98 protein-coding genes, 3 tRNA genes and 1 other RNA gene (1 of these 102 cut by a window edge) are annotated in these 112,027 nt (G+C 69.6%); 49 read left to right on the top strand and 53 right to left on the bottom strand.

The features are described 5' to 3' along the window. The 5 genes from accD to BLQ43_RS10975 form a co-directional block, all read left to right on the top strand. On the top strand, positions 1-74 hold the 3' portion of the coding sequence (gene accD / locus BLQ43_RS10995; protein ID WP_090020767.1) for an acetyl-CoA carboxylase, carboxyltransferase subunit beta. 883 nt of this gene lie to the left of the window's left edge; 74 of the gene's 957 nt are visible here — the last part of the coding sequence; its start codon lies off the left edge, out of view; the stop codon is at positions 72-74. Between the two features lie 44 nt (positions 75-118). Further along, positions 119-1,453, top strand: a complete 1,335-nt coding sequence (locus tag BLQ43_RS10990; protein WP_090020765.1) for a bifunctional folylpolyglutamate synthase/dihydrofolate synthase — start codon at positions 119-121, stop codon at positions 1,451-1,453. 110 nt (positions 1,454-1,563) lie between these two features. Further along, entirely contained in the window at positions 1,564-2,733 is a 1,170-nt protein-coding gene (locus tag BLQ43_RS10985) for a cation:proton antiporter (protein WP_143006263.1), read from the top strand. Between the two features lie 119 nt (positions 2,734-2,852). Next, on the top strand, positions 2,853-3,779 hold the full coding sequence (locus BLQ43_RS10980) for a bestrophin family protein (protein WP_090020761.1): 927 nt from the start codon (positions 2,853-2,855) through the stop codon (positions 3,777-3,779). A 163-nt stretch (positions 3,780-3,942) separates the two neighbouring features. Further along, a complete protein-coding gene (locus tag BLQ43_RS10975) occupies positions 3,943-5,439 on the top strand; it encodes an AlbA family DNA-binding domain-containing protein (protein WP_090020837.1) in 1,497 nt (498 codons plus the stop codon). A gap of 59 nt (positions 5,440-5,498) precedes the next feature. Here the strand turns inward: BLQ43_RS10975 and BLQ43_RS10970 are convergent, their stop codons facing one another. From BLQ43_RS10970 to tsaD, 3 genes are read right to left on the bottom strand one after another with little or no spacing between them, the layout of a single operon-like run. Beyond that, positions 5,499-5,690 (bottom strand): twin transmembrane helix small protein, encoded by a 192-nt coding sequence (locus BLQ43_RS10970; RefSeq protein ID WP_090020760.1) that lies wholly within the window; start codon positions 5,688-5,690, stop codon positions 5,499-5,501. Between the two features lie 51 nt (positions 5,691-5,741). Then, positions 5,742-6,737, bottom strand: coding sequence for an NAD(P)H-dependent glycerol-3-phosphate dehydrogenase (locus BLQ43_RS10965; RefSeq protein ID WP_090020758.1), 996 nt, complete (start codon positions 6,735-6,737; stop codon positions 5,742-5,744). Next, on the bottom strand, positions 6,725-7,786 hold the full coding sequence (gene tsaD / locus BLQ43_RS10960; RefSeq protein WP_090020756.1) for a tRNA (adenosine(37)-N6)-threonylcarbamoyltransferase complex transferase subunit TsaD: 1,062 nt from the start codon (positions 7,784-7,786) through the stop codon (positions 6,725-6,727). Before tsaD ends, BLQ43_RS10965 begins: the two co-directional genes overlap by 13 nt. Before the next feature lie 56 nt (positions 7,787-7,842). Between tsaD and hemC the strand changes: the two genes are divergently transcribed. The 5 genes from hemC (at position 7,843) to BLQ43_RS10935 (ending at position 12,831) form a co-directional block, all read left to right on the top strand. Next, positions 7,843-8,796: a hydroxymethylbilane synthase gene (gene hemC, locus BLQ43_RS10955; protein WP_090020753.1), complete on the top strand. Its 954-nt coding sequence runs from the start codon at positions 7,843-7,845 to the stop codon at positions 8,794-8,796. 3 nt (positions 8,797-8,799) lie between these two features. Then, a complete protein-coding gene (locus tag BLQ43_RS10950) occupies positions 8,800-9,555 on the top strand; it encodes a uroporphyrinogen-III synthase (protein ID WP_090020751.1) in 756 nt (251 codons plus the stop codon). Continuing rightward, a complete protein-coding gene (locus BLQ43_RS10945; RefSeq protein WP_090020749.1) occupies positions 9,552-11,282 on the top strand; it encodes a COG4223 family protein in 1,731 nt (576 codons plus the stop codon). Before BLQ43_RS10950 ends, BLQ43_RS10945 begins: the two co-directional genes overlap by 4 nt. 3 nt (positions 11,283-11,285) lie before the next feature. After that, the gene (locus tag BLQ43_RS10940) at positions 11,286-12,704 is read left to right on the top strand and encodes a heme biosynthesis protein HemY (RefSeq protein WP_090020747.1); all 1,419 of its coding nucleotides are present in this window, start codon (positions 11,286-11,288) and stop codon (positions 12,702-12,704) included. Between the two features lie 51 nt (positions 12,705-12,755). Next, a tRNA-Thr gene (locus BLQ43_RS10935) sits at positions 12,756-12,831 on the top strand. Positions 12,832-13,023: 192 nt separating this feature from the next. Here the strand turns inward: BLQ43_RS10935 and BLQ43_RS10930 are convergent. The 3 genes from BLQ43_RS10930 to BLQ43_RS10920 all read right to left on the bottom strand — a co-directional run bounded on the left by BLQ43_RS10930 (position 13,024) and on the right by BLQ43_RS10920 (position 18,016). Further along, positions 13,024-15,027, bottom strand: coding sequence for a transglycosylase domain-containing protein (locus BLQ43_RS10930; protein ID WP_090020745.1), 2,004 nt, complete (start codon positions 15,025-15,027; stop codon positions 13,024-13,026). Between the two features lie 225 nt (positions 15,028-15,252). Continuing rightward, a complete protein-coding gene (locus tag BLQ43_RS10925; protein ID WP_281217571.1) occupies positions 15,253-15,792 on the bottom strand; it encodes a PAS domain-containing protein in 540 nt (179 codons plus the stop codon). Between the two features lie 157 nt (positions 15,793-15,949). Next, entirely contained in the window at positions 15,950-18,016 is a 2,067-nt protein-coding gene (locus BLQ43_RS10920; protein WP_090020740.1) for an AsmA family protein, read from the bottom strand. A 208-nt stretch (positions 18,017-18,224) separates the two neighbouring features. On the opposite strand from BLQ43_RS10920, the gene BLQ43_RS10915 reads away from it, so the two are divergent. Continuing rightward, complete coding sequence (locus tag BLQ43_RS10915; protein WP_090020738.1) at positions 18,225-18,944, top strand: response regulator transcription factor; 720 nt, start codon at positions 18,225-18,227, stop codon at positions 18,942-18,944. 344 nt (positions 18,945-19,288) lie between these two features. Next, entirely contained in the window at positions 19,289-19,498 is a 210-nt protein-coding gene (locus BLQ43_RS10910) for a hypothetical protein (RefSeq protein WP_143006262.1), read from the top strand. Positions 19,499-19,532: 34 nt separating this feature from the next. On the opposite strand, the gene dapB is transcribed toward BLQ43_RS10910, so the two are convergent. The 4 genes from dapB to hrcA all read right to left on the bottom strand — a co-directional run bounded on the left by dapB (position 19,533) and on the right by hrcA (position 22,876). Then, the gene (gene dapB, locus BLQ43_RS10905) at positions 19,533-20,342 is read right to left on the bottom strand and encodes a 4-hydroxy-tetrahydrodipicolinate reductase (RefSeq protein ID WP_090020733.1); all 810 of its coding nucleotides are present in this window, start codon (positions 20,340-20,342) and stop codon (positions 19,533-19,535) included. A 174-nt stretch (positions 20,343-20,516) separates the two neighbouring features. Further along, positions 20,517-20,819 carry a hypothetical protein gene (locus BLQ43_RS14655; protein ID WP_090020730.1) on the bottom strand — a complete coding sequence of 101 codons (303 nt, stop codon included), beginning with the start codon at positions 20,817-20,819 and terminating at the stop codon, positions 20,517-20,519. Positions 20,820-21,006: 187 nt separating this feature from the next. After that, positions 21,007-21,717 carry a nucleotide exchange factor GrpE gene (gene grpE / locus BLQ43_RS10895; RefSeq protein ID WP_090020728.1) on the bottom strand — a complete coding sequence of 237 codons (711 nt, stop codon included), beginning with the start codon at positions 21,715-21,717 and terminating at the stop codon, positions 21,007-21,009. 85 nt (positions 21,718-21,802) lie between these two features. After that, the gene (gene hrcA / locus BLQ43_RS10890; RefSeq protein WP_090020726.1) at positions 21,803-22,876 is read right to left on the bottom strand and encodes a heat-inducible transcriptional repressor HrcA; all 1,074 of its coding nucleotides are present in this window, start codon (positions 22,874-22,876) and stop codon (positions 21,803-21,805) included. Positions 22,877-23,005: 129 nt separating this feature from the next. Here hrcA and rph point away from each other — a divergent pair, with 129 nt between their 5' ends. From rph to hemW, 3 genes are read left to right on the top strand one after another with little or no spacing between them, the layout of a single operon-like run. Beyond that, positions 23,006-23,725 (top strand): ribonuclease PH, encoded by a 720-nt coding sequence (rph, locus tag BLQ43_RS10885; RefSeq protein WP_090020723.1) that lies wholly within the window; start codon positions 23,006-23,008, stop codon positions 23,723-23,725. A 1-nt stretch (position 23,726) separates the two neighbouring features. Beyond that, the gene (gene rdgB / locus BLQ43_RS10880; RefSeq protein WP_090020721.1) at positions 23,727-24,338 is read left to right on the top strand and encodes an RdgB/HAM1 family non-canonical purine NTP pyrophosphatase; all 612 of its coding nucleotides are present in this window, start codon (positions 23,727-23,729) and stop codon (positions 24,336-24,338) included. Next, positions 24,325-25,503 (top strand): radical SAM family heme chaperone HemW, encoded by a 1,179-nt coding sequence (gene hemW / locus BLQ43_RS10875; protein WP_090020719.1) that lies wholly within the window; start codon positions 24,325-24,327, stop codon positions 25,501-25,503. Before rdgB ends, hemW begins: the two co-directional genes overlap by 14 nt. Positions 25,504-25,568: 65 nt before the next feature. Here hemW and BLQ43_RS10870 read toward each other — a convergent pair whose 3' ends face one another. The 3 genes from BLQ43_RS10870 to BLQ43_RS10860 form a co-directional block, all read right to left on the bottom strand. Continuing rightward, positions 25,569-26,033 (bottom strand): hypothetical protein, encoded by a 465-nt coding sequence (locus BLQ43_RS10870; RefSeq protein ID WP_090020717.1) that lies wholly within the window; start codon positions 26,031-26,033, stop codon positions 25,569-25,571. A 224-nt stretch (positions 26,034-26,257) separates the two neighbouring features. Beyond that, on the bottom strand, positions 26,258-26,848 hold the full coding sequence (locus BLQ43_RS10865) for a GIY-YIG nuclease family protein (protein ID WP_090020715.1): 591 nt from the start codon (positions 26,846-26,848) through the stop codon (positions 26,258-26,260). Positions 26,849-26,881: 33 nt separating this feature from the next. Further along, on the bottom strand, positions 26,882-28,321 hold the full coding sequence (locus BLQ43_RS10860) for a penicillin-binding protein activator (protein ID WP_090020713.1): 1,440 nt from the start codon (positions 28,319-28,321) through the stop codon (positions 26,882-26,884). Here BLQ43_RS10860 and rsmI point away from each other — a divergent pair. Together rsmI and BLQ43_RS14860 are read left to right on the top strand one after the other, a co-directional pair. Then, complete coding sequence (gene rsmI, locus BLQ43_RS14865) at positions 28,303-29,226, top strand: 16S rRNA (cytidine(1402)-2'-O)-methyltransferase (RefSeq protein ID WP_090020711.1); 924 nt, start codon at positions 28,303-28,305, stop codon at positions 29,224-29,226. The two genes, BLQ43_RS10860 and rsmI, sit on opposite strands and share 19 nt — an antisense overlap. Then, positions 29,223-29,549, top strand: a complete 327-nt coding sequence (locus BLQ43_RS14860) for a YraN family protein (protein ID WP_090020709.1) — start codon at positions 29,223-29,225, stop codon at positions 29,547-29,549. The genes rsmI and BLQ43_RS14860 overlap by 4 nt, the downstream gene beginning before the upstream one ends. Before the next feature lie 34 nt (positions 29,550-29,583). Here BLQ43_RS14860 and BLQ43_RS10845 read toward each other — a convergent pair whose 3' ends face one another. Continuing rightward, positions 29,584-30,006, bottom strand: coding sequence for a metallopeptidase family protein (locus tag BLQ43_RS10845; protein ID WP_090020834.1), 423 nt, complete (start codon positions 30,004-30,006; stop codon positions 29,584-29,586). Positions 30,007-30,102: 96 nt separating this feature from the next. On the opposite strand from BLQ43_RS10845, the gene BLQ43_RS10840 reads away from it, so the two are divergent. The 4 genes from BLQ43_RS10840 to BLQ43_RS10825 all read left to right on the top strand — a co-directional run bounded on the left by BLQ43_RS10840 (position 30,103) and on the right by BLQ43_RS10825 (position 33,451). Beyond that, positions 30,103-30,402 carry a 4a-hydroxytetrahydrobiopterin dehydratase gene (locus BLQ43_RS10840; RefSeq protein ID WP_090020707.1) on the top strand — a complete coding sequence of 100 codons (300 nt, stop codon included), beginning with the start codon at positions 30,103-30,105 and terminating at the stop codon, positions 30,400-30,402. 71 nt (positions 30,403-30,473) lie between these two features. Further along, positions 30,474-30,872 carry a hypothetical protein gene (locus BLQ43_RS10835; RefSeq protein WP_090020705.1) on the top strand — a complete coding sequence of 133 codons (399 nt, stop codon included), beginning with the start codon at positions 30,474-30,476 and terminating at the stop codon, positions 30,870-30,872. Beyond that, positions 30,869-31,360 carry a DUF3429 domain-containing protein gene (locus BLQ43_RS10830; protein ID WP_245659554.1) on the top strand — a complete coding sequence of 164 codons (492 nt, stop codon included), beginning with the start codon at positions 30,869-30,871 and terminating at the stop codon, positions 31,358-31,360. The genes BLQ43_RS10835 and BLQ43_RS10830 overlap by 4 nt, the downstream gene beginning before the upstream one ends. 138 nt (positions 31,361-31,498) lie before the next feature. After that, positions 31,499-33,451, top strand: coding sequence for an acetoacetate--CoA ligase (locus tag BLQ43_RS10825; RefSeq protein ID WP_090020703.1), 1,953 nt, complete (start codon positions 31,499-31,501; stop codon positions 33,449-33,451). Between the two features lie 47 nt (positions 33,452-33,498). On the opposite strand, the gene BLQ43_RS10820 is transcribed toward BLQ43_RS10825, so the two are convergent. After that, complete coding sequence (locus tag BLQ43_RS10820) at positions 33,499-34,497, bottom strand: asparaginase (protein WP_090020829.1); 999 nt, start codon at positions 34,495-34,497, stop codon at positions 33,499-33,501. Between the two features lie 99 nt (positions 34,498-34,596). Here BLQ43_RS10820 and BLQ43_RS10815 point away from each other — a divergent pair, with 99 nt between their 5' ends. The 4 genes from BLQ43_RS10815 to BLQ43_RS10800 all read left to right on the top strand — a co-directional run bounded on the left by BLQ43_RS10815 (position 34,597) and on the right by BLQ43_RS10800 (position 38,631). Beyond that, entirely contained in the window at positions 34,597-35,133 is a 537-nt protein-coding gene (locus tag BLQ43_RS10815) for an RNA methyltransferase (RefSeq protein ID WP_090020701.1), read from the top strand. Positions 35,134-35,162: 29 nt separating this feature from the next. Then, positions 35,163-35,687: an invasion associated locus B family protein gene (locus BLQ43_RS10810; protein WP_090020699.1), complete on the top strand. Its 525-nt coding sequence runs from the start codon at positions 35,163-35,165 to the stop codon at positions 35,685-35,687. Positions 35,688-35,711: 24 nt separating this feature from the next. Further along, positions 35,712-36,854 carry a dual-specificity RNA methyltransferase RlmN gene (rlmN, locus tag BLQ43_RS10805; protein WP_090020697.1) on the top strand — a complete coding sequence of 381 codons (1,143 nt, stop codon included), beginning with the start codon at positions 35,712-35,714 and terminating at the stop codon, positions 36,852-36,854. Between the two features lie 151 nt (positions 36,855-37,005). Further along, positions 37,006-38,631, top strand: a complete 1,626-nt coding sequence (locus tag BLQ43_RS10800; protein WP_090020695.1) for an aspartate:alanine exchanger family transporter — start codon at positions 37,006-37,008, stop codon at positions 38,629-38,631. Positions 38,632-38,646: 15 nt separating this feature from the next. Here the strand turns inward: BLQ43_RS10800 and BLQ43_RS10795 are convergent, their stop codons facing one another. After that, entirely contained in the window at positions 38,647-39,081 is a 435-nt protein-coding gene (locus tag BLQ43_RS10795; protein ID WP_090020693.1) for a DUF4149 domain-containing protein, read from the bottom strand. Positions 39,082-39,206: 125 nt separating this feature from the next. Between BLQ43_RS10795 and BLQ43_RS10790 the strand changes: the two genes are divergently transcribed. Next, a complete protein-coding gene (locus BLQ43_RS10790) occupies positions 39,207-39,431 on the top strand; it encodes a hypothetical protein (RefSeq protein WP_090020691.1) in 225 nt (74 codons plus the stop codon). Between the two features lie 7 nt (positions 39,432-39,438). On the opposite strand, the gene odhB is transcribed toward BLQ43_RS10790, so the two are convergent. The 5 genes from odhB to mdh form a co-directional block, all read right to left on the bottom strand. Next, on the bottom strand, positions 39,439-41,196 hold the full coding sequence (gene odhB / locus BLQ43_RS10785) for a 2-oxoglutarate dehydrogenase complex dihydrolipoyllysine-residue succinyltransferase (protein WP_090020689.1): 1,758 nt from the start codon (positions 41,194-41,196) through the stop codon (positions 39,439-39,441). Between the two features lie 97 nt (positions 41,197-41,293). Next, positions 41,294-44,248 (bottom strand): 2-oxoglutarate dehydrogenase E1 component, encoded by a 2,955-nt coding sequence (locus BLQ43_RS10780; RefSeq protein WP_090020687.1) that lies wholly within the window; start codon positions 44,246-44,248, stop codon positions 41,294-41,296. 75 nt (positions 44,249-44,323) lie between these two features. After that, positions 44,324-45,199 (bottom strand): succinate--CoA ligase subunit alpha, encoded by an 876-nt coding sequence (gene sucD / locus BLQ43_RS10775; RefSeq protein WP_090020685.1) that lies wholly within the window; start codon positions 45,197-45,199, stop codon positions 44,324-44,326. Beyond that, complete coding sequence (sucC, locus tag BLQ43_RS10770) at positions 45,199-46,395, bottom strand: ADP-forming succinate--CoA ligase subunit beta (protein ID WP_090020683.1); 1,197 nt, start codon at positions 46,393-46,395, stop codon at positions 45,199-45,201. The genes sucD and sucC overlap by 1 nt, the downstream gene beginning before the upstream one ends. 133 nt (positions 46,396-46,528) lie before the next feature. Further along, positions 46,529-47,485 (bottom strand): malate dehydrogenase, encoded by a 957-nt coding sequence (mdh, locus tag BLQ43_RS10765; RefSeq protein ID WP_090020681.1) that lies wholly within the window; start codon positions 47,483-47,485, stop codon positions 46,529-46,531. A gap of 689 nt (positions 47,486-48,174) precedes the next feature. Here mdh and BLQ43_RS10760 point away from each other — a divergent pair. After that, entirely contained in the window at positions 48,175-49,698 is a 1,524-nt protein-coding gene (locus tag BLQ43_RS10760; RefSeq protein ID WP_143006261.1) for a hypothetical protein, read from the top strand. Between the two features lie 171 nt (positions 49,699-49,869). Further along, positions 49,870-51,363 carry a hypothetical protein gene (locus BLQ43_RS10755; RefSeq protein WP_090020677.1) on the top strand — a complete coding sequence of 498 codons (1,494 nt, stop codon included), beginning with the start codon at positions 49,870-49,872 and terminating at the stop codon, positions 51,361-51,363. A 230-nt stretch (positions 51,364-51,593) separates the two neighbouring features. On the opposite strand, the gene zapE is transcribed toward BLQ43_RS10755, so the two are convergent. The 3 genes from zapE to katG all read right to left on the bottom strand — a co-directional run bounded on the left by zapE (position 51,594) and on the right by katG (position 56,420). Next, entirely contained in the window at positions 51,594-52,754 is a 1,161-nt protein-coding gene (gene zapE / locus BLQ43_RS10750) for a cell division protein ZapE (RefSeq protein WP_090020674.1), read from the bottom strand. A gap of 6 nt (positions 52,755-52,760) precedes the next feature. Further along, positions 52,761-54,101 carry an NAD(P)H-dependent oxidoreductase gene (locus tag BLQ43_RS10745; RefSeq protein WP_090020672.1) on the bottom strand — a complete coding sequence of 447 codons (1,341 nt, stop codon included), beginning with the start codon at positions 54,099-54,101 and terminating at the stop codon, positions 52,761-52,763. Positions 54,102-54,227: 126 nt separating this feature from the next. Then, positions 54,228-56,420 carry a catalase/peroxidase HPI gene (gene katG, locus BLQ43_RS10740; protein ID WP_090020670.1) on the bottom strand — a complete coding sequence of 731 codons (2,193 nt, stop codon included), beginning with the start codon at positions 56,418-56,420 and terminating at the stop codon, positions 54,228-54,230. Between the two features lie 293 nt (positions 56,421-56,713). Here katG and BLQ43_RS10735 point away from each other — a divergent pair, with 293 nt between their 5' ends. After that, on the top strand, positions 56,714-57,631 hold the full coding sequence (locus tag BLQ43_RS10735; protein WP_090020669.1) for a LysR substrate-binding domain-containing protein: 918 nt from the start codon (positions 56,714-56,716) through the stop codon (positions 57,629-57,631). A gap of 6 nt (positions 57,632-57,637) precedes the next feature. Here BLQ43_RS10735 and BLQ43_RS10730 read toward each other — a convergent pair whose 3' ends face one another. The 3 genes from BLQ43_RS10730 to BLQ43_RS10720 all read right to left on the bottom strand — a co-directional run bounded on the left by BLQ43_RS10730 (position 57,638) and on the right by BLQ43_RS10720 (position 59,878). Further along, the gene (locus BLQ43_RS10730; RefSeq protein WP_218119186.1) at positions 57,638-58,123 is read right to left on the bottom strand and encodes a DUF302 domain-containing protein; all 486 of its coding nucleotides are present in this window, start codon (positions 58,121-58,123) and stop codon (positions 57,638-57,640) included. A gap of 97 nt (positions 58,124-58,220) precedes the next feature. After that, positions 58,221-58,829 carry a gamma-glutamyl-gamma-aminobutyrate hydrolase family protein gene (locus BLQ43_RS10725; RefSeq protein ID WP_090020666.1) on the bottom strand — a complete coding sequence of 203 codons (609 nt, stop codon included), beginning with the start codon at positions 58,827-58,829 and terminating at the stop codon, positions 58,221-58,223. Between the two features lie 53 nt (positions 58,830-58,882). Then, positions 58,883-59,878 carry an amidoligase family protein gene (locus BLQ43_RS10720; protein WP_090020665.1) on the bottom strand — a complete coding sequence of 332 codons (996 nt, stop codon included), beginning with the start codon at positions 59,876-59,878 and terminating at the stop codon, positions 58,883-58,885. 170 nt (positions 59,879-60,048) lie between these two features. On the opposite strand from BLQ43_RS10720, the gene BLQ43_RS10715 reads away from it, so the two are divergent. Next, the gene (locus BLQ43_RS10715) at positions 60,049-64,347 is read left to right on the top strand and encodes an Ig-like domain-containing protein (RefSeq protein WP_176758641.1); all 4,299 of its coding nucleotides are present in this window, start codon (positions 60,049-60,051) and stop codon (positions 64,345-64,347) included. Positions 64,348-64,351: 4 nt separating this feature from the next. Here BLQ43_RS10715 and BLQ43_RS10710 read toward each other — a convergent pair whose 3' ends face one another. Together BLQ43_RS10710 and BLQ43_RS10705 are read right to left on the bottom strand one after the other, a co-directional pair. Beyond that, positions 64,352-64,777, bottom strand: a complete 426-nt coding sequence (locus BLQ43_RS10710; RefSeq protein ID WP_143006260.1) for a DUF6647 family protein — start codon at positions 64,775-64,777, stop codon at positions 64,352-64,354. A gap of 413 nt (positions 64,778-65,190) precedes the next feature. Beyond that, positions 65,191-65,265, bottom strand: a tRNA-Val gene (locus BLQ43_RS10705). 313 nt (positions 65,266-65,578) lie between these two features. Here BLQ43_RS10705 and BLQ43_RS10700 point away from each other — a divergent pair. Both BLQ43_RS10700 and BLQ43_RS10695 read left to right on the top strand, forming a co-directional pair. Then, positions 65,579-66,457: an N-formylglutamate amidohydrolase gene (locus BLQ43_RS10700; RefSeq protein WP_218119185.1), complete on the top strand. Its 879-nt coding sequence runs from the start codon at positions 65,579-65,581 to the stop codon at positions 66,455-66,457. Positions 66,458-66,808: 351 nt separating this feature from the next. Further along, positions 66,809-67,408, top strand: coding sequence for a lysozyme family protein (locus tag BLQ43_RS10695; protein WP_143006259.1), 600 nt, complete (start codon positions 66,809-66,811; stop codon positions 67,406-67,408). A 63-nt stretch (positions 67,409-67,471) separates the two neighbouring features. Here the strand turns inward: BLQ43_RS10695 and BLQ43_RS10690 are convergent, their stop codons facing one another. Then, a complete protein-coding gene (locus tag BLQ43_RS10690) occupies positions 67,472-68,323 on the bottom strand; it encodes a universal stress protein (protein ID WP_143006258.1) in 852 nt (283 codons plus the stop codon). A 284-nt stretch (positions 68,324-68,607) separates the two neighbouring features. Here BLQ43_RS10690 and BLQ43_RS10685 point away from each other — a divergent pair, with 284 nt between their 5' ends. The 5 genes from BLQ43_RS10685 to BLQ43_RS10665 all read left to right on the top strand — a co-directional run bounded on the left by BLQ43_RS10685 (position 68,608) and on the right by BLQ43_RS10665 (position 75,131). Then, entirely contained in the window at positions 68,608-70,104 is a 1,497-nt protein-coding gene (locus tag BLQ43_RS10685) for a thioredoxin-like domain-containing protein (protein WP_090020651.1), read from the top strand. 140 nt (positions 70,105-70,244) lie between these two features. Beyond that, positions 70,245-71,456: a 5-aminolevulinate synthase gene (hemA, locus tag BLQ43_RS10680; RefSeq protein ID WP_090020649.1), complete on the top strand. Its 1,212-nt coding sequence runs from the start codon at positions 70,245-70,247 to the stop codon at positions 71,454-71,456. 46 nt (positions 71,457-71,502) lie between these two features. Next, positions 71,503-72,057 (top strand): hypothetical protein, encoded by a 555-nt coding sequence (locus tag BLQ43_RS10675; protein WP_090020648.1) that lies wholly within the window; start codon positions 71,503-71,505, stop codon positions 72,055-72,057. Positions 72,058-72,626: 569 nt separating this feature from the next. Beyond that, a complete protein-coding gene (locus tag BLQ43_RS10670; RefSeq protein ID WP_176758640.1) occupies positions 72,627-74,276 on the top strand; it encodes a methyl-accepting chemotaxis protein in 1,650 nt (549 codons plus the stop codon). Positions 74,277-74,357: 81 nt separating this feature from the next. Next, the gene (locus BLQ43_RS10665; protein ID WP_090020644.1) at positions 74,358-75,131 is read left to right on the top strand and encodes a substrate-binding periplasmic protein; all 774 of its coding nucleotides are present in this window, start codon (positions 74,358-74,360) and stop codon (positions 75,129-75,131) included. A 458-nt stretch (positions 75,132-75,589) separates the two neighbouring features. Here BLQ43_RS10665 and BLQ43_RS10660 read toward each other — a convergent pair whose 3' ends face one another. Then, complete coding sequence (locus BLQ43_RS10660) at positions 75,590-76,615, bottom strand: L-histidine N(alpha)-methyltransferase (RefSeq protein ID WP_090020643.1); 1,026 nt, start codon at positions 76,613-76,615, stop codon at positions 75,590-75,592. A 309-nt stretch (positions 76,616-76,924) separates the two neighbouring features. Here BLQ43_RS10660 and BLQ43_RS10655 point away from each other — a divergent pair, with 309 nt between their 5' ends. After that, positions 76,925-77,839, top strand: a complete 915-nt coding sequence (locus tag BLQ43_RS10655) for a DMT family transporter (protein WP_090020641.1) — start codon at positions 76,925-76,927, stop codon at positions 77,837-77,839. Positions 77,840-77,893: 54 nt separating this feature from the next. Here the strand turns inward: BLQ43_RS10655 and BLQ43_RS10650 are convergent, their stop codons facing one another. From BLQ43_RS10650 to BLQ43_RS10610, 9 genes are all read right to left on the bottom strand, one after another. Next, complete coding sequence (locus BLQ43_RS10650) at positions 77,894-78,652, bottom strand: SDR family NAD(P)-dependent oxidoreductase (RefSeq protein ID WP_090020640.1); 759 nt, start codon at positions 78,650-78,652, stop codon at positions 77,894-77,896. A 7-nt stretch (positions 78,653-78,659) separates the two neighbouring features. Continuing rightward, positions 78,660-79,526 carry a universal stress protein gene (locus BLQ43_RS10645; RefSeq protein ID WP_090020638.1) on the bottom strand — a complete coding sequence of 289 codons (867 nt, stop codon included), beginning with the start codon at positions 79,524-79,526 and terminating at the stop codon, positions 78,660-78,662. A gap of 82 nt (positions 79,527-79,608) precedes the next feature. Beyond that, complete coding sequence (locus BLQ43_RS10640) at positions 79,609-80,550, bottom strand: ABC transporter permease (RefSeq protein ID WP_090020824.1); 942 nt, start codon at positions 80,548-80,550, stop codon at positions 79,609-79,611. Positions 80,551-80,554: 4 nt separating this feature from the next. Next, positions 80,555-81,502 carry an ABC transporter permease gene (locus BLQ43_RS10635; RefSeq protein ID WP_090020636.1) on the bottom strand — a complete coding sequence of 316 codons (948 nt, stop codon included), beginning with the start codon at positions 81,500-81,502 and terminating at the stop codon, positions 80,555-80,557. Next, positions 81,499-83,178, bottom strand: coding sequence for a peptide ABC transporter substrate-binding protein (locus BLQ43_RS10630; RefSeq protein ID WP_090020634.1), 1,680 nt, complete (start codon positions 83,176-83,178; stop codon positions 81,499-81,501). The genes BLQ43_RS10635 and BLQ43_RS10630 overlap by 4 nt, the downstream gene beginning before the upstream one ends. A gap of 86 nt (positions 83,179-83,264) precedes the next feature. Then, positions 83,265-84,830 carry an ATP-binding protein gene (locus BLQ43_RS10625; protein WP_090020632.1) on the bottom strand — a complete coding sequence of 522 codons (1,566 nt, stop codon included), beginning with the start codon at positions 84,828-84,830 and terminating at the stop codon, positions 83,265-83,267. Further along, on the bottom strand, positions 84,823-85,413 hold the full coding sequence (locus tag BLQ43_RS10620) for a YfiR family protein (RefSeq protein WP_090020630.1): 591 nt from the start codon (positions 85,411-85,413) through the stop codon (positions 84,823-84,825). The genes BLQ43_RS10625 and BLQ43_RS10620 overlap by 8 nt, the downstream gene beginning before the upstream one ends. Further along, complete coding sequence (locus BLQ43_RS10615; protein ID WP_176758639.1) at positions 85,414-87,315, bottom strand: TonB-dependent receptor plug domain-containing protein; 1,902 nt, start codon at positions 87,313-87,315, stop codon at positions 85,414-85,416. A gap of 280 nt (positions 87,316-87,595) precedes the next feature. Further along, on the bottom strand, positions 87,596-88,276 hold the full coding sequence (locus BLQ43_RS10610; RefSeq protein ID WP_090020626.1) for an orotate phosphoribosyltransferase: 681 nt from the start codon (positions 88,274-88,276) through the stop codon (positions 87,596-87,598). A gap of 156 nt (positions 88,277-88,432) precedes the next feature. On the opposite strand from BLQ43_RS10610, the gene thiE reads away from it, so the two are divergent. Next, positions 88,433-89,080: a thiamine phosphate synthase gene (thiE, locus tag BLQ43_RS10605; protein WP_090020624.1), complete on the top strand. Its 648-nt coding sequence runs from the start codon at positions 88,433-88,435 to the stop codon at positions 89,078-89,080. 15 nt (positions 89,081-89,095) lie between these two features. Here thiE and thyA read toward each other — a convergent pair whose 3' ends face one another. Then, positions 89,096-89,995 (bottom strand): thymidylate synthase, encoded by a 900-nt coding sequence (gene thyA, locus BLQ43_RS10600; protein ID WP_090020622.1) that lies wholly within the window; start codon positions 89,993-89,995, stop codon positions 89,096-89,098. A gap of 66 nt (positions 89,996-90,061) precedes the next feature. On the opposite strand from thyA, the gene ssrA reads away from it, so the two are divergent. From ssrA to BLQ43_RS10585, 3 genes are all read left to right on the top strand, one after another. Continuing rightward, positions 90,062-90,449: a transfer-messenger RNA gene (ssrA, locus tag BLQ43_RS10595) on the top strand. Between the two features lie 95 nt (positions 90,450-90,544). After that, entirely contained in the window at positions 90,545-91,060 is a 516-nt protein-coding gene (locus BLQ43_RS10590) for an SspB family protein (protein WP_090020620.1), read from the top strand. Positions 91,061-91,092: 32 nt separating this feature from the next. Beyond that, a complete protein-coding gene (locus BLQ43_RS10585) occupies positions 91,093-91,584 on the top strand; it encodes a mismatch-specific DNA-glycosylase (RefSeq protein WP_090020822.1) in 492 nt (163 codons plus the stop codon). Here the strand turns inward: BLQ43_RS10585 and BLQ43_RS10580 are convergent. Further along, a complete protein-coding gene (locus tag BLQ43_RS10580) occupies positions 91,563-92,810 on the bottom strand; it encodes an alpha/beta fold hydrolase (RefSeq protein WP_176758638.1) in 1,248 nt (415 codons plus the stop codon). The two genes, BLQ43_RS10585 and BLQ43_RS10580, sit on opposite strands and share 22 nt — an antisense overlap. Positions 92,811-92,983: 173 nt before the next feature. Between BLQ43_RS10580 and BLQ43_RS10575 the strand changes: the two genes are divergently transcribed. Beyond that, positions 92,984-93,760 carry a substrate-binding periplasmic protein gene (locus BLQ43_RS10575; RefSeq protein WP_090020616.1) on the top strand — a complete coding sequence of 259 codons (777 nt, stop codon included), beginning with the start codon at positions 92,984-92,986 and terminating at the stop codon, positions 93,758-93,760. Between the two features lie 38 nt (positions 93,761-93,798). Here the strand turns inward: BLQ43_RS10575 and hspQ are convergent, their stop codons facing one another. Beyond that, positions 93,799-94,116, bottom strand: coding sequence for a heat shock protein HspQ (gene hspQ / locus BLQ43_RS10570; protein WP_090020614.1), 318 nt, complete (start codon positions 94,114-94,116; stop codon positions 93,799-93,801). 105 nt (positions 94,117-94,221) lie between these two features. Between hspQ and BLQ43_RS10565 the strand changes: the two genes are divergently transcribed. The 3 genes from BLQ43_RS10565 to BLQ43_RS10555 all read left to right on the top strand — a co-directional run bounded on the left by BLQ43_RS10565 (position 94,222) and on the right by BLQ43_RS10555 (position 97,855). After that, positions 94,222-95,124 carry a DMT family transporter gene (locus BLQ43_RS10565; protein ID WP_090020613.1) on the top strand — a complete coding sequence of 301 codons (903 nt, stop codon included), beginning with the start codon at positions 94,222-94,224 and terminating at the stop codon, positions 95,122-95,124. A 526-nt stretch (positions 95,125-95,650) separates the two neighbouring features. Beyond that, a complete protein-coding gene (locus BLQ43_RS10560; RefSeq protein WP_090020611.1) occupies positions 95,651-97,045 on the top strand; it encodes a methyl-accepting chemotaxis protein in 1,395 nt (464 codons plus the stop codon). 252 nt (positions 97,046-97,297) lie between these two features. Next, a complete protein-coding gene (locus tag BLQ43_RS10555; RefSeq protein WP_090020609.1) occupies positions 97,298-97,855 on the top strand; it encodes a gamma-glutamylcyclotransferase family protein in 558 nt (185 codons plus the stop codon). 8 nt (positions 97,856-97,863) lie between these two features. Here BLQ43_RS10555 and BLQ43_RS10550 read toward each other — a convergent pair whose 3' ends face one another. The 3 genes from BLQ43_RS10550 to BLQ43_RS10540 form a co-directional block, all read right to left on the bottom strand. Continuing rightward, positions 97,864-99,120, bottom strand: coding sequence for a D-alanyl-D-alanine carboxypeptidase family protein (locus tag BLQ43_RS10550; RefSeq protein ID WP_218119183.1), 1,257 nt, complete (start codon positions 99,118-99,120; stop codon positions 97,864-97,866). 214 nt (positions 99,121-99,334) lie between these two features. Further along, on the bottom strand, positions 99,335-100,129 hold the full coding sequence (locus tag BLQ43_RS10545) for a proteasome-type protease (protein WP_090020605.1): 795 nt from the start codon (positions 100,127-100,129) through the stop codon (positions 99,335-99,337). 125 nt (positions 100,130-100,254) lie between these two features. Beyond that, the gene (locus BLQ43_RS10540) at positions 100,255-100,455 is read right to left on the bottom strand and encodes a hypothetical protein (protein WP_090020602.1); all 201 of its coding nucleotides are present in this window, start codon (positions 100,453-100,455) and stop codon (positions 100,255-100,257) included. Positions 100,456-100,776: 321 nt separating this feature from the next. On the opposite strand from BLQ43_RS10540, the gene BLQ43_RS10535 reads away from it, so the two are divergent. Both BLQ43_RS10535 and BLQ43_RS10530 read left to right on the top strand, forming a co-directional pair. Further along, a complete protein-coding gene (locus BLQ43_RS10535) occupies positions 100,777-101,196 on the top strand; it encodes a secondary thiamine-phosphate synthase enzyme YjbQ (RefSeq protein ID WP_090020601.1) in 420 nt (139 codons plus the stop codon). A 166-nt stretch (positions 101,197-101,362) separates the two neighbouring features. Then, positions 101,363-102,805, top strand: a complete 1,443-nt coding sequence (locus BLQ43_RS10530; RefSeq protein WP_218119182.1) for a DegQ family serine endoprotease — start codon at positions 101,363-101,365, stop codon at positions 102,803-102,805. Between the two features lie 270 nt (positions 102,806-103,075). On the opposite strand, the gene BLQ43_RS10525 is transcribed toward BLQ43_RS10530, so the two are convergent. The 6 genes from BLQ43_RS10525 to BLQ43_RS10500 all read right to left on the bottom strand — a co-directional run bounded on the left by BLQ43_RS10525 (position 103,076) and on the right by BLQ43_RS10500 (position 110,718). Beyond that, complete coding sequence (locus BLQ43_RS10525; RefSeq protein ID WP_090020597.1) at positions 103,076-104,077, bottom strand: ABC transporter ATP-binding protein; 1,002 nt, start codon at positions 104,075-104,077, stop codon at positions 103,076-103,078. Beyond that, positions 104,074-105,069 carry an ABC transporter ATP-binding protein gene (locus tag BLQ43_RS10520; RefSeq protein WP_090020595.1) on the bottom strand — a complete coding sequence of 332 codons (996 nt, stop codon included), beginning with the start codon at positions 105,067-105,069 and terminating at the stop codon, positions 104,074-104,076. Before BLQ43_RS10520 ends, BLQ43_RS10525 begins: the two co-directional genes overlap by 4 nt. Further along, positions 105,069-105,962, bottom strand: coding sequence for an ABC transporter permease (locus BLQ43_RS10515; protein ID WP_090020594.1), 894 nt, complete (start codon positions 105,960-105,962; stop codon positions 105,069-105,071). Before BLQ43_RS10515 ends, BLQ43_RS10520 begins: the two co-directional genes overlap by 1 nt. 1 nt (position 105,963) lies before the next feature. After that, entirely contained in the window at positions 105,964-106,905 is a 942-nt protein-coding gene (locus tag BLQ43_RS10510; protein ID WP_245659552.1) for an ABC transporter permease, read from the bottom strand. A gap of 85 nt (positions 106,906-106,990) precedes the next feature. Continuing rightward, on the bottom strand, positions 106,991-108,586 hold the full coding sequence (locus tag BLQ43_RS10505; protein ID WP_090020592.1) for an ABC transporter substrate-binding protein: 1,596 nt from the start codon (positions 108,584-108,586) through the stop codon (positions 106,991-106,993). Positions 108,587-108,687: 101 nt separating this feature from the next. Then, entirely contained in the window at positions 108,688-110,718 is a 2,031-nt protein-coding gene (locus tag BLQ43_RS10500) for a CocE/NonD family hydrolase (RefSeq protein ID WP_090020590.1), read from the bottom strand. Positions 110,719-110,872: 154 nt separating this feature from the next. Here BLQ43_RS10500 and BLQ43_RS10495 point away from each other — a divergent pair, with 154 nt between their 5' ends. Then, on the top strand, positions 110,873-111,709 hold the full coding sequence (locus BLQ43_RS10495; RefSeq protein WP_090020588.1) for a helix-turn-helix domain-containing protein: 837 nt from the start codon (positions 110,873-110,875) through the stop codon (positions 111,707-111,709). A gap of 33 nt (positions 111,710-111,742) precedes the next feature. Here the strand turns inward: BLQ43_RS10495 and BLQ43_RS10490 are convergent. After that, positions 111,743-111,817, bottom strand: a tRNA-Gly gene (locus tag BLQ43_RS10490). Positions 111,818-112,027 lie beyond the last annotated feature (210 nt).

Below are 112,027 nucleotides of genomic sequence, written 5' to 3'. Positions count from 1 at the left end.
CGGATGCCCTTCCCGAGAACCCGAGCCTGGACGAGACGGCGGCCGCCGGCGAGGAACGCCAGGCCGCGGAATAATCGGCCCCCGCGTTCCGCACCCCCGACAACCCGGAGACGCCGCGATGGCGCCCCAGGACACCCCGGCGGCCGGCACCGGCAGCGACCGCGTGCTACAGCGCCTGATGGCGCTGCACCCCAAGCTGATCGACCTCTCGCTGAAGCGCGTGCACACCCTGCTGGCGCGCCTGGGCCATCCCGAGCGCGCGCTGCCGCCGGTGATCCACGTCGCCGGCACGAACGGCAAGGGCTCGCTGATCGCCTTCCTGCGGGCGATGCTCTCGGCGGCGGGCTACCGCGTCCACGTCGCCACCTCGCCGCACCTCGTGTGGTTCCACGAGCGCATCCAGCTCGCCGGCCAGCCCATCGGCGAGCCGGACCTGCTGGCGCTGCTGGAGGAGGCCGAGCGCGCCAACGGCGGCGAGCCCATCACCTTCTTCGAGATCACGACCTGCGCCGCCTTCCTGGCCTTCGCGCGCACGCCGGCCGACGTGCTGCTGCTGGAAACCGGCCTGGGCGGGCGGCTGGACGCCACGAACGTGATCGAGCGGCCCGAGCTCACCGCGATCACGCCCATCGGCCTGGACCACATGGACTTCCTGGGCGGCGATCTGGCCACGATCGCGGGCGAGAAGGCCGGGATCATGAAGCCGGGCGTGCCCTGTGTCGCCGCGCCCCAGCCGGACGAGGCCGCGGCTGTCCTGCGCGCACGCGCCGAGGCCGTGGGCGCGCCGCTCGACCTCGGCGGCCGGGACTGGCACGCCGAGCCGGCTTCCGACGGCACGGCGTTCACCCATACCGGCCGCGACGGCAGCGCGCGCCGCTATCCCGCCCCGCGCCTCCTCGGCCCCTATCAGCTCGACAACGCGGCCCACGCCGTTGCCTGCACCGACCGGCTGGACCGCTACACGCTCCCCGACGCCGCCATCCGCGAGGGGCTGGCGAGCGCCACCTGGCCGGGCCGCATGCAGCGCCTGACCGAGGGCGCGCTCGCCGAACGCCTCCCGGAAAACTGGGAGCTGTGGCTGGACGGCGGGCACAACCCCGCCGCCGGGCGCGCGCTCGCCGCCGCGCTGGACCGCTGGCGCACGGGCGAGCCCGAGACGCCCATCCACGTCGTCGTGGGCATGATCACCTCCAAGGACCCGGCGGCCTTCATGGCGCCCTTCGCCGACCGCGCGGCCAGCGTCACGGCCGTTCCCGTGCCGGACGAGCCCAACAGCTTCGACGCCGCCACCCTGGCCGAGCGGGCGCGCGAGGCGGGGGCGGGGACCGTGACCGCCGCCGATTCGGTGCGCGCGGCGCTGGACCGTCTGGCCGCCAGCGGGGGCGAGCGGGCGCGCGTGCTGGTCTGCGGCTCGCTCTATCTGGCCGGGTCCGTGCTGCGCGAGAACGGCTGATCGCCCTCCCGCGTCTCTGACACATACCTTTTCATTGTGTGCGCCGCGCGCCCGGTTTAGGGGTGCGAACCGTCTTTTCCGAAAACCCGGGCGACAGGGAGGGCGCGGCCGTGGACGCATCCCTACTGATGGCCGTGGCGCTGGTGGTGGCCGCCGCGGTGGCGCTGGAGCTGCGTGTGTCCAGCGCCTTCCTGGAGATCATCGCGGGCATCGTCCTGGGTGCGCTGGTCGTCGACCTGCACGAGGTCACCTGGCTGGAGCTGCTGGCCGACCTGGGCATGATCGCGCTGATGTTCACCGCCGGGTTCGAGGTGGACATGCGCCGCCTGCGCTGGATGTGGCGCGGCTGCGTCGGCGTGGGCGTCTCGTCCTTCGTCGCGCCCTTCGTGGGTGTGTTCGCGCTGGCCTACTGGGTCGCGGGGCTGGCCCCGCTGCCCGCGGCGCTGGTGGGCGTGGCCATGTCCACGACCTCGCTGGCGCTCGTCTACCCGGCGCTGAAGGAGCGCGGGATGCTGCCCACGGCGCAGGGGCAGGGCATCCTCGCCTCGGCCACGGTGGTCGACGTCATCAGCATGGTCACGCTGGCCGCGCTGCTCGGCGACGCCGGGTGGGGCACCGCCATCATCGTGCTGGTGCTCGTGGGCACCTTCTTCGGCCTGCCGCGCGCCGGGGAGTGGGTGTTCAAGCGCTACAAGGGGTCGGTCGCCGAGCCGGAGCTGCGCTTCCTGCTGGTCGTGCTGATCGGGCTGGGTTTCACCGTGGAGAACGTCGGCGGCATCCACCCCGCGACCGTGGCCTTCGCGGTGGGCGTGGCGATGTCGCGCGTGGTGGTCGAGCACGAGGCCGTGGAGCAGAAGCTCAAGGGGCTGGTGTTCGGGCTGTTCGCGCCCGTGTTCTTCCTGCACGCGGGCACGCAGCTCGACGTGCGCGCCATCACGCCGGAGGTCCTGGTCGCGGCGGCGGCGCTGCTGGCGGTGGCGACGGCGCTGAAGTTCGTGGGCACGGCCTACCCGGCACGCAAGCTCATGGGCATCAACGCCCGCATGGCCGGGCTGATCTTCAACTACCGCCTGAGCTTCGGGATCGTCGCCGCCGGCACGGGGCTGGAAGCGGGCGTGCTCACCCAGGGCGACTACGCCGCCATCGTGCTGGCCGTGCTGACCAGCGCCATCCTGCCCGCGGTGCTGTTGCGCCATCGCCCGAGCGAGGTCCCGGCGGGGAGCGAGGGCGATCAGCGCGCCGTCACCTGGGCCGACCGGAGCGGCGAGCACACGCGCTAGACGGCCGGGTGGGCGGCGGAAATCGCCGCGTGTCCGTCGCCCACGCGCACGCGGGAGGTTTAACCGGCGTTTAGATCACGCCGCCGCCCGCCAAGACCGCACACGCCGAGCGCCCGCCCATGATCGTGCGCGACCGCCCGAGCATTCTCAGCCTCTTCTTCGTCATGCGCGGCTCGATCGTGCCCCAGATCGCGCCGCAGATCGTGGCGATCTTCGCGCTCGGCGCGGTCGTGACGGCGCTGCACGCGCGGTATCCCGAACACTTCCTGACGTTCAGCGCCGCGCCCTTCGGCCTGATCGGGCTGGCGCTGTCCATCTTCCTCGGCTTCCGCAACAACGCCTGCTACGACCGTTGGTGGGAGGCCCGCAAGCAGTGGGGCCAGCTCGTCATCGACACGCGCTCGCTCGCGCGCGAGGCGGGCACGCTGCTCGACACCAGCGGCGACGCCGGCCGCGCGGCCCAGGAACGCATGACGCGGCTGACCATCGCCTTCACCCACGCCCTGCGCCACCACCTGCGCGGCAGCGACCCGTGGGCCGAGATCGCGCCCTTTCTGGACCGCGACGACGTGCCCGCCCTGCGCGCCAGCCGCAACCTCCCCGACGCCATCCTGCGCCATCTTGGCGGGGAACTCAGCAACAGCCTGCGCCGCGGCCTGACCACGGACATCCTGGGGCGCGTGCTGGAGGAGCGGATTACGGCCTTGGCGGGCGTGCAGGGCGCGTGCGAGCGCATCCTGAACACGCCGCTGCCCTTCGCCTACACCCTGCTGCTCCACCGCACGGCCTATATGTACTGCCTGCTGCTGCCGTTCGGGCTGGTGGACACGCTTGGGCTGCTCACGCCCCTCGTGGCGGCGATCGTCGCCTACACCTTCTTCGGGCTGGACGCGCTCAGCGAGGAGCTGGAAAACCCCTTCGGCACCTCGCAGCACGACCTGGCGCTCAAGACGATGAGCCGCACGATCGAAATCAACCTGCGCGAGGCACTGGGGGAGGAAGACCTGCCCGACCCCGTCCGGCCGGCGGGCTACTACCTGCCCTGACTTTCACATTTAACCTTTTGCTTCAGATAAATGTTCGAATACAGAGATATTGCAATCGCGCATCTAGTGCAATCCATCGAGATCAACCTTGACGAGCTTCATCCATTTGTTGTTAATGTATATGCCTACAACCTTGTTATAAATTCTAAAGTAGGTGTAAGCGATGGCGAAGAAAAATAAGTTGACCAGACAGGAAGTATCTTTAATTAAGGCGATGATAAATACCGGATATTTTAACAATCAAGAGATATTGTCATTCTTCAGCTACCCCGAAAGAACCGTAAATCAAGGAAGAATAAGTCAAATTCAAGATGGAAAAATATATCACGATGTTTCTCCGGCGACGTACCAAGATTTAAAAAATTTTCTTGATAATTACAATAACTCTGGTAGATATAAGTTTCATCCAGAATCGAAAGAAGAGCTATTCCGAATTCTTCCGGAGGACGAGAATGACAATCACTATTTAAATATTGATGAAAGCGATATAATTGAATGTAAGAAGAGTTTTCAGTTGAACGCGTTTGACGAATACTCTAGAACGATTTGCGGAATGGCAAATAATAAAGGTGGGTATATCGTTTTCGGAGTGCAGGACAATGATTGGAAAATTGTAGGTCTAAAGGACAAAAAATTTTGGAAAGAAGACACAAAGAAGATAAATAATGCAATAAATAGTAGGGTTTCGCCATCTGTGTATTGGAAGCGTCTAAAGATTAATAGGGGTGGGGAGGATTTGGCAGTTCTGTATGTACAGGAAGCACCTATAAAACCAGTTATGATAAAAAAAGACGGACAAAAAATTTCCGAAGGTCAGATATATTATAGATATAGTGGTGAGAATAATCTTATACGTATTGCAGATCTGCAAAATATATTGCAAGAACGCGATAGACAAATCGAACAACGCTGGCATGACCTAATTCAGCGTGTAGGTAAGATTGGTGCAGAAAATGTCGGTATACTAAATACAGTTGATGGGATGGTCGAGGGTCCAGGCGGCTCTTTATATATTGATGAATCTTTGCTTGGAGAAATAAATTTCATTAGGCACGGTAGATTATCAGAAACAGAGGGAGCGCCGACACTTCGGATAGTAGGTGAAGTAGAGCCAGTAACAACGGTTTTGTCAGACACTGGTAAGGTAGAAATACAAAAGGATGTCATTCTTGAGACAGATATTTTAGAAGCGTTCATGAAGCAGTCAAATATCAAAACCCCAAAAGCTTATTTAAAGGCACTATCTCAAGTGCCCTCCTGGTGGGGACCTCTGTATTACTACGTATATTTATCTGGAATGACGCGGAAGCAAGCCGTTTCATTTTTAGAGAGCACAGACACAAGTTTCTCGTCTGCTCGAAACAAGAAAGTTCAAATATTAAAAAACACGGAGATGCCAAAGACGTACAAAATATCCGAGAAAATTAAGCCGATCCGCGACAAAATTATAAATAAAGATGAAATAGATTTAGGAAGTTTAGCCAAGGCGCGACAGCTTTTACATGCCCTGCAAAGCCTGAACCCAGATGAAGTAGATTTTCCTTACTGCCTTTCGCTGGTTCATAATGTGTACGAGAGTTATTATAGCGATGCGAAGTCAGAAATTCGCAAGACATTGGCCTTATTGGACTATTACGAATTTTCGCATGGTTTGTCTTAGATTGCTTGAATAGTAAGCCGGTTCCTTGTATGCGCTGCGCAATTGTTTGATTGCAACTGTTAGCCGATCATGAAGGCGATCGCCAGCAGCCCCAGCGCGACGCCCTGGCAGACGACGCGGTAGCGCATGAGCTTGTTGCCGTACTTGCGGTTCACCTCACCGCCGCGCGCCATGACGATGAGGCCCGAGAAGAGCACGCCCACCGTGATCAGGAGGGCGAGCACGAGCAGGATGGTGACCAGCGTGTTCATGGCCCTCTACCTAGCGTCGGCGGGTTCCCATGACCAGGGGCGGTGACGCCCTTATCGGCTCTCCGACCGGAAGGGCCGCGCCAGCAGGGCGTCGATCGTGTCGTCGAGCGCCGCGTCGTGGTTGACCACCGCGTCCACGCCCGCGGCGATGGGCATGTCCACGCCCGCGCGCTCGGCCAGCGCCGTAACGGCCTTGGCGGTGTGGATGCCCTCGGTGACGCTGCGCCGCGCCGCCAGCACGTCCGCCAGCGCGTGCCCTTCGCCCAGCGCGACCCCGAGCGTGTAGTTGCGCGAGGCGATGCCGGTGCAGGTCAGCGTCAGGTCGCCCAGGCCCGACAGCCCGCTCAGCGTTTCCGCGTGCGCGCCCCGGGCCACCGCCAGGCGGCCGATCTCCGCCAGCCCGCGCGTGATGAGCGCGGCGCGTGCGTTCTCGCCCAGCCCGCGTCCGGCGACGATGCCCGCCGCGATGGCGACGACGTTCTTCACCGCGCCGCCGATCTGGGCGCCAACCACGTCCGTGCTGGCGTAGAGCCGGAAGGCGCGGCTGCCCAGCGTCTCCACCAGCGCCGCCGCGCCCTCGGTGTCCTCGGCGGCGAGCGTGGCGGCGGCGGGCAGCCCGCGCGCGACCTCGCCCGCGAAGGTGGGGCCGGAGAGCACGGCCGCCGGCCGGCCGGGCAGCGCCTCGGCGAGCACGGCGCTCATCAGCGCGCTGCTGCCGCGTTCCAGGCCCTTGGCCGCGATCACCGCCGGCACCTCCGCGCCCGTCACGGGATGCAGCCGCTCGGCGATCGTGCGCAGGTGCTGCGCCGGGGTGGCGAGCACCAGCACGTCGCCCGCCTCGGCGGCGTGGGTGAGGTCGGCGGTGGGCCGGATCGCCGGGTCCAGCGGGATGCCCGGCAGGTAGTGGCGGTTTTCCTGATGCACCGCCAGTGTCTCCGCCACCTCGGGATTGTGCGCCCAGAGCGTGACCTCGCAGCCCGCCCGGCGCGCCGCCTGCGCCAGTGCCGTGCCCCAGGCGCCGGCGCCGATGATGCTCACGCGCTCCATGCCGCGGCTCCCTTTTCGACGTCCGCGGGACTCATCTCCGTTAACGGCCAGCGCGGGCGGGCGCGCGCGTCCAGGCCGTCGGTGCAGCCCAGGCGCAGGCGCTCCACGCCCGCCCAGCCGATCATGGCGGCGTTGTCGGAACACAGGCCCAGCGGCGGCGCCACCAGCCGCGTTCCGCGCGCGCCCGCCAGATCTTCGAGGCGCGCGCGCAGCGCCGCGTTGGCCGCCACACCGCCGGCGACCACCAGCGGCCCCGGCACGCCGTGGTCGCGGGCGAAGGCGTCCAGCGCGTTGGCGCAGCGGTCCGCAAGCACGTCCGCCACCGCCGCCTGGAAGGCGGCGGCGAGGTCGCCGACCGTGCGTTCGTCCAGGGTGTCCAGGCGCTCGACGGTGTGGCGCACCGCCGTCTTCAGCCCGGAAAACGACATGCGGCAGCCCTCGCGCCCCAGCATCGGCCGCGGCAGCGGGAAGCGCGCCGGATCGCCGTCCACCGCTGCGCGCTCCAGCGCCGGGCCGCCGGGGTAGCCCAGGCCGAGCAGCTTGGCCGTCTTGTCGAAGGCTTCGCCCACGGCGTCGTCCACCGTGCCGCCGTAGACGGTGTAGCGGCCCACGCCGCCGACGGCGACGAGCTGGCAGTGCCCGCCGGAAACCAGCAACAGGAGGTAGGGGAAGGGCAGGTCGTCCGTCAGCCGCGCCGTCAGCGCGTGCGCCTCCAGGTGGTTCACCGCCATCAGCGGCAGATCGCGCGCGGCGGCGATGGCCTTGCCCGTCATCAGCCCCACGAACAGCCCGCCGATGAGGCCGGGGCCGGCGGTGGCGGCGACGCCGTCCAGCTCGCCGTAGCCGAGGCCCGCATCGTCCATGGCGCGCGCGATCAGCGAATCCAGGTATTCCAGGTGGGCGCGCGCCGCGACCTCGGGCACGACGCCGCCGAACGGCCGGTGCTCGTCGAGCTGCGACACCACCAGGTTGCTCAACAGCCGGCGCTCGCCGTCGACGACGGCGGCGGCGGTTTCGTCGCAGGAGGTCTCGATCCCGAGGACGCGCATCCCGGCGATCCGTGCGGTGGCTTGCTCTCGCTCCGCGCCGGTTCTACACCACGCACATGACAGCGGCCACACCCCCGCTCCGCCTGGGCAGCCGCGGCAGTCCCCTGGCGCTGCGGCAGGCGGAGATCGTGCGCGCGCGCCTGCAAGCCGCCAACCCGGCGCTCGCGGCGCCCGACGCCGTCGAGATCGTCCCCGTCAAGACCACGGGCGACGTGGAGACCAAGCGACGCCTCGCCGAGATCGGCGGCAAGGGCCTCTTCACCAAGGAGCTGGAGGACGCCCTGCTGGACGGGCGCATCGACGCCGCCGTCCATTCGCTGAAGGACGTTCCGACCTGGCTGCCGGACGGCTTGAGCCTCGCCGCCGTGCCCGAGCGCGCCGACCCGCGCGATGCCTGGTTCTCGCCGAAAAGCGCCACGATCGCCGGGTTGCCGGAGGGCGCGCGCGTGGGCACCGCCAGCCTGCGCCGCCAGGCCCAGATCCTGGCGCTGCGCCCGGACGTCCGCGTCGTCACCTTCCGCGGCAACCTTCAGACCCGCCTGCGCAAGCTGGCCGACGGCGAGGCCGACGCCACGCTGCTCGCCCACGCCGGGCTGGCGCGCATGGACATGGCGGACCGGGCGACGGCGGTGCTCGACCCCGCCGAAATGCTGCCGGGCGTCGCCCAGGGTGCGCTGGCGCTGGAAACGCGCGCCGCCGACACGCGAACGCGCGAGATGGTGTCCGCGATCGACGATCCCGCCGTGGCCCGCTGCGTCCACGCCGAACGCGCCTGCCTGGACGTGCTGGACGGCTCCTGCCAGACGCCCATCGGCGTGCTGGTCGAACCGCTTGCGGGCGAGCGGGTGTATGTGCGCGCCCTGGTTGCCTGGCCGGACGGCAGCGAGTGCTGGGCCACCGAGCGTACGGGGCCGGTCGCGGACGCCGGGGCGCTCGCCCGCGACGCCGGGCACGAGCTGCGCCGGCGCGCCGGGGACGACTTCTTCGCCCGGCTGGCGGAGATGATCTGACCCATGCATGTGCTGGTCACGCGCCCGCAAGCGGACGCCGAGGACCTGCTCACCGATCTGCACGCGCACGGCCATACGGCCGTCCTCGCGCCCATGCTGGAGGTCCACGTAACCGCGCGCACGGCCCCGGATGTGCGCGGCGTGCAGGCGCTGCTCTTCACCTCCGCCAATGGCGTGCGCGCGTTCACCAGCGTTTCGGACCGGCGCGATCTGCCCGTTTTCGCGGTGGGGAAAGCCACGGCCGAGGCGGCGCGGGGGCGCGGGTTTCAGCATGTCGAGGCGGCGGGCGGCGATGCAGCCTCCTTGGCCGCGCACGTGCGCGCACGCCTGACCCCGGCGGAGGGGGCGCTGTATCATGCCGCCGGCACGGTGACGCGCGGGGCGCTGGCGGAAACCCTGCGCGACGCCGGTTTCACGGTGCACCGCGAAGCCCTCTACGATTGTGTGCCGGTGACGGACCTGCCCGCGGACGCACACGCCGCGCTGGCGAACGGCACGCTCGACGGGGTGCTGTTTTTCTCTCCCCGTACGGCGGACACCTTTGTTAGCGTCGTGCGGTCGGCGGACCTTGGCGCGGCCTGCCGGCGCCTGCACGCCGTGTGCCTGTCGCCCGCGGTGGCGGAGCGTGTTCGGGCCCTGACCTGGGCCGGCGTGCACCTCGCCGCCCGGCCGGAACGCACCGCACTGCTGGCCGTCCTCTCCGGCCTTGGCGATGGAGAGGCCGCGGCCCCATCCAGGGAGGCGGACCGACACGCATGACCCAGGACCGGGATCCCAGTCAGGACCCGCCGCAGCCGGGGGACGGCGATCACGAGTCCCACGGCGGGCACGACGACGGCGCCAACGCCGCCCAGACGGTCATCGCCCGCTTCGGCGGCATCCGCCCCATGGCGACCAAGCTCGGCGTCGCGGTGTCCACGGTGCAGGGCTGGAAGAACCGCGGCGCCATCCCGCTGTCCCGCCACGACGAGATCCTGGACGCCGCTGCGCACCACGGCATCGAGCTGGATCCCGAGCTGCTGGAAGCCAGCCGGGACACCGCCGCGGAGCACGCCGAGGCAGAGAGCGCGGAGCCCGAGCCCACGCCCAGCTTCGGTCCCACCGCCGAAACCGAGCCCGAGCCGGCGGCCGCGCACCCGGACGAGTTCATCGACCCGGAAACCGGCCAGCCCGAGACCGAGGAAGAGCTGCAGGCGGTGCGCTCCGCCGCGGCTGCCGCCGCCGCCAGCGCCGCCGAGATTCCGGACGGCGAGGAGGCCGGCCCGGCGACCCCCGCGCCGCCACCGCCGCAACCGCGCCCCGTCGGCTGGGTGCCCGGCATGCTGCTGGGCGCGGCCATCGTCATTGTGGTCGCCGGCGGCACGATCGTGCTGCGCGACACCTGGCTGCCGCTGGTCACGGGCCAGGGCGACGCGGCGCCCTCGGGCGCGGCCAAGCAGCTCGCCGAGCTGCAGCAGCGCGTGGACCGCGTCGACACCGTCATCGACCGGGCCGAGGGCCTGCGCGGGGAGTTCACGGACCTCCAGCAGCAGGTGCAGGAGCGCGTCGGCAAGCTCGACCAGCAGGTTCAGGACCTGGCCGGGCGCGAGGTGGTTTCGCCGTCGCGCGTCGAGGAGCTGAGCCAGCGCGTCGAAAGCGCCACCGACGAGGCGGGCGAACTGGCGAGCCGCCTGGACAACGCCACCACGCGCCTGGAAACGGCCGTTGGGCGCATCGATTCCCTCGCCGAGCGCGTCGACACCCTCTCCGGGCGGGTCCAGACGGTGGAAAACCAGGCCGCGGACACCGAATCCGTGCAGAAGCTGAGCAGCCGCGTCGCGGCCGTGGACGAGCAGCTGGCCGGGATGGAAACGCTGCGCCAGCGCATGGAGAACCGCGCCAACGTCGAGGAGGTTGCGCGCACGGCCGCGGCGTCGCAGGTGGCCCGTATCATGGTCGTCACCGAGCTGCGCGACGCCCTGCGCTTCAAGGCGCCCTTCGAGGCCGAGTTGCAGGCGGCGCGCGACGTCCTGCCCGCCGATGCTCCGGCGCAGGCGCAGCTGGAAAAGCTGGCCGACCGGGCCGGTGAGGGCATCCCCACGCGGGAGCAGCTGGCGGCGCGCTACAACGACGCCGCACGCGACGCCGTCGGCGCCGCGGCCTCCGGCGAGGACGGGGGGCTGCTCGGCGGTGTGCTGCGGCGGCTGAACAACGTCATCAGCGTGCGCCCGGTCGAGCCCGACGCGGGCGGCAGCGGCCCCACGGGCATCCTGGCGCGGGCGCAGGCGCAGCTCGAAGCCGGAGACCTCGAGGGCGCCGTGACGGCGCTGGAAAAACTCTCGGGCAAGCCCGCCGAGGCGATGGCGCCGTGGCTGGCCGATGCCCGGGCGCGCGTGGCCGCCAACGAGGCCGTGGCCGCGCTCGGCGGCTGGTTGCAGACGAACGCCCGCGCCCTCCAGCAGGCCACGAGCGCCAAACAGGCGGACGGCCAGGGGAGCGGCGGCTAAACCATGATCCGCGGGCTGATCTTCTTCCTCAAACTCGCCGTCCTGGTCGCGGTCGCCGTCTGGCTGGCGGACCAGCCGGGCGAGGCGGTCGTCACCTGGCAGGGCTACCGGCTGGAAACCTCGTTCGGCATCCTGCTGCTGATCGTCGCCGCCGTCGCGGTGATCGCGGCGCTGACCTACCGCTTCTGGGGCGGGCTGCTGCGCGTGCCCGGCAACATCGGGCAGTTCTGGCGCAACCGGCGCCGCCAGCACGGCTACCGCGCGCTCACCCAGGGCATGGTCGCCGTCGCCGCCGGGGAGCCGCAGGAGGCGCGGCGCTTCGCCCGCAAGGCGGACGACCTCTTGGACGATCCGCCGCTGACGATGCTGCTCTCCGCGCAGGCGGCGCAACTCAACGGCGACGAGGAAGCCGCGGCGCGCTACTTCACCGCCATGCTGGAGGACCCGGAGACGCGCTTCCTGGGGTTGCGCGGGCTGCTGCGGCAGGCGCAGCACGAGGGCAACTGGCAGGCGGCGCTGCAGTACGCGCGCCAAGCCTACGACATCCGCCCGGAAACGCCGTGGGTCCTGTGGGCGCTGTTCGATCTGGCCTTCAAGCTGGGTGAAACCGACACCGCCCTGGATGCGCTGCGCGATCTGCACCGGCACGACCAGCTCACCCGCGCCGAAACCTCGCGCCGGCGCGGCGTGGTGCTCACCGAGCGCGCCCGCCGGCATCTGGCCGAGGGCAACCGCGAGGCGGCGGACCACGAGTCGCGCGAGGCCGTGAAGGAGGCGCCGGAGCTGCCGCCCGCCGCCGCGATCCGGGCGCGGGTGCAACTGGACGGCGACGACCCGCGCGGCGCCGCCAAGACGATCGAGCGCGCCTGGGCCGAGCATCCGCATCCGGATCTGGTCGATCTCTACCTGGAGGCGAAGCCGAGCCAGGACGCGCAGCAGCGCTACCAGACGGTGCGCCGGCTGGCCGACCGCAACGCGGGCCACCGCGAAAGCGAACTGGCGCTGGGCAGGCTGGCGCTGGAAGCCGGGCTCTGGGACAAGGCGCGCACCCATCTGGGCCGCGCGGCCGGCGAGCGCGCCAGCGAGGGCATCTGCCGCCTGATGGCGGAGCTGGAGGAGCGTCAGCACGACGACCGCGAGGCCGCGCGCCAGTGGCTGCGCCGCGCCGCCGACGCGCCCGCCGACCCGGCCTGGGTGTGCACCCACTGCGGCACCGTTGCGCACCAGTGGTACGGGCAGTGCCCGCAGTGCGACACCTTCGACAGCTTCGCTTGGCAGAGTCCGCCGGAAATCCACGCCGGCCCGGTTCAGGCGATCGAGACCGGCGCCCCGGACGAGCGCGCGCGCCTCGCCGTGCAGGCGGGGCGCGGCGGCGACGGCGACGCGGGTGCAAATGCCGAGGAAAGCGCCGTCGAGCGTTGACGCTGTGGCGGGCGGACATTAGGTTTGCCGCGCATTCGACGGCGCGCCGGTGCCGCGGTAGCTCAGTTGGTAGAGCAACGCATTCGTAATGCGTAGGTCGGCGGTTCGAGTCCGTCCCGCGGCACCACTGTTTCTTTCCGCTCCGTCCAACAGGTCCCCACCAACGGGCTTGAAATTTTCGGATTCCGGCATGCGTCGCTGTTCGGGTGGGCGGCCTTGCCGGTGCGACGATCCAGCCGCAGCCTGCCGGGCGCGCGCCGCTCATCGGAAAGCGAATTGCCGCCGGGGCGGGCACGCACGCTCGCGGGTTTGCGGCGCGTCAGCGTCCCCGGTTCAACTCGTGGGACTCCGGGCCCTCCTGAGGCGTCCGCGCCCGGGAGCTGCCGCCGTCGAGCGAGTCGATGATCCGTGAGATCACACCGTCGCCGCCGCTCCCGGTTTCCGCGCGCGTGCTCTCGCCCTCGGGCTTGTCCGCGACACGGGGCGTGCGGCCGGGCAGGGGCTTTTCGGGGACGCCGCGCAGGGCCTGCCGCGTCACCTGGCGCCAGATCGCGGCGGGCAGGCCGCTGCCGGTGACGCCGTCCATGGGCCGGCCGTCGTCGTTGCCCAGCCACACGCCGGTGACCAGTTCCGCGGTGAAACCGACGAACCAGGCGTCGCGCGCGTTCTGGCTCGTGCCAGTCTTGCCGCCGGCGGGGCGGCCCGGATCGGCGCCCGTCCCAGTCCCCCAGACGATGTCGGCGCGCAGCAGGTCCGTCATGCGGCGCACGTGCGGTTCGGCCACGAGGCGGCTTCCCGGGCGGTCGGGGTGCTCGTAGAGCACCTCGCCGTCGTCGGCGGTGATGCGCTGAACGCCGTAGGGCTGTGCGTCGCGGCCCCGGTTGGCGAAAACGGCGTAGGCACCGGTCAGGTGGAGCAGCGACACCTCCGAGGTGCCGAGCGCGAGGCTCGGATGCGGCTGCAGCTCGCTGGTGATGCCCAGGCGGTGGGCCGCGCGCACCACCGTCTCGGCGCCGACCCGCGCGATCAGTTTTGCGGCCACGGAATTGATGGAGCGCGCGAAGGCTTCGCGCAGCGTCACCTCGCCGCGGTAGGTGTCGTCGTAGTTCTCCGGCGACCAGCCGTTCACGGTGACGGGTTCGTCGACCATCCTCGTGTCGGGCGTCATCCCGTCCTCGACCGCGGCGAGGTAGACGAAGGGCTTGAAGGTGGAGGCCGGCTGCCGCCGCGCCTGCGTGGCGCGGTTGTAGGGGGTTTCCGCGTAGCCGCTGCCGCCCACCAACGCGCGCACGGCCCCGTCCGGCGTCATGCTGACCACCGCGCCCTGGCCCGCGTCGGCCGCGCGGCCCTCTTCGGCCAAGGTGTCCGAGAGCGTGCGCTGAGTGACGCGCTGGAGGTCCGGGTCCAGCGTGGTGTGTACGGTGATGTCCCGGCGCGGCGTGCCGATGCGCCCGCGCACGCGCTTCATGGCCCAGTCGGTGAAATAGCGCCCGCTGGTGCTGACCGCGGCGTGGCCGCGCCGGCGTTCGCGCGCCGCGCGCTCGGCCCGCGCGTCGGAAATGAACCCGGCGGCGACCATGTCGTTCAGCACGGTTTCGGTGCGCGCGTGCGCGGCGTCGGGATGGTGGCGCGGGTTGAGGTCCGAGGGCGCCTTGAGCATCCCCGCCAGCATGGCGGACTCGTAGAGGGTGAGCTCGCGCGCGGATTTGCCGAAGTAGCGCTGCGCCGCCGCGTCCACGCCGTAGACGCCCGCGCCCAGATACACGCGGTTCAAGTACAGTTCCAGGATCTCGTCCTTGGAGAAGGTGCGCTCCAGCCAGACCGCCAGGATCAGCTCCTGCACCTTGCGCTTCAGCGTCTGCGCCGGGGAGAGGAAGAGGTTCTTGGCGAGCTGCTGCGTGATCGTGGAGCCGCCCTGGACGACGTCCCAGGCGCGCAGATTGACCCAGCTTGCCCGCAGCAGGCCCAGCGGGTCGACGCCGTGGTGGTCGTAGAAGCGCCGGTCCTCCACCGCCATGACGGCGCGCGGCAGGCTTGGCGGCAGGGCGTCCAGCTCCACGCGCCCGCCGTAGGCGTTGCCGTAGGTCGCCAGCACGCTGCCGTCGCGCGCGCGGAAGGTGACGGTGGGCTCGCGCGTCTCCGCCATGGCGCGCTCGACGTCGGGCAGGTCGTGGGCGTAGTAGGCGACCAGCGCGGCCAGTGCGACCAGCCCCCAGACCCCGAGCACGAACGCCCACTTCGCCAGGCGCAGCAGCGGCCGGCGTTTGTGCGGGCCGGACCCGGTCGTCGCGCGGTCCTCTTGCTTCCTCCTGCGGCGCGCCATTGCCCGTGAGCAGCCCCCGCGTGCCCGGATCGCTTCCAGTTCGGGTTTGCGAACAAAACCTGCCGAAAGCGCCCCGTCTCTGTGTTGGACGGGTCAATTTCACGGCCAAGGTGGTGCCACCTCGGGCGGATTTGACCGAGCATGCGGTTTATCATTCACACGCGCCAGCGCGCTACGCCGCGATCTTCACAAGTGGGGACGCGGTGACGTCGGGGCGGGACGCGGTTACGCGAGGGCGGCAGCGTCCGGCTTCGGGTCCAGGGAAAAGAAGCTTTGCGCCACCGGCGCGCGGCGGCGAATGGGGTCGTTGGCGGCATCCGTGTGCCGCCGGTCCAGGCGGACGGGCGCGGAGACGGACATCACCTGCGCCACCCCGCGAACCTCGTGCCAGACGGGCAGGGCACAGACCTCGATCTCGTCGACGGCGCCGCTGGCGCGTTCGTGGCGCCGGACCATGCGCAGGCCCGCGGAATCGCGCGCCGCGCGCAGGATCGCCGCGGCGAAGTCGCGTCCGTCCTCCCCGCCGAGCACGCGGGCGCACGCGCGCCCCGTGGGATCGAAGCCCCAGCGCCGCGTGATGCCCGTGCCCACCAGCCGGAACGCAACATCCTCGGCCGTATCGCCGACATCGTAGACGATCATCTGCGGCAGCAGCCGCGGCATGTCCACGGGGTCCAGCCGGCTGCGGGCGGCCACGCGGCAGCCCGCGGTGCGGCACGCCGACCAGTGATCCAGAAACGCTTGGCACGGATGTGTGGTGAACATCGGCATCAGCGCGCCCTGATTGCGTGGCGTGGACGGCTATCAGACGTCGCTTGCGATGTCCAAAAGTTTAATGATGGATGTTTTGTGTCGCCATTCCCCGGACGGCCGATCCCGGGCGGGCGATGCCACCCGGGGCCGTCCCGGCCGGCGGCTGGGATCAGTTGCCGAAGAGCTTGTCGATGGCGTCTTTGGCCTTGTCAGCGGGCGAACTGGAGCCGCCGTTCTGCTGCTGCTCCCCGTCCTCCGTGTCGTCGCCGCCGGTGTCCCCGCCGCCGGTGAGGCCCTTGAGCGCCTCGCCGACGCCGCCGCCGGAGCGCATGCGCTTGAGCGTCTCTTCGGCCTGCTGCTTGACCTTGCCGGGGTCCTGCACGGCCGACTTGATGGCGCTTTCCAGGTCCGGCTTGTAGCTCAGGTCGTGCCAGGGGCCGGAGACGACGACGGGCACGGCGATGCCGGACCTGTCCGTCTCGCCGCCCTGGCCTTTCGTGGAGGCGACCGCCTTGGGCGTGATGCGGTAGTCCACGGTGCGCTTGAGGATGTTCGAGGTGCCCTCGCCGCGCACCCGCAGCAGCGGGTTGAGCAGCAGGAGGTCGTCGTTCTTCAGCACGCCGTCGGTGATCGTGAAGGTGCCGGCCAGCTCGGCGAAGTCCGTCTTCTGCGTTCCCCCGCCGCCGGTGAAGGCGGTCTTCACGTTGCGCACCATCTGCGCGAGGTTGATGCCCCGGATGGCGCCGTTTTCGAACGCGATCGCGCCCTTGCCGTCGAGGTTGGCGATCATCGCCTTCTGCGAGCGGCCCTCGGCCTGCACGTCGTAGGAGATCGTGCCCGTGCCCTCCAGGCGGTCGAAGCCCGCGGAGTCCTTCAGCAGGGGCCGCGCCGCGACGCCCTTCATCGCCATGCTGCTGGCGAAGCTCGGCACGTCGGTGCGCGCGTTGACCACGACCTGCCCGCTGCCCGAGCCGTCGTAGAGTTCGAGCTGCTTGAGATCGAGCTGCAGGCGGCTGTCGCGCACGCCCAGCGCCAGCGCGCTGCGGCCGACCTGGATGTCGCGCGCCTTCAGCGCCTCGGCGCTCACCTCGACGTCGGCGTTCAGCGTCGACAGGGCCGAGAAATCGATGGGCTCGTCGGACCAATCGGCCGGCGCGCCGCCGTCGTCGGCGCCGTCGGCCTGCTGCTCGCCGTCCTTCGTCGGCGGCGGCATGTAGGGCGTGACGTCCAGTTCGGCGAAGGCGAGGTTGCCCGTCAGGAAGGGCTTGGCGCCGCTGAGGTCCACGCCCACGGAGCCGTCGCCCTGCATCGCGTCCAGGCGCAGCTCCTTGGCCGTGAAGGCGTACTGCTGGCCCGTCGCGTCCACCGTGCCGGCGAGGCGGAAGGTTTCCAGCGCGTCCTCGCGCGCGGGCACGGGGTTGCCCGTCCAGGCCGCCAGCGCCTTCACCGAGGGGATCTTCAGATCGACGTCCCCGGCGATCTTGCGCGGTTGCGCGTTCGTGACCGTGCCGTCGTAGGCCAGCGTGATGTGCTTGGAGTCCACGTCCAGCGCCACGTCGGTCGGCTCGCCGGTCATCAGCCCGCGCGGCGCGCCGGTTTCCAGCGTCAGCTCGACGGGTTCGCCGCGCCAGGTGAGCGCGCCGTCGGCGCTGAACGGGGCGTCCAGGGTCTTCAGGTCCAGCGCGAGGTTGACCTTCTCGAGCGTCTGCGTGGTGCCCGCCGCCATGTCGGTGTAGGTCACCGTGCCGTCGACGAGGCGCACGTCCCGCAGGCTGAGGTCGCCCATGGGCGCGCCGCCCTCGTCGGCCGGCGCCTGCTCGCCGCCGGCGCCCGTGTCGGCGGGCGCGGCCTCGCCGAAGGCCCAGTTGGGCTCGCCCTCGGGGCTCACGGCCAGATGGATCACCGGCTTCTCCAGCACGAACTGCTCGACGTCGAGCGCGCCCTGCAGCAGCGACCATGGGTTCACCCGCACCTTGAGCGATTGCAGCTCCGCCATGGTGTCGCGCTCGGCCCAGGCCGCGTTGGCAAAGCTCACCCCGCCGACCGTCAGCTGCGTGCGCGGCAGCAGGGAAAGGCCGATGTCCCCGGCGATCGTCAGCTGCCGCCCGGTCGCAGCCTCGACGCGCTTGGCGATCTGATTCTTGTAGGTGTCGACGGGGATGACGAAGGGGGCGATCGCGAGCACCGCGATCACGGCGACCACGACGATCGCCAGCAGGATCAGGAAGCGCTTCATGAAGGTCGAATCCGTTCGGTGGGGCGCCGTGCGGCGGCCTTTTCGGTTCAAAGGCCACCGTCGCCCAAACCCGCGGCCGGATCAATGGGCGCCGGGCGCGGCCCCTGCGGGATGCGCGTGTTCGGGGTGTGAGCGCGCGCACAGCGCGGGCCGGACTGGTTGGGAAAACTGTGGCCCCAGTCACTCAGCCCGAAGCCCGGAGGATGCCATGGCGACCACGCCCCGCACGCTGCTGCTCGTCGACCCGGACGCCGGCCGCCGCTCGGCCCTGGCCGCCACGCTGCGCCTGCACGAGGAGTTTGCCGTCACCGAGGCCGGCGACCTCGCCGAGGCCGAGGCCCTGGCGGCCGGGCACCCGTTCGACGCCGTGCTGCTCGACGCCGGGGACGCCGCGCCGGCCGACGGCGTGGCCGTGCTGCGCCGCGGCGGGCTGGACGCCGTGATCGTGGCGCTCGCGGACGTGCCCGCCCCGGAGACGGTCGAAGCGGCGCTGGATGCCGGCGCCCTGGACTGCGTCGACCGCGCGGCAACGGGTGTGCCGGTCCTGGTCGCGCGCCTGCGCGCCCACCTGCGCGCCCACGACCGGCGCAGCGACGCCCCCGTGACCGTGGGCCCGGTGCAGCTGCGGCCCTGGCCGCGCCTGCTGGTGAACGTGGAAACCGGGCGCCGCGTGCAGCTCACGGAAAAGGAGATGGGGCTGCTGCGGATCCTCTTCCGGGCCGGGCAGACGGCCGTGACCCGGCGCGACCTGCTGGACGCGGTGTGGCACGCGCACCCGGCCGTGGAGACGCACACCGTGGAAACGCACGTCTACCGGCTGCGCCAGAAGCTCGCGGCGGCGGCGGACGGTCGCGTGCGCATTGAAACGGCGGGCGGCGGCTACCGCCTGGCGGTCGACTCCGCGCCCGTGCCGGCGTCCGCCGCATGACCGCCCGCCAGGCCCCGCCGGCGGGCGGGGCGGCTCGGGGGCGCGCGCCGTCCGGCCGGGTCCGCGTCGCGTCCGGTCGGACGCCCGGCCGGCCATGCGGGCTACGGCACACGGCTGAAATTCGATGGCGAAACCCGGCTAAGTCGTTGCTGCGGCGCAAAAGTTTTGTATTAGATATTCCTTGTTCCAAATCCCCCGTTCGGCTAGTCTCCCGTTGTGCCTCAAAAGGTAAGGGCCTGCCAGGAAGCGGCGGGTTGGTTGAACCGCCCCGCCGCCGGCCGTGCACCGTGGCCAAGAGGGCTTGTGCGCACGAGACTGGGCGGGGCTGCGCATGAGCCCGAGATATGAGCGGACTTCCGTTGAAAGACTGCGAACTGGCCCAGCGCCTTCTGCACGGTCAGTCGCTCGACGAGATTGCGGCGGTGGACGGCGTCTCCGCGTCGTGCATGCGCGAGCGCGTGGCCGGCCTGCTGGACCGCCTGCGCGCCACGCCCGCTCCCGCCGTCCGCCGCACCCCGCCCGATACCGCCGGATCGCCCAACGAGGACGACTGACTGGCCGCGTGATCCGTGTGCTCGGCCTGTCGGGTCAGCCCAGGCCGAGCACGTCCTTCATGGCATACAGCCCCGGGTCCTGACGGCGCGCCCACTGCGCCGCCGTGATGGCGCCTTGGGCGAAGATGCCGCGGCTGTCCGCCTTGTGGGTCAGCTCGATGCGCTCGTTGGCCCCGGCGAAGCAGACGGTGTGCTCGCCCGCGACCTCGCCGCCGCGCAGCGCCGCGAAGCCGATGTCGCCCTCGCGCCGCGGGCCGGTGAGGCCGTCGCGCCCGCGGTCCGCCACATCGTCCAGGTCCACGCCGCGTCCCGCGGCGGCGGCCCGGCCCAGCGCCAGCGCCGTGCCCGAGGGCGCGTCCTTCTTGTGGCGGTGGTGCATCTCGGTGATCTCGATGTCGAAGGCGGGGTCGAGCGCCTGTGCCACCTGCTTCACCAGGTCGAGCAGCAGGTTCACCCCCAGCGACATGTTGGGCGCCTGGACGATGCGCGTGTGCCGGGCCGCGCGCTCGATCGCGGCCTGCTGCTCGGCGTCCAGGCCCGTGGTGCCGATCACCAGCACCGTCTCCGCCTGCGCCGCCAGCCCGGCGTGGCGCGCGGTCAATTCGGGCAGCGTGAAGTCGATGACGGCGTCGGCGTTGGCGAACAGCGTCGGCGGGTCGTCGGTGATGGGGGCGTTCAGCCGGCCCATGCCCAGCAGTTCGCCCAGGTCCGCGCCCACGGCCTCGCTGCCGGCCTGCTCCGTGCCGCCGGCGAGCGCGACCTCGGGATGCTCGGCGACCGCCTGCGCGATCATGCGGCCCATGCGCCCGCGGCACCCCGCGACGCCGATGCGGTAGCTGGTCATCTCTCCTGCCCTCGCTGCCCGGACCACTGCTACCCGGCGCATAGCAGGGCGGTTGCGCCGTGTCCAAGCCCCGCCGCGCCCGTACCGGCGGCACAAAAAAGCCCCCGGCCGGTGGGCCGGGGGTGAAGGCGGGAGTGAACGGAAAGGGAGGCTTCGACGGGATGCCGGGTCGGCTTACCGGCCCGGGTCGGGGCGCCGGGTCGTGTCCGCGGCCAGCTGCGGCCGGCTCTCGGTGTTGCCGTCCACGGCCCGGGTGAGCGCGCCCGGGCTCACCGCGTTCCCGGCGTGAACGATCGTGTCCTTGCCCGCCTGGGTCGGGCCGGTGCCGGGGCCGGCGACCTGGGACGCCGGGGCCTGCGCGGCGCGCTGCTGCTGGATGATCTCGCGGGGTGGCTCCGCGGCGACCGTGGAAACCAGGGCGAGGCCGAGGCCGGCGCCGGCCAGGGCGCTGAGGGAGACGCGTGTCGTGCGGTTCATCGGGGATCCTTTCGTCGGGGGGTGTCCTGTCGCTTCACACCCTGGAAGGTGGACGCTCCGCCCCCGATGCGCTGTGCGCCCCGTCACACCCCGGACAGGCGCCACACCCCGATAACCGCGCACGAAAAATCCCCCTGGCGGGCGCCAGGGGGATGAAGCCGGCCGCGTTGTCGCCGCGCCGGTCGCCTCAGGCGGACTGGTCGACGCTCTGGCCGTTGCCGCCCGCGCCGTTGCCGTCGCCGGCCTTGGCGACGCCCACGCGCGTCGGCCGCAGCAGGCGGTCGTGCAGCATGTAGCCGGTCTGCAGGATGTGGACGATCGTGCCCGGGTTCTGCTCGTTCGTGGGCACCTCGAACATGGCCTCGTGGTAGTGCGGGTCGAACTTCTGGCCCGGCACCGCCTGGATGGGCTTGATGTGGTGCTTCTCGAAGGCCTCGTGCAGCTCGCGCTCCGTCATCTGCACGCCTTCGAGCAGGGTGCGCAGCGTCTGGTTGCTCTCGGCCTCCTCGTGCGAGACGGCGTCGATCGCCCGGCGCAGGTTGTCGGCCACGCCCAGCAGGTCCTTGGCGAACCCGGTGGCGGCGTACTTCTGCGTCTCCTGGCGCTCGCGGTCGGCGCGGCGGCGCACGTTCTCCGTCTCCGCCATGGCGCGCTGCAGGCGCTCGCGCAGGTCCTCGATCTCGGCCTGAAGGCTCTCGTCCGAAGTGGCCTCGCCGCCCGCGTCGCCAAAGTCGAGGGAATCGGCCTCCTCGGCCGCGCCCTCGGCGTTCGCGGCTTCCTCGGCCATGCGCGCGGCTTCCTCGGCCGCCGCCTTGGCGTTGGCCTCGGCCCGCGCGGCCTCGCTGTCGGGCTGCGAGGGCTGGTCGTTTTCGTTCGCGCGCTGCTTCTTCGCGGTCATGGGCTGCGCCGTCCTTTCCTGTGCCGTCGTGTCCGTGTCGAGAGTCGTGTCCGTGTCGCGGAATGTCCCGTGTGGCCTTCGGGGGTCAGCCCACCAGGCTGCCGATCACCTTGGCCGTGTAATCCACCATCGGGATGATGCGCGCGTAGTCGATGCGCGTCGGGCCGATGACCCCGATGGCGCCGACGAACTGCTGCTGCTGCGCGTTGCCGTAGGGCGCGACCACCATGGAGCACCCGGACATGCCGAACAACTCGTTCTCGGCGCCGATGAAGATCTGCACGCCCTCGGCATTTTCCGTCAGGTCGAGCAGCTTGAGGAAGGATTCCTTCGTTTCCAGCGCGGAGAAGAGGGAGCGGATGCGCTCCAGATCCTCGATCGCGCTAACGTCTTCCAGCAGCTGCGAGTGCCCGCGCACGATCAGCGCGTTGTGGTCGCTGCCCGACCAGTCGGCGATGCCGGCTTCCACCAGCTTGGTGGTCAGCTCGTTCAGCTCGGCGCGTTGCTGGTCCAGCTCCTGGTGCACGAGTTGCTGCACCTCGCCCAGGGTGCGCCCGACCAGCCGCTCGGAGAGGTAGTTGCTGGCCTCCACCAGCGAGGCGGCGGGCAGGCCGCGCGGCACGTCGATCACGCGGTTCTCCACCGCGCCCGACTGCGTGACCAGCACCACCAGCGCGCGGCCGGGGCCGAGGTTGACGAACTCGATGTGCTTGAGGCGCTCGCCCTGGAGCTTGGGCGCCACCACCAGCCCCGCCGAGCCCGTCAGCTCGGACAGCATCTCGCTGGCGTCTTCGAGCACCTGGGAGAGGCTGCGCCCGCTGGCGGAGCAGTGCGCCTCGATCTCCTTGCGGTCGTTCTCGGAGATGTTGCCGTATTCCAGCAGGCCGTCGACGAACAGGCGCAGCCCCATCTCCGTGGGCAGGCGGCCCGCGGAGGTGTGGGGCGCGTAGAGCAGCCCGGCGTCCTCCAGGTCGGCCATGACGTTGCGCACGGTCGCGGGCGAGAGTTCCATGCCCTGCGAGCGCGACAGCGTGCGCGAGCCGACCGGGGCGCCCGTGGTGACGTAGGCATCGACGACCCGGCGAAGGATTTCCCGGCTGCGCTCGGTCAGCGAGGACAGCGCGGATCGCTTCGCCTCGGCGTTCACTGGCTGTGTCATGGGGATCCCGGATCTTCTGGTTCCGGCATGTAAGCACGCCCCGCGCGGGCGTCAACGCGCCCCTGGACGCTCGGGAAGGCGGGGTGTAGCGTCCGCGCGTTCACCCAAATCCCACCCGAAGGAGGCCGCATGCGTCCCTCCGGCCGCGCGTCCGACGCCCTGCGCGAAGTCCGGCTCGAACCGAACGTGAGCAAGCACGCCGAAGGCTCGTGCATGGCCAAGTTCGGCGACACCCACGTGCTCTGCACCGCGTCGATCGAGGACAAGGTGCCCGGCTTCATGCGCGGCAGCGGCCAGGGCTGGGTGACGGCCGAGTACGGCATGCTCCCGCGCGCCACCCACACGCGCGGCGCCCGCGAGGCCGCGCGCGGCAAGCAGGGCGGGCGCACGCTGGAGATCCAGCGCCTGATCGGGCGCTCGCTGCGCGCGGTGACCGACCCGACCGGCTTCGGCGAGCGCAGCGTCCAGATCGACTGCGACGTCATCCAGGCCGACGGCGGCACGCGCACGGCCGCCATCACGGGCAGCTACGTGGCGCTCTACCTGGCCTTCGACTTCATGCGCCAGGCCAAGGTGATCGAGACCATCCCGCTGACGGATCAGGTCGCCGCGGTGTCCTGCGGCCTCTACAACGGCACGCCCGTGCTGGACCTGGACTACGACGAGGATTCCACGGCCGCCGCCGACGCCAACTTCGTGCTCACCGGGCGCGGGCAGATCGTGGAGATCCAGGCGACGGCGGAGGATCAGCCCTTCGACCGCGCCACCTTCGACAGCCTGCTCACGCTCGCCGAGGGCGGCGTCGCCAAGCTGTGCACGCGCCAGCTCCAGGCGGTCGGGATCGGCTGAGATGAGCGCCATCGGGCTGGGCAGCGACCGCCTCGTCATCGCCAGCCACAACCCCGGCAAGGTCCGGGAGATCGCCGAGCTGGTGGAGCCGCGCGGCATCCTCGTGGAAAGCGCCGGCGAGGCCGGGATCGACGAGCCCGAGGAAACCGGCGCGAGCTTCGCCGAGAACGCCGCGCTCAAGGCGCGGAACGCGGCGCGGCAGGCGGGCGTGCCCGCGCTCGCCGACGATTCCGGGCTGACGGTGGACGCGCTCGGCGGCCGGCCGGGCATCCACTCCGCGCGCTGGGCGGGGCCGGACAAGGACTTCGCCGCCGCCATGGAGCGCGTGCACCGCGAACTCGCGGACGCCGGCGACTGGTCGGCGGCCTTCGTGTGCGCCCTCTGCGTGGCCTGGCCCGACGGCGCGCAGCGCGTCTACGAGGGGCGCGTGACCGGCACGATCGTGTGGCCGCCGCGCGGCGACAAGGGTTTCGGCTACGACCCCATCTTCAAGGCCGACGGCCACGACATCACCTTCGGGGAGATGGAGCCGCAGGCCAAGCACGCCATCAGCCACCGCGCGCGGGCCTTCAACAAGCTGGTCGCGGACCTCTTCGGCGATGACGGGGCGTAACGCGGTCGGGGACCGCGACCCCGGTTTCGGCGTTTATGTGCACTGGCCCTTCTGCAAGGCCAAGTGCCCGTACTGCGACTTCAACAGCCACGTCCGTCCCGAGGTCGACCACGGCGCGTGGCGGGCAGCGCTGTGCGCCGAGCTGGACTATTCCGCGCGCGAAACGGAAGGCCGGCGCGTCACCTCCATCTTCTTCGGCGGCGGCACGCCCTCACTGATGGATCCGGCGAGCGTGGAGGCCGTCATCCGGCGCGTGGGCGAGCGCTTCGACCTCGACCCCGAGGCCGAGATCACCCTGGAGGCCAACCCCACCTCGGCGGAGGCGGCGCGCTTCGAAGGTTTCCGCGCGGCGGGGGTGAACCGCATCTCGCTGGGCGTGCAGGCGCTGGACGACCGCACGCTCACCTTCCTGGGGCGCCAGCACTCGGCCGCCGAAGCGCTGGACGCGGTGGCCCTGGCGCGCAAACACGCCCCGCGCATCTCCTTCGACCTGATGACCGCGCGCCCCGGGCAGACGCCGGACGCCTGGGCGGCGGAGCTGGACCGCGCGCTGGCGGAGGGCCCCGACCACATTTCGATCTACCAGCTCACGATTGAGCCGGGGACGGCCTTCCACGCGTCCTGGCGGCGCGGCGAGCTGGTCATGCCCGACGAGGAGACGGCGAGCGCCGTCTTCGAGCTGACGCAGGACCGCCTGACCGCGCACGGCCTGCCGGCCTACGAGATCTCCAACCACGCCCGGCCCGGTGCGGCATGCCGCCACAACCTGACCTACTGGCGCTACGGGGATTACCTCGGCGTCGGCCCCGGCGCGCACGGCCGGCTGACGGTCGGCGGCGAGAAGCTCGCCACGCGCCAGCACGCCGCGCCCGAGGTGTGGCTGCGGCAGGTGCAGGCGCAGGGCCACGCCACGCGGACCCGGACACCGCTCGCCCGGTCGGACCGCCTGGACGAGCTGGTGATGATGGGCCTGCGCCTCAGCGAGGGCATCGCGCGGGATGCCTTCCACCGCGAACTGGGCGCGGCGCCGGAGGCCTGCCTGGATGCGGACCGCCTCGCGGCGCTGCGCGAGGAAGGCTACGTCACGCTGGACGATGACGGCCTCCGCGCCACGGCGGAGGGCCGCCAGCGGTTGGATGCCGTGCTCGGCTACCTGCTGGCGTAGGGTGCGGACGTGTAAAAGGCCGGCCCGATGGGGCCGGCCTTCGTGTGGGGGTTAGCTTGTGACCGTTACGCCAGGCCCGGCTCGCGGCGCTGGCGGAAGACGAGGCGGTTCGCGCCCCAGAACACCAGCCCGTAGAGCACGTGCGGCCCGATCGCGGCGACGGCGATCTTCGGTGTCACCGCCATGCCGGCGAAGCCCCAGCCGACAATGGGGAAGAAGAGCGCGACCGCGACGAGGTAGAGCGCGAGCGAGACGAGCGCGATCGTCTTGCCGCTCGGGCGTGCGCCGGTCAGCAGCGCCAGCACCGCGGCCGTCACGCCGGTGACGTAGAGCACGTGGAACAGCAGCCCGACTGGGTCCGGCACCGGGCCGAAGAGCGTCTTCGCGAAGGCGAGGCTGGGTGCCTCGGGCATGGGCGCGATGCCCAGCTTGAACAGCGGAACCGTGACGACGCCCGTGCCGACCGCGACCAGCAGGCCGACCAGGACGGCGCGCAGGATGTCGCCGCGCGCGGTGAGTGCGAGATTCATCGTGACCCCCTTTGTGATGCTGTGCGCGTTTCACGCTGGCCTTGCCCCAGGACATGCCCAAGGTGCACGCGACCCGCTGTGATCGGTCTCACAGGCTTGGCCGCGCAGGGCAAAGGCAGCACACGTGTGCGACATGCGCGTGACGTGCCGGTCGCGGTGGGTTGCACGGGATCAGGGGAAGGGTGCGCTTCACGCCCCGGGCGGCGGGGCTGGCCGGGCCGGACTCAGGAAAGCGCGTCCGCGATGCGTTCGTAGATCGCCTCAAGCTCGCGTGGCGACACGAAGAACCACTCCGCGCCCGCGCCCGGAACCTTTCTGCCGTGCAGGCGAAGGATTCCGTGGATGGACCGTTCCAGCGCCCGCGCGTCATGGGTCTGGATCATCAAGACGAGATGCGGCCGGTCCGGCGTGGAGGTGTGGATCTGGCTGGCGACACGGGAGATGACGTCGCCGGTGCTGCTTCCAACCTTCAACCGGTCCTGCGCGCACGCGTAGCCGTACGCATAGACGCATTCCGGCCCTGTGCCGATTGTCTTGCAGCCGGAGCGGTCCACCGCCGCTTCCGCCGCTTGGATGGCTTCTTCGTCGGTTTCTTCCTCGCCCGGTTCGACATGCCGGACGAGGTCGCGGGCCTGGGCGGGGACGTCTTCGCCCTGGGTGACGTCGGGTTCGCTAAAGCCGTTGGCGGAGGCGTCCGCCAGCACCTCGGCCATCTTTTCCGCCGCCCGGTGTTGCTCGGCTTCGTCCAGCGCCGTGAAATACTGGGACCGCGCGCGGCTGAACTTGGCGCGTTGTCCGGCCAGTTTCGTCGGCATCGCCGTGTCCTCGCGGAGCCCGTCGCGGGGCGGCTAGTTCGTCACCGCGCGGAAGGAATCGGGCGCCGGGTCCAACACCTTCAGTTCGTTGCGCTGCATCTCCATCACGGCATAGCGGCGCTCCACCATGCCGTCGGGGGAGAGGCGGAACAGCCCGTCCACCCCGGCGAAGCCGCTGCGCTGGGTAAGGCGGTCGGCGGCGTAGACCGACGGCCCCGTGCGCTCGCCCTCGGGCGCCTGCCGCGCCAGCACGGCGGCCAGCGCGGTGGCGTCGTAAGCCAGCGAGGCGAGGCGCGGCGGCGCCTCGCCGTAGGCGTCCTGGTACTGCCCGGCGAAGCGCTTCCAGCCCTTGGGCGAGGGCGCGGCGAACCAGCCGCCCACGAGCGCCGGCTCGGTGCCCAGGCTCGGGTCCGCCCAGGTGGAGGTGCCGAGGAACTGCACCTCCGAGGGGTCGACATCGTAATAGGACAGCATGGGCGCAACGGCCTTCAACCGCTTGCCACCCACGGGCACGAGCACGGCGTCGAAGGGGGCCTGCCCGAGCGCGTCCATCGTCTTGAGCTTGTCCAGGGTGGCGTCCGCGCCGTCGCCGTTGCGCTGCTTCACCTCGGCGATGCGCTCTTTCAGCGCCTGTTTGCGCTCGCCGTAATCGCTCAGCCGCTTGACCGGGCCGGAGACGTCGCGGCTGCCGGGTTCGAAGCGCTCGTGCGCCGCCAGCTCGCCGCCGGTCCGCCGGGCCGCCTCGCGCAGGGCGCTCGTGACGATCTCGCCGTAGCCGTTGTCCGGCACCAGGGCGGCGAAGCGCGACAGCCCGCGGCTGCTGGCGAAGCCCACGACGCGCTGCACCTGCGGGCCGGGCATGTGGCCCATGACGTAGACGCCCGCCTGTGCCACGCGGCGGTTGTTGGAAAAGGCCAGCACCGGGACCCGGGCGCCGCGCGCCACGGGGGTTACGGCGCGCACGGAGCTGGAGAACACCGGCCCCAGGATGAGGTTCGCGCCGGCGTCCACGGCCGCGCGCGCGGCGGTCTTGGCGCCGTCCGCCGTGCCCTCGGTGTCGCGGACGATCAGCTCGAACTGCTTGTCCGCGATGTCGAAGAGCGCGAGCTGCGCCGCCCGCTGCATGGCGCGGCCGAGGCCCGCGTTGTCGCCGCTGAGCGGCAGCAGCAGCGCCACGCGCTGGCGGTCCGGGCCGGTGTCGGGCGGCTGCAACTCGATGTCGGGCGGCGCGGCACGCTGCGGCTCGACGTCCAGCTGCGGCGGCTCGGTGTCCCGGTCGCGCAGCTGCTCGCCGACCAGCGGCACCTCGCGCGGCTCGACCGCCGGGCGCTGCGGTTCGGGTTGTGCCTCGGCCTCGGCGGCGGCACGCTCCCGGTCCGCCGTCGTGGAGCAGGCCGCCGCAAGCACGGCCAGCGCCGCACCCGCCGCCAGCCGCGCCAGCCGGTATCCGAGCCATGTCGCCGTCCCAGCCATCGCGCCCTTCCGATCCCTCGCAGGCGGCGTCTCCCGCCGCGGAGGCTAGCGGTGCCGATATCCCCCGGCAAGCCGAGGGGGTTCTTCACGTCGTCGCCACCCCCATCGGCAACCTGCAGGACATCAGCCTGCGCGCGCTCGACATCCTGCGCCAGACCGACGCCGTGGTCTGCGAGGACACCCGCGTCACCGGCAAGCTGCTGGCCGCGCACGGGCTTCAGTGCCCCCTGGTGTCCTACCACGAGCACAACGCCGAGCGGCGCCGGCCCGAGTTGCTCGCGCGCCTGGACGCCGGGGAAACCCTGGCCTTGGTGTCCGACGCCGGCACGCCGCTGATCTCCGATCCCGGCTACAAGCTGGTGCGCGCGGCGCAGGACGCGGGCATCCCCGTGCGTTCGGTGCCGGGCGCCTCGGCGGCCGTGGCGGCGCTGGCCGTCGCCGGGCTGCCCACCGACCGCTTTTTCTTCCAGGGCTTCCTGCCGCACAAGACCAAGGCGCGCCGCGACACCCTGGCCGAGCTGGCGGCCGTGCCGGCGAGCCTCGTGGTCTACGAATCGCCGCAGCGCCTGGGCGCCAGCCTCGCCGACATGGCCGCCGTGCTGGGCGCGCGCGAGGCCGCCGTGGTGCGCGAGCTCACCAAGCGCTTCGAGGAAACGCGCCGCGCCACCCTTCCCGAGCTGGCCGCGCACTATGGCGAAACGACGGCAAAGGGCGAGATCGTCGTCGTCGTCGCGCCGCCCGTGCCCGCCGAGCCGCCCGGCGAGGCCGAGCTGGACGCGCGCCTGCGCGCCGCCCTGGCCGGGCAGAGCGTGCGCGACGCCGTGAGCGAGGTGACGCGGGAAACCGGGCTGCCGCGCAAGCAGGTCTACAAGCGCGCGCTGACGATCAAGGACGAAGATGGATGAAGGGCTGGCGCGCGGAGACGCTGGCGGCGTGGTGGCTGCGGCTGAAGGGCTACCGCATCCTCGCCCGGCGCCACGCCACGCCCGTCGGCGAGATCGACCTGATCGCCCGGCGTGGGCGCTGCCTCGCCTTCGTCGAGGTCAAGGCACGCCCCGACTCCGCGACCGCGCGCCACGCCATCGCGCCGCGCCAGCGCCGGCGCATCGCGCGCGCCGCCGAAGCCTACCTCCAGCGCCGGCCCGAGCTGCACGGCCATGACCTGCGCTTCGACGCCGTTCTCGTGGTGCCGGGGCGGTGGCCGCAGCATCTGCCCAATGCGTTCTGAAACTGGCCCGCGTTTTACTGGGACGAGCGCTGTTTTACCGCGACGACGGCTGCTGTTCGATGCGCTCCATGTCCTCGTCGGAGAAGCCGAAGTGGTGGCCCACCTCGTGGATGAGGACGTGGCGCACGAGTTCGCGCAGGTCTTCGCCGCTTTCGCACCAGTAGTCGAGGATGGGGCGGCGGAAGAGGTAGATCGTGTCGAGGTCCTGCGGCGAGTCCTGCGTGGATTTGCGCAGCAGGTTGACGCCGCGGTAGAGGCCGAGGATGTCGAAGGGCGTCTCCAGGCCCAACTCCTCCATGGTGTCGTCGTCGGGGAAGTCCTCCACACGCACGGTGACGTTCTCCACCCAGCGCCGCAGCTCCTCGGGGATCAGGGCCGTGGCCTCGCGCGCGAGGGCTTCGAGGTCGGCCAGATCGGGCGGCGTGGTGAAGCGGTCGACGTCGTGGAATCGTGCCATGGGCGTCAGGGGTCCGTTCATCGTCTTCGGGGCACTTGACCACCGAAGGGTGTTGGCTCAGCTCTGCACCGGCAATGAAACCAGAGGAGGCAGGTCATGGCCGGTGTTCTCAGCCAGGCCGAACGCGACAGCGCGCTCGCCGAGCTGGACGGCTGGACAGCCGTCGAGGGGCGCGACGCGATCCACAAGTCCTACACGTTCAAGACCTTCAACCAAGCCTTCGCGTTCATGACCCGCGTGGCGCTCGCTGCGGAAAAGATGGACCACCACCCGGAGTGGTTCAACGTTTACAACCGCGTGGACATCACGCTTTCGAGCCACGACGTCGGCGGCGTGAGCCAGCGCGACGTCGATCTGGCGAAGAAGGCGGAGCGCTTCGCGGCCAGTTTCGGCTGAGTAGCGGGTTCTTGCGGGCGCGAGGCGGGCGGGGCTTGCGGGCCCGACGGTGGTGCCCGCACACTTGCCGCATGTTCCGCCTGCCGGACTGGAGCGTGGACCGGGAGCGCTACGCGCGCGACGCCGAAACCGTCGAGCACGGCTTTTGGGCGCGCGTGCGCGAGCACCTGGGCGGCACGGCGCGCCTGGAAGACGGCGTGACGCTGTACTACTGCGCCGTCGATCCGCGCACCCCGCTGAAAGTGAAAGCCCTGCTGATGGCGGCGTTGGCGGCCTTCGTCACCCCGGCGCGCGGGCCGGTGCGTGTGCTCGGCTCGCTGGCCGGGCTGAACGCGAGCGCGCTCTTCGCCAAGGCGCTGGCGGCGGCGCGGGCGCACGTGCGCGACGAGCACCGCGAGCGCGCGCGGGCCGCGTTGGCCCGGCTCCGGGCGTCATCGTCCAAGGAGTCATCGTCCGAGGAGCCGTCGTGAGCGATCGGGCGGTATCCGGCGGCGCGGCGGCCGGCGCGGACGTGCCGCGGCCGGCGGCCGTCTACGGCGGCGCCGGGCTGATTCCCTTCGTCGCGTGCACCGTCCTGGTTTGGGTGCTGCCGCCCGGCTGGGCGAACTTCGCGCTCGACGTGCTGCTGGGCTACGGGGCCGTGATCCTGAGCTTCCTGGGCGCGGTGCACTGGGGGCTGGCGCTGGCCGACCCGGGCGGCGCACGCGCGGATGCCGGCTGGCGGCGGCTGGGTTGGTCGGTGACGCCGGCGCTGCTCGCCTGGGTGTCGCTGGTGCTGGTGCCGCTGGGCGGGCTGGTGCTCCAGGTGATCGGCTTCACGGCCGCCTTCTTCGCCGATCTGCGCGCCGTGCGCCTGGGGCGGGTTCCGGCGTGGTACCGCCGCCTGCGCCGGCCGCTGACGGTGGTGGTGCTGCTGTGCCTCGCGGCGGCGGCCGTCCGGGTGGCTGTCATCGGTTAAGTCCCGGCGTGTCGGGCATTGTTCGCGGGGCGGCGCATCGCTAGTGTGCGGCGCACATAAACGGCCCCGGTCGGCTGGGAACACCAGCGAAGCACGGGGCGGCGCAGCGGAGAGCGCGGACAAGCAGGGAGGTCCGGCATGTCGACGCCGATGTGGGAGCCGTCGCCCGAGCGCGTGCAGCAGGCCAACGTCACGCAGTTTCTCGACCGTCTCGCCAGCAAGTGGGACGTCCACTGCGACAGCTTCGACGAGCTGTGGCGGTATTCCGTGCGCGACGGCGACGCCATGGCGACCTTCTGGCGCGCGCTTTGGGATTATTCGGGGGTGATCGCCGCGCAACAGGGCGACACCGTCATTCAGGACTACCCCAAGATGCCGGGGGCGCGCTTCTTTCCGGACGCCAAGCTGAACTACGCGGAGAACCTGCTGCGTCGGCGCGACAGCGCGGACGCCATCGTCTTCTGGGGCGAGGACCAGGTCCGCCGCAGCCTGACCCACGGCGAGCTGTACGACCGCGTCGCGCGGCTGACGCAGGTGCTGCGCGAGGAGGGCGTCCAGCCGGGCGACCGCGTGGCCGCCTGCCTGCCCAACATGCCGGAGACGGTGATCGCGCTGCTGGCCACCGCGGCCGTCGGCGGCATCTTCAGCTCGTGCTCGCCCGACTTCGGCACCGAGGTGGTCATGGACCGCTTCGGCCAGATCGAGCCCAAGGTGCTGCTGGTCACCGACGCCTACTACTACAACGGCAAGGCGCGCGACGCCCGCGCGACGGCCGTGGAGGTCGCGAACCGGCTGCCCTCGCTCAACCGCGTGCTGCTGGTCCCCTACGCGGGCGACGGGGATGCGAGCCCCATCCCCAAGGGCCAGCGGATCGACGAGGCCGAGGCGCGCCATCCGGCGGGCGCGATCGACTTTGAGCCCATGCCGTTTAACCACCCGGTCTATATTCTTTTCACGTCCGGAACGACCGGGAAACCGAAATGCATCGCCCATTCGGCTGGCGGCGTGCTGCTCAAGCATCTGTGCGAGCACCAGCTCCACGCCGACATCAAGGCCGGCGACCGGGTGTACTACTTCACCACCTGCGGCTGGATGATGTGGAACTGGCTGGTCTCCGGCCTGGCGAGCGGCGCGACGATCGTGCTCTACGACGGCTCGCCGCTCTACCCGGACTGGCGCACGCAGTTCCGCATGGCCGAGCAGGAGCGCGTGACCTTCTTCGGCACCAGCGCCAAGTTCATCGACCACCTGGGCAACGAGGGCGCGCGGCCCAAGGACGAGTTCGACCTCTCGCCCTTGCGCACGATCGCCTCGACCGGCTCGCCGCTGATGGCGGAGGGCTTCGACGCCGTCTACAACAATGTGAAAACCGACGTGCACCTGTCCTCGATCTCCGGCGGCACGGACATCGTCGGCTGCTTCGTGGACGGCAATCCGGTCGGCCCCGTCTACCGCGGCGAGATCCAGACGCCCGTGCTGGGCATGGACGTCGACATCTACGACCAGCAGGGCAATTCCCTGCCGCCGGGCGAGAAGGGCGAGCTGGTGTGCCGGCAGCCCTTCCCGTCGATGCCGCCCTTCTTCTGGAACGATCCGGGTGGGGAGCGCTTCCACAAGGCCTACTTCGCCACCTTCCCGGGCATCTGGCACCACGGCGACTTCGCGGCGAAGACGGAGACCGGCGGCTTCATCATCTACGGCCGCTCGGACGCCACGCTGAACCCCGGCGGCGTGCGCATCGGCACGGCGGAGATCTACCGTCAGGTGGAAAAGCTGGACGAGGTGCTGGAATCCATCGTCGCCGGGCAGCAGACGGGCGACGACGAGCGCGTGGTGCTCTTCGTGCGCCTCGTCGAAGGCCAGGAGCTGACCGACGAGCTGGTCGAGCGCATTAAGACGACGATCCGCAAGGGCGCCTCGCCGCGCCATGTGCCCGCCCGCGTGCTCCAGGTGCCGGATATCCCGCGCACGCGCTCGGGCAAGATCGTGGAGCTGGCGGTGGCCGACGTGCTCCACGGCCGCGAGGTGCGCAACCGCGACGCCCTCGCCAACCCCGAAGCGCTGGAACACTTCACCAACGTGCCAGACTGATCCGGCCTTGAAATCGCGCCTCCTTCAGTCGCGCCGTGGGGCGGTTGTCACCCGTCCCACGGCGCGGTGCAGCGGATCGTGCCGACGCGCTCGCCCGCGCGGGTGGTGACCGGCGGTTCCAGCAGGTCCGTCAGCGCTTCGCGGTCCGCGTCGGTGAGGCGCTGAAGCCGGTCCAGCAGGGCGAGCGCGATCGCGTTCGCCGCCCGCGCCGCGCCGTCGTCCACCTTGACCGCGAAGCCCAGGCCCAGGTCGGGGCAACAGCCGGCCATCACGCCCTCGGCGCCGCCCTTGACGATCGCGCCCTCGCCCAGCCGGTCGAGCACGCGCGTCACCGCGCGTCCCCGGCCCGCGACCATCGCCGGGTGCGCCGCCATGGCCCGCCGGATGCGGGCGCAGGCGGCGATGCGCCGGTCGGGCTGGTCGTCGGGGTCGCCCAGGCGCGCCATCGCCAGCGCCAGGTTGCCGAGCGGGAAGGCGATCGTGGGCACGCCGCAGCCGTCGGTGGCGCGGGCGTGGGCCGTCAGGTCGCCCAGCCCCGTCATCTGCTCCAGCACGCCCAGGACGCGCTGCTGCACCGGGTGCTCGAAGGCCGCGTAGCCCGCGGTCGGCGCGCCCAGGTGCCGGGCGAGCGCCAGGAAGCCGGCGTGCTTGCCCGAGCAGTTGTCGCGCAGCCGCTCCAGGGGCGGCGCGGCCGCGTTGCAGACCAGATCGCCGCCGCCGAGGCCGAGCCGGTGCAGCCAGCCCTCGACCGTTTCCACGTGCTCGCGCGCGCCGGCGTGGCTGCCGCAGGCGACCGCCAGCTCGGCGTCGCCGACGTCCAGCGCCTCGGCCGCGCCCGATTCCACCAGCGGCAGAGCCTGCAAGGGCTTGATGGCGGAGCGGGGGTAGACGGGCGCTTCCACCGCGCCGGCGCGCAGCACCACGCGGCCGTCGGTGTCGACGACGGCGACGGCGGCGCGGTGGCGGCTCTCCACGCGCGCGCCGCGCGTGACCTCGACGCAGACGGGGTTGGGGGCGCTTGCGGAATCGCGCTCAGGGGCGGGCATGGCCACCATCCGGAACCGGCATGACCGGGCATCCAAGAACGGTTGCGGGAGCGAAAACACCTTGCCCGCGCCGGGGGCGGCGTGCAAGGTTCCGCCGCCATGCGGGGTTATTTCGGGATCGGCGTCGAAAACATCAGCAAGCCCATGAACTTGGGCAACCTGCTGCGGTCGGCCAACGCCTTCGGCGCCAGCTTCTTCTTCACGGTGAACGCCGCGTTCGACGCGGAGCAGGTGGCCATGTCCGACACCTCGGACGCGGTGCGGCACCTGCCGCTCTACACCTACGCCGGGGTGGACGCGCTGCAGCTGCCGCACAAGTGCCGCCTGATCGGGGTGGAATTCACCGAGGAATCGGCGGAGCTTCCCTCCTTTTATCACCCCGTGGCCGCCGCCTATATTCTGGGCCGGGAACGCGGCAGCCTGTCGCCCGAGATGCAGGCGCGCTGCGACGCCCTGGTCAAGATCCCGACAAAGTTCTGCGTGAACGTCGGGGTCGCGGGCGCGATCGTCATGTACGACAGGGTCATCAGTCTCGGCCGCTTCGCCCGGCGGCCGCTCAACGAACGAAGCGCACCGGGCCCGGCCGCCAAGCCGGGCCGCCCGGCGCAGCCGAGCGATGCTGCGCCCGAGAGGTGATCGACAACGCCACGAGGGGGTTGCCCGCCGTGAAAGCGAAGCTCGTCGCCGCCGTCGCCGGCCTGCTCCTGGGCGCGGCGGTTCTTCCCGGCCGCGTTGATGCGCAGGACATCCGCCGCCTGGGCACCTTCGACCACTGGAGCGCCTACACCTACACCGAGGACGGCAACAAGGTGTGCTATCAGGCGAGCCAGCCGCAGAAGGACGAGGGCGATTACGACCAGCGCGGCGACATCTACGCCATGGTCACCCACCGGCCGGCGAAGGGCACGCAGGACGTGGTCAGCTTCGTCATCGGCTATCCGTTCAAGAAGGACAGCCGCGTGAAGGTGACGATCGACGGCGAGAAGACCTTCACCCTCTTCACCCACAAGGACACCGCCTGGGCGCCGGATTCGCAGACGGACTCGGCGCTGGTGGAGGCGATGGTTTCCGGTGGTACGATGGTGGTCGAGGGCACCTCGGACAAAGGCACCGAGACGACGGACACCTACTCCCTCATCGGCTTCACCGACGCGCACAACGCCATCAACGAGGCGTGCAACGTCAACTGACCGGCCCACGGACCGCGACCCGGGATGACCCAGGACACCCACGCCCGCGCCTTCGCCCCGCCCAAGCAGACCGCGGAACACCTCGTCGGCCTCGACCGCGAGGAGCTGTCGGCGCGCGTGCAGGAACTGGGCGAGCCCAGGTTCCGCGCCAAGCAGCTGTGGCACTGGATCTACCACCACGGCGCCACGGACTTTCAGGGCATGTCGTCGCTGGCCAAGGGCTTCCGGGCCAAGCTGAGCGAGCGGCACAGCGTCGCGCGGCCGGCCGTGAAGATGGACCGCACCTCACAGGACGGCACGCGCAAGTGGCTGGTGCGCCTGCGCGACCTGCAAGAGATCGAGAGCGTCTTCATCCCCGAGGCCGACCGGGGCACGCTGTGCATCTCCTCCCAGGTGGGCTGCACGCTGACCTGCCGCTTCTGCCACACGGGCACGCAGCGCCTCGTGCGCAACCTCTCGGCCGGCGAGATCCTGGAGCAGATCATGCTGGCCCGGGATTCCCTGGACGAGTGGCCCACGCCCAAGGACGGGCGGCGGCTGACCAACATCGTGCTCATGGGCATGGGCGAGCCGCTGTACAACTACGACCAGGTCGCGAAGGCCATGCGGATCGCCATGGACCCCGAGGGCCTGGGCTTCTCGCGCCGCCGGATCACGCTCTCCACCTCCGGTGTCGTGCCCATGATGCAGCGCTGCGGCGAGGAGCTGGGCGTTAACCTGGCCGTGTCGCTGCACGCCGTGCGCGACGAGCTGCGCGACTGGCTGGTGCCGCTGAACAAGAAGTACCCGCTGGACCAGCTGCTGGCGGCCTGCCGCGCCTATCCGGGCATCAACAATGCGCGGCGCATCACCTTCGAGTACGTGATGCTCAAGGACGTGAACGACAGCCCCGCCGACGCGCGCGAGCTGGTGCGCCTCTTGGACGGCATCCCGGCCAAGGTGAACCTCATCCCCTTCAATCCCTGGCCGGGGACGGAGTTCGAGTGCTCCTCGGACGAAACGGTGGAGCGCTTCTCGGACATCCTCTACGAGGCCAACCTCTCCGCGCCCATCCGCGCGCCGCGCGGGCGCGACATCCAGGCCGCCTGCGGCCAGCTGCGTTCGGAATCCCAGCGCCAGAAGAAGACGGTGCGCCAAGCGAGCGAGGCGGCGCCGGCGGAGGCATAAGCCGGCGCATCGCTTTCGCCGCGTCGATCGGTTTACCGCTTTGCAATACCGGCTACCGTGACGGGGCCGACGATCCCGCCGTTCCGGGCGGCGGGATCACGCTTCCCAGCGTTTCCATCGCAGCCCACGCCACGGCGCCACGAGCCCCACCATGCCGGACGCCTCGGACCTCGTCCCGCTCACCTTTTACTTTCAGAAGCAGGACTTGCTGATCACCTTCCTGGTGATCCTGCTGGGCATCGGCTTCGGCAACCTGCGCATCAAGGGCGTGGGCTTCGGCGCCAGCGGTGTGCTCATCGTCGCGATGGTGTTCGGCTACGTCTTCGCGCCGGAGCCGGTTCGCATCCTCCAGAACCTGGGTATCGTGCTCTTCCTGCTCAGTGTCGGGCTGGAAGCGGGGCCCACCTTCTTTCGCGCCTTCAAGCAGTACGGGCGCAAATTCATCGCCAACGTGCTCGCCCTCCTGGGCATCGCCGCCGTCAACACCGTCGCCATCATCGCGTTGAGCGGCGTGCCCATCGGGATCGGCCTGGGGCTGTTCGCCGGCGCCTTCACCTCCAGCCCCGCGCTCGTCAGCGCGCTCCAGTTTTCGCCCGAGAGCGAGGTGATCTTCGGCTACGGCGTCGCCTATCCCTTCGGCCTGATGGGCGTGATCCTGTTCATCTCGGTGGCGATGCAGGTGCTGCGCCCGCGCATGGAGGCCGAAGTGGCCGCGCGCAGCCAGCTTTCCGCGGCGACCTACCGGGTCGACAACCCCGACTTCGACGGGGTGCTGCTGCGCGACATCGAGCTGTTCACCGATCACAACGTCGTGGTGTCCGGCATTCTGCGCGAGCGCACGCTGCGCACCGCCAGCGGCAGCACGGCGCTGCTGAAGGGTGACGTCGTGCGCCTGGAAGGGCGCAAGGCTGACATCGAAACGGTGGGCGAAAAGCTCGGGAGCGCGGTCGAGGACATTCCGAGCGAAGATTCCGAACTCGACACCCGATCGATCGTGGTCGAGAACACCTCGGTTCTCAATCGCTCGATCAGCGATCTCGGGCTTCGGCTGCTGTTCAACGTGGCTGTAACCCGCGTTGTGCGCAACAACGTGGAATTCGTTCCCCGCCACGACCTGGAGTTGGCGTTCGGCGACGTGGTGGTCGCGGTGGGCACGCCGTATCAGCTCGATCAGTTGGAGATGTATCTCGGCCACGAACACCAGGCGGTCGCGCGGCGGGTCGATATCGGCTCGCTGGGCGCGACGCTGTTCCTGGCGTTCGCCATCGGCGGGATCGTGGTGCCGATGCCGGTGCTGGGGAATTTCTCGCTGGGGATCGCCGGGGGCGCGCTGATTTCCGGGCTCGTGTTCGGCCACTTCGGCAAGATCGGCAACTTCATCGGCCGCTTCCCGCGCAACGCCACGGCGGTGCTCAAGGAATTGGGCCTGGCGCTCTTCTTCGCCCAGCTGGGCTTCGAAACCGGGCAGAGCTTCGTCGAATTCCTCGATTTCGACGCGATCTTTTACGCCGCGTATGCCGTGCTGCTGGCGGTGGTGCCGATGGCGGGCAGCTTTCTGGCGGGGCACTATCTGCTGCGCATCCCCGTCAGCGAGTGCTTCGGCGTGATCTGCGGCGGCATGACCTTCACGCCGGGACTGGACGTGATCCGTCAGATGGACAGCTCCGAGCGCCCGGTGGTCGCCTACTCCTCGGTCTATCCGGTCGCGCTCATCCTCATCATCGCCGTGGTTCAGGGCATGAACCTGGCGCTCGTGGCGTTGGGGGCGGGCGGTTGACGGCACGCGGGCATCTCACGCCACCGCGATCAGGCGCACCAGGATCACGGCGGCGGCCAGAAACTGCGCCGCGTTGAGCCAGACGGAGACGCGGTGCAGGCGCTGAAATCGGGTGCCGGCGGCTTCATCTCCGGCCACCTCGCGGTCGCGCAGCGCGTTGATTCGCGGCATGAGCCCCTGGCGCGCCACCAGGAAGGCGATGGCCACGAGGGCCAGCACGCCCGCGTCGACGGGCAGCACCGGGATCGCCGCCAAGGCCGCCACGGCGGCAAAGGCGAACATCACCAGATAGTAGACGGGAAAGATCCGCCGGATGAAATGTCCGGCGCTCGCCGTGTCCAGCGTGGTGAACACCATGGGCGCGGTGACGGCGGCGAAGAACAGCATGCCGCCGACCAGCAGGGCGGCGGCGAAAGCGGCCAGCGTGGCAAAGGACAGGATCGCGCTCATGGCCCCCACAATGGCGCACTGACGCGCACCGTCCAGCCCGTGAACGGTGGTCGCGCCGGGTGGTGTGGTGGGGCGCGGCGTGAAATGCTGCGCCGCCGAGGTGGCTGCGAACGGGGACGGACGACGTGGACGCGCGCGAATTCCTGGGCTACGCGCTGGGCACCGCCTTCGTGCTGGCGGTCATGGGCGCAGTGGCGGCGCTGATCGTGCTCGTGGTCACGGCCGTGCCGCTCTTGGTGATCCTGTTTCCCATGACGATCGGGGCGGTGGCGCTGGTCATCGCCGTCGGCTACGTCCGCCACCGCCGGGACAGGCGGCGGCGCGCGCGCCGCGACCGCCGCTCGCCGTAAGCCCGCTTCACATCTGCAGCAGCAGGCGCGCCGGATCCTCCAGGCACTCCTTCAGGCGGACGAGGAAGGTCACGGCCTCGCGGCCGTCCACCAGCCGGTGGTCGTAGGAGAGCGCGACGTACATCATCGGCCGGATCTCGACCGTGCCGTTCACCGCCACTGGGCGCTCCTTGATGGCGTGCATGCCCAGGATGCCCGACTGCGGCGGGTTGATGATGGGCGTGGACAGCAGCGAGCCGAAGACGCCGCCGTTGGTCATCGAGAAGGTGGCGCCCTGTAGGTCGTCCATCTTCAGCTTGTTGTCGCGGCCCTTCTTGGCCAGTTCGCGCAGGGACGACTCGATCTCGGCCATGGACTTCTGGTCCACATCGCGCACCACGGGAACCATCAGGCCGCTCGGCGTGGAGACCGCCATGCCGATGTCGTAGTAGTGGTGGTAGACGATCTCGTCGCCCTCGATCGAGGCGTTGAGTTCCGGCAGCTCCTTGAGGGCTTGCACCACCGCCTTGGCGAAGAAGGACGACATGCCCAGGCGCGTGCCGTGCGCCTTCTCGAAGTCCTCCTTGTAGCGGGCGCGGATGTCGTTGACCGCGGACATGTCGACCTCGTTGAAGGTCGACAGCATGGCCGCGGTGTTCTGCGCCTCCTTGAGGCGCTTGGCGATGGTCTGGCGCAGGCGCGTCATGCGCACGCGCTCGACCGGCTTGGCGGCCTCGCCGCCCTTGGCCTCGGCGGGCTGAGCGGGTGCCTGTTGTGTGGGCTGCTGTTGCGGCGCCGGGGCCTGGGTGGGCGCCTGGGGCGTCAGCAGCTCTTTGCGCCCTTCGACGACGTCCATGACGTCCTGCTTGGTGATGCGACCGCCGGGGCCGCTGGGCGGGATGCGCGTGGGGTCCAGGTCGTGCTCCTGCACGAGGGTACGCACGGCCGGGCTCAGGTCCTCGGGCGCGACGGTGTTGGGGCCCGTGCCCAGGAAGCGCTCCAGATCCCCGCGCGTGATCGTGTCGCCGCTGCGCGGGGCCTGGTTGGGATTGAGCCCGCCGGCGGGCGCGCCCGTCCCGCCAGCCGGAGCGGTTTCCGCTTCCGCCTTGGCGGGTGCGGCTGCGGGTTCGCTCGCGGCCGGGGCCGCCGCCTTGGCCGGGGCGCCCGCGCCTTCCCGCACGCGCGCGACCACCGTGCCGACCTGCACGGTGTCGCCCGCGGCGACCAGCTGCTCGGCGAGCGTGCCGGTGGCCGGGGCATTGACCTCCAGCGTCACCTTGTCGGTTTCCAGCTCGGCGATGGCCTCGTCCTGCTCGACCGCGTCGCCGACGCCCTTGATCCACTGGCCGAGCGTCGCCTCGCTGACCGACTCACCCATACTCGGCACGGCCACGTCGTGCGTGGCGCCGCCCGAACGGCCACCGGCGGGCGGGGCAGCGGCTTCCCCCTGCGGCTGGGACGCGGCGGGCTGAGCCTGGCCGTCGCCAGCGGGGGTGGGCTGGGCCTCACCCGAAGAGGCGGCCAGTTGCGCCTGACCGGCGCCGGCGGCGGCTTCGCCGACGCGCCCGATGACGCTGCCGACGGCCACGGTTTCCCCGGCGGGCACCAGGATTTCGCTGATCACGCCGGCGCTGGGGGCGTTGACCTCGAGCGTGACCTTGTCGGTTTCCAACTCGGCGATGGGCTCGTCCTGCTCCACCGTATCGCCGGCCTGCTTGAGCCACTGGCCGATCTCGGCCTCGCTCACGGATTCGCCCAGGTTCGGAACCGTGATGTCGGTCGCCATCGTTTCCCCTGTTTCGTCCTGATCCGGCGCCAAGCCGCCACGGGCTCGTCCTGGCGCGACCCCGGCGCGGGCACGCGACGCGCCCCTGCGGCCGAAGTTACTGGGAGTTGGTTTGGGCCTGTTGCGCCTGTTGGCGGGCGACGTCCTCGCCGATGGGCGGGCCGCTGTCCTCGCCGCTGCGCGCCAGTTCCTGCGCCTTGCGGGTCTGGATGCGGGTGAGGTGCGGCTTGCCCACGGTGAGCGCGTCGTCCAGCAGCTCGGCCTGCTCGCGCTGGTGGCGATCCGGGATGCCCGTGGCCGGCGAGGCCGCAGACTTGCGGCCGGCGTAGCGCGGGCGCGGCTTGTCGAAGCCCACCTCGGCGGCGATTTCCTCCAGGAAGGTGGAGAAGAACGGCCAAGCCCCCATGTTGCGCGGCTCTTCCTGGCACCACACCAGCTCGCAGTGGGTGTAGGGCGCCAGCTCCTTCATCAGGGCGTCCACCGGGATGGGGTAGAGCTGCTCCACGCGCAGGATGTGGATGTCGGTGACGGCGCGGTTTTCGCGCTCGCGCACGAGGTCGTAGAACACCTTGCCGCTGCACAGGACGAGCTGGCGGGCGTCCTTGGGGTCGCCGGGCAGGTTCTCCTCGTAGAGCACGCGGTGGAACGCGCTGTCCTCGCCGAAATCCTTGAGCTTGGAGACGCAGAGCTTGTCGCGCAGCAGCGACTTGGGCGTGAACACCACCAGCGGCTTGCGGAAGTCGCGGTGCACCTGCCGGCGCAGCACGTGGAAGAAGTTGGCCGGCGTCGTGCAGTTGACGACCTGCAGGTTGTCCTCGGCGCACAGCTGCAGGAAACGCTCGATGCGGGCGGAGGAGTGTTCCGGCCCCTGGCCTTCGTAGCCGTGGGGCAGCAGCAGCGTCAGCCCGGACATGCGCAGCCATTTCGCCTCGCCGGAGGCGATGAACTGGTCGATAATGACCTGGGCGCCGTTGGCGAAGTCGCCGAACTGCGCCTCCCACAGCGTCAACGCGCGCGGTTCGGCGAGCGAGAAGCCGTACTCGAAGCCGACGATGCCGGCCTCCGACAGCGGCGAGTTGATGATCTCGAAGCGCGCCTGGTCGGGATCGACATGCTGGAAGGGGACGTAGACGTCCTCGGTCTGCTGGTCGATGATTTGCCCGTGGCGCTGGGAGAAGGTGCCGCGCCCGCTGTCCTGGCCGGAAAGGCGGACGGGGTGGCCTTCCATGACCAGCGTGCCGAAGGCCAGCGCCTCGGCAGTGGACCAGTCGATGCCCTCGCCGCTGTCGACGGCCTGGGCGCGCGTGTCCAGGAACTTTTGGATTTTGCGGTTGACCGAGAAGCCCTCGGGCACCTGCGTCAGCCGGAAGCCGACCTCACGCAGGGTCTGCAGCGGCACGCCCGTCTCGCCGCGGTAGGGGCCGAAGCCGCGCTGAGCGCGGAAGCCGGACCACACGCCCTCCAGCCAGTCGGCCTTGTTGGGCTTGTACTCCTTGGCGCTGTCGTAGGCCTGCTGCAGCGTGGTCTGGGCGTCGCTGAGGTACTGCTGGACGGTCTTCTCGTCGATCACGCCCTCGGCGATCAGCTGCTCCGCGTACTGCTTGCGCACGCGCGGATGGTCCTTGATCGCCTGATACATCAGCGGCTGGGTGAACTTGGGCTCGTCGCCCTCGTTGTGGCCGAACCGCCGGTAGCAGAACATGTCGACGACGACGTCCTTCTTGAACGTCTGCCGGAACTCCGTGGCGATGCGGCAGACGTGGACGACGGCTTCGGGGTCGTCGGCGTTCACGTGGAAGATCGGGGCCTGGATCATCTTCGCGACCTCGGTGCAGTACGGCCCCGAGCGCGCGTTCACCGGGTTCGTCGTGAACCCGATCTGGTTGTTCATGATGAAGTGCAGCGTGCCGCCGATGCGGTAGCCCTTGAGCTCGGACATGTCGAGCGTCTCGGGCACCAGGCCCTGCCCGGCGAAGGCGGCGTCGCCGTGGATCAGCAGGCAGCCCACCTTGTCCTGCGTCGTGTCGCCGTGCTGGTACTGCTTGGCGCGCGCCTTGCCGACGCAGACCGGGTCCACCGCCTCCAGGTGCGAGGGGTTGGCGGTCAGCGACAGGTGGATGGTGTTGCCGTCGAATTCGCGGTCGGTGGAGGTGCCCAGGTGGTACTTCACGTCCCCCGAGCCGCCGATCTCCTCCGGATGCGCCGCGCCGCCCTGGAACTCGTGGAAGATGGCGGTGAAGGACTTGCCCATGAAGTTGGCCAGCACGTTCAGCCGCCCGCGGTGGGGCATGCCCAGCACCAGCTCCTTCAGCCCGAGCTGGCCGCCACGCTTGAGGATCTGCTCCAGCGCCGGGATCATGGCCTCGCCGCCGTCGATCCCGAAGCGCTTGGTGCCGGTGTACTTCTTGTCGAGGAAGGTTTCGAAGACCTCGGCGGCCGTCAGGCGCTCCAGGATCTGGCGCTTGCCCGTCTCGGTGAACTCGGTGCGGTTGCCGATGTTCTCGATGCGCTCCTGGATCCAGGCCTTCTGCTCCGGCTCCTGGATGTGCATGTACTCGACGCCGATCTTGCCGCAGTAGGTCTTCTGCAGCCGGTCGACGATTTGGCGCAGCGTCGCCGTCTCGAAGCCGAGGACGTGGTTGACGAAGATCGGCCGGTCCCAGTCGGCCTCGGTGAAGCCCTGCGAGGCCGGGTCCAGCTCGGGATGCGGCCCGCGCGTGCGCTGCTTCAGCGGGTCCAGGTCCGCCTGCAGGTGGCCGCGCACGCGATAGGCGCGGATGAGCATGAGCGCGCGGATGGAATCCAGCGCCGCCGCGCGCACCTCGTCCTGGCTGACCGCGCCGGTCTCGATCGCGCCGCCGCTGGTGGGCGCGGCGGCACCGTTCCCGCCGTCGAAGCTTTCCAGCAGCTCCCGCGCCTGCGGGTCGAGCGCGTCAAAGAAGCGCTTCCAACTCGCATCCACCGCGCCGGGATCCTGGCGGTATTGCCGGAAGAGCGCGGCGACCGCGGCCGCCTTCTGGGGATCGAGCGCGGGTTCTGTCCGATCTGCCATGACCTGTTCCTTCCCGGCCCGACACCCCGGCCCCGCGCCGGGGACCACACCCGGGCGGGGCCGGCGGGCCGGCCGTTACGCGTTCAGCGCGTCGCGCATCGTGGTGCCGATGGCGGACGGGGAGTCCGCCACGTGGACGCCGGCGTCGCGCAGCGCCTGCTTCTTCCCCTCGGCGCCGCCCTGGCCGCCGGAGATGATCGCCCCGGCGTGGCCCATGCGCCGGCCCGGCGGCGCCGTGGCGCCGGCGATGAAGGCGGTCGCCGGCTTGGGATTGCCGGCCGCACGCAGGTATTCGGCCGCCTCTTCCTCGGCCGAGCCGCCGATCTCGCCGATCATGACGATGCCCTCGGTCTCGTCGTCCTTGAGGAAGAGGTCGATGGCGTCGACGAAGCTGGTGCCGTTCACCGGGTCGCCGCCGATGCCGATGCAGGTGGACTGCCCCAGGCCCGCGGCCGTGGTCTGCGACACCGCCTCGTAGGTGAGCGTGCCGGAACGCGAGACGATGCCGATCTTGCCGCGTGAATGGATGTGGCCCGGCATGATGCCGATCTTGCAGGCGTCCGGCGTGATGATGCCGGGGCAGTTCGGCCCGATCAGGCGCGTGTTCGAGCCCTGCAGCGCCCGCTTGACCTTGACCATGTCGGTCACGGGGATGCCCTCGGTGATGCACACCGCCAGCGGCACCCCGGCGTCCGCGGCCTCCAGGATGGCGTCGGCGGCGTACGGCGGCGGCACGTAGATCACCGACGCGTCCGCGTCCGTTTCGTCCTTGGCCTCGCGCACGGTGTTGAAGACGGGCAGGTCCAGGTGGGTGTCGCCGCCCTTGTTCGGGGTGACGCCGCCCACCATGCGAGTGCCGTACGCGATCGCCTGCTCGGAGTGGAAGGTGCCCTGGGCGCCCGTGAACCCCTGGCAGATGACCTTCGTGTTTTCGTCCACCAGGACCGCCATCAGGCCGCCTCCCGCGTCGCTTCGACAACTTTGCGCGCGCCGTCGGACAAGTCGTCCGCGGCGATGATGCTCAGGCCGGATTCGCGCAGGGTCTGCTTGCCCATCTCGACGTTGGTGCCCTCCAGGCGCACGACCAGCGGCACGTGCAGGTCGACCTCCTGGGCGGCGGCCACGATGGCCTCCGCGATGACGTCGCAGCGCACGATGCCGCCGAAAATGTTCACCAGGATGCCCTCGACGTTCTCGTCGCCCAGGATGATCTTGAAGGCCGCGACCACGCGCTCCTTGTTGGCGCCGCCGCCGACGTCGAGGAAGTTCGCGGGCTCGCCGCCGTAGAGCTTGATGATGTCCATCGTCGCCATCGCGAGCCCGGCGCCGTTGACCATGCAGCCGATGTTGCCGTCCAGCTTGATGTAGTTCAGCTCGTGCTTGGACGCCTCGATCTCGGCCGGGTCTTCCTCGTCCAGGTCGCGCATGTCCACCACCTGCTTCTGGCGGTAGAGCGCGTTGTCGTCGTGGGTCATCTTCACGTCGAGCGGCATGATACTGCCGTCGCCCGTGACGATGAGCGGGTTGATCTCCACGAGCGAGCAGTCGAGCCCGACGTAGGCGTTGTAGAGCCCGTTGAGCAGCTTGACGAAGGCGCCGATCTGCTTGCCGCCCAGCCCGAAGGCAAAGGCCAGCCGCCGGCCGTGGTAGGGCATGACGCCCGTGGCCGGGTCGATCGTGACCGTGAAGATCTTCTCCGGGCTCTCCTTGGCGACCTCCTCGATCTCCATGCCGCCTTCGGTGGAGCCCATGACGGTCACGCGCGAACTCGCGCGGTCCACCAGCAGCGCCAGGTAGAGCTCGCGCTGGATGTCCGCGCCCTCCTCGACGTAGAGGCGCTTGACCTTCTGGCCGTCCTCGCCGGTCTGGCGCGTGACCAGGGTGTGGCCCAGCATGCGCCGGGCGTGGTCGCGCAGCTCGTCGAAGTCCTTGCAGATGCGCACGCCGCCCTTCTGCTCGGGGTCGTCCGGGAAGTGCCCGGCCCCGCGCCCGCCGGCGTGGATCTGCGCCTTGAGGACCCAGACCGGCCCGTCCAGGTCGCGGGCGACCTGCTCCGCCTCGTCCGGCGTGTAGGCGACGCCGCCGTTGGGGACGGGCACGCCGTACTGCGCCAGCAGGCTCTTGGCTTGGTATTCGTGGATGTTCATGACCGCTCCGGCCGGTGTCGTGTCACGATGGTGGCGCCCGGCGCCGTGCTCTCCCTCGCTCCGCCGGGACGGCGGAAGCCCCACGGGAGGATAGCAGTGACCCGGGCGCGCGCAAGCAAGCCGCGCGGCGGGGTCAGATCGCGCCCAGCTTGCGGCAGCTGTCGACCAGCTCGCGCACGTTCGCCACAGACTGGTCGAACATGCGCTGCTCGTCCTGCGTGAAGCGCAGCTCGACGACGCGCTCGACGCCGCCCTCGCCGATCACGGTGGGAACGCCGACGAAGAGGTCGTTCACCCCGTACTCGCCGCTGAGATGGGCGGCGCAGGGCAGCACGCGCTTCTTGTCCTTCAGGTAGCTCTCCGCCATCGCGATCGCGGAGCTGGCGGGCGCATAGAACGCCGAGCCGCTGCCCAGCAGGCTCACGATCTCGCCGCCCCCCTTGCGGGTGCGCTCGACGATGGAATCGACCTTCTCCTGGCTGATCCAGCCCATTTGCACCAGGTCGGGCAGGGGAATGCCGGCCACCGTGGAATAGCGCGTCACCGGCACCATGCTGTCGCCGTGGCCGCCCAGGACGAAGGCGTTCACGTCCTCAACCGAGACGTTCATGGCCTCGGCGAGGAAGTGGCGGAAGCGCGCGCTGTCCAGCACGCCGGCCATGCCGCAGATCTTGTTGGTGGGGATGCCCGCCGCCTGCTGGAGCACGTAGACCATGGCGTCCAGCGGGTTGGTTATGCAGATGACGAAGGCGTCCGGGCAGTTCTCGCGGATGCCGGCGCCCACCTGGTGCATGACCTTGGCGTTGGTATCCACCAGATCGTCGCGGCTCATGCCGGGCTTGCGCGGGATGCCGGCGGTGACGATGACGACGTCCGCGCCCGCGATGTCGGCGTAGCTGTTGGTGCCCTTCACGCGCGCGTCGAAGCCCTCGACGGGCGCGGCCTCGGCGATGTCCAGGGCCTTGCCCTCCGGCACCCCTTCCTGAATGTCGAAGAGAACGACGTCGCCGAGGTCCTTCAGACCGGACAGCAGCGCCAGCGTGCCGCCGATCTGGCCGGCGCCGATCAAGGCGATTTTCGTGCGTGCCATGTTGTTTCCCCTTCGGCCTGCCGGATGACGGCTGGGCGATGGGCGGCCGGATGTGGCCGCGGGTGGGTTTCGGGTCGTGGTAACGCGCGCACGGCGGTGCAGCAAGCGCGGGGGTCGCGACGTGCGCGCGGGTTGCCCGCCCGGCGATTCGAGCGGCGGCGGGACGATCGCGGGGCGCCCGGATCATGCCGGCGGCGCGGCGCCCGGATGGCGCGCGGCGCCGCGGCCTGGGCGCCGGCGCGAGTGGATCGGCTTTGCAATTTCGCGCCCAAAGCGGGGTGGTGTTGGGCGGTGCAGCGCAAAAGAATCCGCATTCGCAGCGCGGCGTAAAAACGCTATTTGTCGCGCATCAAGTGTCCCGGCTACGCCGACGGGTGTTGCAATCATGTTTCTACCGGCGATGCAGCCTTCACATCCGGTAAAATACGCGGGAAAGTTTAACCGTATCTTACGATATTGTGAGTTCCATTCAGTGAACACTCCGGTTATTGCTGTTGCAGAAACGCAACATCCGCTGAAGAAATGCCGGTTCCGGTGCCCGGCACGGCGACCGGACTGGCGGGTGAGGGATGCGGAGCGGAATGAAAACATGGTAGCGATTTGGACCATGAGGTTGACGCAGCCCTGCTATGCGGGGTAACGCAGGCTTTGTAAAATCGTGAAAACCACCCATCCGGGGGGAGGGCACAATGGCTAAGCGGTTTTTGCGTTGCACGACCGCCCTTGCGGCGATCGGGCTCGCGACGGCGGCGGCGCCCACGGGCGCGTCCGCCCAGGCGGTCACGCAGGACGGCATCGACATCAATTTCGTTGCGCAGGGCAAGTTCCAGCCCACGTATGTCGGTGCGCAGGGCCTGCTGGGGAACAACAATTTCCGGACGGACGCCGGCGGCAACATCCAGACCGACGATGAGCACGTCCGCTCGGAAATTCGGTTCGGTGCGACGTTCGCCGGTGACAACTGGACCGGCAAGATTATCCTCGAAAATGACTTCACGACGTCCATCAACACCGTCGACCGAATCAATCGCGGTCAGCGCTTCGGTCTGGAGCGTGTGTACTTCACGTACGAGTTCTCGCCTGCCTTCAAGCTCGGCGGCGGCTGGGAGTTCAAGGCGCTCGATATTGGCACCGGCGGCTTGCTGTACGGTGACGATGCGCCGACGTTCGGCTTCAGCGGCGATCTCGGCGGCGGCACGTCGTATGAAATCTTCTGGATGCCGATTACCGACGCGAACGATGCAGATCAGGGCTTCGTCCGGCAAACTGCGCCCGAGATCGCGGATGGTGACGCGGACATGAGCGTCTTCGCCGGTAAGGTGGACTTCGATCTTGGCGAGCAGGGCCGCGTTGCGCCGATCATTGCGCACGCGCGCAACAACCAGCACGACAACAACAACACCTGGTTCGGTGGCGAGTATGTTGGGAACTTCGGCAAGCTCAACGTTTTGGCCGAAGCGATGGGCGCTTTCGGTGAGTTTGACAGCGGCGCCGGAACAGTGGCTTCGCCGAACGCGCAGCTGAACCAGCAGTCGCTGGCGAATGACGATATCCAGGCGTACGCCGCCTACTTCAGTGCGAAGTACAAGGCGACGGATGCCTTCCAGCCGTACGCCAGCTTCCGCCTCAATTCGGGTGACGACGATCCCTTCGACAACGACGTTGAGGGCTGGCTTGGCATCACCGACATCTCCCGCTTCTCCGGTCACGATGGCATCGACGGCGGCTTCTTCGGCTATCAGCCGGTCAACCCCGCGCTCGGCTCGGGCCTGTTCGGCACCGGCTTCGACTTCGCCGGTCCCGCGAGCAGCGACATCCTCGGCGTCGGTCGCAGCAGCGGTGCACCGATCGGTGGGAACGGCGCCACCTACGGCGGCATCCAGAACTCGGGCACTGGCCTGAACCCCGGTCAGATCCGCGGGACGGTCGGTTCCACGGGTAACCTGACGCCGAAGCTGTCGTACCACGGTCAGGTGAACGTTCTGTGGTACGAGGCAACCGGCGGCCTGGAAGCCGTGCCTGGTTCGGCCAATGACGTGGACAGCTTTGCCGGCGTCCAGGGCACGGCTCAGCTGAAATACCAGTGGGGCCAGTACGTTTCCACGCGCGCCATCGCTTCGGTCTTCGAGCCGGGTCAGGGCGTGGACGACACGCTCGGCGGCGAGCAGGACACGGCCGGCCTTGGCATGGTGGAACTCAAGTGGGCCTTCTAAGTCCCGCAATAGGCTGACGGGTGGGGGAGATTTCCGGGCGGAATCTCCCCCTTTTTTCGTTTCGGGCCGCACGCTTGCCGCGTCGGATGCGGTATGCTGCCATCCGGCCCGCTTGCCCGAAGATCACGCGGCCGGTTGCCGAGACCGGTCCTTCTACGAGGAGGTTGTCCCGTGTTTCGCCGCGCGTGCCTCACTGCCGCCGTCGCGCTTCCGCTCGCCGCCAGCGCCGCGCTCGCCGCATCGGGCGGCTGGCCGCAGGTCTGGGATCGCCTGGACAGCTGGGACGGCGCGAGCAAGGTCGTCGTCGCCTCGGACTACGGCAATCCCTATGCGGTTCCCGCCTTCCAGAAGCTGGTGAACGGGCTGCTCGACCGCGGCTTCACCGTGTTGCAGAGCGAAGATCCGGACGGGCTCCCTGACGATGCCGGCCTCCACGCCGAACTGCGCAAGACCGGCTCCGGTCCCGTCCTGGCGATCACGCGGCGGTCCAACGGCGCCATCGTCGCGCTCGCCCCCGTGAAGGGCAAACCTCAGCCCGGTGCGGGGCAAGGTGCCTCGGCCAGTGGGGGCCAACAGACCTCGGCCAAGGGCACGCAAGCCACCACCGGCACGGGGCAGGCGACGACCACCCGGTCGGGCGGAACGCAATCCACGCGGCAGGCCGCCATGCGCCCGCGCCGCTTGGACGTTCAGGGCCATCCGCGGCGGCTGGCGATCACTTCGGCGCCCGGCGAAACGCTGTCACTGGCGCTGCTGTACCGCAACCGGCTTGAGGTGGCTGACCTTGAGCAGGGTCAGCTCGTAAAGCGCACCAGTCACCGCCCTGGGACGGGAACGGGTCGCGCGCTTCACGTGGGGGCCGGCGACGTCAACGACGACGGTGCCACCGAGATCGCCGCAACATGGGGGCACGATTTTTCACCGGAAAAGGGAACCGTAACACGCGTGCACAGCCGCATTTTTCAAGAACGAGGCCTAAACCCCGTTGGTGGCGACTATCGCGGTTTTCTGCGTGTTGTGGACAGCGGGCTCTATGGGCAGCGCCGCACGGAAACCGAAACGTTCGCCGGTTCGGTCGAGCGGCTGCGGCTTTCCGGCGGCGAGGTCTCGCGTGAGGCGAGCGACGGTGCATTCGCGGGTGCAGACATTTTCGACGCGACGCCCGTGGACGACAGCACTGTTGCGCTGTGGACTGGGCCCGGGCGAATGCAGCTCGGCCGACGCGGCTCTGGTTCGGCCGTAAGCGCCTCCGCGGCTGTCGGCCTGGGTGAGATGGCCCACCCCTGGCTGTTGACCATGCGTGACGAACCGAAGGTTATCACCGGGCCCGAAGCGGATTACGGGACGGAATACGACAAGCGTGTCGTGTTGCCCCGCCGGGTTCGAGTCGCCGAAAACGGCGATATTTACACAATCGAGCGCAAGCGCAGCCCCGGCCTGATGGGGCTCACCGGCTCGCGCGGCAAGGACCGCGTCGTCCGTCTCGCCGCCAAGCAACGCGGCCTGCGTCAGGCGGGCGGCTTTCCGCCGCTGGATTGGTTCGTGCTGGACTTCGATCTGGTCGAGCTGGAGCGGGGCGGCCCGGCCGCCGTGGTGCTCGCGAACCAGGCGCGCGACGGCTCGGGCGACGCCGCCATCTTCCTGATGGGCTTTCCGGAGAGCTGAACGGTAACCCGCTCGCGTAGTTACCTCGGCTCGTTCGGATTCTCGGGAAGCAGGATCGATCCCCACCCCCTCTGCCGGCGCGGGGACTGGCGCCCGCGCCGGCTTCTCCCCCTCCCCTTCGGCGAAGGGGAGGGGGAGACTGTGAGGGGGTGGGGATGCTCCGAACCCCAATCACGACTGATGGCATCGCGTGCCGTCAGGCGCGCATGCCGCCGTGTTTGCGCGGCCCGTCAGCCGCCACCCAGCCACGCCGTGTCGATGTAGGCGCGGGCCTGCATCTCCATCAGGCGCGAGCTGGTGCGCTGGAAGGCCTCGGCGCCGTCGTGGCCGGTGTAGAGATGGTGCGGCTCGGCGTCGGCGGCGACGACGAGGTTGCAGCGGTGCTCGTAGAGCGCGTCGACGAGCGCGGTGAAGCGCCGCGCCGCGTCGCGCCGGCTGTCGTCCAACTGCGGCACGTCGTCCAGCACCAGGGTGTGGTAGCGCGCCGCCAGCGCCATGTAGTCCTGCGCCCCCAGCGGCTGCTCGCACAGCGTGGCGAAGTCCGCCCGCGCCACGCCGCGCGCGGCCTGGGGCACGGTGATCGTGCGCCCCTTAACCGTCAGCCGGTCGGCTTCGGGTGTCGCGCCCTCGGTCAGCCGCCGGAAGGCCGCGTCCATCGCCGCGCGCGCGGCTGAGTCCAGCGGCGTGTGGTAGGTGCTCAGCTCGCGCAGCTGGTTGAGCCGGTAGTCGACGCCGCCGTCCAGTTCCAGCACGTCCATGCGCTCGCGCAGCAGTTCGATGAAGGGCGTGAAGCGTTCGCGCTGCAGCCCGCCCTCGTAGAGGCGGTTCGGCGGGGTGTTGCTGGTGGCGACCACGACCGCGCCCTGCTCGAACAGCGCCTCGAACAGCCGGCCCAGGATCATGGCGTCGGCGACGTTGACCACCTGGAACTCGTCGAAGCACAGCAGCCACGCCTCGCGCGCCATCTCGGCGGCGACCTCGGGCAGCGGGTCTTCCTTGTTGGCCGCCTTGGCGGTCTGGCGCCAGGCGTGCAGGCGCTCGTGGACCTCGGCCATGAAGGTGTAGAAGTGGACGCGCCGCTTGGCCTCGGTGGGCGCGTGGGCGTGGAAGACGTCCATCAGCATGGACTTGCCGCGCCCCACGCCGCCGAAGATGTAGAGGCCCTGCGGCGGCTCCTGCTTGCGCCGGCCCAGGCCCAGCCGCTCCTTGAGGCCCTTGCGCCCCGTCGTCGGCGCGTAGTGCAGCAGCGCGTTGTGCAGGGACTGCAGCTTCTCCGCCGCCAGCTCCTGCATGGGGTCGTGCTGCACCTCGCCCGCGCGCTTCATGGCGCGGTAGGCGTACAGCGGGCCGTGGGCGTGCTCCTCGACGCCGGAAAGCGGGGTATCGGGCATGGCGGATCAGGCGCTCATCAGCGCGGTCATGGCGCGGCGAGCGCGCACGGCCTCGTCGGTGTCGTCCAGGGCCACGTGGTCCCGCGTCACCACCTCGCCCTGCGGCACCGGGGCGGTCAGGCGCACCTGCCGGCTGAGGCCGATGGGCAGGGCGTTCAGCGAGCGGCTGGTGGCGGCGGGCAGCAGCATGCCCCAGGCGCAGGCGCCGCCGTCGCCGTCCAGCATCTCCCCGGCGGCGAGGTCGCGCTTGGCGACGGTGACGACGTCGGCGGCGAAGGTGCGCGGCGCGCCCGTGGGTTCGCCGCGCAGCGCGGCGCTGGCGACGGAGATCGTCATCTCCAGCCCCGCGAGGTGAACCGGCCGCGTCAGCGCCGCGTAGTGGCCGCTGACGTCCGTGCGCAGGCCGTAGCCGCCCAGCGCGCGGGCCACATGGTCGTCCGGCGCTTCCAGCACCAGGAAGATGCCCCAGCGCAGGTGGTCGGCCACGGGGCGGCCGTCGCGCTCCAGGCTGGAGACGACCTCGACCTCGCCCGCGCGGTCCAGCTTGCCGCCGACCGAGGCTGGGCGCAGAACGTGGGCCAGGTCGCTCACCCCGACCGGCGCGAAGCGCAGCCCGCGCGGCGGCGCGCTCAGGCCCGTGGCGTTGGCGACGGCGGCCATCTCGATCCCGGCCTTGGTGCCGTCCAGGGCGGCCGTGTAGGTGCGCGCGTTGAGCCCGAGCTGCTGCGCGCGCTCGACGGGGATGCCGTAGAGATCCCAGACGTTCGTGGGCGTGGCGAGGTGGAAGCTGTCCAGGTACTGCGTGCCCTTGCCCGCCGCTGTGACCGCGAACCCGGCGGTGCGCGCCCAGTCGACGAATTCGCAGATCAGCCCCGGCTGGTCGCCGTAGGCCAGGGAGTAGACCAGCCCCGCCTGCTCGAACTCCGCCGCCAGCAGCGGCCCGGCGATCACGTCCGCGGCCAGGTTCGCCATAACGAGGTGGCGGCCGTATTCCACGCACGCGCGCGCGTGCTCCACGCCCGGCGCCGCCTCCGCCGTGGCGTCCAGCACCACCTCCAGCCCCTCGGCGGCGATGAGGGCGAAGGGATCGTCGGTGATCGCCGTGGTGCCCGCGCGCCGCGCGGCGGCGATGTCGTCGTGGGTCAGCGCGTCGTCGGGCCAGCCGGCGTCGGTGGCGGCCCGGCGCGCCCGCTCGGGGTCGCGCTCGGCGATCGCCAGCACCCGGATGCCGGGCACGCGCCGCGCCTGCGCCAGAACCTCGGTGCCCAGGCGCCCCGCGCCGATCACGCCCAGGGTGACGGGGTGGCCGGCTTCCGCGCGCCGGCCCAGCGGCTGGTGCAAGCTCATGCGCCCTCGTCCGTCCGAGCGACCTCCGCTCAGAGGGTAGCCGTCCGGTGGGCGCGAAAAAAGACGGCGCCGGGAGGGACCCGGCGCCGTCGGGATGCGGTCGTGGCTGGTGGATCGCCGTGCCGATCAGGCCACGTCGAAGCGGTCCAGGTTCATGACCTTGTTCCAGGCTGCCACGAAGTCGTGGACGAGCTTCTCCTCGCCGTCGTCGGCGCCGTAGACCTCGGCAATGGCCCGCAGCTCGGAGTTGGAGCCGAAGATGAGATCGGCGCGCGTGCCGGTCCACTTGTGCTCGCCCGTGGTGCGGTCGCGGGCCTCGAAGACGTAGCCCTCGCCGTCCGCGGCCGTCCACGACAGGTCGAGATCGAGCAGGTTGGCGAAGAAGTCGTTCGTCAGCGTGCCCGGCCGCTTGGTGAACACGCCGTGGCTGGCACCGCCGTAATTGGCGCCGAGCACGCGCATGCCGCCCAGCAGCACCGTCATCTCCGGCGGCGTGAGCGTCATCAACTGGGCCTTGTCCACCATCAGCTCCTCGGCCTTCTGGGCGTGGCCGGGCTGCAGGTAGTTGCGGAAGGCGTCCGCCGTCGGCTCCAGCACCGAGAAGGACTCCACGTCCGTCTGGTCCTGGGTTGCGTCCACGCGGCCCGGCGTGAACGGCACGGTCACGTCGTAACCGGCGTTCTTCGCCGCCTGCTCGACGCCCGCGCAGCCGCCGAGGACGATGACGTCGGCCAGCGAGACGCGCTTGGTGCCGCTCTGAGCGTCGTTGAAGGCCTTCTGCACGCCTTCCAAGGTCTCCAGCACCTGCGCCAGCTTCTGCGGCTCGTTGACCTCCCAGTCCTTCTGCGGCGCCAGGCGGATGCGCGCGCCGTTCGCGCCGCCGCGCTTGTCGGAGCCGCGGAAGGTCGAGGCGGAGGCCCACGCCGTGGAGACGAGCTGGGACACGCTGAGGCCCGAATTGAGCAGCTTGGTCTTCAGCTCACGCACGTCGCTGTCGTCGATCGTGTCGTGGCTGGCGTCCGGCAGCGGGTCCTGCCAGATCAGCTTTTCCGCCGGCACCTCGGGGCCGAGGTAGCGGGCGCGCGGGCCCATGTCGCGGTGCGTGAGCTTGAACCATGCCCGCGCGAAGGCGTCCGCGAAGTAGTCCGGGTTGTTGTGGAAGTAGCGGCAGATGGCCTCGTAGGAGGGGTCCACCTTCATCGCGATGTCCGTCGTCAGCATCATGGGCGGGTTGCCCTTCGACGGATCGTGCGCGTCCGGCACCATCTCGTGCGTGGACGGGTCCTTGGGCTGCCACTGCCAGGCGCCGGCGGGGCTCTTGGTGAGCTCCCACTCGTAGCCGAACAGCAGGTCCAGATAGCTCATGTCCCACTGCGTCGGCGTCTGCGTCCAGGCGCCCTCGATGCCGCTGGTGATGGTGTCGGGGCCCTTGCCGGAACGGAAGGTGTTTTTCCAGCCCAGGTCCTGCTCCTCGATGCCGGCGCCTTCCGGCGGCGGCCCGACGTGCGCGGGATCGCCCGCGCCGTGGCACTTGCCGAAGGTGTGGCCGCCGGCGATGAGCGCGGCCGTCTCCTCGTCGTTCATGGCCATGCGGCCGAAGGAGAGCCGGATGTCGTGCGCCGCCGCGTGGGGATCGGGATTGCCCTGCGGCCCCTCGGGGTTCACGTAGATGAGGCCCATCTCGATGTTGCCGAGCGGGTTCACGACGTCCCCGTTCTCGTCGCGGCGGTTCTCGGTGAGCCACTCGGTCTCGGGGCCCCAGTAGATGTCGTCCTCGGGCTCCCAGATGTCCTCGCGGCCGCCGCCGAAGCCGAAGGTCTTGAAGCCCATGTCCTCCAGCGCGCAGTTGCCGGCCAGGATCATCAGGTCGGCCCAGGACAGCTTGCGGCCGTACTTCCGCTTGATGGGCCAGAGCAGGTGGCGCGCCTTGTCCAGGTTGCCGTTGTCCGGCCAGCTGTTCACGGGGGCGAAGCGCTGGTTGCCCGTGCCGCCGCCGCCGCGGCCGTCGTAGGTGCGGTAGGTCCCGGCGCTGTGCCAGGCCATGCGGATGAACAGCGGCCCGTAGTGCCCGAAGTCAGCCGGCCACCAGTCCTGCGAGGTGCGCATCAGCTCGAAGATGTCGGCCTTCACGGCCTTCAGGTCGAGCTTCTTGAACTCCTGCGCGTAGTTGAACCCCGGCCCCATCGGATCGGACAGCGCCGAGTGCTGGCGCAGAATGTCCAGGTTCAGGCGGTCGGGCCACCAGTCACCGATCGAGCGCACACCCTGCTGCGTGTGCATCCGGTCGCCCATTACGGGGCACTTGCTTGCACCGTCCATCTCGTCTCCCATCTCGCGTTGTCTGGTCCGCCGACACGGCGCGGCCGGGGCTGCTCCCCCGGACCGGCGCCGGATGCGGGTTGGACCGTGTACTCGGCGCGCTGGCGTCGGCCGAAGCCCGCTTCGCGGACGGCCGGTGGCGGCGGGCCGCTCGGCGTGCCGTGCGGCCGCGCCCCGCTGCCGGGCGCCAGCGCGCGTTGGACGGGCACTGTGCGACAGCGGCCGTTATGTGTAAAATCTATTTCGTCGATGATTTTGATCGGTCTTTCCAATAACGGGCGGGAGCGGCGCGCATGACCTCTTTGCGGGAGATGGGCTACATCGCGGCCGTCGCGGCCGAGGGCCACGTGGGGCGTGCGGCGGCGCGCTGCGGCGTGAGCCAGCCGACCCTCTCGGGCGCGCTGAAGAAGGTGGAGGACGACCTGGGGGTGACCCTCTTCGAGCGCTCGGGGCGCGCGCTGGCGCTCACGGCCGAGGGGCGCTCGCTGGTGGCGCAGGCGCGGCGGGTGCTGGACGAGGCCGGGCGGTTCGACGAGATGGCGCGCGGCTTTTCCCGGCCGCTCTCCGGCAAGCTGGCGGTGGGGGTGATCCCCACCCTCTCGCCCTATCTGCTGCCGCTGTGTCTGAAGCCGCTGGAGCGCGCCTTTCCCGATCTTCAGCTCGCCGTGCGCGAGGCGACCACGGACGAGCTGCTGGCGGGCGTGGGCGCGCACGAGCACGACGCGCTGCTGCTGGCGACGCCGCCGGCGGACGACGCGCGCCTGGACGGCGAGGTGCTGTTCGACGAGCCCTTCTACTTCCTGTGCCACGCCGACGGGCCGCTGGCGGACCGGGACAGCGTGGCCATGGCCGAGGTGGCGGAGCAGCCGCTGATGCTGCTCACCGACGGGCATTGCCTGGGCGACCAGGCGCGCGAGCTGTGCGCCACGGTCGTCGGGCAGGGCCCGTGGGAGGCCGATTTCAGCGCCACCAGCATCGAAACCCTGCGCCAGATGGTCGCCTTCGGCATGGGGGCGACGCTGCTGCCCGCGCTCGCCGTTCACGCCACGGGCCCGCTGCCGGAAAGCGTGCGCGCCATCCCGATCGTCGACCCCAGGGCCGGCCGGCGCGTGCGCATGGTCTGGCGCCGCCGCCACCCCTGGGCCGACCACCTGCCCGCCATCGCGCGCGTGTTGCGCGAAACCGCCCGCGAGGTGCCGTTCGTCGCGTGACGGGGCCTACTGCGTCGCCTTCGCCGCGAAGGCCTTGAGCGCCTTGCCGATCTTGTCGAGCACGCCGTCGCGGGTGGTGAGGCCGTGGCGCTCGGCGAGGTAGGCGGGGTCGTTGTAGGCCAGCCAGACCTGTCCCTCGTCGTCTTGATAGGCCAGGGCCTTCTGCGGCAGGTCGATGGCGACCGAGCGCTGCGCCTGCATCAGCGGTGTGCCCAGCTTGGGGTTGCCGAAGATCAGCACCTGCGTCGCCGGCAGGTCCAGGTCCGCGCCCTTGGCATTCTCGCGGTGGTCGACGCGGGCGAAGACCGTCAGCCCCTTGGATTCCAGCGCCGACGCCAGGCGGTCCAGGGTCGTTTCCACGCTGTGTTCGCTCTTCACCTTGATCAGGCCGTCGGCGCCGGAGCCGGCGGATGCGGGCGCGGCGGCGGCGAGGGCGAGGGCGGTGATGGGTGCGGTCACGGTCGCCCGAAGCGTCATGCGGTGGCGCGTCATGCGGCTGGCCTCCTCTGTCGGTTGCGTTCGGCCGCGTCGTCGCGGTGGTCACGCGCGAGCAGGGTGCCGCATGACCGGCGCGCGGCAAACCCGGGGGTCAGACGGCATCCACCAGCGCCGCGAACAGCCGGGCCTGGCTGCGGTTGAAGACCAGGAATTCCGGGTGCCACTGCAGGCCCACGAGGAAGGGCGCGGCCGGATCCTCCACGGCCTGGACGATACCGGCGCGGTCGTGGGCCACGGCCGTCAGGCCGTTGCCCAGGCGGTCGATTGCCTGATGGTGCAGCGCGTTCACACGGCACCGGGTCAGCCCGAGAATCCCGTGCAGGCGCGAGCCCGCCGTTACCGTTACCGAGAGGCGCGGCAGCGTCGTCCGCCGCCGCCGCACCCCGGGATAGGCGGCACCGATGTCCGGGTGCAGCGTGCCGCCGCGAAAAACGTTGAGGATCTGTGCGCCGCGGCAGATGCCGAGCACGGGAATGCCCCGCGCCGCCGCCGCTTCCAGACAGCGCAGCTCCAGCGCGTCGCGCGCCGGGTCGATGCGGACCTCCAGGTAGAGGTCGTGGCCGTACAGCCGCGCGTCGATGTCGTCGCCGCCGCCGATGATGAGGCCGTCGAGGTTGTCGACGCGCGCGCCGTCTTCGGGCGTCAGGCGCGTGGCCGTGCCGCCCGCCCGCGCGACGGCCACGCGGTTGAACAGCCACATCCACCAGCCGCGCCCGGCCGAGCCCGTGACGCCGATGCGGGGCCGCCGCGCCGTCAAAGCCCCAGCCAGGCCGCGACCTGGTCCGCCCAGTCGCTCAGCCGGTCGCCGCGCAGCCGGTCCAGGTAGTCGGCGCCGGCCGCGCGCAGGCGCTCGGAATCGGCGGCCAGGCGCTCCACGTGCGTCACCCAGCGGTTCCATTCCCCGGTGACGGACCACGCCGGGTCCTCCAGGCGGGAGTCGGGCAGGCGGTAGTGCATCGCCGGGCGCGGCTGCAGGCGCGGGTCGCTCACGGCGGCGCGCACCCGCGAGGGGTCGAGCCACAAGAACAGCGGCAGCAGGTCCAGGTCGCGGTTCCGCGTGGCATTGTGGGTCAGGTAGGTGTCGATCAGCGCGCTCAGCGCCGGGGCCGTCTCTTCGGCGAGCAGGGCGCGCAGGTAGGCGCGCGGCCACGGCTCCACGAAGGGCAGCAGGCGGCGCGTCCAGTCCACGCCGATCTCGCGGCGCAGGTGGGCGCCGCTGATGGCGTAGGCGCGCATCAGCGCCTGCAGCGTCGCCGGGTCCAGATCGGGCGGGTCGATGTTGAGCTGAAGCCCGAAGCCGTAGATGGGCGAGGCCCCGGTGTCGCGCGCCCCCGCCTCGCGCAGCGCCGGCAGCAGCGCGTCCAGCTCGGGGAGACTGGCCACGGGCACCGGCGGGACAACCAGCTCCACGGGCAGGTAGAGCGCCGTCACCTCGCCGATGGCGGTGCGCAGCGCGCCTTCCAGCAGGTCGCCCATGCGCTCGCGTTCCAGGGCGACGCGCTGTTCGGGGTCGGTGGTTTCGCCGGGGTGGACGAACTGCGTGTCCAGCTCCACGCGGATGGCGCCCAGCGCGGTGCCGTCCACCACGAAGCGGTAGCGGTCGATCTCGCGCACTGTGCCGCCGAGTTGGCGCGCGACCACGGCGGCGGCGTGGGCGCAGGTCAGGCCGCCGAATTCAAGCTCCACGCCGATCGTGCGCGGGCTGCCGTCGGATTTGCTCGCCTGCGGCGGCGTGAGCGGTTCGGGCATGGGCGCGGTGTCCCCGGTTGGGCGCTCAGGGTAGCGGCCCCGCGCTTCCGGCGCGAGCCCGCCCCGGCATGTGGGGCGTTCGGGGCGCACGGTTAACCGCGTGGCAACGCCGGTCTTGGCACTTTGTTTGCTCCCGCCCCATCGACCCCGAACGACCGGAGCCGCTTGCGATGGCGACGCCCGACATCACGTTTGCCGATCTGGACTGGACCGAAGGCGATGGCGCCACCCGCATCGATCCGAACGCGAGCGTGAGCGATCCCGACGGCTCGGGCGATGTCGCTGACGGCTCGGTAACGGTGCAGGTGACCGGGAACGCGCAGGACAACGACGAGCTCGCCATCGACACCGACGGCGATTTTTCGATCAACAGCGGCGATCTCGTTTTCAATTCGACGACGATCGGCACGGTCACGGAAACCAGCGGAACCGACGGGGACGGGACGGTCACCGGCGGAGACGCCCTGACCGTCGATCTCAACGGCAAGGCCAGCGAAGACAACGTGGGAGCGCTGGCGCAGGCCGTCACCTTCCGGAACACCACCGACCAGCCGGGCAGCGACGAGCGCACGGTCGAGCTGTCCGTCACCGACGGGAGCGGCGACACCGGTTCGGCAACGAGCGCCGTCGCGGTCACGCCGGTCAACGACGCGCCCACGGTCGATGCGGCCACGGTGGGGCTGGACACCGTGGAGCAGAACGCGAGCGATCCTGACGGCATGGCCGTCTCGGACGTGCTCGGCAAGAGCGGCGTGAACCTGAGCGATCCGGACACCGATACGGCACAGGTCGGCACGGCCGTGACGGGCGTTCAGGCGGACAACGGCACCTTCGAATTCTCCACCGACAGCGGTGAAACTTGGCAGGATTTCGCCGATCTCAGCGCGGTTTCCCAGGAAAGCGCGGTGCTCCTGGCGCCTGAGGACAAGCTGCGCTTCCTGCCCGACGAGGAGGACACGGGCGATCCGCTGGGCGGCAACACGCTCACCCTGCGCGCCTGGGACGGCACGGTCGGAACGACCGGTACGACCTCCGCCGACACGCGCAACAACGGCAGCAGCCAGACCTTTTCCTCGAACGAGGTCACGGCCGAGGTCAGCGTCACCGACACCACCCCGCCGACCCTGGCGGACAGCGATCCCGGCGACGACACGATCGCCCACCCGCCGGGCGATTCGCTGGTGCTCACCTTCGACGAGCCCATTGACTTCGGCGACAGCGGCTCGATCGATCTGATCGCGCCCGACGCGCCCTCGCAGTCGGAATCCTTCGACGTTGAAAACGACACGGGCGGCGGCGACGGTACGGTGTCGATCGACGGCGATAAGCTGACCATCGATCCGTCGAGCGACCTCATCGCCGGGACGCGCTTCGCCGTCCAGATCGACGCGGGCGCGATCACGGACGAGGACACTGCGACCGGCACCCCCAACGATTTCGCCGGCATCGACGACAACGACACGCTCGATTTCAGGACCGTCGGGCAGGCCCCGCAGTTCACCGGCGACGCCGACGACGACGGCACACTGGACGAACCGCTTACCGTCACCGAGGGCGATACCGACATCGATATCGCGCCCCTGCTTGCGGTGGGCGACGCGGATACCGGGCAAACGCTGTCGTTCACCGTCACCGACGCGCCCACGAACGGCAGCCTGAGTGCCATCGCCGACGCCCCGACCGGGTCGATCGAGCGCCAGCCCGGCAATGCGGCGTTCACCCCCGACACGGAGTTCGACGGCAGCGACAGCTTCACCGTCCGGGTCGACGATGGTACCGGCACCACCGACACCGTGACGGTCCCTGTCGAGGTCGAGGGCGTCGAGGACGATCCGGTCAGCGAAAACGTCACGCGCGAGATCGACGAGGACCAGACGCTCGTCTTCGAGGCGGACGACTTTCCCTTCGACGATCCCGACAGCGGCGACGGCCTGGCGGCGGTCGATATCGAGGCCATGCCCGGCGACGGCGAGGGCACGCTCTTCAGGGACGCCAACGGCAACGGCCAGCCGGACGACGGAGAAGCCGTGAAAGCCGGCGACTCCATCGCCGCGGGCACGATCGCCTCGGACGGGCTGATCTATCAGCCGCCGGCGGACGCCAACGGCGCGGGCTTCGCCGCGATCGACTTCCAGGTCGTCGATCAAACGGACAGGACGTCGGACACCAAGACGCTGACCATCGACGTCGAGCCGCAGCCCGACGATCCGGTCGCGACGGACGACGAGGCCACGGTCGAGCTCAACGGCGAAGCCCAGGTCGACGTGCTCGGTGGGGACGAGCCGCTGGCAAGCGATCCGGACGACGGCGACGAGCTCAGCGTCAGCCTGCAGTCCTCGCCGGACAACGGCACCGCCCAAGCCGATGGCGGCACGATCACCTACACGCCCAGCGAGAACTTTTCGGGCACGGACAGCCTGACCTACATCGTGCGCGACGGCACCGGCCGCCAGGACACCGCGACGCTGACCTTCGATGTCGCCCCCGGCAATTCGGCCCCCGTCGCCAAGGACGACACCTTCGGGGTTTCGCCGGACGAGACCACGACGCTGGCGGTGCTGGAGAACGACAGCGACCCGGACGGCGACGACCTCGACGTCAGTCTCAAGACCACGCCGGCGAACGCGACGGCCACGCCGCAGGGCGACGGCACGATCGCCTTCACGCCCGACGACGGCTTCGTGGGCGAGACGAGCTTCACCTACGTCGCCAGCGACCCCGGCGGCGAAACCGCGACGGCCACCGTCACGGTCAGCGTGAACCCGCCGCCGGAGGTGACCGACGACGCCTTCACCGTCGTCCAGGGCCGCGAGGACGTCACGCTCGAGATCCTGGCGAACGACGGCGCGGCCGATGACGGTGGCCTCACGATCGAACTGGCCGAGCCGCCCGCCAACGGCACCGCCACGCTGACCGACGACAACACCGTGAGCTACACCCCGGCCGCGGGCTTCAACGGCACGGACACCTTCACCTACGCGGTGACCAACGAGGCGGGCGTGACCGCCACGGCGCAGGCGACCGTCGAGGTGACGGAAAGCGCCAGCGACCTCGTCGCGGCCGACGACGTGCTTTCGGTGAAGGAGGGCACGAAGACCGACCTCGACCTCCTGGCGAACGACCAGATCCCCGTCGGCGTGGACCCCTCCGTGACGCTGCAATCCACGCCCGACAACGCGACGGTGAGCGTGAACGACGACGCCACGGTGACCTTTGCACCGGACGCCGGCTTCGTGGGCACGGCGACCTTCGGCTACACCGTGCGCAACGGATCGGGCGCGTCGTCCTCGGCGACGGCCACGGTCGAGGTCACCGACGTCAACGACCCGCCCGTCGCCAAGGACGACAGCTTCCGCATCACCAACGCCGAGCCGGCGCCGCTGGACGTGCTCGCCAACGATTCCGATCCCGACGACGACGACCTCAGCGCAGCGATCACCAGCTCGCCGGCCAACGGCTCGGTCCGGGTCAACGAGGCGGGCGAGATCGTCTACACCGCCGACGCCGGTTTCACGGGGACGGACAGCTTCCAGTACAGCGTCAACGATGGCCGCGGCGGCAGCGCCACGGCCACGGCCGAGGTGACGGTGGGTCCGGCCCGGGATCTCGTGGTCCTGGGTGGCGGCGAGCAGACGCTCACGCTGCCCTTCCCGGCCGAGGTGAACGGCACGGCGGACGCCGAGGGCGTGCGCCTGGAGCCCGGCGCGATCGCGGCGCTGCGGCCGGGCGCGGGTGACGTCGTGCAGCTTCCGGGCGCGCTTACCGACTACGACGTCAGCGCGGGCGGCAACACCCTGGTGTTCGACGGCGCGGACGGCACGCGCGCGGAGGTGTCGCTGAACGCCGAGGTCCCGCTGATCTTCGACGGCGGCAGCGCGACGGCCGCGGTCCAGCCGGGCCCGGACGGGATTTCCCTGACGCTCGGGGGCGTCACCGTGGGTGACGGCTTCGATCCGGCGCAGGTCGACTTGAACCCGGACGGGGCGGGGCTGCCGCAGGGCGACGGCAGCGGCAACCGCGTGATCCTGGACGGGCAGAGCGATACCCAGGCGGTGCCCTTCGCCGCTCGCGTCGTGGGCACGGCCGCCAGCGAGACGATCCAGGTGCCGGCCAGCGGCGACGTGAGCTTCACCGGCGGCGACGGCGATCGCGTCGAACTGGCGCGCGCGATCGACGCCTACGCCGTCGAAGCGGCGGGCAACACCCTGACGATTTCCCGCGCCGACGGCGCCACCGTGGAGCTCGGCCTGAACGGCCAGGTCGAGGTGGCCTTCGCCGACGGCTCGGCCGAGGCGGCGATCGGCGTTGAGGACGGCCGCGTGCGGATCGAGCTCGGCGGCGAAGCCGTCGGGGACGGCTTCGATCCCGGCGCCGTGAACCTCGATCCCGGCGACGCGTCCGCGCTGGAGCCCGAAAACGCACAAGCCCTCACCGCCGGGCCGCTCGACGACGGCTTGATGCTCGGCTGACAGGTCACCGTCCACACCGCGTTAAAAGCAGCAGGTGCAGGGTGTTGATGCCGAGGGTTTCGGACAGGCTGCCGCCCTGGCGCTTCAGCCAGCGCCCCTGGATGCCGTACGCCTCGCGCTCCCGCGCGCCGGGACAGGGGTAGTCGCGCCCCGCTGCCGCCTGCATGTGGTGGACCAGCTCGTGCACCAGGATGGAGCGGTCGCGCAGGCTGTCGCGAGACCAGTCGTCGCGCAGCAGGATGGTGCGCGTCCCGGCGCGGTAGAGCGCGACGTAGCTGCGCCCCGCGTGGGGCTGACGCGCTTGCGGTGGGCGCGCTCGGGCGACGATCTCCTCGGCGGAGAGCCGGCGCACGGCGGGCGGGTTCTCGGGTTCTGGCAAGCCGGAAACCGAGGCGATCCAGGTCATCAGGGCCACCATGAACCCGTCCACGGCGCCGTCCCTTCCGTCGGTGCGCCGGTCGTCCACCCGGGTTGCGGGATCGGGCGTCGTCCCGGTGCCGATCTATGCGACGCGAAACATCATGGCGCGCGGTGACGCGACCGGAAAGGGGACGGGCTGGAATCTTTCTGTGTCAGCCGAGTGGCCCCGGACCCGGGGCAGCTGCCTGCGCTGCTGGTCGGACGGCGCCGTGAACGCGGTTGGAGGGGTGGGGACGTGGACTCCGGATCAACACCCACGCCGATGCTTTTGCGGGCAAGGCCGGAATGCCGGCAGCGAGGCGGATCGGTGATTGTCGCTTAAATGAATGCGCTGACGGAAACACATCCGCGCCGGTCAATACCGACCGCACGGCGCGTCCACGGCAAGTCACCAGGCAACTGCAAAACCGGGCAAAAACCGAATGGTGGGCGCGGGTGGATTTGAACCACCGACCTCCTCGATGTCAACGAGGCGCTCTGCCGCTGAGCTACGCGCCCATACCGGCGTCGCGGCGGCCGTGTCTCGCATGCTTGCGGGGCCGCCCGTCGCTGTGTGTGGCCTGTAGCATTGGCGCTGGCTGCGTTCAAGCCCAGCGAACAGGGACCTTGCAGCGGGGGCGGGGCGCCGCCACCCTTGGCGGTGGGCGCGATGCGGTCGCGCGGAGTCACCCCGCCCGCCGCACCGCGCCCGATCCCTTTTGTCCGGCGGGCAGGATGGGGCGCGCGGGCCGGTGGCCGGAGCCCCGTCGTGGCCCCAAGGCGTGCGGGTGCCATGGATACCGGCGAGTGCGATCGACAGTCAGCGAGCGTCATGGAAGCCGAGATCGAGCCGTGTGAGATTCTCACCCCGCATCAGGTCCGGCTGCCCAGCGCGCAGACGCTGCCGTTGGTTTTCGCCTCGCCGCACAGCGGCCGCCATTATCCCCCGGCCTTCGTCGCCAGCGCGCGGCTCGACCGGGTGAGCCTGCGCCGCAGCGAGGACGGCTTCGTCGACGAGTTGATCGCCGCCGCGCCGGAGATGGGCGCGCCCCTGCTGCAGGCGAACTTCCCGCGCGCCTACGTGGACGTGAACCGCGAGCCCTTCGAACTCGACCCGCGCATGTTCAACGAGCCGCTGCCGGGCTACGCCAACACGCGCTCGCCGCGCGTGGCGGCGGGGCTGGGCACGATCGCCCGCGTGGTCGCCAGCGGCTCGGAGATCTACAGCGACAAGCTCACCTTCGCCGAGGCGCTGTCGCGCATCCGCGCCTACTACTGGCCCTACCACAACGCCCTGTCGCGCCTGATCGCCGACACGCGCGAGCGCTTCGGCGCCTGCATCCTCGTGGACTGCCATTCCATGCCCTCCATCGGCGGCCCCATGGACCGCGACGCGGGCCGCCGGCGCGTGGACTTCGTCCTCGGCGACAGCCACGGCGCCGCCTGCGATCCGCGCGTTCCCGCGGCCGTGGAAACGGCGCTCACGCAGCTCGGCTACAACGTGCGCCACAACAGCCCCTACTCGGGCGGCTTCGTCACGCGCCACTACGGGCGGCCGTGGGAGGGCGTCCACGCCCTGCAGATCGAGATGAACCGCGCCCTCTACATGGACGAGGAGACGGTGCGCCGCGGGCCCGGCCTGGCGCAGCTGGCGCACGACATGCGCGCCGTGGTGGCGGCCCTGGGGGAGCTGGAGCCGGCGCGCTTTTAACCGGCCCGGACGGAAAAAAGGCCGTGCGCGAACGCGCACGGCCAGTCTAGGGGAGGTCGACGCTCGCAGGGAGCGTCATCCGACACGCCGATGCCCACCATCGCCATGCCGCACTGCACAATATACGCCCGGCCGAACGGGATGGCAACAGCCAGCGGCCCGTGTGCGATTTCGCCATAGAATATACCTGTTTTGCAGTGGCTTACAGTTTTTCCGTGCGGCTTTTGGCGATCCGTGGCGCCTTGGTCGCGTGTTCCCGGTCCGCGGCAGCTTTTTGTGCGATGCAGCGCCGGGCGCCGCCGGCACGGTACTTGCTTTCCGGGCTGCGCGAGCAAGCCGGGAGCATGGGCCGTGCGAGCGATTGCGTGGGTGGCATCGATGGCGGCGGCGACGGCGGCACTGGCCGGGCTGGCGGCCCCGGCGGCGGCGACGCCAGCGCGCGACGTCTGCGCCCGCGCCATCGCCATGGCGGAGGAACTGCGCCCCGATTTGCCCACCCACCTGATGACCGCGATTTCCAAGGTGGAAACCGGGCGCGGCAGCGGGCCCTGGCCGGAACGATTTGCCTGGCCGTGGACGATCAACGTCGACGGCGACGGCCGCTATTATCCGAGCAAGCGGGCGGCCGTGAAGGCGGTGAGGCGCCTGCAACGCCAGGGTGCGGATAACATCGACGTGGGTTGCATGCAGGTGAGCCTGAAGTACCACGGCCACGCCTTCGACAGCATCGAACAGGCTTTCACGCCGGCGATCAACGTGGCCTACGCCGTGGAATTCCTCATGGCGTTGCACCGGGAGACGAATTCCTGGATGGAGGCCATCGGCGACTACCACTCGCGCAACCGGCCGCAGAGCCAGCCGTATCGAACGAAGGTGCTCCGGGTCTGGAACGCGGAAAAGCGTGCCCACTACGCCAACGCCGGCCACCGCGAGGACGCGCCCGACGCATGAACCGTCCCGGAAAATGGCCGGGGCGGCGAGCCGCGAGATGTCTGTCCGCGGCTCGCCGCTCGATCAGTGGCTGAGCAGCACCGGAACGGTCATGTGGTGCAGCATCGTGCGCGTCGCGCCGCCCAGGACCAGCTCCTGCATGCGGCTGTGGGCGTACCCGCCCATCACCAGCAGGTCGCTGTCCAGGTCGGACAGGCGCGAGAGGATGACGTTGCCCACGTCCACGTCGCGCGTCTCCGTGCGGTGCACCTCGACGTGGATGCCGTGCCGGGCCAGGTGCAGCGCGATGTCCGCGCCCGGCTCGTCGCCGTGCTTGCGCGAGTCCTTGCCCGCGTTGGCGACCAGCACGTCCACCTGGTCCGCCTTTTCCAGCAGCGGCATGGCGTCGTTGACGGCGCGCGCCGCCTCGCGGCTGGCGTCCCAGGCCACCATGACGCGCTTGCCCAGGCGGATGTCGTTGTGCTCCGTGCGCGCGCCGATGTAAGGGATCACCAGCGTCGGCCGGCCGGAGCTGACGACGACCTCGCCCAGGTCGTGATGGTCGAGCGGCCCGGGATCGTCGGGGTTGGGCTGGCCCACGATGGCCATGTCGCTGTAGCGCGCGTGCAGCCCGACCTCGCGGCCGACGATGTCGGCGCTGACGTTGCTCCAGCGCACGTCGCTCTGGATGCCGCCGCTGTGGGCGCGCTTTTCCATGTCCGCCTTGATCTTCTGGTAGGCTTCCTGTTCCGCCTGCCGGCGCTGGTCGATCAGGGACTGTGGCATCTGCAGCCACGCCGGCGGCTGGTAACTGCCCAGCGCCATCAGGCCCGTCAGGTGCGCGTTGCTGCGCGCCGCCAGGGCCACGGCCGCGTCCGTGCGCTGCGCGCAGGCGTCCGTGGTGTCGAGGTGAAGAAGGAGGTTCTTGTAGGTCATTGCGCTCCCCGTTCGGTTCCGCGCTGGCCGGAGCCGGCGGTTCAGGCTTGCCCGGCGCGCCTGTTGGTGCATTGATCCACGTCAACACGTGGTGACGGGCACCAGGGTGGGGCTGGCCCGTAGGGTGGGCTGGCCCGCCCAGGCTAAGCATAAGCAAGGGTCGCTGTTTCGGGCACGAAGCGCAACAGGCACGTCGCGGGGTGGACAGCGGCGCCCATGCCCGCCACACCCGCGCCCATCGAACGACGACCCCGCACGCCAGGGTCGTGACGCAGGAGCCCTAGATGCAGGATCTGGAATCGGAAGCCGGCAGCACCTTTGACACGCCGCGCGTGCACGCGCCCGACATCGACGTGCCGGAGGCCGACTGGTTCAACACCGACCGCCCGCTGACCCTCAAGGATCTGTCGGGCAAGCTGGTCATCCTCGATTTCTGGAGCACCTGCTGCGTCAACTGCATGCACGTGCTGCCGGGGCTGAAGATGGTCGAGGCCGCCTACCCCGAGGAGGTGGCGGTCGTCGGCGTGCACAGCCCCAAGTTCCCGGCCGAGCAGCAGCCCGACATGCTGCGCGCGGCGATCGCGCGGGCGGGGATCGAGCATCCCGTCGTCAACGACGTGAACTTCGAGCTGTGGCGCGCTTACGCGGTGCGCGGGTGGCCGACGCTCGTGCTCATCGGACCGGACGGCTACGTGCTCGGGCAGATGAGCGGCGAGCCCGATCCCGAGCGCCTGCTCACCGTCGTTTCCGAGTTCGTCGAGCGCTGGGATACCCAGGGCGTGCTGCGGCCCTCGCCCCTGGCCGGCGAGCCCGAGCGGGACGCCGGGGGCACGCTGCGCTTTCCGGGCAAGCTCAAGCCGGTGCCCGGTGAGGCGAAGCGCTGGGCGATCGCGGACGCCGGGCACCATCAGGTAGCGCTGCTGGACGACGACGGTGCCGTGCTCGCGCGCTACGGCAGCGGCAGCCCCGGGTTCACGGACGGGCCGGGCGAGCGCGCCGCGTTCCGCGGGCCGCAGGGGCTGATCGCGGATGCGCGGGGAATCTACGTCGCCGACACGGGCAACCACGCCATCCGCCGCATCGACCTCGCGCGCGGGACGGTGCACACCCTCGCCGGCACGGGTGAGCGCGGTATGGTCGTGGACGAGCGCGAGCCCTCGCTGGCGGCGTCCCTGGCCTCGCCGTGGGATCTGGAGCTGGCGGGCGGCATGCTCTACATCGCCAACGCCGGCACCCACCAGGTGCTGCAGCTGGACATTGAGGGCCGCGAGCTGGCGCCGCTGGCGGGCAACGGCGGCGAGGAGCTGATCGACGGCCCCGGGACGGACGCCCAGCTGGCCCAGCCGAGCGGCCTGGCGCTGGATGCGGCGACCAACCGCCTCTACGTCGCCGACAGCGAGGCGTCGGCCGTGCGCATGATCGGCCTGGACAGCGGCGAGGTGGCCACGGTCGTGGGCGAGGGGCTGTTCGTCTTCGGCGCCGACAACGGCCCCTTCGAGCTGGCAACGCTGCAGCATCCGCTGGGGGTCGCGGTGGAGGCCGGCGAGGTGTTGGTCGCCGACACCTTCAACCACAAGGTCCGCGTGCTGGACCTGGCGGCCCGGCGCGTGCGCGATCTGGACGACGGCTTCACCTGCCAGGACGCGCGCTGCCAGCCGCCCTTCGAGCCGGCGGGCGTGTGGGCGGACGGCCCCGACCGCATCCTGGTGAGCGACACCGACAACCACCGGGTGCTCGTCTACCGCCCGGCCTCGCGGACCTACGGCACGTGGGCGGGCTGAGGCGGTCGGTCCACCGGCCCGCGACAGGTGGGTGCGAAGAAAACGCGCATGGGGTGCCCCCGGACGGGGCACCATGTTACCTAGGCGCGATAACCGCCAAGGGCGCGATCGACCGCGCGCGAGACGAACGGACGTGACGCATGGATTACGCGCAGTTCTTCCGCGACAAGCTCAATGCGCTGAAGGCTGAAGGGCGCTACCGCATCTTCGCGGATCTGGAGCGCTGCGCCGGGGAGTTCCCGCGCGCCCTGCGCCACGATTCCGACGAGGTCGCGGACGTCACGGTCTGGTGCTCGAACGATTACCTCGGGATGGGCCAGCACCCCGTGGTGCTGGATGCCATGCGCGAGGCGCTCAACCGCTCGGGCGCCGGCGCGGGCGGCACGCGCAACATCTCCGGCACCAACCACCACCACGTCCTGCTGGAGCGCGAGCTGGCCGACCTGCACGGCAAGGACGCCGGCCTGCTCTTCACCTCCGGCTATGTCTCCAACATGGCGACGCTGTCCACGCTGGGCAGCCGGCTGCCCAACTGCATCGTCTTCTCGGATGCCGGCAACCACGCCTCGATGATCGAGGGCATCCGGCACTCGCGCGCGGACAAGCAGATCTTCCGCCACAACGATCCCGAGGATCTGGCACGGCGGCTGGCGCAGGAAGACCCGGATCGGCCGAAGGTGGTGGCGTTCGAGTCCGTCTATTCCATGGACGGCGACGTCGCGCCCATCGACGAGATCTGCGACGTGGCCGAGCGCTACAACGCGCTGACGTATCTGGACGAGGTGCACGCCGTCGGCCTCTACGGCCCCAACGGCGGCGGCATTGCCGACCGCGAGGGGCTGATGCACCGCCTGGACATCATCGAGGGCACGCTTGCCAAGGCGTTCGGCTGCATGGGCGGCTACATCACGGGGTCGTCGGATCTGGTGGACTTCGTGCGCTCGCACGCGTCGGGCTTCATCTTCACCACGGCGCTGCCGCCGCACGTGGCGGCGGGGGCGCTGGCGAGTGTCCGCCACCTCAAGCACAGCGACGCCGAGCGGCAGGCGCTGCACGAGCGTTCCGCCACGGTGAAGGCGCGGCTGACGGCCGCGGGCATCCCGGTGGCGCCGAGCTACAGCCACATCGTGCCCGTGCTGGTGGGCGATCCCGAGGCGTGCAACGAGGCCTCCTGGTCGCTGCTGCGCCGCCACGGCATCTACGTGCAGCCCATCAACTACCCCACGGTGCCGAAGGGCAGCGAGCGCTTGCGCTTCACGCCCAACCCGCACCACACCGACGCCGACGTGGATCGCCTGGTGAACGCGCTCACCGACGTCTGGCAGGATCTGGGGCTGCGGGCGGCGGCCTGAGCCGCGCCACGAACCGCCCTTCCTCCGGTGTGAGCGGCGGAGCGCCATGTACCGCGACAACACCCTCATGCCGACCGAGGCCGTGCGCCTGGCCGCGCTGGGCGCGCTCGCGGCGTCGGAGATGCGCTACGCCGAGCTGGCGGCGGACGTGCGCCACTTCACCGAGCGCATCGTCGGCCCGGCGCTCGACCTCTCGGGCATGCCTGTCGAGCTGATGATCGTGGAGGGGCTGATCGAACCCGTCGACGGCGCGGGCATGCAGGACAACGCGCGCCTGCGCCTGACCGACGCCGGGTGGGAAGCGATCCGGCGCCTGCTGACCTCGGCCGTGCGCGCGCCCATCAACGACATCAACAAGCTCATCATCGCGCTGAAGATGCGCTTCCTCCACCTGCTGACGCCCGAGGAGCGGCGCGCGCAGGTGGACATGCTGGTGGCGATGCTGGAACGCGAGCTGGACCGCCTGACCGACCTGCGCGCCACCTACGCCGGCGAGCCCGGCTATTTCCTCGACTGGCTGGACCAGGACATCGCCGCCGCCCGCGAGCGCCTAGCGTGGTTCACCGATTTGCGGGATCGGCTCTGCCGGCACGCATCCTGACCGCCTGGAACCGCTGGCCCGCGGACTGTACCCGTTCGCGCATCAACGAACGCGTGTTCTTGAGAGTCGTGTTCTACGCGCTGGGTGTTTCCCATAAAAATGACATGTATTATTACTAGACCGGGTGACGCATCCCTCCACCAATGGTATGCCGAATCTTGATGCACGTGGCAGGAGGCCCGAGTGAACCCCGCTTCGCGCACACGTCGCACAGGCTTTGTCGCGCGGCCTGCCGCGGTGGCGGCCTGCGTCCGGCATTCGGCGGACCGCGTGGGAGCGTCGCTTGCGTCCGGGATATCTCCGATCAGCGAAGGTCAGATGTTGTATCCGGGGGAATCTGAAAAATGAACTTGATCAAACGAAGTGCCAAATCCCGGATTTTGGCCGTTACATTACCAATATTGGCAATTGTTTTGGCGGCTGGCTTTGGATTTGTTTATAAGATCAATATGGGGTATATATCCGATCTCGGCGGAAAAGCCCTTTCGATCCAGAAAGAAAGCCTGAACAACGCGCAGGCGCGGTCCACGCAAGCGTTCAAGAGCCTCGAAGAGCAACAGCAAGAGACGATGGACCAGCTGCTCGGCGCGATCGAGGCGTCCGGACAGCGCACGATCGAGGCCCAGAACCGCGCTTTCGAACGCCAGCTCGACGTCCTGACCAGCCTGGGTGCCCCCGCGCTCGTCAAGCCGCTGTGGACGCTGGCGAAGGGCGACGCGAAGAGTTCGCTGAAAAGCCTGACCCAGTTCGATCTGGTCGTGGGCGCCGAGGCGCTGGACCAGAGCGGCAGCACGTTCGCCAAGGCCGGCAAATTTCCCGACGGCGCGAAGGTGCGGGCAACCCCCGTCAAGCGCCAGGGTAAAACCATCGGCAAGCTGCGCATTGCCTACACCACGGACGCGCTGGAAGCCGCGAAGACAACCGCGCGCGAAAAGCTGGAAGCCAACCGCGACCGCGTTGCCGAGGCCGAAGCGGCGTTCACGGACACGCTGGACCGCGTTCAGTCCGACATGCGCAGCGCGGCCGAAGCACAGCTCGAAAAGGCGCGCGAGGCGATCTCCGCCACCACGGGCGCCGCGCAAGCGCAGACGGTGAAGATCACCCTGCTGGTGTTCGCCGTCATGGTCGGGGTCGTGGCGGTGTCCCTGTCGTTCTCGCTGTCGCGTGCCCTGCTCAACCCGATGCAGCGGCTGACGGCGGCGATGCGCGACCTTGCGGAGGGCGACACCTCCGTTCGCGTTCCGGACGAAGAACGCGCCGACGAGATGGGCGCGATGGCCCGCGCCTTCCGCGTCTTCCGCGACAACGCCCAGGAAAAGGAGCGCCTGGAGCAGGAGCAGGCCGAGCAGCAGCGCCGCCAGGAAGAGGAAAAGGCGCGCATGATGAACGAGCTGGCCGATACCTTCGAGGAATCCGTCGGCCGGATCGTGCGCCGCGTGACGGACGGCAGCCAGAACGTCCGCACCAACGCCGAACAGCTCACCGAGCGCGCGCGCTACACGAACGACGAGGCGCAGGAGGTCGCCAAGCACGCCGAGCAGGCCTCCGACAACGTCAACGCCACCGCCTCCGCGGCGGACGAGCTTTCCAGCTCCATCAACGAGGTCACGCGCCAGATCAACGAATCCGCCGACAAGGCCGGCGAGGCCGTGACCCGCGCCGAGCAGACCAACGAGACGGTCCAGCAGCTCAAGGAAGCGGCGCAGAAGATCGGCGAGGTCGTGACGATGATCCAGGACATCGCCGAGAAGACGAACCTCCTGGCCCTCAACGCCACGATCGAGGCGGCGCGGGCCGGCGAGGCCGGCAAGGGCTTCGCCGTGGTGGCCGACGAGGTGAAGTCGCTCGCCAACCAGACGCAGAACGCCACCCAGGACATCAGCCAGCAGATCAGCAACATCCGCGATGTCTCGGATCAGGCCGTAACCTCGATCGAGGGCATCACGGGCACGATCCGCGAGATCAACGAAGCCGTGACGCACGCCTCCTCGGCCGCGGAGCAGCAGAACTCGGCGACGAGCGAAATCTCCCGCGGCGTCGACGAGGCGGCGAACGGCACCAAGCAGGTCAGCCAGCGGGTGGGCGACATCCGCTCGGCGACCGAAGACACGGGCCAGATGGCCCAGACCGTCCTCTCGACCTCGGACGAGCTGGCCCAGGTCGCCAACGACTTGAACAGCGAGGTCGAAACCTTCCTTGGCAAGATCCGCCAAGGGTAACGCGTCGGCCCGGCTGCTCTTCAGCGTCACCGCCCGGCGGCCGGGCCAACAACCAGAACCCGCTCACGGGAGGAGGACACGATGAAAGCACGGATCGCCACGGTTGCTGCCACGTTGATCGTCGGCTTCTCGGCGCACACGGCCGCGGCCGGCGCTTGCGAGGATCCGCTGAAGCCCGCGTGGAACAATTGGCCGCCGTACATGATGCCGGGCGACGACGGGCCCAAGGGGATCGATCCCGATATCCTGCGCGCTGTTGCCGAGGAGATGGGCTGCGAAATCAGTTGGCAGAAGATGCCCTGGAAGCGAACAAAATTGATGCTTAAAAAGGGTCAGGTGGACATCGGAACCCAGGCCAATATAAACGAAAAGCGGAAAAAATATGCGAACTTTTCCGATCCGTATATGAAGTTTCAATCTGCGCTGTGGAAGCGCTCATCCGACAACACCGAGTATAGCAGCCTCGAAGACTTCCTTTCAAAGGGGAAAAAGCTGCGGGTTCTTCGCGGATTTGAGTACGGCGAGAATGTCGACTCGCTCATCAATAAGAAATATAAAGATCAGATCGCGAAAGCGGACAGCATCAAGATCAACGCCAAGATGCTTGCCGCCGGGCGCGCCGACGGTACACTCGGCAACCCCTTCGTGGTCGGGTATCAGGCGAAACAGGCTGGCGTCGTCGACAAGATCGAACAGAGCGTGACGATTCAGTCGTCCCCGGTTCACTTTATGCTCTCCAAGAAATCCGTGCCGCAGAACGAAATCAAGGCGATGAACAAGGCTCTCGCCAAACTGAAAGAGAACGGAACGATTCAGAACATCGTCAAGAAGTACACGGGTACAACTATTCAGTGACACCCCGCCCCGGCCTATTTAGGTCGGGGCACCCTACAGCTCCTTAGGAACGTAGCGTTGCCAGTGCTTTTGCTTATGAAGTTACACTGACCGACGAACCTACTGTGCAGTAAAGACCACAACAGCAAAACGCCACAGCGTCGTGCAAAACTTTTGGGCAACGCTGTATGTGATGCGTGGGAACCGAACCTTCCAGGGGAAGGTCAGAGACAGTGCCGACGCGGTGATGAGGTTCGCGGTGTTGGGGCTAGTTATATGTCAGTCACATGCCCGAGTTGATCCGTCGCGGGTCTAGGTTGCCCCACCGGAGTGTTCAATCGGCGTCTGCCCAAACACTGCGTCACAGGCCCGCGCGCCCACGGTCGGCCCGTCGCCTTGTCTGAATGTTGGCAGCCCTTCGCATGCAGGATCCCTGCTGAGATTTGATGTTGCCAGTAGCGCTGGAGAAGCATGGGGATCTACGCAGCGCTCCGAAGGGCATTCGCGTCCACTTGCCGCCCACGATGCAAAAGGATCATCGCATATTGCATGTCAACATCGGTGTATGTCTGTGCCGGGCAAAAACCCCATCTGCTCAAGTCGGAAATGAGATCCTCGAAAAGAAATTTTTCGCTAAATTCAGCTTCAATGCGCTCTTGCTCTTGTATTTCAATTGACAGGCCGAGCTTCGGGATTTCCACACTTTGATGGCACCGGCTGACCAGATATTCAACGATGCATCTGCGATCCGGTTCATATTGGGCAAGGTGGTAAAACTGGTCCAAAAGGAAATCCGCATCGTAAAACGCATTTAAAAATTTGAGCGATTCCAGCATGCTTTTGGCGACCAGACCGTTCGTGTCTTGATAGGCGTTTTCCATCGTTGCGCGGTCTTTCACAAGATCAACCGAAAGCAGGAAATAGTCGTCGCCATTCATGCTCGTTCTGAGAAAACGAAGGAAGCTGTCACGCTCTTCGTGGGTCATATTACCGTAGGTCAGTCCCATGAATGTAAATAGCGTCGATCCATCTATCTTTGGGGACCAGCTTATGCACTCCTCGAATAAACCTTGCACAGGATAAATGGATAATTCGTTCCCGTAAAAATAATTAAGCTTGGAGATTCCAGTTTGTATAATGTTAGGGTCAATGTCGCAGGGAACAAAATTAATATGGTTGTGCTTTTTTATGGCTTCATGGATTAATAATTGAGTCTTCTCCATGCTTCCGCATCCCAGATCAACGATCTGACTTGGCTTAACGTAGTCAATAATGTTTGCACTGTGTGTTTTAAGTAATCTACGCTCGACGTGGGCTGGATAGTATTCGGGCTGATGGCAAAGTTCAGCGAAATACTGGCTCCCTTCCTCAGTATAAGAAAGAGTGCTAGGTAATTTCTTCGGAACACTTGTTAAAAGTTTTGACAGAAGCGCATCGTCCGTGAGCATGGCTCGGATGTCGCTTAATTTAGCGATTTCCGGATGAGTCTCGTGCTGTGCCTGCATGGAAACCCCAGCTTAGGTTATACACCAGATCCGGAAGTGCCGATCCGGATATACAATCTAAACGAGTTTGCGGGCAGTTTCAACGAAAGTTGTGATTATGTGGCCATATCACACATTTTTGAGTGGTAGGCGGCGACGGTAGTATCGGTCAGAGGTTGCAGCGTTCCAAGGCTGAGTTCAATCAGGGCGCAGAATTCGGGGTCGGGGGGCGGGCTTTTCCGGAGAGGTGTGGCCTCGATACGGGCCACCGGGGGTGGTCAGATGCCGGTGCTCTGAAGCGGCTGCGGCAGAAGGCGGCTGGAGGGGGAAATGGCTACTGCTGGAAAGAATGCTGCCTTTGGGATCTTTACGGTATCCGCGGGCGTCTTTTCGTTGGCGACGATGGATGCGATGGCCAAATGGCTTGGTGAGTTTTATCCGGTTACCCAATTGATCTTTTTTCGGAATCTCTTTGCATTGCCGGCCATATTCGTGCTCGCAATGTCGACGGGTGGCATACGCCGGTTGTGGCCCGAACGATTGTGGCTGCATCTGCTGCGTGGGATCCTTGCCTTGGGCGCGGTTGGATTTTTCTTTTTCGCGCTTCGGACAATGCCTTTGGCCTCTGCCTGGACCATCGCCTTCTCCGGCCCGCTGATGGTGACAGCGTTGACTCCTGTGCTTTTGGGAGAACGGGTCGGTGTGTTGCGGTGGATCAGTGTTCTTGTTGGCTTCGGTGGTGTCCTGATCGTGCTCCAGCCGGGCAGCACAGTTTTCAACTGGACGGTTCTGCTTCCGTTGGGAACAGCGTTTAGCGAGTCATTGTTGGTGCTGCTCGCGCGGCGATATGCGGAAAGCGAAGACGCGGCATCGATGGTGGCGTCAACGGTTGTGTTCCCACTGATTATAACTGGGTTCGCGATGCCTGAGGTATGGGTCCACCCGGCGCCGGTTCATTGGCCGGCGTTTTTCACACTGGGCACGCTGGGCGGCTCGGCATTGATCTTTTTGACTTTGGCCTATCGAATGGTGGAAGCACCGATCTTGGCGCCGTTTGATTATACGGCGCTCATCTGGTCGGTGCTGTGGGGTTGGCTGATTTGGCGGGATTGGCCCGATCCTGCGACTTGGATCGGTGCAGGTGTTATCGTCGCCTCTGGGCTGTTCATTCTTTATCGAGAGACTGTGCGGAGACCGTCGGGCCAAGGCCCCATCGAACACGAGACAAGCCCGGTGGAACCCTGAATAGCGACTTTTGGGCAGTGTGTTTGTGTCGCGGTGCAGCCTCGGAGGGCTTCGTCAATACAAATGCTGCCCGCCGGTGACGAAGATCTCGCTGCCGGTGACGTAGCCGAAGTCGGGGCTGCACAGCTGAAAGACGGCCCCGGCGACCTCGTGCGGTGTGCCCATGCGGTGCATGGGGATGCGCGGGATCAGGGTCTCGTACTCCGGCCCCACCATCGAGGTCTCGATCTCGCCCGGCGCCACGGCGTTCACGCGCACGCCCAGCTCCGCCATCTCCACCGCCAGTTCGCGCGTCAACGCCGAGAGCGCCGCCTTGGAGGTGGCGTAGGCCGAGCCCGCGAAGGGGTGCGTCGCGTGGCCGGCGATCGAGGTGATGTTCACGATCGTCCCCTTGCCCTTGCGCAGCGCCACGGCGAAACCGCGCGCCAGCGCCAGCGGGGCGAAGAAGTTCAGCTCGAAGACGCGCCGCCACTCCTCCATGTCGCCGTTCAGGCAGCCCACGCGCTCCTTGAAGGGCGTCTTGGGGGAAAACGCGGCGTTGTTGACCAGCGCGTGGATGGGCCCGTCCGCCAGGATGTCGCCCGCTTCCTCGATGAAGCGCGCGACGTCCGCGCGGTCGCCCAGGTCGGCGGTGATGTGGTGCGTCCAGTTGGGGTCGCGCTTGCACTCCGCCGGCACCTCCTCGCGCGAGCAGGTGATCACGCGCCAGCCCTCGTTGGAAAAGCGCGCCACGGTCGCGTGGCCGATGCCGCGGCTGGCGCCCGTCAGCACCACCGTCGGGCGGTCGTTGCGGATGTAGGACTCGCTGCTCATTGCGGTGTCAGTGCGCCAGCACCAGCGGCATCGCCGCCGAGCGCAGCACGGTGCTCGTCACCCCGCCCAGGATGAGCTGGCGCAGACGGCTGTGCGCGTAGGCGCCCATGACCAGCAGATCGGCACCCGCGGCTTCCGTTTCCTCCAGCACGGCCTGGCCCACGTCGCGGTCCTCGGGCTCGACCGCGCGCGGCGTCGCGTGCACCCCGTGATGCGCCAGATAGCGCGCGACCTCGGCCGGCGCGGGGCCGCTGTGGCCCTCGTCCACGGTAATGACACTGACGGACGCGGCCGCCTTCAGCAGCGGCAGGCTGCCCTGGAGCGCGTGCACCCCCGGCACCGTGGCGCGCCACGCCACGGCGACGTGCTTGCCCACCACGGCCGGCACCTGCCCGGGCGACACCAGCGTCGGCCGGCCGGTCTCCATGATCGCGGATTCCAGCGTCGCGGTCGCGGGCGGCTCGCTGCCGTCGCGGCGGGGCGGCACGGCCACGAGGTCGAACACCATGCCGCGCGCGGCGACCACCTCGTGCTCGCGGCCGCGCCGCGTGCGCAGGCCTGTGGCGACGCCCTCGGGCACCTCGGCGTCGGGATCGACCACGCGCACCCCGGCCTGCTCCGCCTCGCGCCGGAAGACCTCGCGGGCGGCCTGGCTTCGCCGCCGGTTCTCCTCCTCCACGGTGTCCATGATGTCCTGGATCATCGTGGAGGTCGCGCCGTCCGCCGCCAGCGGCGCGGCGTCGCGCGGGTCCATCTCGACGTGCAGCGCCTCGACGTAGGCTTCTTGCTGCCGGGCGAGGGTGAGCGCCGTGCCGAGCGTCGCCGCGCTGGCGTCCGTGCCGTCGACGACGCACAGAATGCTGCGGATGGTCATGGGGTGGTCGCGCCTTTTTGCCACTGGTTTCTGATCATAGACGACGCCGGAGCCCTGCCCAAACCCCGTTTCCGGGCCGCGCTCACTGCTCGGGCGAGAGGGCGTCCTGCAGCCCGTCGCCGACGAAGTTGAAGGCCATCACCGTCAGGAAGATCAGCATCCCCGGCCACACCGCCAGCATGGGCGCGGAGTAGATCAGCTCCTGCGCGTCGGTGAGCATGTTGCCCCAGGACGCCATGGGCGGCTGGATACCCAGGCCCAGGAAGCTCAGCACCGATTCCAGCAGGATGATGTTCCCGCACGCCAGGGTCGTCGCCACGATCATGGGCGCGGCGGCGTTGGGCAGGATATGCACCGCCATCACGCGCAGGTTCCCGGCGCCGAGCGCGTGGGCCGCCGTCACGTAGGGCCGCGTGCGGATGGACAGCGTGGTCCCGCGCACCAGCCGCGCCACGGGCGTCCAGCCCACCAGCGCCACGAGGATGACGATGCGATAGACGCTGGCGGACTCCGCCTGCATCAGGCCTTCCGGCAGGCCCAGCTTGGTGAAGTCCACCGCCGCCAGCACGATCAGCAGCGGCAGCAGCGGCAGGGCGATGAAGCCGTCGGTGACGCGCATCAAAAGCGCGTCCAGCCAGCCGCCGAAGTAGCCGGCCGCCAGCCCGATGACCGTGCCGATGATGGAGGCGATGATCGCCGCCACCAGCCCCACGGTCAGCGACACTCGCCCGCCGTAGAGCAGGCGCAGCAGCAGGTCGCGGCCCAGTTCGTCGGTGCCCAGCGGGTGCGCCAGCGACGGCCCGGCGAAGCGCGCCATCAGGTCCACGCGCGTGGCGCTCAGCGGGGTCCACGCCTCGATCAGCGGTGCGGCGAGCGCCGCCAATGCCAGCACGGCCAGCACGATCAGCCCGCCCACGGCCAGGCGGTGGCGCAGGAAGCGCCGCCACAGCAGCCGCGTGGGCGAGCCCGACGGCCCCAGCGCGCGTCCGGCCTCGGCGGCGAGCTGGCTGTCGCTCTCGCTCATGCCGTCACCCATACGAGATCCGCGGGTCCAACCAGGCGTAGGTCAGGTCGGCCAGCAGGTTGGCGGCGAGGGTGAGCGCGGTGGCGAACAGCAGGCCCATAAGGGCGAGGTTGTAGTCGTTGCCCATGACGGCGTCGTAGATCGTCTTGCCCATGCCCAGCCAGCCGAAGACCGTCTCCGTGATCAGCGCGCCGGAGACGAGCATCCCCATGTCCAGCGCCAGGATGGTGACGACGGGGATCATGGCGTTGCGCAGCGCGTGGCCGAAGAGCACGCGGGTTCGCGACAGGCCCTTGGCGCGCGCGGTGCGGATGTGGTTCTCGCGCAGCGCCTCCATCATCGCCCCGCGCACGTAGCGCACGATCCCGCCGACACGCGAGAGCGTCAGCGCCAGCACGGGCAGGGCAAGGTGCTGGAGCTGCACCCACAGCCCGCCGTCCTGGCCCATGCCGCCCGCGGGCAGCCAGCCGAGCGCCACGGCGAACAGCAGGATCAGGAGGATCGCCAGCCAGAACGGCGGCACGGAAATGCCGGCGAAGGCGCCCAGGTTGACGGCGTTGTCCAGCCACGACTGCGGGCGCGAGGCCGCGGCGATCCCGGCGGGCAGCGCGATGGCGACCGCCAGCGCGAACGAGGCGCCCAGCAGCACCAGGGTGTTGATGAGGCGCGGCCACAGCACCTCCAGCACCGGCTGGCCGTAGAGGCGCGAGTAGCCGAAGTCGCCGGAGAGCGCGGCCGTCAGCCAGTTCCAGTAGCGCTCGGTGAGCGGCTGATCCAGGCCGTAGAACTCCTTCAGGCGCTGCTGGTCCTCCGTGGTCAGGTCCGGGTCCGCCTGGATCATCAGGTCGATGGGATCGCCCGGCATGAGCCCCATCAGCCCGTAGATCACGAAGGACATGACGAAGAGGACGATCAGGGATTCCGTGACGCGCTGAACGATGTAGGCCGTCATTGCGCGCCGCTACGCCCCCACTGCTCGACCCAGAGCGTGCTGGGGAACTGGTGGCCGGTTGCGCGGAAACCGGTCAGCCACGTGGGCAGGACGTGCGCCTGCGCGCGCCAGTAGAGCGGCAGCGCCGGCAGGTCCTTCGCGTAGAGGCGCTGCATCTCGGCGAACAACTCGTGGCGCTTTTGGGTGTCCAGTTCCGTTTCGATCCGTGTCAGCAACTCGTCCATGCGCTTGTTCGTGTAGCCGGGGTAGTTCTGGCCCGACCAGTTGTTGTCCGCCGTGGGGATGTGGTCGGAATGCAGCGTCGTGCGCGGCACGCTGCGCGGGGCGGACAGCCACGCGTACATCCCCATGGCCTTGTAGTCGCGCTTGGCCATCGTCTCGCCGAAGAAGACGCGCGCGGGCTGGTTGGCAATGCGCACGTCCACGCCCACGGCCTTCCACTGGCTTTGCAGCGTGGTCTGCACCAGCTCGCGCACGCGGTTGCCGGCCGTGGTCATGAAGGTCAGGCGCAACGGCTCGCCGTCCTTGTGGCGGATGCCGCGGCGCTTGTCGTCCCACCCGGCGGCGTCGAGCAGCTCGCGCGCCTTTTCGGGATCGTGGCCGTAGGTGGGGACGTCCTCCGCGTGGGCGTCGGCCAGCGGGCTGATGGGGCCGTCCGCCACCGGCTGCTCGCCGCCGAAGAGCTGCTGGACGATCATCTCCCGGTCGGCGGCATAGGCCAGCGCGCGGCGCACCTTCCGGTTCTTCAGGATCGGGTTGCCCAGGTTGAAGTCGATGTGCTCGTAGATCAGCCCCGGCTTGAAGGCGAACTGAAAGCGATCGCCCGCGCGCTCCTTGAGCTTCAGCGCCTGGTTCACCGTCAGGCCCAGCTCGCCCGCGATCATGTCGATGCTGCCGGAAAGCAGGTTTGCTTCCAGTGCCGCCGCGTTCTCGATCGTGCGCACCACCACGCGGTCGAAGGCGGGCGGTTCGCCGTGCCACTCGGGGTTGGGCTCGAACACCGCGCGCGAGCCGCGCTCCACCGACGCCATGCGGTAAGGGCCGTTGTAGAGGCCCGGATTGGTGGGCTGGCGCTGGAAGGTGGTGCGATGGCGGTACTCGGCCGGGTCGGCGTCGAAGACCTCGCGCTCCAGGTGCGCGGGCAGGAGGGGCATGGAAAACGCGTTGTAGTCGAAGGTCACGCGGTCGATGTGCAGCGTGAAGCGCTTGGGGCCGTGGACCTCAACTTCGCGGATGCGCTCGTAGATCTCGGTTCCCGGCACACCCGATTTGGGGTGCTGGCCCACGCGCACGGCGAACTTCACGTCCTCGCTGGTCACCGGGTGACCGTCGCCCCAGCGCGCCTCGGGGTGCAGCTTGTAGGTGATGGCGATGCCGGTGTCGCCGTTCGGCAGGGTCTCCTTTTCCGCCAGGCCGTTGTCCAGCGTCGGCACCTCGGTGCAGAGCATGCACACGAGATCCCAGTCCGGCCCGTAGGCCGTCACCGGCCGGCGCGTCAGGCCGTGCATGTAGGCCTTCGCCAGCATGGCGTTGATGCTGGGATGAAAGGTCGAGGGGAACTGGTCGATCCCGATGGTCAGCGTGCCGGCGCCGCCGGCCTCGCCATCCTGCGCCGCCGCGCCCGCGCTCGTGAGCGCCAGGGCCGCCGTGATCGCTGCTGCCGCCAGCGCGCGCATCCAGCCGCCTCCTCTCCCGGTGATCGTGGGCGAAGAGGATAACGGGGCGAAGCGCGCGGTGCAGCCGGTGAGGATGGGGCAGCCGCTCAGGACGGCGCGCCGGCGGGCGCGGCGGCCTTGCCCGTGGCGATCACGCGGGCCGCCGGCAGCACGGCCGTCACGGTCGTGCCTTCGCCCGGCGCGGTGTGGATATCCAGGTGTCCGTCGTGCATCTCCACGATCTGGTTGCTCAGCGCAAGGCCCAGGCCGGTGCCCTGATGATCGCGGGCGTAGGGGCTGGCGACCTGGGTGAAGGGCTCCAGGATCTGCGGCACGTCAGCCGGGTCCATGCCGGCGCCGGTATCGCGCACGCGCACGGCCGCCTCGCCGCTGTCCAGCAGATCGCATTCGATGCGCACGGACCCGCCCTCGGGCGTGAACTTGACGGCGTTGGAGACGAGGTTGAGCACGACCTGCCGCATGCGTGCCGGGTCGCAGCGCACGCGCGCGTCCCACGCCCCGGTTTCGGCGCACGAAAGCGCGACGCCGCGGTGCTCGGCCGTGACGGAAAGCATGCGCTCGGCCTCGCCGCACAGGGCGCGCAGCTCCGTCTCCTCCTCGTTGAGCGAGAAGCGCCCGCTCTCCAGCCGGGCCACGTCCAGGACGTCGTTGATGACCTCCAGCAGATGGGCGGCGCTGGCGTGGATGTCGTTGCTGTACTCGCGGTACTTGGCGTTGCCGAGCGGGCCCATGACCTCGTGCTGCAGCATCTCCGAGAAGCCCAGGATGGCGTTCAGCGGCGTGCGCAGCTCGTGGCTCATGTTGGCGAGGAAGCGCGTCTTGGCGGCGTCCGAGGTTTCAGCTTCCTGCTTGGCCGACTCCAGGGCGTCCACGGTGCGGCGCAGCTCCTCGTTGGATCGGGCCAGGTCCTGCGTGCGCTGCTCCACCAGCTCTTCCATGTGGCTCTGGTAGCCGCGGATGCGGTCCAGCATGTCGTTGAAAGCGGCGACCAGCTCGCCGACCTCGTCGCGCCAGCGCCGGGGCACGCGCACGGAGAGATCGCCCGTGCGCCGCACGCGGTCGGCGGCGCCGGCCAATTCCTCGATGGGGCGGATGATGAAGCCGCACAACGGGCGCGCCAGCAGCACCGCGATGGCGATGGCCCCGATAACGACGGCGGCCCCGGCGGTGAGCAGCGTGGTGCGCGAGTCCTTCAGGGGTTTCAGCCCGGCCTTGACCTGGAGATGGGCGACCGCGCGCCCGTCCTTGCGGATCGGGTGAACGACCTCAACCGTTTCCGGCCCGAACTGCATGCGGGTGTCGCTGGCGGGCGTTTGCCAGCGCACCCGCGTGTTGCCGGGATAGCGCGCCAGCACCGCCCCGTCCGGCAGAACGATGCGCGAGGCGCGCACGTTCGGCTCCTGATGCAGGCTGGCGAGAGTCGTTCGCGCGCTCGCCGGATCCTCGAAGATGACGGCGGCGGCCAGATTGTTCGCCGTCACGCGCGCCAGCCCGCGCATCTGCTGCGCCAGCGCATCGCGCGTGCGGTTCAGGCCGATGAAGCCGTAGGCGGCCGCCATGACGGCCACCGCCGCCACGCTCACGGCGACGACGACCGCCGTGACCTTGGTGCGCACGGAGCTGTTGGCGAAGCGGTGCGTGAGGTCAGCCATTACCCTTCCTGATGACCTCTTCCGCCAGCCGGAGCAACCCCGCGCGCACCTGCAGCCCCGACCGGGTCAGCGCCGACAGGTTCACGCGGAAGCGCAGTTTGCCGCCCCGGCGCATCAGCCCGATGTGCCCGCCGCGCCGGACGAAGCCGCGGCCGTCGCCGATCAGCAGGATGGCGCGGCGCTCGGCCGTGCGGCGAATCGCGGTCGGGGGCGGCCGCTCGCCGGCCAGCACCAGGAGGTGACAGGCTGGCGGCACGCTGGTGGCCTGTGCCACGGTGCGCGTGCGCACCGTCGCCCCACGGACCGTCTTCCCCGTCAGGCGCGCGTAGGCGGACGGGGCGATCGAGCCGCGTTGAAAACACAGCGTCAGGGTCTCGCCCGGCTGCTTGTTGCCGGGCCAGGTGACGAACTTGGCGAAGTTGAACACGAATCCGGCTTTCACGTCGTCCGCCGACGCCGCCGCGGCGCCGGAGGTGGTGGCCGGGATCGTGAAGCCCAGCGCGGCCGCCACCAGGCCGTGTGCCGCCACCGACACCAGCCAGCGGCGTGCGGACTGGCGGGATGGCGGGCCAGGGCGGGGCATCTAGAAGCGCACCTCGAGGCTGGCGAAGACGCTGCGCTCGGCCCGCGTGGTGGCGAAGCCCGGGAAGGCGCCGGTACGGAATTCCGTGGTTTCGGCCTCCAGCAGATTGCGGCCGCTCACCTCCAGGGTTGTGTCGGGGGCCAACTCCCAGGCCACGCGGGCGTCGAGCTGGACGTAGGCGGGGACATTCGCCGCCGGCAGCTCGTCCACGGCGCGCAGCGTCGTGTCGACACGTAGATCGTCGCGCACGCGCCAGCGCGAGCGCAGCGCGCCCTGGTGCGCCGGGGTTCGCCCTTCCATGTCCCGGGCTTGGGCCCGTCCGTCCGGCCCGCTCCCATCAACGTCCAGCTCGATGAAGGAATAGCCCGCCGTCAGGCGCCAGGCCGGCGCGACCTGCCACGTGCCCTCCACCTCCACGCCCGCGCTGGTGCCCGATAGGGTGTTGTCGAAGACGCTGACGACCTCGACGCGCTGCGGATTGATCGCGGCGCTGGTGCCGACGCGGCGCGTGCCGATCAGGTCGTCGTGGTCGTTGAAAAAGGCGGATACGGCCAGGCGCGTGTCCGGCGACGGCCGCCCCCGGTAGCCCAGCTCGTAGGCGATCAGGCTGCTCGCGTCCACGTCGTCCGTGCCGCGCACCACGGGCACGACGGGCGCGCCGTTGTTGGCCGCGGCGTTCGTGGGCACCGCGAAGTCGCCGTCGGCCTCGACGCGCGAGGGGGTGCGAACGGCGCGGGACACCGCGCCCCAGAGCGTGTGGCGCGGAGCGACCCGCCAACTCGCGCGCACGTTCGGCTGCACCTCGACGCCCGTGTAGATGTTGCGCGACAGCTTGCCGCCCAGGATCAGGTCGAGCGTTTCGGTGAGCGCGATCGTGTCCTGGGCAAAGGCGCTCAGCCGGGTGGTGACGCGGGTGTCGTCGCGCACCCCCAACGTCGGCGTCTCGCGGATGGATTCGCGGACGGCGCGGAAGCGCAGCCCCCAGATCAGCTCGTGCGCACCCCGCGGCGCAAGCCGGTGCTGGCCGTGCAGGTCGAGGCGGTCGCGGTCGATACCGATCAGCGTGGAGTCGAGCGCGGTGTGATCGTAGCTCCCCTGGACCTGCACCCGGCCGCCCGCGGCAAGCGTGCGCGACCAACGGCCGGTGACGTGGCCGAGCGTGGTTTCGTTGGCGCCCAGGGCCGTGCGCGAGCCGGCCGTCGCCGGGTCCACGACGTCGACCTCGGTGTTCACCTCGCTGCGCCGGGCGCCGCCGGACACCATCAGGTCGCCGCCGAGCGCGGGCGTGTCGGCGCGGAACGACAGCTGGCCCAGGGTCCAGGCGTCGTCGAGTGTGCCACCACCCACGCGCTCGCCGGCCTTGCGGCGGCGGGCCTTGGCGGACACACGGGCGGTGCCGCCGCCCAGGCGGCCGCCGTGGCGCATTTCGGCGATGGCGCGGTCCACCGTGCCGCTGGTTAGGCGGGCGTAGCTGCCCTGTGTGGCCGCGCTGTCGCGCGTGATGATGTTGATGACGCCGTTGACCGCGTTGGCGCCCCAGATCGCGCCGCCGGGGCCGCGCACCACCTCGATGCGCTCGATGTTGTCCAGAACGAGGTCGTGCCGGTCCCACACCACGCCGGAGAAGAAGGGTGTGTAGATCGACCGGCCGTCGATCATGACCAGCAGCTTGTTGGCCGTGGCGGCGTTGAAGCCGCGCGCCGAGACGGCCCAGGCGCCCGCGCCGATCTGGGCCACCTGAACGCCCGGCACCAGCCTCAGGGCGTCCGGAATTGTGGTGACCCCGGCGCGGCGGATCTCGGCGCGACTCAGGACGGACACGGCAGCCGCCGCGTCGCGCACCGCCTGCGGGTAGCGCGAGACCGAGGTGACTTCGACGTCCATCAGCTGTTCGAGCGACATCTCGGTGTAGTCGCCCGACGCCGCGTGCGCGGGCAGGGCCGCGGCGAACGACAGGACGACCGCTACGGCGCATCGCGTCCGGCGCTGGCAAAGCTTCGCCCCGTTTGCGCCCGGGGCCGGTGTGACGCGGCCCACGCTGACCCCCCGATCGTGGCGCCGCCGCATGCGGCCGGCGGCCATCATCCCCCATTGGGGTTATGCCACGATCAGACTAAACGAGCGTTAAATTTCATGCACGGGGATTGAGGCCACCGGTTGCGGCGGGGCGGGCTGGCGCCGGTCAGCTCCCGCTGCCGTCCGGGCCGCCGTGGGCCGCCGACCACGCGTCCGGATCGTTCAGGAAGTCGCGCACGGTCGCAAGGCCCTGGGCGTCGAGGTAGCCCTGTTCCTCCGCCACCGCGACGGTGTCCCACCAGGTCGCCAGCGCGTGCAGCTGCACGCCGCGGTCGGCCAGCACCCGGGTGCTTTCGGGGAAGATGCCGTAGTGGAAGAGGACGAAGGCGTGCTCGACCGTGGCGCCCGCCTCGTGCAGCGCGTCGACGAACCCGGCCTTGGAGCCGCCGTCGGTCGCCAGGTCCTCCACCAGCAGCACGCGCGCGCCGGGCCGGAGGTGGCCCTCGATGCGGGCGTCGCGGCCGAAGCCCTTGGGCTTCTTGCGCACGTAAACCATGGGTAGCCCCATGCGCTCGGCCAGCCACGCGGCGAAGGGGATACCGGCGGTCTCGCCGCCCGCGACGGCGTCGAAGCAGGCGTAGCCCGCGCCCTCTTCGATGGTTTCCCGGCCCAGCGCCATCAGCTTGGCACGGGCGCGCGGATAGCTCATCACCGCGCGGCAGTCGACGTAGACGGGGCTGCGCCGGCCCGAGGTGAAGGTGAAGGGGGCGTCGGGGCTGAACAGCACCGCGCCGATCTCCAGCAGGATGCTGGCGGTGGTGCGGGCCTGCGGGGTGAGCGCCTGCATGCGGGTGTCCTCCGTACCTCAGCCGCGCAAGCGATAGGCGGTCCGGCGCCGCGGCTCAACGGCAAATGCATCCGAATCCACGCGTATCCGCACGACTCCTGGCCTGAAGGGGCGAAGCGCGTTATCCTCTCCGTTCAAGCATACGGGCGTTTCACGATGCGAGCGTGCCCCGATCTCAGCCTGTATCTGATCCTGGGCGCCGCGGACACGGCGGGGACGCCCTTTGAGGAGGTTGTGCTCAGCGCCGTGGCCGGCGGCGTGAGCGTCGTTCAACTGCGTGACAAGCACACCTGCGCGCGCGACCAGGTGGCGAACGCCAAGCGCCTCAAAGCGCTGCTCGCCCCGCGCGGGGTGCCGCTGATCGTCAACGACCGCGTGGATGTGGCCCTGGCTGCTGGCGCCGATGGTGTGCATCTCGGCCAGGACGACATGCATGCGGCCGACGCACGCCGGCTGATCGGCGAGGAGATGCTGATCGGCACCTCCGTGCACAACGCGCATGAGGCCGCCGGCGTCGATCCCGAGCTGGTGGACTACGTCGGCATCGGGCCGGTTTTCGGCACCGGCTCCAAGGCGGACCCGGACCCCGCCATCGGCCCCGAGGGCGTGGCCGAGTTGTCCCGGCAGGTGGGGCTGCCGGCCGTGGCGATCGGCGGCATCACGGGCGCGAACGCGGGCCAGCTCGCCGGCACGGGCGTCGACGGCCTGGCGGTGATTTCCGCCATCTGCCACGCGGACGATCCGGGCGCGGCGGCCCAGCGCATCCGCCGCAGCTTCGGCGCCGACAATCTGGTCGCCGGGTGATCCCGTCATTCACCGTTAAACGGCGATGGGCGCCTTGATCGCGGGGTGGGGGTCGTAGCCCGTGACCGCGACGTCATCCAGGGTGTAGCCGTCGATGGTCGCCGGCGTGCGGCGCAGGCAAAGCCGCGGCTGCGCGGCCGGCGTGCGCTGAAGCTGGGTGCGCGCCTGCTCCACGTGGTTGCGGTAGAGGTGCACGTCGCCGCCGGTCCACACCAGCTCGCCCGGACGGAGCCCGGTCTGGTCCGCCAGCAGCGCGGTCAGCAGCGCCGCCTCGAAGATGTTGAAGGGCAGGCCCAGGAAAACGTCGGCGCTGCGTTGGTAGAGCAGGCAGGACAGGCGCTCGCCGGCGACGTGGAACTGGTAGCTGACGTGGCAGGGCGGCAGCGCCATGCGGTCCAACTCCCCCACGTTCCAGGCGGAGAGCAGGTGGCGCCGGCTTTCGGGACGCGTGCGCAGCCCCTGGATCAGCGCGGCGATCTGGTCGTGGTGGTGACCGTCGGCATCCACCCAGTCGCGCCACTGCTTGCCGTAGACCGGGCCCAGGTCGCCCCAGCGCACGGCGAAGGTCTCGTCCTCGATAACGCGCTGCTCGAAGCTGGCCTGGTCGATGGCCTCGCCGGTCTGGCGGCGGTAGCGCTCCAGCGGCCAGGCGGTCCAGATGCGCACGCCGTGGCGGAGCAGCGGGCGGATGTTGGTGCTGCCGGAGAGGAACCAGAGCAGCTCGCAGGCGGCGTGTTTCCACGCCACCTTCTTGGTGGTGAGCAGCGGCGCGCCCGCCGTCAGGTCGAAGTGCAGCGTGGCGCCGAAGAGCCCGAGCGTGCCCACCCCCGTGCGGTCGCCGCGCGCTTCGCCGTCGCGGAGCACCCGCGCCAGCAGGTCGAGGTACTGCGTGTCGGGATGGGCGGGGTCGGTCATGGCGGGCTCCGGCTCACGGGAGCGCGAGGGTAGCCGCCGACCGGGGGCACGCCAAGCAGCGGCTGGGGCCTTCAAACAGCCGCGCCAACGCCCTATATTGATTGATGTCGGGTCGCACCCGACTATGGCGATAAACGGCACGCCAACTAGACGTAGCGGACCCGGGGGCAGTACCCGGCGCCTCCACCAACACGCCGGCCGGCGCGGCGCGCGCCGCCGGCCTTCCTCCCGGCTCAGGGGGATCGAGGGGGGCGAACCAGGATCGACGCGCGTTGAAAGGCGTGCCTTTCGCTCGGCAGCCCGCCGTGATCGGGCATCCCAAGAAGTGCGAACGACAATCGCGCTCCGGTTGCTGCGGCTGCGTAATAGCAGCCTAGGCGACCGCCTGAAATCCCTGGTCCACTGAGCAGGGCCAGGTGGGGTTCGGGGCCACCTAGCAACAGAAGGCCCCATTTCTCGTATGCATGGCGGACGGCCCACTTTCCTCGCCCGCGGGCTTCGGGTTAGAAGCGTGCGCCGAACACGTGAAGGCGACGCGGGAGAGCGGGGATGACCGAGAGCGGCGACGGTCTCCACTACGATGTCATGGTGGAAAACGCCCTGCGCGGGGTCGTGCGCGAGGCGTTGACGTATGTGGCCGAGCACGGGCTGCCCGGCGAGCACCACTTCTACATCACCTTCCGCAGCGAGCATCCCGGCGTCGACATGCCGGCGACCCTGCGGGAGCGCTATCCGCACGAGATGACGGTCGTGCTCCAGTACCAGTTCTGGGACCTGGACGTGGGCGAGGACGCCTTCGCCGTCACGCTCAGCTTCAACAACCGGTCCGAGCGCGTGGTCGTGCCCTTCGCGGCGGTGACCTCCTTCGCCGACCCCTCGGTGCGCTTCGGTCTCCAGTTCGAGGCGGGCGACGACAGCGGCGTTCAGGCCGACGCCGGCGAGGTCGAGCACGCCAACCCGCAAACGCCCGCCACGGAGTCCGCGGGCGGCGCCGGAGACGAGGCGGCCGAAGAGGCGCCGGGCGACAACGTGGTCACGCTGGACCGCTTCCGCCGCAAGGAGTGACGCCCGCGCTTTCCGGAGCGGCGCTTCCCGATGTGCTTGAGCCCGGCCTGCGCGTGGTCTTCTGCGGCAGCGCGGCCGGGCGGGTGTCGGCGGCGCGCGGCGCCTATTACGCCGGTCCCGGCAACCGCTTCTGGTGCGCGCTGGCGCAGGCGGGCCTGACGCCGCACGAACTGCGCCCCGAGGACTTCCGCAGCCTGCCGCGCCACGGCCTCGGCCTCACCGATCTCTGCAAAACGGCTAGCGGCGGCGACGCCGAGCTTCCCCGCGATGGCGACGACGTCGCGGGCCTCATCGCGCGCATCGACCGCGTGCGCCCCGCATGGGTCGCCTTCGTCGGCAAGCGGCCGGCGCGGGTCGTCTACGGCCGCCGCGTCGCCACGGGCGAACAGCCGGACTCGCCCTTCGCCGCCAGCCGCGTGTTCGTATTGCCGTCGCCCTCGGGCGCGGCGCGCGGGCACTGGTCGCTGGCGCCGTGGCTGGAGCTGGCGGCGCTGGCTGGCTTTCAGCCCCCGCCAACGCCGTAAACCGCGCGCAGGTCGCGGATCAGCGCGCGCTCGTCACCCTTCCAGATGCCGTCCAGGCCCATGTAGACGTCCGCCAGCGCGCGCCGGCCGTGGGTGCGGCGGATGAAGCCGAGCAGCGCGTCGGCCGTCGCCACCGGCTGGTCGGTGTGGGCGAAGTGGCCCGCGCGGGGGATGAGCCGGGTTTCGACGTCGTCCGTGCCCAGCACGTTGGCGAAGCGGTGGATCTGCCCGGCGGGCATCATCTCGTCATACTCGCCCCAGGCCACGAGCGTCGGCATCGTGATGGTCTCGTAGGCGACGCCGTGCGGGTTTTTCTCCGGATGGTGCGGCAGGAGCTGCGCCGGGGCGAGCACGCTGGCGCGATCGGCGAGCACGCGGATGTTGTGCAGCTTCAGGCGCAGCGTCATCGAATCCGCGATGCCCGAGACGCCGTCGCCGCCCGCGTTGCGCTCGTAGTCCGTCTCCACGTAGGGGAAGGTGATGGCGCGGATGCTGTACTGGTTGTAGACGTCGCGGCGGTAGACCATCGACTTGAGGATCTGCGCGAGCGTCTGGTCGAAGGCCGCCATGAGCTGGGCGAACTGGGCGTCCCCGGCCTGGGTGTTCGGGCACTGCGCGGCGCGGCCCACGGCCTGGATCTCGTTCACCGGGTAGCCGTCGAAGGCCACGGGGTCGAGCAGCGCCAGCGCGCTGACCCGCTCGGGAAAGCGCGCCGCGTAGTGCGCCGCGATGCCGCCGCCCCAGTCGTCCGCCACCAGCACGAAGGGCTGGCCGGGGAATTCGTGCTGCATCAGCTGTTCGAGCCAGTCGGTGTCGTTGACCCAACGCCACAGCGCGTTCGGGGCGTGGCCGTCGCGCTGGCCGTACATCCGGGGCTGACTGCTCTCCCCCATGCCCAGCATGTCCACCGAGATCGTGCGGCAGAACGGGGCCATCAGGCGCTGGATGGGCTCCCACTGCATGCGGTTGGTGGGCACGCCGTGCAGAAAGACCACCAGCGGGCCGCGATCGCCCTGCTTGGTCCAGGCGATGTCGAAGCGGTCCGTCCATTCCGGCATGGGATTAGCCGCGTCGCCGGTCGCCACCAAGCCGTGCGCGGGGGCGTGATAGCGGAAGCTCCCGTAGCTCGGCGCCCCGGGCGCGCGGTAGACTGACAGATCGGGCGCGTTGCCGGCGGCGCGGTCGGGCGGGTGGCTGAGCGCGTCGTAGAGACTGGGAACGGCCATCGGGTCGCTCGCGTCCTGCGTGTCATCGAAAAATTTGGAACAATTGTTTATATCGTGCGGTCGGCGGTCAAGGCAGCGTTGCTTGACCGTCATCCCCTTTATGCCTTTCCTAATCGCGTTTTCTGCCGGAAACCATCCTGCAGGTGACGTCGTCGAGGGGTTGAGGAGATCGCATGCGCCGCGTCGCCGTCCGCATCCTGCTGGCCGCCGTTCTGGCCGTTGCCGCCACGGGGGCGCCGGCGGAGACGGTGCGCGTGGGCGGCTACGCCTTTCCCCCGTACGTCGACGACCACTTGGCCGACGGGGGCGTCACCCAGGCACTGCTGCGCGAACTCAACGCGCTGCAGGACGCCCACAGCTTTACCTTCGTCCCCACCTCCGCGCGTCGCCGCTACCGGGATTTCCGGCGCGGGCGCTTCGACGTCATGCTGTTCGAGTCCCCGCGCTGGGGCTGGCGTGAGCGTGGGATCGCCTTCGACACCGTGCGCCCCATCGTCACGGACGGTGAGGTTCTGGTGGCGGCGGCCGACCGCGTGGACTCCCAGGCGTGGTTCGCCGAGGTCGCGGACAAGACGATCGCCGCCCACATCGGCTACCACTACGCCTTCGCCGACATGGAGAGCGATCCCGACCGGCTGCGGCAGGCCTTCGATATCCGTCTGAGCACGAGCCACCGCGAGAACGTTGCGAAGGTGCTGGACGGCCGCGTGGATGTGGCCGTCGTGACCATCTCCTTCCTGGAATTGATGTTCGACGAGCGCCCGGCGCTCGAGGCCAAGCTGGCGGTGTCGCGCCACCCGGATCAGATGTATCGCCTGGGCGCGCTGGTGCGCCCCGGTGGCCCGATCGGGGCCGCGGCGCTGACGCGGCTGCTGGACCGCGCCGAGCGTACCGGGAGGATGGAAGCCGTGCTGGCCCGCTTCGGGCTTGCCGGGAAGATGGTGTTCTGAAGAGCGGGCGGGCCGTGCTCGGCTTCCCCGCTCCCCCTTTACTGGCGCTTGGACCGGCAGCGGTAGAAACCGCGCTCGAAGGTGTCGAAGAACCGGCCCAGGTCCGGGTGGTCGATCTGCTCGCCCGAGGAGTCGGGTTCCAGGTGCCGCTCCGCCACGTAGGTGCGGTGCGAGGCGTCGTGGACGAGGACGTGGTACCAGGGCTTGTCGCGCGGCGGCTGGCTGCGCGCCATGATGCGGTACCACTCCTCGGTGCCGCGGTACTCGGGGTCGACGCCGACGATCACGCCGCGGTAGCCGAACTTGCGGTGGTGGACCACCTGGCCCACCGAGAACCGTGCCTGCTGCTCGCTCATCTGCCCGTGTTCGGTTCGGGTCGGGCCGCACAACCGGTGCGGCATCTTTCGCGTCCGGTTTCGAGATGGCATACGCCGTCCCGCCGGTGAAGGGGGAGACGGCGCGTGAACACCATTCCGGATCACCTGAAGGGGCTGCTGATCACGGCGCTGGGGGTCACGATCCTCTCGCCGGACGCGCTGCTGGTCGGTCTTGTCGAGGCCGGCGTGTGGACCACCGTGGTCTGGCGCGGGGTGCTGACCTTCCTGGCCCTGGCGGCGGCCATGCTGGTGATTCACCGCGGGCGGGCGCTGGGAGCCTTCCGCGCGACCGGGCGCTGGGGGCTGCTGGTGTCGCTCTTTTTCGCGGTGAACACCACGCTGTTCGTGTATTCCGTCACGCACACGGCCGCGGCGAACACCCTGGTCATCATCGCCGGCGGACCGCTGTTCGGCGCGGTGCTGTCGCGCGTCTTCCTGCGCGAGCACGTGGCGGCGGAAACCTGGGTGGCCACCGTCCTGGTGCTGAGCGGGATCGCGGTGCTGGTGGGCGACGGGCTGCAACAGGGCACCTGGGCGGGCGATCTGGCCGGGATCGTGGTCTCGCTCTCGCTGTCGGCGAACTTCGTGGTCATGCGCCACCGCAAGGACATCAACATGGTCCCCGCCACCGCGCTGGGCGCGCTGTGGTCGGCGGTGGGTGTGCTGGTCGGGGCCGTCGCCCTCGGCCACACGCCGCCTGTGCCCATCGGCGCGGGCGACGTGCCGTGGATGCTGGCCATGGGGCTGGTCGTGGTGCCCGGCGCGTTCGGCTTCATCACCATCGGGCCGCGCTACATCACCGCGCCCGAGGTCGGGCTGCTGATGCTGCTGGAAACGCTGCTCGGCCCGCTGTGGGTCTGGCTGGTGCTCGACGAGCTGCCCACGCCCACGGCCTTCGCGGCGGGCGTGTTCGTCGTCGTCACGCTCATCGCCTACTTCAGCGTCCGCCTGAAGCGTCAGGCCGCCGCGCGCTACGTCGCGTCGTAATCCGGCTGGTCCCGGCATCGTGGATAACCGGCATCGTGGATAAAAAGCCCCGGCCGGCAGTGCGCCGGCCGGGTGAAGCGTGTCCCATGCGGGGTGGGAGAGGGCACGACGGGACGGCCCGGCAGCCCCGGTCGGCGCCGCCGGCCGCGCGCCGGTCGTCTCGGCAAGGGGCCGCCGGGGGGCGGTGCCCGGTTTGCCGGGCGGCCGGAAACCCCGGAGCGGCTTTGATGCCGTGCGGAGCATGGGGCGGCACCGCGACAGCCGTGTGACGCGCGCATGACGATTGGATGAAGCCTTGTCCCACCGAGAAGCTGGACTGAATTCTGGTCCGCTTGCCACCGCACGCGGCAATCGCGCGGTCGCTATCTTGTGAATACGGCGAACTGGCCTGTACCTCAGGAAAAGTTTAACTTCTGACGAAAAGCTGGTTTTGCCAATCGAGCGCCGCCAAATGTTTGCGCGCGACAAAATTTAGCAAAGGAAAACGCGCGCCGGCGGCGGTCAACACGAACCGGGGAGGGACCAGATGTCCGGCGACGCCGCGCCCGAGCAGGGCCACAACCTCATGCAACGCCTCGCCGAGGAGGCGGGCGCCCTCGGCGTCGACCTGGCCGACGTGGCGGGCAGCGTGGCGGATCTCAGCGAGCGCGTGACCGCGCAGGCCGGGGCGCTGCAGCAGCTGCACCAGGCGACCAGCGAGGTCTCCGAGCAGAACACGCGCATCGCCGAGGCAGCGCGCCGGAGCCGCGACGACGCCGCCTCGGTCAGCGAGACTGTCGCCACCTCGCGCCAGTCGATCGACGAGTCCGTGGAGCAGATCCACGGCCTGGTGGATGCTGTGTCGAGCATGGAAGAGCGGCTGAACGGGCTTCAGACCGCGCTGGAGCAGGTGGGCTCGGCCGCCTCGCGCATCGACGCCATCGCCAAGCAGACCAACCTGCTCGCCCTCAACGCCTCCATCGAGGCGGCGCGCGCCGGCGAGGCGGGCAAGGGCTTCGCCGTCGTGGCCGACGAGGTGAAGGAGCTGGCCAACCAGACCGGCAAGGCGACGGAGGAAATCAGTTCCACGCTCAGCCACCTGCGCGAGGAGGCCGACGCCCTGCTGCGCCAGGGGCGGGACTCGACCGAGCGGGCCCGCAGCGTCAGCCAGGGCACGCAGGTCATCCGCGACGGCGTCGGCAGCATCGCCGAGGCGATGAGCGGCATGGAGGATCGCGCGAACCATATCGCGGAAGCGGCCGAGACGATCGAGTCCAGCTGCACCGAGCTGGTGACGACCGTGAAGGATCTCTCCGAGGGTGTGGAGGCGTCGAGCGCCACGCTGTCGGAGGCCGGTGAGCGCACGGATCGCCTGAAGGACAGCGCCGAGCGCCTGATCGGCCTTACCGCCTCCGCCGACGTCGAGACGGTGGACACCCCCTTCATCCAGCTCGCGCAGCAGAAGGCCGACGAGATCGGCCGCGCCTTCGAGGACGCCATTGCTCGGGGGCAGATCGACGAGGCGACCCTCTTCGACTTCCGCTACGAGGAGATTCCCGGAACCAACCCGGTGCGCCACGAAGCGCCGTTCAGCACCTTCACCGACCGCGTGCTGCCGCCCATCCAGGAACCCGCGCTGCAGACGGACGAGCGCATGGTGGCCTGCTGCGCCGTGGACAAGAACGGCTACCTGCCCACGCACAACAAGCACGTGTCCTACCCGCAGTCGGACGATCCCACGTGGAACGCCAAGTACAGCCGCCAGCGCACCTGGTTCCAGGACCGCGTGGGGCGCGCCGCGGGCGCCAACACCGAACCCTTTCTGCTGCAGGCGTACCGGCGCAAGATGGGAGACCACAACCTGTTGCTGAAGGACGTGTCCGCCCCGATCTACGTCAACGGCAAGCATTGGGGCGGCGTGCGCATCGATTATCGCGCCTAGAGCAGATCGCCGTAAAGCGGAATCAGCTCGTTCGGGGTGTCACGCCCACGCCGCCGTGGCCGTCCCGGCGTGATTCCGCTTGCTCGTGCGTGAATCTGCTCGCACTCGCACAGGAAAAACAGGAACCTAGCGTGAGGCTTCCGACTTTCTTGGCAAACACGATTTCACGCACGATGCTCTAACCGCCGGCCCCGGCTCTTCCCTGCCGCCGCCGGGGTGCGCCATGCTTGCCCCGAACGCGGGAGGACGCCGGTGCTGTTCTTCGTCTACGGCACACTCATGGACCCGGACCTGCGGCGCACCGTCTTCGGCCGGCGTGCCGGGGAGGTGCGCGTCACGCCGGGGGTGTTGCTGAACCACGTTCGCCGGACGGCGGCCGGCGGTCCGTTTCCCGTGGTGCTGCCGCGGCCCGGCGGGCGCGTCCCCGGCTATTTCCTGGAAAACCTGGACCGCGAGCTGCTGCTGTGGATGGCGCACTTCGAGGGTCCCGGCTACCTGCCGCGGCGGGTGACGGCGTGGGACGCCCGTGGCGGCCGCCTGCGACCGTGGACCTTCGCGCCGGTGGAGACGCCGGCGGTGCGCGCCGAGGGCTGGGACATGCGCCGCTGGCAGGCCGTTCACAAGCCGGCCGTGCAGCGCGAAGCGAAAACCTGGATGCTGGCGACACGGCCGGGGCATCCGCTGGCACTGGACGTGAGCTGGCTGGGGCGGCGCCGGCTGCGCGATGTCGTCGCTGGCGGTGACGACCAGCCGCAACCCAATCCGGACATGCCGCCGTCGGCCGAAGACGCGTTCACGCTGGCGGCCTGAAGGGGATCTTACCCGCCCTCGTTGGCCTGGAACGCCACCTCGACACCGCCGCCCGGCTGGATGACGAGGCAGCTGCGGTCGACGGCCTCCAAGAGGCGGCAGGCCTGCATGGCGCGCGGCCGGGCCAGGCCGCGCAGGCGGGCGCGGTAGATGTGGCCGCTGCTCGCGTCGATGCGGGTGACGGCGACGTCCGTGCCGGTCAGCAGCGTGGGCGCCTGCTCGGCGGCCTTCATGGCGGCCAGCCGGGCCGGCTGGGCGCGCGAATAGGCGCCCACCTGGACGGCCCACTGCCCACGCTCGTGCGCGAAGGTGCGGCCCTCACGGCGCACGTCCGCGGGCCGGCCGCCGTCCGGCGGGACCGGCACATCGCGCTGGCTGATGTCGCCCATGCCGCTGGCGCCATTGTCGGCGGCGTCCTCGGCGCTGGCCAGGCGAATGCTGCGCGACGGCTTTTCCGACGGCGGCCCGACCACCTCGATGTTGCGGCGCTCGCGCACCTGGGCGAACGCGCGGTCCAGCAGCGTCATCATGTGTTGATCGCGCGAGCGCGCCGACTGCCCGCCCATGACGACGCCGATCAGCCGGCGGCCGCGGCGCTCGACCGAGGCGACGAGGTTGAAGCCGGCATCCGAGGTGTAGCCGGTCTTGATGCCGTCGGTGCCCGCGTATTTGTCCAACAGGTTGTTGTGGTTGTGGTAGGTGTGGCCGTCGTAGGTGAAGGCCTCCCGCTGGAAGTAGCGGTAGAAGTGTGGGAAGTTGTCGATCAGCGCATCGGCGAGGCGCGCCATGTCGCGCGCCGTCGTCACCTGGTGGCGGTTGGGCAGGCCCGAGGCGTTGCGGAACTGCGTGCGCCGCATGCCCAACTCGCGCGCGGTTTCCGTCATCTTCAGGGCGAAGCGGAACTCGCTGCGCGCCAGTGCCTCGGCCAGCACGACGGCGGCGTCGTTGGCGGACTTGGTCACGACACCCAGAATGGCGTTGCGCACGCTGATCGTCTCGCCCGCCCGCAGGTGGAGTTTCGTTGGGGTCATGCCCGCCGCGCGCCGGGAGACGTAAAGCTGTTCGTTCAGCTTCAGGCGACCCTCCTTCAGCGCCTCGAAGGTCATGTAGAGGGTCATCATCTTGGTCAAGGACGCTGGATAGAGCCGCGCGCGCGAATTGGCGGCGTGCAGCACTTCGCCGGTCTCGGCGTCCACGACGATCGAGGCGTAGCCGGCGCGCGCCGGCGAGCCGCTCACGACCAGCGCGGCTACAACCGCCAGCACAGCCGCCACAGCCGCCGGATGGGCCGCTGTGCGAACACAGCGGGCAGCCCGCCGGGCCGCGCCGCCAGCATGTGAAATCGGCCCCGTGCGCACGTCCCGGTCTCCCCCCGATGCCGGACCAGAAACACACCGCATCGGCTTTGCCGATGCGGGCCCTGCCACCTTCGAACGTAGCTTGGCACGGTTGCGGGAGTGTTAACAATCCCGCGCAGGGTTAGGACGAAGCCGGATTTCCGGTCACGTCGGCGTCCTCGGCGGGGGCGAGGCTGCTGCGCCGCCGGGCGTCTTCGGGGAGGAGGTTGTCGGCGAAGGGATCGTCGGGAAGCTGCGCGGCCATGTGGGTGAGGTTGCGGTTCCACCACTCCCGCAGCTCGCGCAGGTCGTCGTGCTCGAAGGTGGCCGTGCGCCACTGCCCGTCGGCGGCGGGCAGCGTCATCACGTCGACGGGATAGCCGACGTCGGCGGAACTCACGCGTGTCGAGTCGAACGACAGGTAGGCCGCCTTGAGCGCCATGCGCAGCGGGGTGTCGTAGGTGACCGTGCGGTCCAGGATGGGCTTGCCGTAGCCGCTGGCGCCGACGGCGAAGTAGGGCGTGCGCTCGGTGACCTCGATCCAGTTGCCTTCCGGGTACACCAGGTAGGCCGTGGGATGCGGGTCGCCGGGGAGCTGGCCCGCGATGATGGCGTGCAGGTTGAAGGTGAGCCGCGAGGCCTCGACGGCGGCCTTGTCCTCCTGCGCGGTCCGGCGCAGGCAGCCGGCGTAGGTGTCCACGGCGTCGAGCAGGCGCGTGCTCTCGCTGTCGCCGTGCGTGGGCAGCTCGCGGTCCAGATAGGCCAGCGTCTTGTCGCGCAGCGAACGCAGGCCCGAGGTCATGACGACGAACTGCGACCCCTCCGGCCCGTGCAGCGTCGCCTTGCGCGCCGAGGACACCTGGTTGCCGCTGGTGATGCGGCCGTCGGCCAGGCAGACCAGTCCCTCGCGAACGCAGATCGCCAAGGCGTACGTCATTGCGCGTCCTTCCCGACTCCAGCGCGAAAGCGGCGCGCAACCTGCCAGCTGGCCCGGGTGCCGGCAACACGCGGGTGGCCGGCGGGCGGATTCTGCGTCCGTGCGGGCTGCGGCCGGCGGCGGCGTCAGGCGGAGACGGTCGGCGGGCTCCCGGCGCGGGCGTGCAGGCGCTCGCGCGCGGCGGATCGCGCCGCTTCGACGGTTCGGAAGCGGGTCTGGTCGATGGGGGCGACGGCCGGCAGCGCGGCGAAGAGGACGTAGCCGCCCCGCGTCGGGATGAGGACGCCCACCTGATGGTCGTCGACTTCGAGGACCAGGGCCGCCATGGGCGAGGCTCCGCGTTCGCTGGTCGATGGTGGAGTCCCGCAGCCGGCGTGACCCGGGCCGCTCCCGGCCGCGCGGGGTGCACGGGCGGGGCGGTGTCGCGTCCTGTGTGCTGTGGGAAGCCGCGCGGAGGCTTGCCCATCGCCGCTGTCGAAGCTTTGACTCGCATCAATTTGGGGTGGCGCAGGCGTGGTACGGCACATGGAGCAGCGCATGGATGCCGGACCGTCCAGCGGGCCGGGGGCGGGCACCTCGGGCATTGCCGTGGGTTGCTCAGGTGTCATATCCCTTGGTGAGTTGACCCGGACGGGAGAGACTTCGGCATGCAGCAGCGGCTGACGGAACTGGAATTCCGCACGGCGGGTCAGGGTTTTTACGAAATGACCCAGGCCGTCGCCGAGTGGGTAAACGAGCAGACGCTGCAGGATGGCCTCTTGACGCTTTACCTGCGCCACACCTCGGCCTCGCTCGTTATTCAGGAAAATATCGATCCGGACGTTCAGCACGACATGCTGGACTTCTTCCGTCAGCTCGTGTGCGAGGATACGGCCCTCTACCGTCACACGGCCGAGGGCTCCGACGACCAGCCCGCCCACATCCGCGCGGCGCTGACACAGACGCACCTGGCGATTCCGGTGCGCGACCGGCGCATGCTGCTGGGGCGGTACCAGGGAATCTTCCTGTTCGAGCACCGCCAGAACCCGAAGAGCCGTCAGCTGGCGCTGCATTTGCTGGGCGAGTAACCGCGTCGCCGGTACACCCGCCACCCGGCGGGCACGCCGCCGCCATCTTTCTGGCACATCCCGGCGCCTGCATGGCACGCTGCGGCGTCAGCGACGCCGTGGCCGCGGGCCACGCAGCCGACGCCAGACCATGCATCCGACTCAGGTCCCCATGAGGAGCCGTTCCATGACAGTCGCCCACCTGACGCGCGCGCTTGCGAGCGCCGCCGTCGCGCTGGCGCTCGCCACGACCGCGCAGGCGCAGCAGAAGGCGCCGGACACCTTCGCCCCGCTGGCGCAGAAGCTGCTGCCCGGGGTCGTGAACATCTCCACCACCCAGACCGTCGAAGGCCGCGGCGGGATGCTCGGGCAGCTGCCCGAGGGCCATCCGCTGCGCGAGTTCTTCGAGCAGTTCGGCGGCGCCCCGCAGCAGGAGCGCGAGCGCGAGCTGCGGTCGCTCGGCTCCGGCTTCGTCATCGACGAAGAGGGCTACGTCGTCACCAACCACCACGTCGTGAAGAAGGCGGACGAGGTCACCGTCATTCTTCAGGACGATACCCAGATCAAGGCGGAGATCGTGGGCTCGGACCCCGAAACCGACCTGGCGCTGCTCAAGATCGACGCCGACAAGGAGTTGACGGCGCTGAGCTGGGGCGATTCCGAAAAAGCCCGCATCGGCGACTGGGTGCTTGCCATCGGCAACCCCTTCGGCCTCGGCGGCTCGGTAACGGCCGGCATCGTCTCGGCGCGGGGGCGCGACATCAACGCCGGTCCGTACAGCCGCTACATCCAGACCGACACCGCCATCAACCAGGGCAACTCGGGCGGGCCGCTGTTCAACATGGACGGCCAGGTAATCGGCGTGAACACCGCCATCCTCTCGCCCAGCGGCGGCAGCGTCGGCGTCGGCTTCGCCCTGCCGGCCTCGGTCGCCGAGCCCGTGATCGCCGACCTGCGCGAGGACGGCAAGGTGTCCCGCGGCTGGCTGGGCGTGACCGTGCAGCCCGTGACCGAGCAGCTGGCGAAGGGCCTGGAACTGGACGCCGAGCACGGCGCGCTGGTCGGCGGCGTCGCGGACGGCGCCCCGGCGCAGAAAGCCGGCCTCAAGACCGGCGACGTCATCCTGGAGCTGGAGGGCGAGAAGGTCGCGGATTCCAACGACCTCGCCCGCCGCGTGGCGCGCTTCGATCCCGGCGAGTCCGTCGAGATGACCGTCTGGCGCGACGGTGAGACGATCACGCGCACCGTGGAGCTGGGCGAGCGGCCCTCGGCGGCGGCCGAAAAAGCGCCCACGCAGAAGGACGAGCCGGACACCAAGCAAGCCGCCATGGCGCTCGGCGCGAAGCTGGCGCCCGCCAACGCCGAGGTGCTTGGTCAGTTCGACCTGCCGCGCGGCGTCGACGGCGCCGTGGTGGTCGAGGTCGCGCGGAACGGCCCCGCCGCCAGCCGCGGCATCCGGCCCGGCGATGTCGTCGCCCAGGTCGGTCAGACCGAGGTGACCTCGCCCGGCGACGTCTACGGCTACGTCAACGAGGCCCTGGAGCGCGGCGCGGACTCCGTGGTGCTCCTGGTCCAGCGCGACGACGGCTCGCACTTCGTGCCCGTGCCGCTGGCGAAGCCGGAGGAGTAATACCGCCGAGTTGATGAAATCATCGACCCCAACCCCCTCTGTCATCTCCCCCTTCCCCTGGCAGGGGAAGGGGGAGACGGGTTTGGGGCGACAGCCCGAAACCCAGAGGGGGATGGGGTTATGCTCGCGCAGCTTATGACTTGATTGGCTCGCTGGTATAACGCCGCCGGCACACGGACCATACGGCCGGACATGAAAAAAGGGGCGCGGCAGATCTCCCGCCGCGCCCCGATTTTTTGTGAGCCCGCGCGATTCGCGGGGGCGTCGGTGTTATTCGGCCGCCATGGCCTCGGCGTTCAAGGGGAAGTGGCAGGTGTAGCGGTGCGCGCCGCCGGCTTCGGTCAGGGGCGGCGCGGTCCGCGCGCACCGGTCCTGGGCATAGGGGCAGCGCGGGTGGAACTCGCAGCCCGAGGGCCGGTTCATCAGGCTGGGCACCTCGCCCTGGAGCTCCACGCGCGCATGCTCGGCGTCCGGGTCGGGCTCCGGGTTCGCCGAGAGCAGCGCCGCCGTGTAGGGGTGGCGCGGCGCGCGGAAGATGGTTTCCGTCTCGCCCTGCTCGACGAAGCGGCCGAGGTACATGATGGCCGTGCGGTCGGTGACGTGGCGGACCACGTTCAGGTTGTGGGTGATGATGAGGATCGCGAGCCCGAGTTCCTGCTGCAGGTGCGCGAGCAGGTTCAGCACCTCCCCCTGAACGGAGACGTCCAGCCCCGCCGTGGGCTCATCGGCGATGATGAGCTTGGGGTTGAGCGCCAGCGCCCGCGCCACGCCCACGCGCCGCGCCTGCCCGCCGGAGAGCTGGTGGGGGAAGCGCCCGCCGAAGTCCGGCGTCAGCCCCACCATCTGCAGGAGGCGGTCGGCCTCGGCGTCCAGGTCCACGTCCGTGCGCCCGTGGATGCGGAAGGGCTCGGTGATGAGCGCCCGCACCGTCAGGCGCGGCGACAGCGAGCCCACGGGGTCCTGGAACATCATCGCCATGTCGGCCCGCAGGGCGCGCAGCTCGCGCGCCGCCATGCCGCGCAGTTCCCGCCCCTCGAAGCGGACCGAGCCCTCCTGCGAGGGCGTCAGGCCCATGATCGCCCGGGCGACCGTGGACTTGCCGGAGCCGCTCTCGCCCACCAGCCCGAGGGTCTCGCCGGCCCGGACCTCGAAGGACACGCCGCAGACGGCGTCGATGAAGGGATCGTGCACGCCGCGCACCAGCGCGCGCACCGTGCCCAGGCTGCGGAAGCGCACGCGCAGGTCCTCGACGGAGAGCAGCGGCTCGCTCATGCCGGCACCTCCTCGGTCTCGGCGAGCAGGTGGCAGCTCGCCGTGTGGCCCTCGCTCACGCGGTGGCGGCCGGGCGCCTCGCGGGCGCAGCGGGCGTGCGCCCGCGGGCAGCGGTTCTGGAAGATGCAGCCCGGCGGCAGGTCGGAAAGGTCCGGGATCTCGCCGGGGATGGTGGGCAGCTGGCGCGTGGGCTCGCGGATGCGGCCCGGATCGCAGCGCAGCAGCGCCTGGGTGTAGGGGTGGCTGGGGTTGTGGAAGATCTCGCGCACGTCGCCGGCTTCCACGACCTCGCCCGCGTACATCACCACCACGTCGTCGCACAGCTCCGTCACCGTGCCGAGGTGGTGGGAGACGAAGAGGATGGAGCACCCCGTGTCGGCCTGCAGGCGCTTGAGCAGGTTGACGATCTGCACCTCCAGCGTGGCGTCCAGCGCCGTCGTGGGCTCGTCCGCCAGGATCAGCGACGGCTCCACCAAGAGCGCCATGGCGATGCAGATGCGCTGGCGCATGCCGCCGGAGAACTGGTGCGGATAGGCGGTGAGGCGGTTGTCCGGGTCGGGGATGCCCACGGTCGCCAGCATGTCGCGCGCGCGCCGGCGCTTGTCCGCCTTCGACCCGCCCATGCGGTGCTGGATTTCGATCATCTGATCGCCGATCGAGCGCACGGGGTTCAGGGCCGTCATGGGGTCCTGGAAGATCATCGACATGCGCGAGCCGCGCAGCTGGCGCATGCGGCGCTCGCTCGCCGTTGCCAGGTCCTCGCCCTCGAACAGGATGTGGCCCGAGACGATGCTGGCGTTGGCGGCGAGCAGACGGATGATCGTCGAGGCCAGCGTGGACTTGCCACAGCCGCTTTCGCCAACGACGCCGACGATGCGCCCGCGCGGCACGGTGACGTCGATGTCGCGCAGGGCGTGGACGGGGCCCGCCGGGCTGGCGAAGTCCAGCGACAGGCCCTGGATGTCCAGCAGGGGATCGGCCGCGGTCGCCATCACAGATCCTTTCGCAGCTTGGGATCGAAGATGTCGCGCAGCGCCTCGCCCAGGAAGGTGAAGCCCAGCGTGGTGATGATGATCGGAATGCCGCCCGCGATCACCGGCCAGGGCGAGTTGCTGATGTAGTTGAAGCCGTCGTTGAGGATCGTGCCCCAGGAGGGCGTGGGCGGCTGCACACCCATGCCCAGGAAGCTCAGGCCCGCTTCCATCGTGATCACGAGCGGCACGTCCATGCTGGCCAGGATCAGCAGCGGGCCGATCACGTTGGGCATGACGTGCACCGCCAAGATGCGCGGCGTGCCCGCGCCCAGCGCGCGTTCGGCCTGGATGAATTCGTCGTTGCGCAGGGACTGGGTCTGCGTGCGCACGATGCGCGCGTAGATGGGGACCGAGGTGATCGCCACCACCAGGACCACGGTCCACAGGCTGGGGCCCAGCAGCGTCACCACCGCCAGGGCGAAAATGACCACCGGGAAGGCGCGGATGGCGTCGAGCACCAGCAGCATGCCGCTGTCCAGCCAGCGCGGGCCGAAGCCGGCGATGAGGCCGAGCACCAGCCCCGCCGAGAGCGCCGTCGCCAGCGCCGCGAGCGCGACCTGGAGCGCCACGCGCCCGCCCATGATGACGCGCGAGAAGACGTCGCGGCCGAGCTGGTCCGTGCCCATGATGTGGTCCCACGAGGGCGCGGTCAGCCGTCCGCCCGCCATGATCTGCGTGTGGTCGTACGGGACGATCCACGGCGCCAGGATGGCGCTGCCCACCATCAGAACCACGAGGATCAGGCCGAACAGGCCGAGCTGGTCGCGGCGCAGGCGCCGCCAGTGCTGCAGGAGGGCGCTCGGCCGGCGCTTGCCGCCGGACGCCGCCCCGGTGTGTGCCGCCGCGGTCATGTCACAGGTTCTCCCGTGTCCGGGGGTCGAGCAGCCCGTTGATGACGTCCGCGATCGTGGTGGCGATGACGAAGAGCCCCGTGGTCACCAGCACACAGCCCATGACGACCGGGTAGTTGCGCGAGTCCACCGCATCCACGATCAGCGAGCCCACGCCGGGCCGGGCGAACACCGTCTCGGCGAACACCGCGGCCGAGAGCAGGTGGGCCATGCCCACACCGACGAGCGTGACCGTGGGCATAATGGCGATGGGCAGGGCGTAGCGCGTGACGATGTGCCGCTCCGCGACGCCGAAGGCGCGCACCATGCGCACGTGGTTCTCGCCCAGCACCTCCAGCATCGAGGCGCGGACGATGCGGGCCATGTAGCCCACCCAGGAGATGCCCACGGCGAAGGCGGGCAGGATCAGGTGTTCGAGCCCGTCCCAGAAGCCGCCGTCGCCGACGCCGATGGCGGGCAGCCAGTTCAGCGTTACCGCGAACAGCAGGAGCGCGTAGAGCGCCATGACGAAGGAGGGTATGGCGATCGTGCTCACCGAGAGCACGCCCGTGATCTTGTCGATCACGGTGTTGCGGCGCATGGCGGAATAGCACCCCAGCGGGATGCCGATCGCCGCCGCCCACGCGATCGAGGTCAGGATCAGCGTGATCGTGTGGGGCAGGCGCTCGAAAACGATGTCCGCCACGGGACGGTCGGAAAAGACGTCCCGGCCCAGGTCCCCATGGAGCAGATCCCAGAAGAAGCCCAGGATCTGGAGCGGCAGGGGCTGGTTGAGGCCCATTTCGGCGCGCAATTCGGCCTTCAGCTCGGGCGTTGCGCGCGGGCCGAGGATGATGGAGGCCGGGTCGCCCGGTACGGCGTGGATCATGAGGTAGAGCAGCGTCACCGCCACGATCACGATCGCCGCGGCAAGGCCCACCCGGCGGGCCAGAAAGAACCACACGGCGCGTCACCCTCCCGTTGTATCCCCATGCGGCCCGGCGGGCTCCACCCGGAAGCCCGCCGGACGGACGGTTGGTGCGCGGGGGTCAGACGGTCTTGAAGTCGCGGTACAGCGGCCGGCCGTCGGGGCGCACGCTCGGGTCCGACACCGTCTCGCGGTAGACCACGGGATTGCCCTCGTGGGTGACGAAGCGGTACGCCCCGGACTCCTCCATGATGTCCTGCATGCGGTGGTAGAGTTCGGCGCGCTTCTCCTTGTCCGCGACCTCGACGGCCTGCTTGTGCAGCTTGTCGAATTCCTCGTTGCAGAAGCGCTCCCAGTTCCACTTGCCGACCTGCTCGCAGGTGAACCACTGCGTGGCGTAGTAGGGGTCGGGCACCATGGAGAAGCGGTTCACGATCAGCTGGACCTTCTGCCAGCGGTCGCCCTCGCTCTCCATCCCGAGCGTCCAGAACGAGCCCGAGTCCTGCACGTTGATTTCCAGGTCGACGCCGATGCGCTTGAGCTGCGCCTGCACCACCTCGGCGATCGTCTTGAAGGTCGTCGCGTTCAGTGTGTCGATGGTCAGCGTGACGCTGTCCACCCCGGCCTTCGCCATGAACGCCTTGGCCTTTTCCAGGTCGCCTTCGGGCGGGATCAGGGCCTCTTCGCGGTGGCCGACCAGGCCCGGCGCGATGATGCCCGTGGACGGCTCCGCCTGGCCGAAGTAGGCGGCGTCGACGATCTGGCGCGTGTTGATCGCCCACTGGATCGCCTTGCGCAGGTTCTTGTCCTGCAGCTTGGGATGGTCGAGGTTCATCCCGACCCAGAGGTAATAGAGCGAGGGATACTCCTCGATCTTGGTTTTGGCCGGGGGCGACTGCTTGAAATTCTTCAGCGAGGCGAGGCTGATCTGCGTGAAATCCAGGTCCCCGGACTTGTAGGCGATCTCCGCCGTCTTGTCGTCGTCCATGGGGAGGATGCGGACCTCGTCGAAGCCGACCTCCGCCGGGCCCGTGTAGTCCGGGTTGCGCTTCAGCTTGACGTGCTGGCCCGATTTCCACTCATCCAGCACGTAGGGGCCGGAGAAGCACGGCGGGTTCATGCCGAAGTCGCCGCCGTTCTCCGTCGCCTCCATGACGGCCTTCTTGGAGACGATGTGCCCGGCGCCGTAGGGCAGCGTGATGTTCCACAGCGGCTGGAAGGGCCGGTTGAGCACGATGACGCCGGTGTATTTGTCCTCGACGTCCACGCGCTCGAGCGCCGCCCAGTCACCCTTCACCGGGGAGTCGTGCTCCAGGATGCGCTCGAAGGAGAACTTCACGTCCTCGGCGGTCATCTCGCCGTAGCCGCCGGTGAACATGATGCCTTCGCGCAGCTTGAAGCGGATGTGCGTGGAATCGACCTGTTCGATGGATTCCGCGGCCTGCAGCTCCCAGTCCCACGCGTGGCCGGATTTGTACTGCACCAGCTTGGAATAGATGCAGTTCATCACGTCCACGTTGTAGGCGTTCTGGTAGAAGCCGGGGTCGAGCTTGTCGATGTCGGCGTAGGACCGCGCGGTGAGCACCGATCCCTCGGCGGCGCGCACGGCCTGCGACAGCGGCATGAACGAGCCGCCGATCACCGCGACGGCGCCGGTTTGCAGCAGGCCGCGGCGGCTGATGCCGCTGCCCTGCTCGGGTGTGTTGGTATCCGCCATCCGTGAAACCTCCTTGTGGTTCCCATCTCCCAGACACAGGCGGCGGCGCACGGTTGTGATCGTTTTGGCTTTGGCGCCGCGTTCGCGGACTCCGCACGCCGCTAGACGAGGTCGCGCGGAATCCGGTTGTGGATGCTGTGCGTGTAGACGCGCTGATCGCCCTCGTAGGCGTCGATGTCGGCGTGCAGCTCGAAGGCCTCGCTGTCCGAGGTCAGCACGCAGTGCGTCAGCGTCGTGACCGCCCAGCCGGGCCGGCTGACCTCGCGCCGGTACCAGGTTTCCGCGCGCACACTGTCGTACCGGTTGCCCGTGAAAGCGTAATGCTCGTCGTTGGTTTCGGTGAAGGTGATGCCCTGGTTGATCAGGTGGATCGGTCCTTCACGCTGATGCACGGTCAGCCGCACGCGGTCCTTGGCGAGGTCGTGGACGATCCACCAGTTCTGCTCGGCCTTGGTGTCGACTTCCTTGGGATCGCCCGGCGCCATCTCGGGCTCGCCGAAGGGCGGCAGGCCCTCCGCGTCCGCGGCCTTGATGGGGCGCACGGGCAGGTCGAAGGTGCTCGTGCCCGGCCAGATCGTCAGCTTCGCGGGCTCGGGCGACGGCCAGGCGAGCGGCCAGTAGGACGAGGAGATCGCCAGGCGCAGGTGGTGGCCCGCCGGCAGGGCGTAGGCGATCTCGTGCAGGCGCACGGTGACGCGGTAGCGCTGGCCGGGCGCCAGCGGCTCGGGTTGGTCGTCGCGCTCGCGATGGGTGAGGTTGAGCAGGCCGTAGGTGATGCGCGTGGCCTCGCCGCCCGGCTGCACGTCGGACAGGCGCACGGCCACCATCGCCACCGGCTTGTCGCTGGCGAGGTCGAGCGTCACCTCGGGCGCGCCGCAGATCTCGGTGCGCTGCGCAAGCTCGGGCCCGTCGAAGACGACCGCGCCGCCGTCCTCCAGGCGCTGGTCGTGGGGCATGTCGGGGCCGTTGGCGTAGGCGCACCACTTGCCCGCGTAGAGGCCCACGTGCAGCGGCGAGCGCACCCAGCTGGGGGTGCCGTCGGCCGCGCCCGCGTCCGGGGCCGTTTCCAGGCCGCAGCTCGTCAGGGTGTGGCGCTGGTGCGTGATGTCCGGCGCGGGCCAGTCGCGCTCGGCGATCCAGCGGCCCGGCAGGCATTCGTAGGAGGTCGCGGGCTGCACGCTGTCCTTCATCCACATGTGCAGGCGCGGCTCATCCATGATCCCGGTGTCGACGCCCTTCAGCCAGTGGTCGAACCAGCGCACGCACTCCTGCAGGAAGCCGATGGCCGGACCGGGCTCGCCGAGGTGCGGGTAGGTGTGGCTCCACGGGCCGACGAGGCCCTTGCACGGCGCGTCCAGGTTGCGCAGCAGGCGGAAGACGGCGTCCGAATAGCCGTCGGCCCAGCCGGAAACGGCGTAGATGGGCGCCTTGATGGCCGAATAGTCCTCGCACACCGAGCCGTGCTGCCAGTAGGCGTCGCGGCGCTGGTGGCGCAGCCAGGTGTCCAGCCAGAAGCCGCTGTGGCGCAGGCGGTCCAGCCACTGCTCGCGCCAGCTCTCGCCCACGGTCGCCGGGTCCGGCGGCATCGAGGTGTGGGCGAGCATGTTCGTGGCCCACGTCAGGTTATCGGCCAGCATGCAGCCGCCCATGTGGTGGACGTCGTCGCTGTAGCGGTCGTCGGTGGAGGCGACCGAGACCACCGCGCCCAGCTCCGGCGGCTGCTTGGCGGCGACCTGGAGGCCGTTGAAGCCGCCCCAGGAGATGCCGATCATCCCCACCGTGCCGGTGCACCAGGGCTGCTCGGCCAGCCAGCGCAGGATGGCGCAGCCGTCCTGAAGCTCCTGTTCCAGGTACTCGTCCTGCAGCAGCCCCTCGGAATCGCCGCTGCCGCGCAGGTCCACACGCAGCGAGGCGTAGCCCTTGGCGGCGAAGTAGGGGTGCATCTCGCTGTCGCGCGGGGCGGTGTGGTCGGATTTGCGGTAGGGGATGTACTCCAGGATCGCCGGCACCGGCTCCGTGCGCGCGCCCGGCGGCAGCCAGATCCGCGCCGCCAGGCGCGTGCCGTCGGGCATGGGAATCCAGACGTTGGAAAGCTCTTCGATCGCGCGCGTGTCCACTGTGCCGGCGTCCATAATCTCTCCCCGTAACCGTTGGATCAGCAGGGTACGCCGCCCGGCGCGCGGGCAACAATTTCGCGGACGCTTTCGCGCATGATGCGCGTTGACGCGCACGGCGCATCATCTAGCATCACAACCGGGCTGATGAGCAGGCCGCCGGGAGGCCGGGATGGCGGACAGCGACGCCGACTTTGCGCAAAACCTGGCGCTGCTGTGCAGCTACGCACCCTCCATCGCCGAGGTGTGCCGGCGCATGGACATCAACCGGGCGCAGTTCAACCGCTACCTGGCGGGCACGGCCGCGCCTTCGCGCCGGAGCATGCGGCGCATCTGCGATCACTTCGGCGTGGAGGAGTCCGAACTGCGCATGCCGCACGCGCGCTTCGCCGAGATCGTGGCGCTCAAGCCCGGCGCGTCCGCCCGGTTCGGCGGCGCATCGCCGCTGCCCGGCTATCCGCCGCAGGTCTACGCCAACGCCCAGCCGCTGCCCGACCGCTACTACGGCTACTACCACCGCTATTTCTATTCGGGCGCCGGCGACAACGCCATCACCAAGTCCCTGGTGCACATCTTCCACGACCAGGGCCGCGCGGTATGGAAGAACGTGGAGCTGGCGAGTCGGCCGGCCTCGTCCAAGGGGCCGCGCAACACCCTGAAATATGTGGGCGAGGTGGTGGTGCTCACCGACCGCATCCACGTCGTCGAATACGAGATGCTCGGGGCGCACAACTTCTGCTACACGATCCTGTACCCCGCGTACGGCAACCACCTGACCTGGCTGAACGGGCTCCAGACGTGGCTGGCACTCTCGCCCGGCCGGCACCCGACCACGGCGACCGTGGCGCTGAAATTCCTCGGCCGGCGCGTGGACGTGCGCAAGGCGCTGGCTTCGTGCGGCACCGCGCCCGACGACGATCCGAGGCTGGAACGCGAGGCGCTGGACCGGCTGTACGCCGTGCACCAGAAGCAATCGGCCGCCCTGGCCGTGGACGAGGCCTGGGGTTGAGCTTTTCGGCTTTGTGTGAGGCGCGGTGGGAAATGGAGCGGGCGACGGGATTCGAACCCGCGACTACCAGCATGGGAGGCTGGTGCTCTACCCCTGAGCTACGCCCGCATCCGGCTCGCGTTCACCTCCGTCATATAGCCGATGTGCCCGCGGCTGCCAAGCGTTCAGCGCGCGGCGAAGACGGTGTGAAGCTGTCGAGGTTCGCCTTTGGCGTGGCGGTGGCGGCGGCGAAAGGGCCTGCTGTGCGACCGGTGCCCCAGGTGTCGCCGTTTGATGGGGTGAAGCTGCCAAGCGTTCAGCGTGGCCCATTGGTGGCGG

Origin of the sequence: Limimonas halophila (genome assembly GCF_900100655.1) — a bacterium.
Classification (GTDB): domain Bacteria; phylum Pseudomonadota; class Alphaproteobacteria; order Kiloniellales; family Rhodovibrionaceae; genus Limimonas; species Limimonas halophila.
Note: the sequence above shows the minus strand (reverse complement) of the source record. Positions and strands in the feature narration are given on the sequence as shown.

Coding starts and splice junctions, on each gene's coding strand:
- BLQ43_RS10920 (WP_090020740.1), bottom strand. CDS start 18,016: ATGAAGCGCTTCCTGATCCTGCTGGCGATCGTCGTGGTCGCCGTGATC.
- BLQ43_RS10835 (WP_090020705.1), top strand. CDS start 30,474: ATGTTCCGCCTGCCGGACTGGAGCGTGGACCGGGAGCGCTACGCGCGC.
- BLQ43_RS10575 (WP_090020616.1), top strand. CDS start 92,984: ATGCGCCGCGTCGCCGTCCGCATCCTGCTGGCCGCCGTTCTGGCCGTT.
- rlmN (WP_090020697.1), top strand. CDS start 35,712: ATGACCCAGGACACCCACGCCCGCGCCTTCGCCCCGCCCAAGCAGACC.
- BLQ43_RS10800 (WP_090020695.1), top strand. CDS start 37,006: ATGCCGGACGCCTCGGACCTCGTCCCGCTCACCTTTTACTTTCAGAAG.
- BLQ43_RS10540 (WP_090020602.1), bottom strand. CDS start 100,455: ATGGCGGCCCTGGTCCTCGAAGTCGACGACCATCAGGTGGGCGTCCTC.
- BLQ43_RS10870 (WP_090020717.1), bottom strand. CDS start 26,033: ATGAATCTCGCACTCACCGCGCGCGGCGACATCCTGCGCGCCGTCCTG.
- BLQ43_RS10720 (WP_090020665.1), bottom strand. CDS start 59,878: ATGCCCGAACCGCTCACGCCGCCGCAGGCGAGCAAATCCGACGGCAGC.
- zapE (WP_090020674.1), bottom strand. CDS start 52,754: ATGCCCGATACCCCGCTTTCCGGCGTCGAGGAGCACGCCCACGGCCCG.
- BLQ43_RS10970 (WP_090020760.1), bottom strand. CDS start 5,690: ATGAACACGCTGGTCACCATCCTGCTCGTGCTCGCCCTCCTGATCACG.
- grpE (WP_090020728.1), bottom strand. CDS start 21,717: ATGACCGCGAAGAAGCAGCGCGCGAACGAAAACGACCAGCCCTCGCAG.
- BLQ43_RS10980 (WP_090020761.1), top strand. CDS start 2,853: ATGATCGTGCGCGACCGCCCGAGCATTCTCAGCCTCTTCTTCGTCATG.
- BLQ43_RS10645 (WP_090020638.1), bottom strand. CDS start 79,526: ATGACCATCCGCAGCATTCTGTGCGTCGTCGACGGCACGGACGCCAGC.
- BLQ43_RS10795 (WP_090020693.1), bottom strand. CDS start 39,081: ATGAGCGCGATCCTGTCCTTTGCCACGCTGGCCGCTTTCGCCGCCGCC.
- BLQ43_RS10520 (WP_090020595.1), bottom strand. CDS start 105,069: ATGGCGACCGCGGCCGATCCCCTGCTGGACATCCAGGGCCTGTCGCTG.
- BLQ43_RS10760 (WP_143006261.1), top strand. CDS start 48,175: ATGGCTAAGCGGTTTTTGCGTTGCACGACCGCCCTTGCGGCGATCGGG.
- rph (WP_090020723.1), top strand. CDS start 23,006: ATGCGTCCCTCCGGCCGCGCGTCCGACGCCCTGCGCGAAGTCCGGCTC.
- BLQ43_RS10675 (WP_090020648.1), top strand. CDS start 71,503: ATGTACCGCGACAACACCCTCATGCCGACCGAGGCCGTGCGCCTGGCC.
- BLQ43_RS10500 (WP_090020590.1), bottom strand. CDS start 110,718: ATGGACGCCGGCACAGTGGACACGCGCGCGATCGAAGAGCTTTCCAAC.
- BLQ43_RS10515 (WP_090020594.1), bottom strand. CDS start 105,962: ATGACCGCGGCGGCACACACCGGGGCGGCGTCCGGCGGCAAGCGCCGG.
- BLQ43_RS10930 (WP_090020745.1), bottom strand. CDS start 15,027: ATGGCGCGCCGCAGGAGGAAGCAAGAGGACCGCGCGACGACCGGGTCC.
- BLQ43_RS10530 (WP_218119182.1), top strand. CDS start 101,363: ATGACAGTCGCCCACCTGACGCGCGCGCTTGCGAGCGCCGCCGTCGCG.
- BLQ43_RS10620 (WP_090020630.1), bottom strand. CDS start 85,413: ATGCCCCGCCCTGGCCCGCCATCCCGCCAGTCCGCACGCCGCTGGCTG.
- dapB (WP_090020733.1), bottom strand. CDS start 20,342: ATGACCAGCTACCGCATCGGCGTCGCGGGGTGCCGCGGGCGCATGGGC.
- BLQ43_RS10610 (WP_090020626.1), bottom strand. CDS start 88,276: ATGCAGGCGCTCACCCCGCAGGCCCGCACCACCGCCAGCATCCTGCTG.
- BLQ43_RS10950 (WP_090020751.1), top strand. CDS start 8,800: ATGCATGTGCTGGTCACGCGCCCGCAAGCGGACGCCGAGGACCTGCTC.
- BLQ43_RS10735 (WP_090020669.1), top strand. CDS start 56,714: ATGACCTCTTTGCGGGAGATGGGCTACATCGCGGCCGTCGCGGCCGAG.
- BLQ43_RS10670 (WP_176758640.1), top strand. CDS start 72,627: ATGGACCAGCTGCTCGGCGCGATCGAGGCGTCCGGACAGCGCACGATC.
- BLQ43_RS10635 (WP_090020636.1), bottom strand. CDS start 81,502: ATGACGGCCTACATCGTTCAGCGCGTCACGGAATCCCTGATCGTCCTC.
- rdgB (WP_090020721.1), top strand. CDS start 23,727: ATGAGCGCCATCGGGCTGGGCAGCGACCGCCTCGTCATCGCCAGCCAC.
- BLQ43_RS10700 (WP_218119185.1), top strand. CDS start 65,579: ATGGAAGCCGAGATCGAGCCGTGTGAGATTCTCACCCCGCATCAGGTC.
- BLQ43_RS10845 (WP_090020834.1), bottom strand. CDS start 30,006: ATGGCACGATTCCACGACGTCGACCGCTTCACCACGCCGCCCGATCTG.
- BLQ43_RS10820 (WP_090020829.1), bottom strand. CDS start 34,497: ATGCCCGCCCCTGAGCGCGATTCCGCAAGCGCCCCCAACCCCGTCTGC.
- hemA (WP_090020649.1), top strand. CDS start 70,245: ATGGATTACGCGCAGTTCTTCCGCGACAAGCTCAATGCGCTGAAGGCT.
- BLQ43_RS10860 (WP_090020713.1), bottom strand. CDS start 28,321: ATGGCTGGGACGGCGACATGGCTCGGATACCGGCTGGCGCGGCTGGCG.
- BLQ43_RS10650 (WP_090020640.1), bottom strand. CDS start 78,652: ATGAGCAGCGAGTCCTACATCCGCAACGACCGCCCGACGGTGGTGCTG.
- BLQ43_RS10910 (WP_143006262.1), top strand. CDS start 19,289: ATGAGCGGACTTCCGTTGAAAGACTGCGAACTGGCCCAGCGCCTTCTG.
- hemW (WP_090020719.1), top strand. CDS start 24,325: ATGACGGGGCGTAACGCGGTCGGGGACCGCGACCCCGGTTTCGGCGTT.
- mdh (WP_090020681.1), bottom strand. CDS start 47,485: ATGGCACGCACGAAAATCGCCTTGATCGGCGCCGGCCAGATCGGCGGC.
- BLQ43_RS10825 (WP_090020703.1), top strand. CDS start 31,499: ATGTCGACGCCGATGTGGGAGCCGTCGCCCGAGCGCGTGCAGCAGGCC.
- hemC (WP_090020753.1), top strand. CDS start 7,843: ATGACAGCGGCCACACCCCCGCTCCGCCTGGGCAGCCGCGGCAGTCCC.
- BLQ43_RS10525 (WP_090020597.1), bottom strand. CDS start 104,077: ATGAGCGAGCCGCTGCTCTCCGTCGAGGACCTGCGCGTGCGCTTCCGC.
- BLQ43_RS10745 (WP_090020672.1), bottom strand. CDS start 54,101: ATGAGCTTGCACCAGCCGCTGGGCCGGCGCGCGGAAGCCGGCCACCCC.
- BLQ43_RS10505 (WP_090020592.1), bottom strand. CDS start 108,586: ATGGCGGATACCAACACACCCGAGCAGGGCAGCGGCATCAGCCGCCGC.
- BLQ43_RS10990 (WP_090020765.1), top strand. CDS start 119: ATGGCGCCCCAGGACACCCCGGCGGCCGGCACCGGCAGCGACCGCGTG.
- BLQ43_RS10780 (WP_090020687.1), bottom strand. CDS start 44,248: ATGGCAGATCGGACAGAACCCGCGCTCGATCCCCAGAAGGCGGCCGCG.
- BLQ43_RS14655 (WP_090020730.1), bottom strand. CDS start 20,819: ATGAACCGCACGACACGCGTCTCCCTCAGCGCCCTGGCCGGCGCCGGC.
- sucD (WP_090020685.1), bottom strand. CDS start 45,199: ATGGCGGTCCTGGTGGACGAAAACACGAAGGTCATCTGCCAGGGGTTC.
- rsmI (WP_090020711.1), top strand. CDS start 28,303: ATGTCGCCGTCCCAGCCATCGCGCCCTTCCGATCCCTCGCAGGCGGCG.
- katG (WP_090020670.1), bottom strand. CDS start 56,420: ATGGACGGTGCAAGCAAGTGCCCCGTAATGGGCGACCGGATGCACACG.
- BLQ43_RS10535 (WP_090020601.1), top strand. CDS start 100,777: ATGCAGCAGCGGCTGACGGAACTGGAATTCCGCACGGCGGGTCAGGGT.
- BLQ43_RS10655 (WP_090020641.1), top strand. CDS start 76,925: ATGGCTACTGCTGGAAAGAATGCTGCCTTTGGGATCTTTACGGTATCC.
- BLQ43_RS10630 (WP_090020634.1), bottom strand. CDS start 83,178: ATGCGCGCGCTGGCGGCAGCAGCGATCACGGCGGCCCTGGCGCTCACG.
- odhB (WP_090020689.1), bottom strand. CDS start 41,196: ATGGCGACCGACATCACGGTTCCGAACCTGGGCGAATCCGTGAGCGAG.
- BLQ43_RS10625 (WP_090020632.1), bottom strand. CDS start 84,830: ATGGCTGACCTCACGCACCGCTTCGCCAACAGCTCCGTGCGCACCAAG.
- sucC (WP_090020683.1), bottom strand. CDS start 46,395: ATGAACATCCACGAATACCAAGCCAAGAGCCTGCTGGCGCAGTACGGC.
- hspQ (WP_090020614.1), bottom strand. CDS start 94,116: ATGAGCGAGCAGCAGGCACGGTTCTCGGTGGGCCAGGTGGTCCACCAC.
- BLQ43_RS10615 (WP_176758639.1), bottom strand. CDS start 87,315: ATGTCGCTCGAACAGCTGATGGACGTCGAAGTCACCTCGGTCTCGCGC.
- thiE (WP_090020624.1), top strand. CDS start 88,433: ATGCGAGCGTGCCCCGATCTCAGCCTGTATCTGATCCTGGGCGCCGCG.
- BLQ43_RS10640 (WP_090020824.1), bottom strand. CDS start 80,550: ATGAGCGAGAGCGACAGCCAGCTCGCCGCCGAGGCCGGACGCGCGCTG.
- BLQ43_RS10925 (WP_281217571.1), bottom strand. CDS start 15,792: ATGTTCACCACACATCCGTGCCAAGCGTTTCTGGATCACTGGTCGGCG.
- BLQ43_RS10730 (WP_218119186.1), bottom strand. CDS start 58,123: ATGACGCGCCACCGCATGACGCTTCGGGCGACCGTGACCGCACCCATC.
- BLQ43_RS10580 (WP_176758638.1), bottom strand. CDS start 92,810: ATGGCCGTTCCCAGTCTCTACGACGCGCTCAGCCACCCGCCCGACCGC.
- BLQ43_RS10815 (WP_090020701.1), top strand. CDS start 34,597: ATGCGGGGTTATTTCGGGATCGGCGTCGAAAACATCAGCAAGCCCATG.
- BLQ43_RS10975 (WP_090020837.1), top strand. CDS start 3,943: ATGGCGAAGAAAAATAAGTTGACCAGACAGGAAGTATCTTTAATTAAG.
- BLQ43_RS10690 (WP_143006258.1), bottom strand. CDS start 68,323: ATGACCTACAAGAACCTCCTTCTTCACCTCGACACCACGGACGCCTGC.
- BLQ43_RS10725 (WP_090020666.1), bottom strand. CDS start 58,829: ATGTGGCTGTTCAACCGCGTGGCCGTCGCGCGGGCGGGCGGCACGGCC.
- BLQ43_RS10665 (WP_090020644.1), top strand. CDS start 74,358: ATGAAAGCACGGATCGCCACGGTTGCTGCCACGTTGATCGTCGGCTTC.
- BLQ43_RS10495 (WP_090020588.1), top strand. CDS start 110,873: ATGGCGGACAGCGACGCCGACTTTGCGCAAAACCTGGCGCTGCTGTGC.
- BLQ43_RS10965 (WP_090020758.1), bottom strand. CDS start 6,737: ATGGAGCGCGTGAGCATCATCGGCGCCGGCGCCTGGGGCACGGCACTG.
- BLQ43_RS10545 (WP_090020605.1), bottom strand. CDS start 100,129: ATGACGTACGCCTTGGCGATCTGCGTTCGCGAGGGACTGGTCTGCCTG.
- hrcA (WP_090020726.1), bottom strand. CDS start 22,876: ATGACACAGCCAGTGAACGCCGAGGCGAAGCGATCCGCGCTGTCCTCG.
- thyA (WP_090020622.1), bottom strand. CDS start 89,995: ATGACCGACCCCGCCCATCCCGACACGCAGTACCTCGACCTGCTGGCG.
- BLQ43_RS10940 (WP_090020747.1), top strand. CDS start 11,286: ATGATCCGCGGGCTGATCTTCTTCCTCAAACTCGCCGTCCTGGTCGCG.
- BLQ43_RS10865 (WP_090020715.1), bottom strand. CDS start 26,848: ATGCCGACGAAACTGGCCGGACAACGCGCCAAGTTCAGCCGCGCGCGG.
- BLQ43_RS10915 (WP_090020738.1), top strand. CDS start 18,225: ATGGCGACCACGCCCCGCACGCTGCTGCTCGTCGACCCGGACGCCGGC.
- BLQ43_RS10560 (WP_090020611.1), top strand. CDS start 95,651: ATGTCCGGCGACGCCGCGCCCGAGCAGGGCCACAACCTCATGCAACGC.
- BLQ43_RS10685 (WP_090020651.1), top strand. CDS start 68,608: ATGCAGGATCTGGAATCGGAAGCCGGCAGCACCTTTGACACGCCGCGC.
- BLQ43_RS10660 (WP_090020643.1), bottom strand. CDS start 76,615: ATGCAGGCACAGCACGAGACTCATCCGGAAATCGCTAAATTAAGCGAC.
- BLQ43_RS10945 (WP_090020749.1), top strand. CDS start 9,552: ATGACCCAGGACCGGGATCCCAGTCAGGACCCGCCGCAGCCGGGGGAC.
- tsaD (WP_090020756.1), bottom strand. CDS start 7,786: ATGCGCGTCCTCGGGATCGAGACCTCCTGCGACGAAACCGCCGCCGCC.
- BLQ43_RS10840 (WP_090020707.1), top strand. CDS start 30,103: ATGGCCGGTGTTCTCAGCCAGGCCGAACGCGACAGCGCGCTCGCCGAG.
- BLQ43_RS10715 (WP_176758641.1), top strand. CDS start 60,049: ATGGCGACGCCCGACATCACGTTTGCCGATCTGGACTGGACCGAAGGC.
- BLQ43_RS14860 (WP_090020709.1), top strand. CDS start 29,223: ATGAAGGGCTGGCGCGCGGAGACGCTGGCGGCGTGGTGGCTGCGGCTG.
- BLQ43_RS10590 (WP_090020620.1), top strand. CDS start 90,545: ATGACCGAGAGCGGCGACGGTCTCCACTACGATGTCATGGTGGAAAAC.